Consider the following 115,091-nt stretch of genomic DNA (forward strand, 5'->3'; position numbering starts at 1 on the left):
GTCTCCGTTTTGAGCGACGAGCATTGGCTCAAACAGAGTCTTAACGGTTCGATTGAGGAAAGCATGAAGGCGATCACCAAGCTGCGCGAGGTCGAAGGCATCGTCGATATCCTCAATGAGAACGAATACGTCGAGAAAGCCAACCTGGCGACCGTCGATACCGGCAAGGGCGTCGCCGTCGTCGATCTGGAGGTCAAAAGCGGACTCTACAATCAGGTCTTAAAGGAAATCATCGGTCAGGACATCACCGACAAAGCCCAGCTGATGCAGCTGATGCAGGAATTTGCCGAAGCCAAGCGGGAATACGACGCCATCAGCAGCGCTCTGAAGATGGTCAAGCAGACCGGCTATGGCTTCGCTTCCGCCTCCCTGCATGACATCCAGCTCTCCACTCCGGAAATCGTCAAGCAAGGCGGCCGCTACGGCGTGCGCATCAAAGCCGTCGCCCCATCCATTCACATGATCAAGGTCGATGTTGAAAGCACGTTTGAGCCGATCATCGGATCGAAAGAACAGAGCGAGGAACTGGTCAGCTATCTGCTTCGCGATCAGGAAAGCGATCCGCAGGCCATCTGGGAATCGGATATCTTCGGGCGCAAGCTGGCCGACATCATTAAGGACGGCATGAACTCAAAGCTGTCGATGATTCCGGAAACCGCGCGGGTCCGCCTGCAGGGTATCCTGACCAAATTGATTAACCGTGGCAAAGGCAACGTCATCGCGATTGTTCTCTAACTGGCAGCTGTACTCAAAGAAGCCCGGAGGTTCCGGCGCTTCTTTTTGCCTGTTCGCTACCTTCTGAAAGTCTTCGCTGGATATGCTTTTCACCCTCAGGTCAACCAGTTTTTTTCACCTTCTCTACAAAGTGAACATCAGTTTACCCAAGCCTTCACACAATCTTCATATTTCAGTCAATATGAAGTCACATCCCCGGACTAGAATAAGACTCGTAAAAAGAAAGAGGTGTGATGATGATGAATGAAAATCATGAAAATCGAATCCCAGAAGAAAATCACTGTGAAAATGAAGCCGGCATGACCGCTGCCTCACAGGAACATACAAGCGCGAATGCCCAGGCAAAAGCTCAGGAACAAACCCGCTGCGAGCGAATCCATGTCCAGCCCGAACCCGATCCGGTGCTGAAAGAACTGGCAAAGCAGCGCAAGTCGATGAAGCGCACGATGGTCACCGGCTTTCTCTGCTGCGGACTGTTGGCCGGAGGCATCGGTTTCGGCGGCGGCCTGCTGGCCAACCCGATGAACGGCTCCTCCACAACGCTGTACCGTTCGACCTCCGGCAAGGTGGAAGTCCAGCCGGTTGCGGCCGGCAGCGAGATGAGCGTCGAGCAGGTCGCTGCGCTGAATCAGCCGAGCGTCGTGGAAATTAAGACGGAAAAAGTCACCAACAGCAGCTTCCTGCAGCAATACGTGCAGACCGGAGCCGGCAGCGGCGTGATCATCTCCGAAGACGGCTATCTGATCACCAACAACCACGTGATCGACGGTGCTTCCACCATTCAAGTCCGTACCAGCGACGGAACAACCTATGACGCGGTGCTGGTCGGCACCGACAGTAAGACCGACGTCGCGGTGCTGAAGATCAATGCCAGCGGCCTGACGCCGGTCACCTTCGGTGATTCAGACACCCTGAACGTCGGCGAAACCGCCGTCGCAATCGGCAATCCGTTAGGTGAGCTGGGCGGTACCGTAACCAACGGCATCATCAGCGCCAAGGATCGCTCGATCACGCTGGATAATCAGCAGATGACGCTGCTTCAGACCAACGCGGCAATTAATCCGGGCAACTCCGGCGGCGGGCTGTTCAACTCCCGCGGCGAACTGATCGGCATGGTCGTCGCCAAATCCAGCGGCAGCGACGTCGAGGGCCTGGGCTTTGCGATTCCGTCCAATCTTGTCAGCAGGATCGCACAGGAGCTGATCGCCAACGGTTATGTCACCGGCCGGCCAGCGCTGGGCGTTACCGTGTTGAGCATTGAAAACGCTCAGACTGCGATGCAGTACGGCGTCAACAGCTTAGGTGTTTACATCACGGATGTGGAAAGCGGCAGCGCAGCGGATAAAGCCGGCATGCAGGCGGGCGACCGGATCATTTCGATCAACAATCAGGTTGTGGAATCCTTCGCGGATCTCAGCGCGGCGTTAGACAATTACGCTGTCGGCGATACCGTGGAAATCATGGTCAGCCGCGGCGGATCCACGGTTACCCTGTCCCTGACGCTGCAGGAAAAGAAAAACACCACCCTTCCGCAGAATGAAAACGGCGAAACGCAGACCAATCCGCAAGTCCCGTTAAATTAATCCCTGAATTCTCCACAGCATAGTTTCTGACCTTCCGCAAACCGCGGAAGGTTTTTTTCTACCGTCCGCTGTTTTAAACTGATCCGTTTTTTTGTCTGCTTTTCCCCAAGGAATTCATAACAGCGGATGAACCCGCAACAAAAAGGTTGAACCTTAATCAGGGACGTTCTGGTTATGACGTTAGCAGACTGGCTTTAAGCCTTAGCCGATGTTCCGTTTTTTTCATTTCATCCTTAAAAGAATCGGATGCCTCTTGGCTTACTATCGAAACAGAGTAAAAAAGTTAAATTCACTTCCAAGATGTAAATGTTTTCAGGCAAAAAACGAATTTTTAGAAAAAAATTTAACTTTTTTTATATTTCAGCAAGGCTTTTTGAAAAAAAACGCAATATTAAAGGTAGAAAGCGAGGAACAAACTATGCCGGAACCATCACTCAACGAGTATTTTAACCTGACCAACGATCTGCTTTTCAAATTAATCATCTCCAGCCTGCCCCATTCCATGAATAAAAACGTCGGATCCACGATGGTTTTTACCGTCGATTCCGAAACTTTGAATTCTGAATATTCGATTGGCATCGGCGTCCAGGTCGGTGATTTCATGGTGCTGGGCGTTCAGACCGTTACGGCCTGGCGGACTGCGTCTATCCGGACGAAAGCGCTGGTCAGCGAATTGCTTGCCGCTCAATCCCCTGACATCAAGGAAATCGAAGAAGCACAGCCGATCGTGGCCGTTTCGTTTGTCCTGAATCCTGCCTCGTACCGGAAATGGAAAGCGCCGCAGACCTTGCGTTTATCTGATTTCGGTTTGTTTACGCCGTTTGAGGATAAGGTCACAATGGTCGTCATTCCGCTGCCGGCACAGGATGAAAGCTTCACCCCGCCGCTTTCTCAGGAAGATCAATGGCGCTGGTTCATCAAAGAAGCCCGCCCGCACAGTCAGTCCCCGATCGTCGAAGCGTTAATTAAAATGGATCCGGTCTTCGAAGTCATGCAGCGGAATCTGGACAGGCTCAGCGATCAAAAACCGATCTGCGAAGTGATGAAAAAGCGTTATCTGCGGATGCAGGAAATTATTCAGGAGGAAGAAAAAGCCGCGATGCGAGCCTAAGCTCCAACCGCGGCAGATGATCTGATTTTCAGCAAACTGTCTTTTTTGTTTTAACGGCAGTTTGCTTCTTTCTTTGTTTATGACAATCCTTGTCCCTGAATCAATGTAAAATACAAGATGATCAAAATTACGATCGGCGCGACATAGCGCACGATAAAACTCCAGTATTTTTCCAGTTTAAACGGCTTCTGCGCCGCGCCGCTGATTTCCTTTGCCGCTTTCCGCGAACCCCAGATCCAGCCGACAAACACGCAGAACAACAACGCGCCTAACGGAATCATCAGATTATCGGTGAACTTTTCCATGACCGCATTCATCGGCAGCCATTGCAGCCCATGCTTCCAATCCAGCCATGGCAGGTTCAGCGAGCGTTCCGCGCTCTGCGACAGCGAATAACCAACGCTTAACAAACTCATCGGCGCCGCCAGAAACAACGTCGACTTCAATCGGCTCCAATGCAGCTCTTCGTTCAGAAAAGCCGTGCAGCTTTCCAGAATACTGATCGCGCTGGTCAGCGCCGCCAGAAACAGAAGCAGAAAGAACGCCAGACCGAACAGCACGCCGCCCGGCATCATCGCAAACACCTCCGGCAGCGCCATAAACGCAAAACCGCCGCCCATGCCCAGCCCTTCAGCGCCCATCGTGACAAACACGACCGGCACAATCGCCAATGCCGCCAGCACCGCGACCAGCGTATCGAGAATGCAGATCATCACCGCGCTGCGCAGCAGATTTTCTTTTTTCGGCACATACGATCCATACGTCACCATAATGCCCATCCCGACCGACAGCGAGAAAAAAGCCTGACCCAAAGCCGCCACCAGCGTATCGCCGTTAAGGGCTTCCGGCCGGATTTCAAACAGATATTTTACGCCTTCCCAGGCCCCCGGCAGCGTGACTGCCCGGAACACGATCGCAATCAGAAGCAAAAACAAACACGGCATCAGAAACTTACTGAATTTTTCGATGCCGCTGGAAACTCCGCGCACGACGACGAAGATGCACAAGCCGAAAAACAACGCGCCCCAGATCAAAGGCTCGACCGGCGCACTGATAAACTGCACGAAGAAATCCTGAAACGGCGCGGCCGCAGCCGGGAAATGCGCGCCCGTTAAATACACGAAAACATACTTCGTCACCCAGCCCCCGACAATACAGTAATACGATAAAATCACAAATAACGTGATGACCCCCAGACCGCCGCAGAAGGTCCAGCGCCGGTTCAGGCTGTGAAACGCGCCGACGACGTTTTTCTGTGTGGCCCGGCCGATGGATAATTCCGCCAACATCACCGGTAAACCGATCAGCGCGACGATCAGCACATACAAAAGCAGAAACGCTCCGCCGCCATACGCCGCGATCTTGCCTGGAAACTTCCAGATATTGCCCAAGCCGACGGCGCTGCCCGCCGCGGCCAGAATAAAGCCCAGATTACTGGCCCATTGTCCTCGTTTTGAATTCATTTCCTGTTCCCCTTTTTTAAACCTTGTTTTTCATTATATCAAACCCCGGCTTAAATTTGAATGAAAACTTTTCTTTTCCTCCGCATTTCTTTCCTTGTTCTGTTTCATCTTTTCACCGTTTCAGCATTCATCCTTTTCAGCCTCTTTTCCTTCCCTGAATTTAACCGTTTGACCCGCAAAACCGACCGTCTGTCGGAAAGCGGATGTATCCTGCCGGGATTTCCGCTATACTAGGGTCAGATCAAGAAAACAGCCAAAGGAAGTGATGAACATGAAGGTTGAGATTCAAATCGACGAGAACTGCGGCGAACCCCGGCTCATCGTCCTCACCCGCCAGGTCACTGACGAAATCCAGACGCTGATTCAATCCTTATCCAATACGCCCGCCGCGTTTCTTGCGGGGTTTCAGGAGGATGAACTCGTCCTGCTTCAGCCCCGGGAAATCATCCGCATCTATGCCCAGGAAAAGAAAACGATTGCGGAAGCCGAGAAAGGCCGGTTTATCGTCCGGCTGAGTCTGCAGGAAGTCCAGACCCGGCTAAGTCCGGGGAATTTCGTCCGGATTTCCCATTCGGAAATCATCAATCTGAGCAAGGTGAACCATTTTGACTTAAGCTTTTCCGGTACGATCTGCGTAACGCTGACCAACGGCGCGCAGACTTACGTTTCCCGGCGCTACGTTTCCAAAATCAAACAAGCATGTGGAATATGAGGTGAAACCATGAAAAAGAAAATGATCCTGACCGGTCTGTTCGGAGCGCTTGCCGGTGTGGCCCTTTCCACGCTGATCACGCTGGCGATCTCGCTGATGCACAACAACGGGCACTATTACGCGGTGGTTCCGGAGCTGATCGTCTTCTGCGGCTCGGAGGTCAGCGCGATGCTCCTGCAAACGCTCTGTTCGATGCTTTACGGCGCGATCTGGGCGGCTGCCAGTCAGATCTGGTCCATCGAAAGCTGGAGCTTACTCAAGCAAACGCTTGTTCATTTGATCGTCTGTTCTTCCGGAACGCTGCCGATCGCCTACTTCATGTGGTGGATGCCGCACACGCTGATCGGTTTCGGTTGTTATTTCGGCCTGTTCTTCACAATTTACGCCATGATCTGGCTGATTGAATACAGCCTGATGAAGCGCCGGGTGAACCTGCTGAACCGGCAGCTGAAAGCGCACAATCAAGCCTGAATCCAAGCTGTAAAATTGGACTTAAACAAACGGAAACACTGCAAAAACAAGAAAAACCGGCCTGTGCAAAGTTGGAAACAAAACCTTGCACGGCCAGTTTTTATGTTGTGATCATGGGAGTCTCCGCCGGATTTTCTTTCTTGTTGTTTGTGAGTTTCTCACGCTTTTCTTAAGCAACGCTGGTTTTCAAAAAATCCGGGTTGACCGTCAGGACGTCGCCTTTTTGATAAGCGCAGCGACCTTCGATAAAGGTTTTCATCAGCTGAAAATCAGCGTCGACAACGATCAGATCCGCGTCCTTGCCCGCGGCAATCGAGCCTTTATGCGGCAGGCTGAACAAGACCGCCGGATTTTCCGAGGTCATTTTAACGATCTCCGTGATCGGTTTATGCGGCATTTCCGCCAGATTCCGAACGCCGTAAAGCATGTTTTTGGAGCTGCCCGCAATCGTTCCGTCTTCCAGCAGCACCAGCCCTGCTTCGCTGATCGTCCGTTTATGTCCGCGGATCGTATAAACGCCCGCCGGCAGTCCGCTCATCGGCCCGGAATCGGAAATCATGATAAAGCGCGACATCGGTTTGATCCGGAACATGATTTCCAGCATTGGCTGACTGATATGAAACAGATCGCAGATGACCTCGCTGAAGATTTGATCGGAAAGCAGCGCCGCACCATACGCGCCGGGTTCGCGCCGGTCCATTTGCCGCATCGCGTTGCCGGTATGGGTTGAACACGCCAGCCCCTGTTCGATCGCCCGATTATATTCCGCAAACGTCGCGACGGTATGCCCGCCGCTGAGCAAGACGTTCTGACTGCGGCAGAAACGGATCAGTTCGCCCTGCGGATCCAGCTCCGGCGCCATCGTCATATATTGGATCTGACCCTGGCTGGCTTCAATATATGCCCGCATTTTCTCAACGGAGGGCCCAAGCAGCTCTTCCGGCTGAAATGCACCGCGCCGGTTTGGATTGAGGAACGGTCCTTCCATGTGAATGCCGAGCATCCGCGCTTCCCCGTTTAAGCCCTGCTTTTGTTCGCCGATCGCCTGCGCGATCGCCGCCAGATTTTCCATTTCCGTCTCATTGTGATCACCCGCCGTCACCAGATAGCTCGTCACGCCGACCGCCGCCATCTGTTTGGACAGCGCATGAAAATCTTCCGGTTTCGTCGACAAGGCCGAATAGCCGTAATAACCATGCGTATGAATGTCGATCAGTCCCGGCAGCAGCTTGTACCCGCGCCAGTCCTCATCCCACGCTTCCTCCTTTAACTCATCCGCCGGCACAAGCTGAGCGATCTTTCCATCCTCCACGATGACCAGTCCGTCGATCACGCCCGCCGGGGTTACGATTTCATTGCAGCGTATTTTCATGAATTTCTTTCTCCTTTTCGTTTAGTCCAGCTTCTGACAGAACTGTGAAAAATGCTCGTTGGTCAAAATCGGATCCGCGGACGTATAGACCCGCCGCCCCTCGACCCATGTTTCCTGAACCTCGTAGCGGTCGTTGATTATGAAGAAATCCGCGTCTTTCCCCGGAGCGATCGAACCCTTCTGCGCTTCGATCCCCAACAGCCGGGCCGGATTCAGCGACGCCATCCGGCTGACCCGCTGCGGCGCCAGCCCCAGTTTTTCGATCAGGTTTTCCATCCCGTAGAGAACATATTTTGAGCTGCCGGAAATCGTGCCGTCATCCAGCAGAATCCGCCCGTCGGAATGTACGTGGACGCGCTTGCCATAAGCGAAATAGGTGCCCGGTTCCACCCCGGAGAGCGTGTCGGAGTCGGAAATCATGATGAACTTGTCAAAATTATGCTTTATTCGGAACATGATTTCCAGCATCCGCGGCGCGAGATGATAGAAATCACAGATGATTTCACAGACGACCTCCGGATCCAGCAGCGCCGCGCCCAAAGCGCCGATATCACGCCGGTCGATCTGGCGCATCGCATTGCCGGTATGGATCGATACCTGGATACCGTCCCGAACTGCCTGACACATCTGTTCGTCATCCGCCAGGGTATGACCGGCCCCCGCGACAATCCCGTGTTCCCGCAGCCAGTGAATCGTTTCCGCCGCGCCCGGCATTTCCGGTGCCAGCGTCATATACTTGATCTTCCCGCGGGCCGCCTGCCAATACGCCTCGCACTTTTCCACGCTTGGCAGAATGACTTCTTCCCGCGGCGTCGCGTTGTGCTTGTCCGGATTGAAAAACGGCCCTTCCATGTGAATGCCTAAAATCCGCGCCCCCATCACGCCTTCGTCCAATGCCTCCGCGATCGCGCTGAGCATCTCCATCTCATGCGCCTTCCAGCCCGAGGTTGTCGCCAGCGTCGCCGTGACTCCAATCGAAGGCAGAATTTTCGATAAGCCCTGGATTTCCGCCTTGTCGATCGTTTTGGCTGACCAGCTGCGATAACCGTGGCTGTGCAGGTCGATGATGCCCGCAAAGATCCGCTGATCCGCAAAATCCCGGGCCGCCGCGATCTGCGCCGGATTTGGATTTTCGATCAGACCCGCAAACTTCCCGTCTGCGACCTGCAGCACCCCTTCCACCATGCCCTGCTCCGTCAGGATCCGGCGGCTGTAAAATGAAACTGTTTCGTTGCCCAATGTCGTCAACTCCTTTCCCAGTTGAAGAAGCGGCCCTGTTGAAACAAGCCGCTTCGGGTTAACCCTATTATAACAGACCGATCAGCGTTCCGATCAAACCGAACGCAAAGATTGCCAGAATCACCGTATTGACCTTGACGCCCTTGCGGATCGCACCGAAGGCTCCCAGCGTCAATAAGAGCGGCAGAATCTTCGGCATGATCTGATCGAAGACCTCCTGCAGCACCAGCGTTGTTTCGCCGATCTGCGCTGTAAACCCAACGTTGAACGTCACCATCGTCGCGATCATCGCACCGACCGTCGTCAAGCCGATCACCGTCGCCAGCTTGGTCATGTGCTGAATCAGACCGTTTTCATACGAAGTCTGAATAAACTTCGAGCCCAGCTGATAGCCCCAGATCGTGCAGTAATACCGGATGATCAGATGCGGCACGTTGAACAGAAGCAAGAACAGGATTGGGCCGAGAATGCTGCCCTGCTGCGCCAGCGAAATCCCGACGCCCGCCGCAATGACGCGGAAAGTTCCCCAGAAAAACGAGTCCCCGATGCCCGAAAGCGGCCCCATCAGGGAAACCTTGACCGCATTGATCGTCGAAGGATCCATATCTTTTTTCTCGGCGTATTCTTTTTCCATCGACGCGGCCATGCCTAACGAGAACGTGCAGATGTTCGGTGTGATATTGAAGAACGCGGTATGCCGTTTCAGCGCTTCGACTTGTTCCTGCGGCGTTTTGCAATAGAGCTTGATCGCCGGGAACATCGCCCAGGCAAAGCCCAGCGCCTGCATCTTTTCATAGTTGAACGAGCCTTCCAAAGCGAAGGAGCGCCAAAACAGCTGGCTGATCAGTTTTTTCTCATCGGATTTCATCACGTTACTCATTGAAGAACGCCTCCTCTTCACTTTGGGCATCCGGCTGCGCCGCCATCCGCGGAGTGCGGGATGCGCTGATATCCTGAACGATCATGACGATCCCGATCGTCGCCGCAATGCCGGCAATCGCGATAATCGGCAGATTCAGATAGACTGATAAAATGAAGCCGAAGAACAGAAAGACGCACAGCCGGTTATCCCAAAGCATGTTCATCAACAACGCGAAGCCGACAGCCGGCAGCATCTGGCTGGCCGCGCCCAGGCCGGTGATGATGATCGCCGGGATTTTTTTGACCAGCGCCTGCATCGCTCCAGCTCCAAACTGCAGCGAAACAAACGCGATCAGGCCGTACAGCGCGGCATACAGCGCACAGTGACCGAAATGGAAGCGCGTGATCTTCCCAAAATCGCCCGCTTCGGCGAATTCCTCGACCTTGTGCATCGTCGTCGCACGGAAGAAATAAACGAGATATTTGACCATCTGCTGAAGAATTCCGATCGGAACCGCCAGCGCCAGCGCGATCTCTACGCCCTGATGCATGCTCATGGCGAAGGCCGTGCCCAGCACCGACCCCATGTTGGAATCCGACGGTGTTGCGCCGCCGATCGACACCACGCCTAAGAAGATCAGTTCCAGCGCCGCGCCCATGATTAACCCTTGTTGTAAATCGCCGAGGATCGCACCAACTAACGGAGCCAGAACAATCGGCCGGTTAACCATGACGTTGCCGCCGATATCCCCCGCCGCCTGACCGGCTGCCGCCACCAGGGCGATCAGAAGTGCTTGAACCAGTGTCATAAACAGTCCTCCCTATTTCCGGACGTTTTTCAACGCCTCTTTGACCTGAACCTTGTTGCTCGTCGGGATCATCTGAATTTCAAACGGCAGACCGGCCGCCAGAATTTCTTCGATCGCCGCGATGTCCGCGTCGTCGACATAGACTTCCTTGGTCATCATCATCCGGTCCCCTTTGTCGATCCGCCCGCTGTTGCCGATGTTGACCCGTTCGATGACCGACTTGTCTTCAATCTTTTGCAGCAAACGCGCCGCATCGACCGGATTTTTCATCACGACCAGAATGTTCATGCCCGCCGCACGGGGATCGTTGATCAGCTTGGCCGCCTCGTCGATCGTCTTGATCAGCAGCTTCAGATGCTCCGGCACCGCCAGCTTCATCGCCAGGCTCTGGATCGGATCCGTCACCAGCTCATCGTTGGCCACAATGATGCCCTTAATGTTCAGCTGTTTCGTCCACATAAACACCACCTGTCCATGCAGCAGCCGATCGTCAATCCGCAGCATTTTAATCATTGTCACGCCTCCTTTCTTTTTTATCCTCCGGATCGCTCCGGTGAATTTCCTTGTTGTTTCCGGAATGTTTCTGCCGCGTCAGAACAGTTCGTCTTCCGTTTGCGGACAAGCCAGGACGACATTGCCGTAGATCATCCCCTGCCGGGCTTCCGCCAGCGCCGCAGGGATCGCCTGGGCCAGCGGTTCAGGGCTCAGACACAGCTGCAGCACCAGATTCAGATTCATCCCCGCGACGATGTGCACGCGCGGATCCTGCGCCAGGGCAAGCAAGGCGTTGTTGACGCTGCCGCCCCACAGATCGGTCAGAATCAGAAATTCGTCAGCCGTCCCTGCCGTCAGCCGTTCTTCGATCTGACGCTTTAAGCAATCGGGATGACTGCCGGGCAATAAGGCCAGCGTACTCAGATGCGGATCATCGCCGATGATCATCCGCGCGGTATCCGCCATGCCCGATGCCAGCGCGCCGTGCGAAGCCAGAATGATTTCTCTCATCATTTTTCCTCCTGAAAATTAAACCCCTGAAGGGTCCTGTCGGTCGTTTTCGATATAGTCGTAAAGATAGGAAATCTCGTCGATCGGAACGGTGACGTTGTAATTCTTAAGCAGCGGTGCAAAGCTGGCGTTGACCTGTTCAATGAAATCGCGGTGAGTCTGGACAAACGGCGTCAGATCTGCCAGCGATTCAATCGCCGTGCGGGTCACTAACCGTTCGATCAGAAAGCTGACATGAATATAGATGCCGACTAGCGTCCGGCTTTGAAAGCGCCGGTTCATCTGCCGCTGCAGCGCGCTGACCGCTTCGTATACGCAGTCCAACAGACGCGCGGGATTGAGGATCGTCAAATTTTCCATCAAGCTCTGCAATGAGAAGTTCTTTAGCAGCTGCTGCTGAAACAATTCCAGCTCCGCCGCATCCAGTTCGCCTTCCAAGGCCTGATTGAGCGGCTCCATTGAGCGGAAGCTGACGATATCCTCCAGCGCCATCGTATTGACGTTTTCCGGATGAAAACCTAACGGCCCGATCAGAATCAGAACCTCGTAGCGGTCGAATAAGACCTGCCGTTCTTGCGGCGACTGCAGCGTCGCGTAATCAGCTTCAATAAACCGGATATTTAATGGACGGGGCAGCGACCGGGCGAACAGCTCCGCCAGCTTGCCGCTGATCTTCACCGAAATATCGCTGGTAAAGAGAATCGCCCGTTCTTTTTGCTTGCGCGCCAGAATCCGGTACCGGCATTGATAACTCTCGCACGCTGATTTCAAAATCATTTCCAGCGGTTCGCACCGGCTTAAGCGCATTCCGATATCCAGCGCGAGTCCGGTTGAGATGTTGTTGATCACGCCGACTTCCATCGGACAGTCAAGATGCTCAGCAATCCCTTCCAGCGATCCCATATCAACTAACAGGATCATCGAACGGAGATAGGAATGGAAGCGGATAAATTCGTTCAGTTTTTTCTCGATCTCGCCAACCTCCGTATCTAACGGCATATCCAGCGCGTCGAAAATTCGTTTTCCCAACAGCTGATTCGCCGCGTCCGCGATGCTGGACGCCGTCGAATAGCCGTGGCTGATGATGATGCCGCAGTTTTGCCGGCGTATCGGCTCCTGATTATAAAAGCGGATGTTGAGCGTCAGAAAGATCGTGTTTAACGGCTGGGAACGCAATTCAAGCGAACCGCATATTTTCTCAGTCAGCGACTCTGCTAACGCCGTTGCCTCCGGAAGCTGCTGACGCAAGGTGTTCAGACAGCCCTGAATCGCTTCCTGCCGCTGACTTTCCCAGACGGCCAGACTGGAATGGATTCGCGCCAGCGCGCACGTCATCCGGGCCAGCACAAAGCTGCAGTTCGGCGGCAGCGTCAGCCGCTGATCCAGATCCAGCGTTTCCAGTTCACGGCGGATCTGAGCTTCGATGACCGCCAGCCGGCTGTCCTCCTCCTTTGCCGTGAAGATAATCGTATCGTAATATTCCCGCATCCGCGTCAGCCCCTGCTCCAGAAATTGGGCAAAGACGCGGTGCTCGTTATAATAGTGCCGGTGACTTTCCAGCAGATGATCGAACAGCTTTAAAATCTGATCGCTGCCATCCTGACGGCGGAATTGTTCGATCGGCAATGGCGTTGACTCCGACGGCTTGCGGATTTGGCTTAACGGTAAGCGGCCCAGCAGCTCCGGCGGCAGATCCATCGCTTTTAACACGATGACCGGCTCCTGCGGATGTTGGGAATAGGCGGCCGCGCACATTGTTTTTAAACCATTATTCAGCTCCGCTAAATTCAGTCCCGGCAGATCGGCGCACAGCGCTCCAAACAGCCGCGCGGACATTTTAATCTCCCGGTTCAGCTTGCGTTGTTCCTTCAAAAGCAGCTGGATCACCAGTTCTTCCCGCTCCTGAACCGGACGGCGGGAAAAGGCGGGAACCTGGCAGTGAACCGGGATGCTGAGCAGCAGCTCCGGCTGCAGCGCCTGCGCAGACCGGCTGGCCAGCGATAGAATAAAGCGGGCGTTATTCGTCAAGACCGGCTGCGTTTGGCGAGCCCGGGTATAGGTGCCCGAGCGGATCAATTCAGCCAGCTTCAGCTGACATTCCGCACTCAGCTGATCGGCTTCCGTCAGGTACACGACACCCTCCCCGGCTTTTTCAATCAAGCCTGAGCGCACCGTGCCCTCCTGTTCCTCACCGAACAGCTCGGCAAGCTGGCGTTCAGGAGTCATTTCCGCACTGACGCTCCAGCGCACAAACCGGGCGGCGGCTGAATTCAGATGTTGATCCGTGAGAAATTCAAACGCCGACTGCGCAAGAAACCGCCGTCCGCTGCCGCGTTCGCCTTCCAGAAGCACCGCCAGACCGCTGGGGTATTGCATCGCCGACTTGAGCTGCGCGATGCAGCCGGCCAGAGAGCCGTCGGCCCCGACTACGTTTTCAAAGTTTCGCGCCGGAAACGGCTTCCGGGAAAGTGCCTGAACCAGATCGGCGACATTGAAATATTCCTCGTCGGTCAACGTCACCTGATATTTTGTTTCCAACTCCTGCCTCGCCAGATAGTAAACCGGACGGGAGCTGATTTTGACGCACGCGTTTTCCTTGCACAGCTCGTTGAGATACTGACTTACCAAGGTGCGCGACAGATTCAGCTGCGCGGCGATATTCCGGGTCGTCATCCGTTCCAGCTGCGTCAAACCGTAAATCCGGGTCTGGTTTTTCAGCCAGATGAGAATTTCTTCTTTTGTTTTATTCATCCCATTCACCTCGTTCAGATCGGCTGATGGCTTCATTATAGGATATTCACCCGATTTGTCTTTACATTCATCAAGTTTCAACACTGACTGCCTAAATTCAGATCGTTTTGGCACTGGCAGCTACGCTTTTCATCAGTGACGAATAGCTCAGATTGGTGACGACAACGCTCATCTCCATGAAAGCTCAGCCCTTTTTCATTTCCATTGTACGTGAATCTCCCCGCTCTGTCGCTGTGCGGCCTGAGTTTAACATTTGAAAAAAACTGGTTTCCATGACGGATTTACCAGTTTTCAATTCGATCTCAGTTTAAATAAGTTCATGATCTCCGCAAATTAAAAAACTGAAATCGGCCTTCCTCTTCAGCCTGATTTCAGTTTTTGAAGAAATCAACAGAGCTATCCATTATCCTTTTTCAGCGGCGCAGTCATACTGCTTCACTATTTCAGAATGAAACAAAATAAATCCCGAGAAACGCCTCTGCCAAAGCAAGATTACAGCGGCGTCTCATTGTAACTGATCTATGAACCGCGGATTAACCGTGGCTTCCTGATGATAATCATATACGCATACGCCGTTCACATAGGTCTGGATCAGACGATCCTCGTCATCCAGAATGATGAAATCGGCGTCCATTCCCGGAAGCAGCTTCCCTTTTGTCGTTAAACCGAATAATGCCGCCGGATTCTCAGATGTCATTTTCAGAATTTCAGGAATTGACTTGTGGAGCTTTCGATAACAATTACGAACACCCTGAAGCATATTGGTTACACTTCCCGCCAAAACGCCATCGTCAAGCACGAGCTTCCCTTCCTCCGTCACAGTATAATGCCGCCCCTTTTCATAGTAATTTCCTTGCGGGAGTCCGGACAGGGATTCTGAATCGGAAATCATGATAAATTTTCCCATTCCTCCTTTTTTAATTCTGAACATCATTTCCAGCACTACCTGCGATACATGCACAAAGTCGCAGATGACCTCGTTATACAAAGCCTCTGAAAGCAATGCGGCGCCGAAAGCTCCGCCATCCCGGCGGTCAATCGGAGACATCGCATTCCCCGTATGCGTTGAGGTAGATAAGCCTAAAACAATCCCTTTGTTATAGGCTTCAAAGGTAGCGGTCGTATGACCGCCTGATAACAGAATATGATGATTCTGACATTCGCGCATCAAGCTTCCTTCAGGATCCATTTCAGGCGAGATGGTCATATACTTCAGATGCCCGCCGGCTGCAGAAATATAAGAACGGAGTTTATCGACAGAAGGCTCGCATAATTGACTCAGTGCGAAACCACCTTTTTTTGCCGGATTCAGAAAAGGCCCTTCCATATGGATTCCAAAGATCTGCGCCTCATCCTTAATCTCCGTCCGCCTCTGTTCATCAATAACGCTTGCCAAAGCAGAAAGATTCTCATACTCCTTATCAAAATGTTCGCCGGCTGTCGGAAAAAATCCAGTAACCCCGATTGAGGTCATTGCCCTGGCTAAACCATGCAATTCTTCAGGATCCGCAGACTGAGCGGAATAACCCAAATAACCATGCGTATGAATGTCAATCAGTCCCGGCAAAATCTTATTTCGCTTGAAATGATCTTCGCCTGACTGTAAATCTGGATAAAGGCCAACAATTTTCCCATCCTTGATTTCCAGCGTTCCCTTTACCGCTCCCTGGGGCGTCCAGATTTCACAGTTTTCAAATTTCATAAGTCATTGTCCTTACAACAGACCGATAAAAGTACCTAACAATCCGATAACAAAGATCGCGATGATCAGGGTATTCACCTTAATTCCTTTCCGGATCGCATAGAAGACAGCCATCGTTAAAGATAGCGGCAGTAAATTCGGCATGATTTGATCGAAGATCTCCTGAACTACCAATTCCATTTCGCCAATTTGAACGGTCAAACCGACATTAAGGCTCACCATTGTGGCAATCATGGCGCCCACGGTCGTCAAACCGATGACGGTCGCCAGCTTGGTCATGTGATGAATCAGACCATTTTCATAGGATGTCTGAATAAATTTTGACCCCAGGACATAGCCCCAGATCGTGCAATAGTAGCGCAGCACTAAATGCGGCACATTAAACAATATTAAGAACAGAATCGGGCCCAAGACATTGCCCTGCTGAGCCAGCGAGATGCCCACGCCCGCCGCGATGACGCGGAAAGTTCCCCAGAAAAAGGAATCGCCGATTCCGGAGAGCGGCCCCATCAAGGAAACCTTGATCGCATTGATCGCAGCGGGATCCATCGTTTTTTTCTCAGCAGCCTCTTTTTCCATGGACGCCGCCATGCCGAGTAAAAACGTGCTGATATGCGGAGTGATATTGAAAAAAGCGGTATGTCTCTTTAAAGCTTCGACCTGTTCCTCCTGAGTCCCGCAAAATTCATGGATCGCCGGAAACATCGCCCAGGCAAACCCCAAAGCCTGCATTTTTTCAAAGTTAAACGAACATTCCAAAGCAAATGAGCGGTAAAACAACTGACGGGTTAGCTTCTTCTCCTGCGGAGTGATTTCAAATTTACTCATTAAAGAATTCCTCCTCTGCCTGATCCTGGCCCTGCGGCAAACTGATCTCCGGTTGTTTACGGTTATGGCTCATATCCTGAACCACCAGCAGAACGCCGATCGTTAAAGCGATACCGGCGATCGCGATGATCGGCAGATTGAGATAAGTCGCTAAAATAAAGCCTAAGAACAACAAAACACAGAGCCGATTATCCCAAAGCATGTTCATCAGCAGCGCAAATCCGACAGCCGGAAGCATCATGCTTGCCGCATCCAGCCCATCCAATATAACCTGAGGAATCTGATCGACAAGATTCCGCATCAATTCAACGCCGAATTGCAGGGAAGCAAAGGCGATGAAACCATAAATAATCGCAAAAATCAGAATGCTTCCAAAATGCAGCCGCGTAATCTTATTGAATTGCCCCTGTTCAGCATAAACCTCGACTTTCGACATCTGGGTAGCACGGATGAAATAAACTAAATACTGCACCATTTGCATTAATAACCCGATCGGTACCGCCAGCGCTAAAGCAATTTCCACGCCCTGATTCATACTGATCGCAAACGCTGTGCCCAATATGGAGCCCATCGTTGAATCCGAAGGCGTCGATCCGCCGATTGAAACAACGCCTAAGAAAATCAATTCCAAGGCAGCTCCCATAATTAACCCTTCATACAAATCACCGAGAATAAACCCCACGATCGGCGCCAAGACAATCGGCCGGTTTAACATCAGCCCGCAGCCGCTTTCAGTTATTAATAAGCCGCCAAAAGCAACGAATCCAATCAAAATAGCCTGGAATAGTGTCATTGTTTCTCCTCCTCACTTCCGGATGCTTCTTAAAGCATCTTTAACATTGACTTTGTTGTTTGTTGGAATCATCTGGATATCAAACGGCAGTTCATAGCTCAGAATTTCCTGAATCGCTTCAATATCGGTTTCATCAACATAGACTTCCCGGGTCATCATCTCTTTGTTTCCCTTGTCAATCCGGCCGCTGTTTCCGATATTAATTCGCTCGATCAAGGTTTTATCCGGCAGTAATCGAAGCAATCTCGCCGCGTCGGCCGGACTTTTCATCACCAGCAGAATGTTCATTTTAGCGGAACGTGGATCCTGAATCAGCCGGGAGGCTTCTTCAACGGATTTGATCAACAGTTTAATTTGTTCTGGCACTGCTAATTTCATGGCCAGACTCTGGATTGGATCCTGGACCAGCTCGTCGTTGGCCACGATAATCCCTTTGATGTTAAGCTGTTTCGTCCACATGAATACGACTTGTCCATGCAGCAGCCGATCGTCAATCCGCAGCATTTTGATCATCAATTTCCCTCCTTTCTCATTTGAAGTTCACTGGAAAATATCCAGTTCATTCCTTTTTAAAACCAGGATTCCTCTTGCGGAATCTCGTTTAATTTAGCGTTGCCGTAGACCATTGACTTCTGCGCTTCATTCAGAATGGATTCGATGGCCATGCCGCCGGTTTCCACATCGCTCAAGCACAGCTGCAAGACTAAATTCAGATTCATCCCGGCAATCAAATGAACATTGGCATCCGCGCAGAGAGGAAGCAAGGCGGTATTGACGCTGCCTCCCCAAAGGTCGGTTAGAATTACCGTTAATTCGCCAGGCCAGGATTTGATCATTCCTTCCACTTTTGTTTTGAGCAGTTCCGGCTGCATTCCCGAAACCAGGGACAGCGGAATCAGCTCTGTCTGATCTCCAACGATCATTCTGGCCGTATCGGCCATGCCTTCGGCTAACCGGCCATGTGAAGCTAAAATCAATCTTTTCATTCTGCCTCTCCTTCCAACTCTTTTTTATTAAAGGCTTCATCATTCGCGATATAATCATACAAATAAGATATTTCATCAATCGGAACGGTAACGTTATAGCTTTTCAATATCCGTTGGAAACTGATATGGACTTGATCAATAAAATCCTGATGTTCTTTTTGAAAACGCGTTAAATCCGCCTGGGACTCAATCGCGGTTCTTGTCACAAGCCGCTCAATGAGAAAACTGACATGGATGTAAATTCCCACAAGCGTCCGGCTTTGAAACCGGCAATGACGCTGCCGTTGAAGCTCGCTGACAGCTTCATAAACTGAATCCAGCAAATGTGCAGGATTGAGAATCGTGAGGTTTTCCATCAGACTTTGCAAAGAAAAATTCTTTAATAACTGCTGATGAAATTGATCCAGTTCCTCCTCGTTTAATTCATCCTGAAAGGCTTCCGATAAGGGCTGCAGGTTTCTGAATCCTACGATATCTTCTAAGGTTACTGAATTCACGCCATCCAGTTTCAAGCCTAACGGTTTAATTAAGAGGACGACATGATATTGCTGAAAGCAATCGTCATTTTCCAATGTCGTCTTCAGTCTCGAATATTCGACCTCAATAAATTTGATATTGACCGGGCGCGGCAAAGAACTGCGGAACAGTTCTGCCAATTTTCCGCTGACGCGGATTGAGATATCATTTGTGAATATAATAGCTTTAGGTTTTTCTGTTTGCCGCAGCAGTCGGTAATGGCATTGATGGCTTTGACAAGCAGCGATGAGAATCGCTTCCATTTCTTCATTTTGTTTAATCCGATTCCCGACATCCAGTGCTAATCCTGTTGATATATTGTTAATAATTCCAATATCCATCTTTGAATTTAAGTGCTGGGCCATCGCTTCCAGTGAGCCCATGTCGACAAGAACCAACATTCCTTGATAATAAGAATGCATCTGCAGGAATCGATCCAGTTGCTTTTCAATCGCGGCGACTTCAGTATCCAGCGGCATGTCAATGGCATCAAAAACCTGACTTTGCAATAACTGATTCGCGGCATCCGCAATACTGGACGCCGTGGAATAACCATGACTGATTATAATTCCGCATAACTGCCGGCCTTTTTCCTGCTGATTATAAAAACAGATATTCAAGGTAAGAAAGATAACGTTCAGCGGCTGTGTTTTGATTTCCAATGTAGTGCATAGCCGGGAAATCAATTCGTCGGCAAGTGAGAACGCCTGCGGCAGCTCCTGTTTCAAAGAATTCAGACAAGACTGGATCGAATCTCTCTGTTCGCTCTCCCAAACGGAAGCGCTGGTTTTCATTTGATGAAGAGAATCGATCATTCTTGCTAAAACAAAACTGCAGTTTAAGGGCAAGGTTAGCCTGGCATTGTCTTTCGCTTGATCAATCAACGTTTGAATTATATTTTCAATCGAACTGATCCGCGGATTCTCTTCTTTTTGTTCAAAAACAATCATGTCATAATACTTCCGCATGATCTCCAACCCGTCCTTCAGAAAAGAATTGAAATGATGATGATTAAAAAAGTAATCCCGATGTGCTTCCAGCAACAGATCAAACAGATCGAAAATCTGATGACTGTCATTCTCAGGAACCAGTTCGTTGATCGTTAAAAAGACAAGTTCCTCTTTCAAGCCTTTCCATTCCAAAGGAATTTTCGATAACAAAGGTTCCGGCAAATAAACTCGCTTCAAGCACAGGCTTTGTGTCTTCTCCTGTTCAAAAAAGCATTGGCACACATCGTCCGAATACAATTTTTCAACTCATGAATATTCAGCCCCAACGTATTACTTCCTAACAAGGTAAATAGAGATTGCGAAAGTCGTATTTCGCAGTTTAATCTTTTTTGTTCCTGATTCAGAAGTACCCTTACTAATTGTTCCCGTTCTTCAGCCGGACGCTTTGTTAACGGCGGAATGCTGCAATGAACTGGTATGCTTAATAATAAATCCTGTCCCAAACATTCTAACGAAGGCGTATCCACCCCAAGGATTACCCGCGTTTGACTGCTGATGGGATGTTCTGAATCTCCCATGCGGGTAAACTGTCCAGTGTTGATATAATCAGCGATCCTCTGCTGACATTCCAGGCTCATTTTATCGGCCTGTGAAAGATAAAGAAGACCGTTATGACATTTTTCGATAAAGCCTGTTTGTTTTTTAACAGAGCTGTGGATTCCGAAAAGATCTTCCAGCATTTTATCCGAGGTTTGTTCTGAATTAAATTGATATGCGATAAAACAAGCTTTATCCATGACGCGATGTTGATTTTTTAAGAATTCAAAAGCAAGCCGGGCTAAAAATGTTTTTCCGCTTCCTCTTTCACCCTGGAGGATCACGGGCAACCCATGCGGATAAAGCATCGCAGCTTTTAACTGCGAAATACAATAGCCTAACGAACCATCCTCACCCACCGCGTTAAAAAAATCCTGCGGCTCTTTCTGCTTCTGCTTTAACGCTTCAATTAAATCCGGCATATTGTAATATTCGTTATAGGTTAACGTCACGTTATACTTTTTCTCCAACTGTGTTTTATCGAAATAATAAACGGGTCTGGAGTTAATTTTGATACATCGCCCCAGTTTACACAATTCATTCAAATATTGGCTGGCTAAAGAACGGCTGATATTTAAAGTATTGGCAATATTGCCGGTGGACATCGCTTTTAAAAAGTCAACGCCATGACGGCAGGTTAGATCTTCTACGATTTTCTGAATTTCTTTCTGCGTTTTTTTCATGGACTCACCACAGCTCTCTAAGGTTGACTTCTGTCTTCATTATAAGCGTTGGAATAAAATTGTCTGAAACACCAGAGAACTTCAACACTGTTTAACAATTTTCATTTGTTTTCAACACTATTTGTCCTTTTTAACAATACGATTCTCCAAGTTATTCATTTCCGAAAATCTTACATTAACTACAAATGAATCAGAGTCACCTCTGCCATGATACCGCTCGAAAGCGATTTAATCTATCATTCAATAACTTTGGCAAATTTTACCTGTTTGTCAAAGTACCAAAAAAAAAACTGCCAAGCTTACGCTTAACAGTCTGCCTGACGCAGATAGGCGATTGCACTGACGCCCGGCCCGGTATGCGTGCCGATTACGCTGCCGACGCCGCATACCTGCGAACTGACGATTGCTTTTTCTTCTAAGAAGGCGATCAGGTCGCTGACCGCTTCACGGTTTCCTGTATAACCAAAGATCGGTTCCACCTGAGGATCCGGCATTCCCAGCTTTTCCATCTGCTGCCAAAACAGCTGCAGTGTTGCTTTCTTGCCGCGGGCTTTGCCTAAGACGCTCAGCTTGCCCTCCTCCAGGGTGATCATCGGATGGATGCCCAACAACGAACCCGCAAATCCGGCGGCCTTGGACAACCGGCCGCCTTTTACCAGAAATTCCAGCGTGTCCACAGCGGCCAGAACGACGATGCGCGATTTCAGCTGATCTAACTGCGCCGCGATCTGCCTGGCGGACTGTCCGGCATCGCGCAGCCGGATCGCTTCGCGCAGAAGCAGCTGGGTGCCGATCGTCGCCGATAAACTGTCGACAATATAAATCGGTTCGTATTCACAATAATCCTTCGCCAGCTGCGCCGATTGACAGGTTCCGCTTAACTGGCTGGACAACGTCAGAACGAGGATCTCCTCGCCTGCCGCTTTTGCTTTCTCATATTCCGTCAGAAAGTCGTTCGGCGAGGGCTGGGAGGTTGTCGGCAGCTGACCACTGCCCGTCAGCTTGGCATAAAATTCTTCGATGTTCAAATCAATGCCGTCGCGGTATTCTTCATGGCCGAACAGCACCTTCAGCGCAACAACGCCAATATTGAGCTGCCGGGCTGCCTCCGGGGTCACATCGGCCGTGGAATCAGTGATAATACGAACTGTCATATCGTGTCTCCTCCTTGAGATAGTTTGAATATCAATATAAAAATCTAACCCATTATAACAGCGTATTCTCCCCTTGGCAACCCTTTTTCGCAAAATAAAAACGGCATTTCAAACAATCACTTGAATGAAAGCCGTATCATTTAAAATTCAGTCTCAAACAGCTCGAGAATTTCCTCACGGCTCATCGCGGCGATCGAGCCGTCGGAACCTTCGATGACCGATTGCGACAGCTGCTGCTTCTGCTGCTGAAGCTTGCTGATCTTCTCCTCTACCGTGCCTTCGACGATCAGCTTGACAACCTGGACGTTGCGCGTCTGGCCGATCCGGTAAGCGCGGTCGGTCGCCTGATTCTCCGCCGACAGATTCCACCATGGATCGTAATGAATGACGATCTCCGCGCCGGTCAGGTTCAATCCTGTGCCGCCGGCTTTCAGCGAGATCAGAAAGACCGGCGTCTTGTCACGGTTGAAGCTTTCCATTAAATCAAAACGCTGCTGCTTCGGTGTTGCGCCGGTCAGCAGATAGGTTCCGATCCTGCGCTTCTCGCATTCATCCCGCAGCTTGTCCAGAATCGTCGTAAACTGGGAGAATACCAGAATCTTCTTGCCCGACTCCACCGCATTTTCAATCAGCTCCATGCAGGCAGTCAGCTTGCTCCGCTCGCCCCCGTAACCATCAAATACCAGCCCCGGGTCGCAGCAGATCTGCCGCAGCCGCGTCAGCATCGCCAAAATCATGATCTTGGAGCTGCCGGCGTTGGTTTGCTGATCCAGCGTCTGCGTCAGCTGTGTCTGGATCTGCTGCAGCGACGCCTGGTAGAGCTTCTTTTCCGCTTCGCTGAATTCGATCTGCAGCACGCTTTCCGTCTTTTCCGGCAGTTCCTTCAAGACGTCCTGTTTCACGCGCCGCAGAATAAACGGCGATACCAGCTTCTTTAATAACGTCAGCCGTTCTTCGTCGTCATACCGCACGATCGGCAGCTCGTAATTTTCCTTAAACTGTGCGTAACTGAACAAATAGCCCGGCATTAAGAAATCGAAGATCGACCACAGCTCGGCTAATGAATTCTCAATCGGCGTACCGGTTAAGGCAAAGCGGTGGCGGGCCTGGATCTGCTTGACGGCCTGGGCGCTCTTGGTCCGCTGATTCTTGATCGCCTGCGCCTCATCGAGCACCAGATACTGAAACGCCAGCGGCTGGTATAACGCCTCGTCGCGCTTGACGTAATCGTAAGACGTGATGAGGACGTCAAAATCGTTTGCGGAAGCCAGCGTATTCTGACGTTCTTTCAGCGTGCCGTGCACGCAGCCGCATTTCAGCTGCGGCGCGAAGCGACGGATTTCCGCCTGCCAGTTGAGGATCAGCGAAGCCGGAGTGACAACCAGACTGCAGCCGCCCTCCCCCTGCAGCCGCGCATCCTCCAGCACGGCGATCATCTGCAAAGTCTTGCCGATGCCCATATCGTCGGCCAGAATCCCGCCGAAGCCATAGTGAGCGATCGTTTTCAGCCAGCGGAAGCCTTCCTTTTGATAGGTGCGCAGAATCTTGCGCATCGAGGGCGGCACGTCGAATTTGCTTTCCTCAATATTCTTAAAGTCGCGGATCATCGTTTTGAACTCCTGATTCCGCTCGACCTTGATCTCCGGCGTACTCATCAGCCGTTCGTTCAGCGCCAGCGCCCGATAGTTTTCCAGCGTCACCGGCCCGGCGCCCAGCTGCTTCGGATCAACCTGCAGTGCGTCCAGCATCGCCAGCATTTCTTCGGTTTCGCCCTCGCCAATCGCGAAGTAGTCGCCATTTTTCAATCGCACATATTTTTTCTTCTGCTGATAGCCGCGGAAAATTTCTTCCAGTTCCTGCGGCGTCAGCTGCGGACTGTCAAGTTGCAGCTCCAGCAGGCCGGAGGTCAGCCTTACGCCGACGGAGAACGAAGCCCGCGAACGGATCTGAACATTTTTCAGCGATTCGCAGATATAGACCTCCGCCAGATCCATCAGCTTGCCTACCCCTTCCGCCAGGAAGCTGAATTCCTTGGTTTCGTTTTTCTCAATCCAGGCGATCTGGGTCAGCGTGTCAATCCGAGTCACATACTGCCGGATGATCGCGCGCACTTTCTGTTCCTTGCGCAGGTTGCGGTTATCGCGGTTGGTCAGCGTATCGAAGCCGATGTATTCGTTGGGGCCGTAACAGAAGCGGATCGTGATCATGATCGTATGCGGTGCCGGCTCGTCGATATACACCCGCGTGACCAGCGGATCCAGCCGGACCGGCAGCTCGTCCATACCCAGCACCGGAATCAGCTCGCTGACCGGCTGCAGGACGTTGTAATAGAAATTCTTGATCTGTTCGTGACTGACGAGTAGCTTGCCGCCCTGCTGCAGCCGTTTTAATAAGGGTCCGCACAGGATCCGGTACCGCGGAAGCAGCCGGATCAGCGTGCCGCCGACATAGACATAATCGGCCTCATTGCTGGACAGATAGCGATATTCGTGCGGCGTGACCGCAAGCTGGTAATCCTGTCCCTGCCCTTCGACCTGAAGCGTAAACTGCGGATTTTCCTCGATCATCACCATCGGCCGGCCATCCGCCATCATCACCGGATGATTCCAAAACAGCTCATAAAAATCATCGACGCTGCTGCCGCTCAGCTTGACATAGCGCGCGCTAGTATCAAAATTGGTCTGGGATGAATAGTTGCGGCGGATAAAGCGCAGAATTTTCTGCGAAACTTCATCGAACGACTCCGGAACATGCAGAAACTGCAGTTCCTTGCCATAGCTGACAATCGCCGCCTCGTTCATCCGCGTCATAAATTCGCCAAGATTTTTCAAAATGTATTTTTTCTTGCGGCCGATCCGGAAACTGACCAGCAGCTCGGAATTGGAAAACATGACCTCCGGCTGCAATTCGACCGGATCGTTCTGCAGCATCACCGGGTCGTCCAGCACCGCGGAATTGACATACGCCTCGATCAGCTGCTCGCTTTGCGAAAACATCTGCCGGCGGCGCATCTGCTGGATATAGTCAGCGGCGTTCTCCCGGTAATAAAAAGGAAAATGGTCGATCGTCCGTTCTTTCAAAAACATCAAAACCGCGCCGATGTGGGCGCAGGCTTTTTCATCGTGGACACAGTACGGGCATTCACAGGAAAAATGAAGCAGCTCGCCGGTCACAGAATGCAGCGACAGCTTGACATGCTGCAGATATGGATAAACGACCGCTTCGACCTCGATCAGCTGCAGCGTTTTATACTCGACGGCCGACAGCGACTGGATGATCGAGCGTTCCTGATGATAACGCCGCGCCAGATTCCACGTCCGCTCGTCAAAATAAGTACTCAGATTCGTTTCGTCCAGAATCATTGGCACCGGTTCCTCCTTTCCGATTGTTCCATCAGAAAAAGCCCCGCGACGGGCTTTTATTCTGATTTCAGCTCCCGGGCCATCAACAGCTTGATCGCCTGGGACGGCTTTTCGCCTTCGTACAGCACGCGGTAAACCTGTTCGGTGATCGGCATGCTGATGTGCTTCTTAATTGATTCTTCATAGATGACCTTGGCCGCTTTTACGCCCTCGACCGTCTTCTTATTGGTTTTCCAGAAAATCTCCGCGCTGTCCTGACGGCCGATCTGCATGCCGGCCTGGAAGTTGCGGGAATGCGGGGAGGTGCAGGTGACGATCAGATCGCCGACCCCGGTTAATCCCAGATAAGTTTCGGCCCGTCCGCCCTGCGCGATGCCGTAGCGGGACATTTCCGCCAGACCGCGGGTCATCAGCGCCGCCCGGGCGTTGTCGCCTTCGCCCAGTCCGGTAATGATGCCGCTGGCAATCGCCATGATGTTTTTGATCGCCACGCCGGTTTCCGAACCGATCACGTCGGTTCCGCGGTAAACGCGGAAATAATCGTTGGAGAACAGCTCCTGAATCTTTCTTGCTGATGCTTCGTTTTCACAGACCGCATTGACCGAGGTCAGCTTGCGGAGAATGACCTCTTCGGCGTGTGAAGGGCCGATCAGAGAAACGACGTCCGTCAGTGTTTCCGGCGTGAAGCATTCCTTGATCACTTCGCTGAGCCGCTGGTGGGTCGTCGGATGGAATCCCTTGGCGACGTTGATCACAATCACCGGATGATCCAGCGCCGCCGCAGCCCGGCGGCTGACTTCCTCCACCGCGCCGGTCGGCACCGCGAAAAGCAGGATATCGGCGGTTTTGACCGTATCGAACTCCAGCGTCGCTTCGATGTCCGGATTGACCAGTACCTCCGGAAAGTATTTCGTGTTGCGATGGAGCTTCAGGTCGGCAATTTCCTCAGGGCTCTTGCCCCAGATGACGACCTCATGATGATTGTCCGCCAGCACCTGCGCCAGCGCCGTGCCCCAGCTTCCGCTGCCCAATACGCAAATTCTCATATTGCGCCTCCTTTAGTCCTTACTGCGGGCGATGATCCGGATCGGCGATCCGTCAAAACCAAACGCTTCCCGCAGACGGTTCTCAATATAACGGCGGTAGGAAAAGTGCAGCAGCTGCGGATCGTTGACGAACAAAACAAACGTCGGCGGCGCGACCGCTACCTGCGAAGCATACAAAATCTTTAAGCGCTGACCGTTATGCGTCGGCGCCGGAGTTGTCAGCTGAGCGTCCATCACGACTTCGTTGAGCACGTTGGTCGCGATTCTTAATTGGGAATAGTGATAGACGTCTTCGATCATCGGCAGCAGCGTATTGACGCGCTGATGGGTTTTCGCCGAGACGAACAGCACCGGAGCGTAACTGAGATACACAAACTGCGCGCGGATCTGTTCCGTCACCCGGTTCATCGTCTTCTCATCTTTTTCCACGGCATCCCACTTGTTGTATACGATAATGATCGGCTTGCCAGCTTCATGCGCATACCCGGCAACATGCTTGTCCTGTTCGCGGATTCCGCTTTCCCCGTCGATCACAAACAGCACGACGTCACAGCGTTCAATCGCGCTCATCGCGCGCAGCACCGAGTATTTTTCAATATTTTCATAGACCTTGCCGCGCTTGCGGATCCCGGCCGTATCGACGACGACGTAATGCTTGCCGTCATGTTCAAACGGAGTATCGACCGCGTCGCGGGTCGTGCCTTCAATATCGGAAACAATTACGCGTTCTTCTTTTAACAGCGCGTTGACCAGACTGGACTTGCCGACATTCGGCCGGCCGATGACCGCGAAGCGGATGCCTTCCAGCTCCGGCTGCTGCTTTTCGGGAAATGCCCCGACCAAGGCGTCCATGACGTCGCCGATGCCGATGCCGTGCGATCCGCTGACCGCAATCGGTTCCGAAAGCCCCAGCGCATAGAACTCATAAATATTTCCCTGCAGCGTCGTGTCGTCAATTTTATTGACGGCCAGAACGACCGGCTTGCCGCTGCGCCGCAGCATCCGCGCGATGAACTCGTCGTCGCCGGTTACGCCATCGCGGCCGTTGACGACAAACAAAATGACGTCGGCTTCCTCGATCGCAATTTCGACCTGGGCTTTAATTTCTTCCTGAAACGGCTGGTTTTCCAGCTGAATTCCGCCAGTGTCAATGACGCGGAAATCCTGAGTCAGCCACGTTCCTTTTCCGTAAATCCGGTCCCGGGTCACGCCCGGGGTATCCTCGACGATGGAAACCCGTTCGCCCAGGATCCGATTAAAAATCGTTGACTTTCCGACATTCGGACGGCCAACGATGGCAACCACACCTTTAATCATGGTTTCCCTCCTTACTCTTTTCAGCAGCCAGCTGCTTGATCGCCGCAACGACCTCCTCGATCGTCATGTCCGAGGTATCGACGCAGACGGCGTCCTCCGCCTGCCGCAGCGGCGAATGGATCCGCTCCATATCCTGCCGGTCGCGCTGTGCGATTTCCGCGACGAGCTGATCATAGTCTGAACAGATTCCCTTCTGCTGATTCTCCAGAAACCGCCGTTTCGCACGGGCCTGGGGCGAAGCGGTCAGAAAGATCTTCACTTCCGCCTCCGGCAAAACAACCGTTCCGATATCCCGGCCATCCATGACGACGCCTTTGTCCGCCGCCATTTTCTGCTGCCGCTCGACCAGTTTCTGACGCACTGTTTTCAGTGAAGAAACCCGGGACGCCGCCATCGACACGGCGTTGGATCGGATTTCATCCTGCATCTCCACACCGTCCAGGAACACCTGTCCCTGCGGAGTCAGACAAATTTCAGTCCGGTCGATCATCGCGCCCAGCGCAACTTCATCATCCAGCGCCAGCTTTTCGTTCAGCGCTTTGTAGGCGATACAGCGGTACATCGCCCCGGTATCTAAATGGATATAGCCACATTCGTGAGCCAGCCGCCGGGCAATCGTACTTTTCCCCGCGGCGCTGGGCCCATCAATCGCAATGTTCAATTTCATTAAATAATTCCTTTCTGAAGCAGGATCCAGTACACGACGATCCCCAGTACCACTAACAGCGCCAGGATCAGCAGGACCAGAATGAAGTTTAACAGACGATTCGTATAGGATACGGAATCGTTCATATCGTTCAGCTCGTCTTCATAGTCGTCCATCTGCGCCCGCAGCTGTACCGTCTCGCTCATCAGCTTTTCACGCAGTTCTTTTTCTTCCTGCATGTGGGAGCGCAGTTTGCCGAAGAAGCGATGCGGCTGGGTCTCGTCCTCTTCCCAATCCTCGTCTTCCTCGTCCTGATCTTCCTCTTCTTCCTCATCGTCATCCTCATCCCGATGCCGGCCGAACAGTTTCCAACGCGGCTTTTTCGTTTCTTCTTCGTCCTCGTCGTCCCATTCGTCATCCTCTTCCTCATCGTCTTCGTCCTCGGCAAGGACCGGCTGGATGTCCGTGGTTTCTTCTTCAACCGGCGGTTTCATCCGGCGTGATTTCTTGATTTCCGGGGTTGGCGCCGGTTCCAGCGTCTTTAACATTTCGCCGCTGTTGCCGCTCTGATCAAGCAGCTGCTTGACCTCCATTGAGATCGTGTTGCGCAGCGTGTCGTCCTCCGGCAGCACAAACGACGGGATATCCATGTCATCCAACAGGTTATCCTTGCTCGTGCTGACCATTTTTTCCTCAAACGGCCGGATTGAGCTCTGTTCGCGCAGCTGCTTCAAAATGTTGACCTGCGTGTCCTCACTGGCTAACAAACCGCGCTGCTTGTTGTACTCCTTTACTTCGCTGATGTACTCGTCAAGATATTCATTATTAAAAGAAGAGGCTGCCGGACTCGCCTTCTCTTTCTGCGTTTCATCCGCAAAATAAGCTTCGCGGCGCAGATGGATCGGATCGTGGTTTTCTTCTTCTTTAACTTCCAGCTGTTCCGTTGCAGTCGTATCCAAACGGCTTAGCCGTTCGGCATAGGCGGAGATCCCCTTCGTGCTGATCTGCGATTCCGCATCGTTCTGCAATTCCTGCCTCAGTTTTTCATATTTAGCCTTACGCGACATATTCTGCATACACAGTGCCTCCTAATCTTTTTCATTATATCAAAAATTGACTCCAGTTGCGAAGAAAACTGACGGTTTGCCCGGATTCTTTTGTGAAAGCGGCCGGTCAGCTTTTATTCCTGCGGCCTCACTTGGAATCATGTCCACGATCATTTTCCAATTTTCTTCATCCTGCCGCCGATGAAAGCGAGGATCAATCAAGAATTAAAAAAGCTGGCGATTGATTCTGAGCGCTGATTTGCCAAAGCAGATCGCAACCCGAATATCAAAATCCCAGCCCAGAAGCTTCTTTTTTATTTCGTCCTATTTCGCGGCCGATTTTCTTCAGCGGTGCAGAATCGGCGAAATGTGCTTATATAACAGGAACACCATCAACGACGTCACAATTCCTTTAATTAAATTGAACGGCGTCGTGCAGAACAATACGAGCGTGAACGCGTTATCGACAAACGGAACAACCTTGGCGCCCATCAAAATAATCGCTTCCAGCGGCATATTGAAGAAGAACGAATACGCCGGAAGCATCACGAAATAATTTGTCAAACCGCCGACCAACATCAGGCTCACCGTGCCCAGAATCATGCCGATCAGCGCGCTTTTCAGATTTTTATGCCGCCGATAAAGCCAGGCGGCCGGCAGAATAAATGCGCAGCCCATTACAAAGTTGGCCAGCTCCCCGACATACGCCGTACCGGAACCAAAAAACAGACAGCTTAGAAAGACCTTCATCGCTTCGATCGCAACGCCGGCCAGCGGTCCCATCGCAAAACCGCCGATCAGGACTGCGACCTCACTGAAATCCAGTTTGTAAAACGGCGGAGCGATAAAGGGAATCGGAAAATCAAATTCCATCAGGATAAACGCGATCGCCGCTAAGATGCTGACTTTGGCCATGGTTTTAATGTTGAAAAATTTTCTGTTTGTCATCTTTTTTCCTCCACTTCTGACAACGCTGACTTTTCCTGTCCTGGCGACAAAAAAAGGTTTCAACAAAACCTTCGGGGTAGCTCTATGAAAAAGAAAAAAACATTCTTTCATCCAGACTTTACTGTCGCCACTGGAATTCCACCAGTTCGGCCGAGAATCGGCTCGCGGGGTTTACCGCCGGTCGGGAATTGCACCCTGCCCTGAAGTTTTATCGCCTTTATCATAACCTTCACAAATGAATTTGTAAAGACCTTGACAAGAAAAAGAAAAAAGATTTGATCTGAATTCGACCAAATCTTCAGTTTAGACTTATGCGCGTCCGGAATATTTGCCGTCAGCCGTGTTGATGACGACCATTTCATCCTGTTCGATAAACAGCGGAACACGGATTTCCAGACCGGTTTCCAGCTTCGCCATCTTGGAAGCGGAAGTCGCCGTATCACCCTTCACCGCCGGTTCGCATTCAACGATCCGCAGCTCGACTTTATCCGGCAGAATAATTCCCAGAATTTCGCCTTCATACATCGAAATTGTGACGTTATCGTTCGGTTTCATGAACTTCATTTCCCATTCCAGATGATCCTTCTGGATTTCAATCTGGTCATAGGTTTCGTTATCCATGAAGACCAAAGCGTCGTCGGTATCATACAGATACTGCATTTCGCGCTTGTCGATGTGCGCCTGTTCCACCTTGTCGCCGCCCGTGAAAGAGATTTCGTTGATAACTCCGGTACGCAGATTTTTAACCTTGACCTTGACGATCATCTGGCGCATCGCAGTTTTGTTGTGCTGAATATCCAGAACGACAAAAATATTACCTTCATTTTCAAATGTTGTTCCTGGTTTTAAGTCATTTACAATAATCATTCCTATTCACCATCCTACCTAGTATATTTTATAGGAATAGCCGATTTTGTCAATGATTTCCCGGCTGTGCATGACTATTTTCCCAATGAATCCGGTTGCCGAAGCGGCGGTTGCAGCCGAAACTGATCGTCGCGGCGATCGTCGCAAAGCCCAGATAGCACCATTGGTCAAAATTCAGCCGGCTGCCCAGGATCAGAAACTGCACGCCCAGGATCACGGCGCTGACAAAGAAGTCCAGCAGTTCCACCGTATTTTTGGAGCGGTACATCAAAACCCATGAAATAAAGAACAGCTCGGCGCCATAGATGATGGTCAGAAACGGCGTGCTTCCCGAGGGCAGAAACTGCAGCGTTTCCCCTAACAACATCAAAATCAGAAAGAAGACCGAAGCGACCACGCTGTCCATGAATTGTTTCATCGTTTCACCTCATCTCTATCTCATAGTTTGTCACTTTCCGGTTGGTTTCATCCAGCTTTAGCACAATTTTTTCATAGGCGGTCATCACTTCTGCCGTATCGCCGCGCCATTGTACCTCAGCCTGAATTTCCGCCCGCCAGCCGCCGCAGCGATATTCATGGTTCAGCTGACAGCGTACCCAGCGAAAAATGGGGATTAAGCGCAGATCCTGCCGCTGACTGGCTTCCAGCTGTTCGGCAACGGCGATCTCCGCGTTGAGTTGAAGATAGCCCAATGCCGTCCAGGCGCTCAAGATCAGAAACCAGGCCAGAAAGAACAAGCTGACAAATCCCCGTTTATCCGGCATCGCCCACCACTGCCTCCCATTCACCATCCATGCTGACAAGATGCATCCAGATCTGCGACTGCCGCTGATCAAACCAAACTGTTTCAACCTGATCGAAGAAAATCCAGGTTCCCGGCTGGACCAACAGCCAGTTTCCACTCTGAACAAGACGGCGATTTTGACCTTCGGCATAAAACGTCAGCTGATCGCGGCTCACCTCAATTTCTCCGCTGCTCAAAAGCAGCCGGCGCAGCTGCTGCAGCTGAATTTGATCCTGAGCGGAACGCATCAGCCAGTCCTGTCTGGCGAGAAGCCTGACGAGGGTCGGAATCATCGGCAGAAACAACGTGACAATCCACAATCCCAAAAGCAGATCGATCAGAATGTTTCCGCCGCTTGTTCTGCAGGGTCGCTCGTTTCGATTGGAAGCGGCGTGCATACCGGACATTCCCCCTTTGCTTCAAGCGCTTCCGCCAAGCGCTGGCTACTCTCCTGCTGCCTGCGCTTGGCGATCTCATTGAGATGATAACGGCTGTCCAGCAGACCTCCGGTTAACAGAATACAGGCAGTGCACAGCGCAATCGCGATCAACGCGTCGCTCAGCAAAAAACCGCGATTATTTTCCAACGATGCGCCCCCCTGCCAGCTCCATCACCAGACAGCGCCGGCTGAAGCAGAACGTACGGGCCTGATCAATCCGGCCTTTCCTATTGTAATGTATGCGGATGCGGCCGGTCTGGTCCGCATCAATTTGGGCGATTTGTTCCTGACCTTCGCCCATCGCCCGGGCCTGAAGCGGCAGCACCTGTGCGATAAACCGGCCGGGACTCAAGTCCGGCTGGATGACAAACGGAATCGTCAGCAGCTCGCAAGCCGCCACAATCATCAACGCCAATAACATTTCCGTCAGCGTCGTCCCGGCTTTAGCGGACATAAGCCTGACCCTCGCGGATTTCCAGTTGCTCGCCGCCGGAACATTCCGTCTGCTGCTTCGTCAGCAAGCCTGCCGACACCAGATCATTGATTCTTAACGGCAGCTGACCGGTATCCAGCTTGTATTGGAGAATTGCCGAGTCGATCACCTTCAGCTGCGCCGCGCAGCCCTTTTCATCGACAATTTTCATAACCCGCTGAATATTCGGTACCGACAGCAGAAACAAGATTGCCAGCACGCTGACGACGATGATCATTTCCAATAGTGTAAAGCCCCTTTTCATACGTTTCTTCTCCTCTCTTATTACATCTGACTCATGATTGAAAGCGGCAGCAGCAGGATCTGATAAACGATCAGAATCATCGCTGCAATCGTTCCGTAGGCAAACAGCTGCAGACCTCGCGCTGCCCATCGCAGCTGATCGAACAGTTGTCCCTGACGCACCTCGACATAACTTTCCAACAAGGGTTGAACCTGACCGCTGCGGGAAGCGGTGCGCATCAGCTGCATCAGCGAAGGATCGAGATACTCCGTGCCTAACGCCGTTTCCAGACTTTCTCCTGCCAGCAGCGCCTGTTCCACATGCCAGCTCATGAGTTTCAGAAACGGCTTTTTCGGCAGTTTCTGCAATAACGTCAAGGTTGTCTGCGTCGGACAGCCTTCCCTGAGACAACAGGAAAAATAACGCGAGAAATCCAATCCCAGCCAGCGTCTTAAAAACTTGCCACGGCGTTTTTGAATCAACAGCACATACGCACTTAACCGTGCCGTCGGTTTGCGCAGCCAGATTGCCAAAGCGCCGGATGCCGCCCCCAGCAGCGTCAGAATGAAAAACATTGTGCCCAAGCCGTGATGCAGCAGCACCATCCCCGCCGGGTTTCGCTCAAAGGACTGAATCAGGCTGATCAGCACCGGGAAACAGACATGGTTGAACAAGGCCAGACCTCCCAGACTGCCGGCAGCTAAAAGCATTGGGTAGCCTAACAGCTTGCGGATCTGGCTGCGGTTTTCGGTATATAACCGATGCAGTCTCAGTGCCAAGGTCAGCGCCTGCTGAGGCGGCATGACCTGCGCCATCGTCTCAAAATCAGCGGCGATACCTTTCGGCAGGGCCAAAGCCAATACGGCCGCAAAGTCCGCCCCTTCCAGCATTCGCCCACGCAGCGCGGCGATGATGGAATGGTTCTTCGGCGTTTCAATAAAGGTCATGCTTGTCTGCCAGCTCATCGCGCTGCCCAGAAGAATCGCAAGCTGCTGACATTCAGAGACCGACAGCCTCCCGTTGTTTCTGTGTGATGCGATTTTTGAACAGCAGATCGTCCAGCCGCTGCGGCAGCGGGATAAAATTATCCGGCGCCTGTCCCTGGCGCAGCTGCGCAAGCTGGTCAGGCAGAAGCACTTCATAGACACACATCCTTCCCTTTTGATTTTTTAAGGACACCAACCGCTGACAGCTGACTCCAGCCAGCATCTCCATCAGCTGAGTTTCACTGACTCCCAGTTCGATCATCCGTGTGATCGCCGATTGTGCTGATGAAGCATGAATACTGGTCAGAACCAGATGTCCGGTCAGTGCGCAGCGCAGCGCCATCGCCGCCGCCACCGGCTCGCGGATTTCGCCGATCATGATGACGTCCGGATCATGCCGCAGCAGTTGGCTGATCCCTTCGTCATAACCCAGATGCTGACGCTCGTTGATCTGGATCTGAATGAAACGGTCCGAATAAATTTCAATCGGATCCTCGAGCGTGAAGATCTTGGCCGGGCTTAATTCGTTAAGCATGGCGTACAACGTTGTCGTCTTGCCGCTGCCGGTAGGGCCGCTGACGAGGAATAAGCCGCTGCGTCGTTTCAGCACTTGCTTCAGCAGATCGGTCTGCTTTTTATCCGGACAACAATCGGTCAGCGTCCAGTCCAGCGTTCCGTTGAGAATTCGCAGCACTCCGCTGGTCAGCATCAGACTGTGCATGACCGCAAACCGCAGCGCCAGCACCCTACCATCCACGTCGATCTCAAACCGACCGGTTTGCGGCCGGCTGCCATCGCTCAGCTCCAGGTTGGCCCGGTATTGAAGATAACGGAACAATTTCAGGTCCTGCGCCTCAGTCTCAATGTCCTTAATCTGAAGTCCGCAGCGCATCTGCAGCGTCACTGTTTCATTGCGGATGGAAAAATGCAGATCGGTGGCGTGCTGTTTTAAAGCCATCCGCAGTAAAGCAAGTAATCGTTCTTCCATATTCTCTCGCCCCCTACACCTTCAATATTGCGCATTTTTGAAAAAAGCCCCCTCAATATTTAAAAAAAACTGAATTTCTATCATTTTTTACCAAAACTGGATAATAAAAAGAGCTGACGGCACAGTCCGGGTTAACCTTGCACCGTCAGCTTGTTTCAATTAGAGCCTTGAATTTTTGCCTAATCGAACAGATTTTTTCTTTTACCTGCAGTTTACTTTCGCCAATAAGCGCTGCCGTTGGCTGTTCTTTCCAGAAAACCGTATTCAATTAACACTCGGCGCAGATAGACGTGATCCGGCCAGATCCGTTTAAGCATTGTGTTGATTTGCTTTTCAGTATATTGAACTTCCGGTTTGAAATTCTCGGCAATTTGTGCCAATACCGCCAGCTTCCGTTTTGCTTTCGCCGGCATTTCCTTCAACGCACCCTGCGCGTCAAAATAAGTTTTCAGAATTGTCTCGCGTTCTTTTTCCGTTAATTCATATCGCTCGTCGCGCATTACTGCCGCCGCATGCGCATCGACCAGCTCCGTATCGTTTAACTGTTGGATAGAACGGCCGGTGTTTTCGTTAAGCAGATTCATCATCATGACGAACAACTGCGCCTGTTTCTGTTTTTCCCGCAGCTTAAACCGGTAATTGCGAATTGTTGATAACGTGACGCCCTTTTCCTTCGCAATCTCCTGATCGCTTTGTCCCGACGCAAACGCCTGCAGCATTTCCAGCTGCATCGCGCTGACGCCCAGCGGTTCCGGCCCCAACCGCAGCAACATCGTTAAGGACGACCCATGCGCGTTTTTAACGTGCAGCTTCATCTTCCGCTCGCCCAGCACCCAGCGCTCATCCTGGGCATAGATTTCCTGAAGATGATAACGCTGCCGGCAGAACAAACACTCGGCTTCCTCATCTACAATCCGATATCCCCGACGGATTTCTTCCGCGCTGGCGTCCCACAGCTCCTGTTTTTCCATTTCATCTCTCCCCATTCCATTTTATACAAACATTATAAAATAAAATCTACTTATTTCATAGATGTTTATTTGATTATCTACCATAATTTAATCTTATTCTAATTTCCAGCCAATTTATTATGGCCCAGTCCGATATATCTGTGGGTTCTATCCGCCAAGCTTCATCCAGCTTTGCTTTTTGTTCAAAAAAAAGCACCGGCCGCACAGCCTGATGCTTGTTCCACTTTATCCGCGGCGAGTCCGCAGAAAGGAATTATCGTTGAATTCTTTCTCCAGCGTCGTCGCCGGTCCATGACCGGGATACAGTCTTAACTGCGGATCCAGCGTTCGAATCATTTTCAACGTCTGGCGCATCTGCGAATCATTGCCTAAGGGCAGATCCGTCCGCCCCACACTGCCTTCAAAAACGACATCGCCGCAGAAACAGTCCTGACCGATCACAATCAGTACGCTGCCCGGCGTATGGCCCGGCGCTTCCAGAATTTGCAGCTGAATCGTGCCCAACTTCATCAGCCCTTCCGTTAACGGACGAGTCTGACTGCGGACATGAGCCGTCATTCCGGCCATTCCATTGAGGGTTTCATCTTCAAGCAAAACCTGATCCGCAGGATGTACATACACTGGACAATGAAACTGCCGGACCAGTTCGTCAACGGCGCCGATATGATCGAAATGTCCATGCGTCAGCACAATCGCCGCCGGCACGCGTCCCTGCAAATGATCCAGAATCCGCTGAGCTTTGCCCGTCGGATCCAGAATCAGCACTGTCCCCGAATCTTCAAGAATATAAGTGTTAGTCGCAAACGCGCCGGAGGGAATTGATTCAATTCTCATCTACTTTTCCTTCTTTCTCACATCTGATTGAAAACTTTCATTTTTTTAACCGATCGCTGAAAATTAAACGAAATAAAAAAAGCCAGGATCCGGCTTCTTTTATTTTTTCTCCTTGTGAGTCGTTTTCTTATTGCAGCGTGGGCAGTATTTCTTGATTTCCATCTTTTCAGGGTGTTTTCTCTTGTTTCTTGTCCCAATGTAATTTTCTTCGCCGCATTCAGAACATTTGAAAGTAATTGCGTCTCTCATGAATATTCCTCCTAATAATGCTAAACAAGTATAACATAGTTTTTTTTAAATTACTATATTTTTTGAAAAACCTGTTAATTCTTGTGATTTTCGTTTACTGTGCCGGATCGGACGATGCTTGCGGTTCAACAGGATCCTGCGCTGGCGGCAATGCCGGAGTATCCGTCGGGATTTCCGCGCCCGGATCCGTATCCGCTGGCAGATTGGCATTTTCCGCGACGTCATTCGGATTGTATATCGCTTTGGTCAGCTCGTTGGTGATCCGCAGACAGAGATTGCTTTGCGATCCGCCGCCGGTGATCCAGGCGTTCGGAATCATGCATGCCATCGCAAATTCCGGATTTTCCGCCGGCGCGTAAGCGACGACGCTGTTGTTGGTCGTATCATAGCGGGTCGTCGTCCCGTCTTCGCTGGTCACATTGATAAACGATTCCGCCGTGCCGGTTTTGGCGGACATGGTAACCGGCACATCCGTTAAGCCATAACAGATTCCCCCGTAAACGCAGGCGTTGAAGCCCTGCCGCACCCGCTCCAGCGCGGATGGATTTTCCAGTGTTGACAGCACGTTGACATAGTTCTCATAAACGACGTTCTGCGTGCCCGGATCAAACGCCCGGCGCACCAGGCGCGGCTGGATTTTCTTGCCCCCATTGGCAATCGTTGAAACATACTGCGCCAGTTCAATCGTCGTATAGTTATCCAGCTGACCGATCGCAAAGTCCAGCGTGTTGCCGGCGTTGGCCAGCTTGCCCGGCATATAGCCGACCGCTTCATTCGGCACGTCGATGCCCGTTAATACACCCAGACCAAACTGACTGTAATAGCTGCGCATCAGCAGATAGGTATTCGCGTCGATCTGCAGCGGATTGTTTTCAATATACGTGCCGCCGCCCAAACGAATCGCAACGTTGAACATGAACACGTTGGACGACTGCGCCAGTGCCTGCACGTCATCAACCCAGCCCAGCGTCTTCCAGGATTTCTTGATCGGCGTGTCCTTGATTTTAATATAGTTGTCCAAAATCTTCTCGCCCGGCTGAATTACGCCCTGATCCAGTCCCATATAGACCGTCGCCCCCTTGACGACCGAGCCAGGCGCATAAGCGTCGGTGTAGATGCTTGTCGGACTGGCGCTGATCGAGCCGTCAGCATTGCGGATCATGCATGACATCGCCAGGATATCGCCGGTATTCGGATCCTGCAGCACATACATGATCCGGTCCATAAACGGACGCCACGGATCATCTTTATATTCCGTCAGCACCTGGGTTAAAATCTCGTCCAGCTTCTGCTGCAGCCGCGCATCAATCGACAATTCCAGATCGTAGCCCTTGGATCCCTCATTGACCTCGCTCAGATAACCCGTGCCGTTTTCATCATAAGCCAGATCATAGACTGACCGCTTCCCGCTGAGCAGACCCTCATATTGCTTTTCCAGACCGGAACGTCCGACTTTCTCATTGCGGGAATAATCCAGCGCCAGATAGTAATCCAGATCCTCCGATGGCAGCCCCTGCTTGGAGGTCGTCACGGTGCCCAGTACTGATTTCAGCATCGTCCCGAACGGATACTCGCGGTCCCAGTCGAAGTCGACGTTAAAGCCCTGGTAATCTTCCATGTGTTCGATTAAAAATGCCGCTTCCTCCACAGTGACGTCGCTTTTGATAATCTTGGTCTGACCGCTGGAAGGCATATCCATCGCCTGCTTGACGACATATGCCTTGCGCAGATCGGTATCCAGCGTCTGTAAATCCTCCTCGGTAATCCGTGCCAGCTCCAGATAATAAATGTCGTTGTCATTCAGATCACCTTTATAATACGCCGCCATTTCTTCTTCGGTGATCCGTTCGGCGTCGATTTCCTTTTTATGCAGACTCAGATACAAATCTTTCAAATCCCGCGTGCCCAGCTGGGTTTCATCCACTTCATAATCCGTTGAAAAACGCCGCGCCAGCTCCCATTCTTTTTCATCTGAGATTCCCTGAGGCGGGAAATAGGTAATATTCAAACGTTGTTTATTACCGACCAGCACCTGGCCGTTGCGGTCCAGCATCTCACCGCGCGGGGTTGTCACCGTCTGATAACGGCGGGTATAGGTCGCCAGCTTCTGCGCGTAATCATCAGTCTTGAGCATCTGAATCGAATACAGCCGGACGACGATCGCCGCCATGCCCACGCATACCGCCAGCGCGACCAGCTGAAAACGCCGGGTGACAATCTTGCTTAAATCCAGCGCTTTGCGCAGGTGTTCGCTGCTGCCTTCCCAATGCAGTTTCTTATCATCTTTAGTTTTTCTTGGTCCAAGTAACGGTTTATTTGTCATGCACGATCTCCTCGTATGCCTTATTATACCTTATTTTTTTCTGATTGAAGCTAAAACTTGCAGCAACCGGATGAAAACCTGTTCACGCAAACCATGATAAGCTCAGCTTGCAAAGGATTCAGAAGTCGCAAACGGAAATTCAACTTACGCAGATCATCTTCTATGATTTAAAGTTTGCCGCTTCCCGCTTTTATCCCCCTTTTCAAGATACCCATCTCCGTTTTCAAGCTTGTTAATCCTTTATATTTCCTTTTTATCTGCCCTGCATGGCAAATACGCCGCATGCAGAAAATGGAGAAAGCCGCTTTGTCTTTGCGATTTTTTAAAGTTGATTTTCCGCCTTTTTTACCAGTGAAAAAGGGAAATGCTTTCATGTTGATTGTTTGTAAAACGAAGCTTTTGCACGTTTGACAAAATTCTGATATTTTGCTTTCAGCGTATAGATACCCGCCTGTTCCACGTGAGTTTGATCTCCTGCTTTGACCAGAATCCCGTCGTTGACCGACATTGCCAGTCCTCCATTCAGGTCTGCCTTTTTCCTTTTCTTTCTCCTGTCCGCCCGCTTTCATATTTATGCTATAATGGTTACTGAGGTGAATTTCATGAGAAAAAGAACGGAAACCCGTCCGATCCAGGTTGGAAACTTGCAGATCGGCGGTCAAAATCAAGTGATCATTCAGTCGATGACCAATACCAAGACAAAAAACGTCGCGGCGACCGTGGAACAAATCCGCCAGCTGACGGACGCCGGCTGCCAGATCGTCCGGATGGCGGTCTATGATCAGGAAGACGCGCGGGCGATCCGGGAAATCAAGGCTCAGGTCAGCGTCCCGCTGGTTGCCGATATCCATTTCGATTATAAATTGGCCCTGACCGCGATTGAATCCGGCGTCGATAAGATTCGCATCAATCCCGGCAATATCGGCGCCCGGGAAAACGTCATCGCTGTCGTCGAGGCCTGCAAGCAGCATCACGTTCCGATCCGGATCGGCATCAACAGCGGATCCCTGGAAAAAGCGGTGCTGGAGAAATATGGCCGGCCGTGCGCGGAAGCGATGATCGAAAGTGCCCGCAAGCATGTTGAAATTCTTGAGGAACTGGACTTCCATGACATCTGTTTATCGTTTAAATCCAGCGACGTCATGCTGACGATCGAGGCGTACCGCCTGGCTTCCGAGGTCTTCCCCTATCCGCTGCACTTGGGTGTGACCGAAGCCGGAACCTTTACATCCAGCGCGATTAAATCCAGCGCGGCGCTGGGCGCGCTTCTGATGGACGGGCTGGGCGACACCATCCGCGTTTCCGTCAGTGCGGATCCGGTTGAGGAATTGCGCATCTGCAAGCAGCTGCTGCGCTGTTTCAATCTGATCGACAACGTCCCGAATCTGGTCAGCTGCCCGACCTGCGGGCGGATTCAGTACAATATGATTCCGATTGCCGAAGAAGTCGAACGCTTCCTGGCGACGATTGACGCCAACATCACGGTTGCGGTCATGGGCTGCGCGGTCAACGGACCGCAGGAAGCCAGCCGGGCCGACATCGGCATCGCCGGCGGCAAAGAGGAAGGCTTATTGTTCAAGAAAGGCCAGCTGATCCGCAAAATTCCACAGGATCAGATCGTGGAAGTCTTAAAAGAAGAAATTTTGAAAATGATTTAACATTCCGGCTGCCGCAGCTTGTTTCCTGCGGCAGTTTTTCGATCGAAGAAGACAATGGCCAACGTTTAAGGAGGAATGGATTATGACGGATCTATTATGTTTCGGCAGCTGCGTGCTGGATCTTTATGCGGATGGGCAAAAGCCTGCGGTCGGCGGGGATGCGGCGAATCAGGCGATCTTGTTATCCAAACTCGGCTTCTCCACGGCCTGCAGCGCCCGGCTGGGGCAGGATCAGGAAGCGGATCTGATCCTCGCTCAGCTTCAGGCGCATAACGTCAAGATTGACTGGCTGCGCCGGCATGCCGGCGAGATCACAACACATTCCCGTATTCAGCTGGACGCGCAGGGTGAACGGCGCTTCACCGTTACCGGCGAAGCGCACCGCCATTTCACGCTGGCTGATTTTCCGATGGAGGCGCTGCCTTCTCTTCGCGCCTTGTCGTTAGGCTCGCTGTTTACGCTGCATGAGCTGGAAATTTCCGGCATGGAACTGATTTTTAGCCGCGCGCGGGATTTTGGCCTTCCGATTTACAGCGATACGACCCGCGACCGGCATCACAAAGGGTTGTCCGGCGTGGCGCATCTGCTTCCTTACATCGACGTTTTCATGCCCTCGCTTGAGGAAATCCGTCCGCTGTGCTCACGCTTCCAGCCGGATGAAATCGCGGAAGAATTACTCCGGTTCGGCATAAACACCGTGGTCCTGAAAATGGGGTCTAACGGCGCCAACGCCTATCGAGCAACGCAAGTCTGGCGCTGCTGCGGCTATCCCGCCAAGGTTGTCGACACAACCGGCGCGGGCGACAGCTTCTGCGCCGGCTTCATCGCCAGCTCGCTGACCGGCCTTCCCATTCCTCATGCTTTGGAAAACGGCTGTTGGTGCGGGGCGCAGGCCGTCCAGACAAAAGGAGCGAACACCGCTGGGCTCGATCCATTCCGCCTGCCCTGGCCGCTGCGTTAAACTGCCGATTCAGCCATAAAAAAGACAGAAATCCAAGCTGAAAAGATATCCTGTTTCAGCTTGGATTTCTGTCTTTTTAATTTAGGGTTTCCGTGCGAGATACAGATCGAGCGTATCATAGATCCGAATCTGGTCTCCGGTTTCCTGTAAACGTTGGGCCATTGTCTGTTCAAAAGCCCGGCGACGAGCTTCCGGCAGCGCCCGATGATCAGAATACGTATTCAGCAACCCCAGATACGCTTCGGTATTCAGCGTCCGCACGCGCTGGTACAAATGCGTTTGAACGGATGCGAAGCCCGCCTCGATAAGCCGGTCTTTCCATACCGCCAGATCCGTTTCATCAAATTCCTTCAAAGCCTGATCCGACGGACAAAATTGTTGATAAACCTCGCGGTTGATCCGGTTCGACGGATCTTCCAGCCGGTTTGGATAAGGATGATTCCAGAATAAGGCCAGGCAGCCCTGCGGCTTCAACAAGCGCAGCACTTTCTCTAATGCCTCTCTCTGCGGCAGCCAGTGAAAAGCCGTCGCGCAATAAATCCCATCCCAGCTGTTTTCGGCCAGCTCCAGTTCCATAAAATCTCCCAGAATCACCTGAAACCGTGATCTCTGCTTAAACTTATCGCGGACAAATCGAGCCAGATTCTCCCCCAGCTCCACCGCCGTCAGATCACAGCCGGTGTCCAGGATTGGCTGGGTAGCCTGTCCTGTGCCGATTCCGATTTCCAAGATCCGGCTTTGCCCTCCGGCATGAAAGCTTTCGATCACATCCTGCATCAGCGCATCGGGATACCCCGGACGAAAGCGATCATAATTCTGTTCGTCTTCATTGAATTTCAAACGCAGCTCCACGTTCTTCCCCTCCTTCAATCCTTCTTAATTTAAGTTTATCACAAAATCAATTTCAACGTCTTTCAAAGCGGAGATTTTTATCACTTCCCCTCGCGCCGCGCTGCGATCAAAGCTTTTTGTTAAGCGTCCTTTCCCGACGTTGCCCAGAACGCATCCCAGTCAGTCGTAAACATGCGGGAAGTCGATAACTGCGTATTTACAGGAATCAGATAAACAAAATCGCTGATTTCACGTCCGCAGACTGCCGGACGTTCGAAACGGAATGTATTCTTTGTCATATAATCGCGGTAGTCGTCTAAAACAAACGCCTCGCCATTATAGTTCGCTTCCGGATTCGCGGTCAGCGGACGCCCTTCGATCAAGGCCGGGCGCAGCGCTTCCACATCGATATAATTTCCCTGTTCGTCCATTAACATTAAATTGTAGGTCGGATCCAGGAAGATCCACTGATCCAGCTGTTCGCTGTACGCCTGCACGACGACATGACACTCCTGATCCCATTGACTTGCCGAAAGACACCAGACCGGCACCGCCTTCACCCCATAGCTGCGCAGGATCCCGCTTAACAGCACCGAAAGGTTGTTGCAATTCAAGCCGCCTCCCTCGTCGCCATAGACGCCGACGCTGTCAAACGCAATATCGCCGCGATATTGCGAATAAGAGCTGTGATCATATTCCTCGCAGACCCAGAACAATCCGGCTTTCATCAGCTCCACGTCAGTTTTTCCGCCCAAAACCTCATCCAGATGATGTTTGTCCAGCCACGATGCTGCCTGCGAATCTTTTCCCAGCTCAAATTGATAGGCCGGGACTTTGCCGTCAGGCGCATAGTCCTGATATTTTACCAACAGTTCCAGCCGCTCCCGGGTTGAAGCATTGAGGCTGAAATTCAACAGATCGTCGGCTTCGGGTTCATTCCATTTCAGCGTTACGTCCAGTGTCTGCCCATTGTTATTCAGACTTCCCTGATAGTCGTCCTCTCCCTGGGAGAGGGTCAGCGTAAACGGTTCATTTTCATAAATGAACAGGAGCTTTCCCGCCTCTTCCTCCAATCTTTGAAGCGGCGATTGCACGCCGATCTGGCCAAGCCACCCCCGACCGGTGTTGATCAGAACCAGCCGCCGGTCATGGTCGATGAAAAACCCGCTGCCTTCATAAAATCCAATCGGCAGGGATTCCAGGGATTCAGTCGCAGTTGTTTTTACCGCGCAGCCGCTCAGCAGGCAGAGTAAACCAAACATGATTTTGATTGTTTTTATCATTTCGATTTCCCCCATTCATTTTGATTTTAAACAATCTGTACTATTTATAATAATACAGTATCATTAAAAATTCAAAAAGACAAGAACGACTTGATCCGACTTTATCTGACAACCAGAATCCCCGCGGAAGTGACGCTCAATCAGGAAGGATTGGAAACAGTTGATCCCGGCTTCTAAAAAGGAAGATAACAAAAAAACGAACCATTCGCAAACAGCGAACAGTCCGTCATCTGAAGTGAAAGAATTCCAGATTTCTTTACTCAGCGCATCCTCGAATCATCCGCGCGAGTATGGTTCTTTTTTTCCAATTTTAACCGCTCAATCAGGAAAGATTACTTTGCAAGTGTTTTCCGCCATTCGTTTTCCATGGCCTGTGAAATATGATAGCTTTCATATTCCGGCATAAACCCTTCGTGCCAGATATGAAATTTCAAACCGTCAAACTGAGTGAAAATCTGCCGTGCTCTTTCCAAGCCGGAAGGGCAGTATTTGAAATTGACAACCGCGGTGGTCCAGCGCTTCCCGCTAAGGATGGTCGGTTCTTCGTCAACAAAACGACTATACAGTTGATTCTCTTTTATTTTCCATGTCATCAGATCATCCTGACCACAAAATAATGTCCAAACCCCGTCGCCGCCGGAAACGTTCGGAAAATATTTTTGCTTTATGAGTTCCAGAAAAAGTTCGCTGAACTTCGTAGAGGCGTCGATCGTGTAGGTAAGGGTATGATCGTCGACGTCATCTCCCATACAAACATGTTGACGGCTGATCGTTATATCCACTTTTTATTCCTCCCTGTTTGCTTTTATCCTGCGCTTTTATTCTACTATAATTTTCAAAGGACGGAAATAGTTTTTCCCCAGCCTGAATTTCAACGATAAAAGGCATAGCCCGCAAAAGGCCATGCCCTGCCATGGATTCAATTTTATCAGATTTCCCTCAAGCTATTTTTCCGCTTTCAGGCAATCCAGCTTCCGGGGATCGAAAGCGCCGCTTCGCAGCATTTCGATTTCCAGCCCATACGGCGCGTGATCGTCGACATACGGCGTCTCCAGAATTTTAACGACATCCCCCAGCCGCGGATCCGCAAATACCCGGTACAGCGAATCAAAACCGATTTCACCATGACCTAAATTGGCGTGGCGGTCCTTGCGTGCACCGCGGACGTTTTTGGAATCATTGAGATGGATGACCTTTAATAAGGACAGCCCGATCATGTCGTCCCATTGCTTTAACACTGTATCCAGCTCAGCCACCGGGTAGCCGGCATCATGGATATGACAGGTATCCAGACAGAACGCGATCCGCTCTTTCTTCATCACACCCTCGCGCATCGCCTTTAGCTGTTCAAAGTTCCAGCCCAGCTCACTGCCCTTGCCCGCCATTGTTTCCAGACAGATCAGCATATCGTGATCATCCTGAGCGAGCGCCTGATTCAAACCTTCGATGATCTGCGCCAGACCTTCTTCCGCCGTCGCCTTGACGCTGCTGCCGGGATGCAGAACAAGATACCGCGCGCCGATTGCCGCCGTCCGGGCCAGTTCCTGCTTCAGGAAGCGGACGCCCAATTCAAAGGTATCCGGATTCTGAACGTTGCCCAGATTGATGATATAGGGCGCGTGCACGATCACGTTTTCTAACGGAATCCCGTGTTCCTTTAACAAACTCTGTGCTTCTTCAATCCGCAGCTGTTCCACCGGCTTGCGCAGAGTGTTCTGCGGCGGCCCGGTATAAATCATCAAAGCATTGGCTTTGTAAGACAACGCTTCTTTGACCGCGCCCGCAAAATAGTCCGGCGCTTTCATCGAAACATGACAGCCGATCTTATTCATCGCTTCCCTCCTGTCGTTTCTGGCGCTGCAGCGCCTTGTAGCGTTCCTTGCGCTGTGCCTGGATTTCGCTCTGGATCATCGCCCGGCGTTCCTTGCGCTGGATCTGCTTGACTAAAGCGGCCTTTTTCTTCTTATATCCCGGTTTGACCTTTTCCTTCTTCCGGTTCAGCGACCGTGCGATTTCCTTTTCGCGCTGCTGCCCCGGCGACATTCTGCGGCGATCGGCCTGCCGCTGCGCCTGCCACGCGCCGTTTTTAAACGAGCGGACTTCAAAATGCACGCCGCGTTCTTTCAAGGATCGAATTGCACGTTCATCCTGTTCCTGATATAACGCGAAGCACGTTCCCTCACGGCCTGCCCGGCCGGTCCGGCCCGCACGGTGGATATAAAAATCCAGTTCGTTCGGGAATCCCAGCGAAACAACATGCGTAATCCCGTCGATGTCAATTCCGCGCGCGGCGATATCCGTTGCCACGATGTAGCGGTGATCCGCCTGTTCCAGCTGCTTCATCGCCTGCCGGCGCTGACGCGGCTGCAGACCGCCGTGGATTTCGATCACCGGCACATCCGCCTCGCGCAAGGCGTTGGCGGTCGCAGCTGCTTCTTCGCGGGTATTCGCGAAAATCAGGCAGACATACGGCATAAAGCCCGGTAAAATCTGCAGCAGCGTTTCGGCATAGCTGCGATGCTTGCATGGAACCAGAATGTGCTCAATCTTCGGATCCATTTTCGTTTCCTGCTCGATTTTGATCGTCTGCGGCGTCTGCATATACTTCTTTAAGAACGGCTTGAGACCTTGGGGAATCGTCGCGCTGAACGCCATCATCTGTAAATGATTCCCCATTCGGGAAGCGATTGCGTCGATATCCTCCAGAAAGCCGAATTCCAGCGTCATATCCGCTTCATCGACAATCAGGATCGAAGCGGTATCGACCCGCAATACTTCCTGATCCAAAAATAAATCCTTGATCCGGCCCGGCGTGCCGATGACCAAATGCGGCTGGGTCTTCACGGAATCCGCCATTTTTTCCCGGTCCAGCCCGCCGGTAATCAGCCGTACACGCAGCCTTGGATCCGCCTGCGTCATCGTTTTGGCCCGGTTGTAGATCTGCATGGCCAGCTCGCGGGTCGGCGCGGTAATGACGGCCTGAACCTGCGGCAGCTCAGGTTTGATTTTTTCCATCAGCGGAATCAGAAAAGCATGGGTCTTGCCGGTGCCGGTTTCAGAAATGCCGATGATGTCCCGGCCTTTTAACGCGACCGGGATGACGGCGGCCTGAATCGCTGTCGGTTCTTGAAAGCCTTCCAGCTTGATCAATTTCTGCGTGCTCTCACGCAACGCGAAGTCGTTGAATTGTGTCATAAAAATCCTCCTTTACGGGGTGAAAACTTGTTTATTATCGAATCGGTTCCGATCGTTAAACTTCTCACTTTGCCCATCAATTATACAGATTTTAAGCTTTTTATGCAATTCTCACACCGCTTTTCCTGCATCTTTTTCCATGATCTTGCCCAGTCTTCCCGTTTTCAAGTCAATTTGTTTATTTTTTCAGAACAATCCGCCTGAAGGAGAGCATCTTACGGTTTTTTCGACGGACTCGCTGGATTTTATTTCACTTGCGCACAAATCGGCGTTCACGGTATAATGATTTCAGGAAAAAGGAGTGTTTCATTTATGGAAATCATCCCCGTCATTCCCCGCGGTTATTGCAAAGGGGTTACGCAGGCCATCGCGCTGGCCCGCAAAACAGCGCGGGAAAATCCGGGCGTGCCGATTACGATGCTCGGTATGATCGTGCATAACCGCTATGTCGTCGACGCCCTGCAGCTCGATCATATCCGCTGCGTGGAACAGGCAGGCAAAACCCGGCTGGAGCTGCTGGATGAAGTAAACGAAGGCATCGTGATCTTTACGGCCCATGGGATCAGCGAGGAAGTCGCCAAGAAAGCGCGGCAAAAAGGATTGATCTGCGTCGACGCTTCCTGTTCCGACGTCAAGGAAACCCAGCGCTTAGTCCGTCAGGCGATTGCCGAGGGTGCGGATGTGCTGTATATCGGCAAGCGCAATCATCCGGAGGCGGAGGCCGTGCTGGCGATCAGCCCGCGCGTGCATCCGGTGTATGATCTGGATTCGTTAGCCGCCCTCTCCCTTGACAATCCCAAAATTCTGGTCACCAACCAGACGACGATGAGCGTTCTGGAAATCGGCCGGCTGATGGATCAGATCCGCGCACGTTATCCGCATGCCCGCTTTGAAAGAGAGATCTGCAACGCTACCCGGATTCGTCAGGAAGCGATCCAGAAGCTAAAAAACGTCGACCTGTTGATCGTCGTCGGCGATCCGCAGTCCAACAATTCCAACAAACTGAAGGACATTGCGATTCAAAGCGGAATCCCGGAGGTGCTGCTGATCGAAACCGTGCGGCAGCTGAAGCCGCAGGACTACCTGGGCCGCGAGCGCATCGCCGTGACCAGCGGCGCTTCAACTCCGACCTACCTGACGCAGCAGGTAATCGGCTATCTCAACGAAGCTGCGCAAGGCAACACCCCGGAATATCCGGCCATTGAACTGGATCATCTGTTATAAAGACAACGCCGTTTTCACGGCGTTGCTTTTTCGTTTACGCGGGCAGTCAACCTTTCCGCGAATCACTGGATCGTGCGCTCACCTGCCTTTTCCAGCAAAATCTGACCGTCATAAAACGGCGCGGCAAAATCATATTCAAACGGAATCAAAATCGAACCATCCATCCCCAACACGCCATAGCGGCCGCTTTGATCCTGCGCAACGATTCGTCCATGATCCAAAGGATACGCCGCCCAGCGATCACGATCCGGATCGATTGGCAGCGGCGCCAAATATTGGCATGGAATAATTTCTTCTCCCGCGGCATTGACATACCCCCATAAGCCATCCCGCGCCACCGGAATCAGATCACCATTGATCGCCAGACCTTGATCATAGATTGCTCCGGTGATCAGCTCGCCTTTCTGGTTCACGACGCCGACGCGATCCAGCCATTCATATTCGGGCAGGCCCTCCGGCGTTTCAGAGTAGCCGCTGACAGCGTGATACAAGCCCAGCTCGCCGCTCATCCGCGACCCGTCGAAGGGATGAAAGATGCCCGGCCCATCATGGCCATACTGCACCAAGTATGCAGTGCCGGTGGCCACATCGCCATAGATCGCTTTCGCACTGATCCCATGTTCACCCCAACAGAGATGATAGGGCGTGTCAAGCAACAGTGAAAAATCATAAGCCTGAGCGTCGCAATGCAAGTCAAGACTGTCTAAAACAGGCGCCCGGCGGCCTGTGATTGGGACGATCACCTCTTCATGAGGGCCGGCTACTCCCCACAGGCCAGCTTTTTCCAGGATGAAGTATCCCTCAACAAGCTCCAATTCAGCCTCCGACTGAGGAAATTGCTGGATCAAAGGATAAATCGCATCAAAACTGATCTCAGTAAGCAGATCACGGTCCGGGTAAACGGGTTCCATGGCTTCAATCTCGTAGTCATTCAAGACTACAAGATCATTCTCATAGTTAAATTCAGGCTGATAAATAACGCGCAGTGCTGCCTGTTCAATCTCTTGCCGACCTCTTAGAATTACTAAGGAACCTGTCTTCAGGCGATCATCGCCCTCCACGACATAGTAAATATTATCTTCTAAATAGCGAGAACCCGCCGTGGTAGAATACAGAGCCACTTCAATTTCACCTTCCACCGCCGGGGTGGACGCCGGTGTTGCTTCCACGCAGGGTATCGTCTTGGGTTTGAACGTGGAGGAACTTTGTGGTTTAGTCTTTGTGCTGCAGCCAATCATTAAAAATAATCCCAAGATCAACAGACTGAATCGCCGCATCGTTTTTCTCCTTCCTTTTCTTCTATTATAAAGAAACGATCAGGATTATAAATAATTCGATTCACAATTTCATGGAAATGTAAGAAATGGCGTTGTCATGAGATCGACGGGGCCTTATTCCCTACCGTCTGCCAGGATAAACGACAGCAGGATGTCAAAACGTTAATTTGTTGACGGATCACACAAGTTTCCACAAATGTTGCGGTTAGGAATTTCTCTGCCTCGTTCAGGAAAATTGAGCCTGAGTCCTCACGGATGGACGTGCGCACAACGATTCAATTCAGCTGGTTCGTGTTGAAAAATGAATTGGGCAAAGGCTTCAGCGCTGATTCAACGAGGACAAGAAAAGGACTGGAATTGTTCTCCGGTCCCTTTTACTGTTCTGCTTTTTTATGTTTTTTCAAGGCTTCGATTTCCTGCGGCGTACAGTTCCGCCACGCTCCCGGCTGCAGCGTTTCATCCAGCTTCAGCGGGCCCATCGTCAGCCGTTTTAAATATACGACCTCGTTATCGCAGGCGTGCATCATCCGTTTCACCTGATGAAATTTACCTTCCTGAATTGTCAGCAGAATGATGTGCTTTGCCGTCTGCCGAAGCGTCGCCGGAAGGCAGACTTCCTCATCGCTGATCCGGATTCCCGTTTGGATGGCCGCTTCATACTGCGGATCCCAGGGTCTTTCCAAATGCACCTCATAAGTCTTATCGACATGCTTTTTCGGCGAAAGCAGATCATGCGCCAAAGCGCCGTCGTTGGTGATCAGCAGCAAACCTTCGGTATCAATATCCAGCCGCCCGACCGGAAATAAGTCGGAGCGGTTCGTTTTCAGACAATCCAGCACGGTTTCATAACGGCTGTCCTCCGTAGCGCTGATGACCCCCTGCGGTTTGTTCAGCATGATGTAAACTTCGGTTTCATAAGTGACGATCCGGCCGTCGACCTGGATCTGATCCTGCCGTTCGTCAATTTTCTGATCATCCTTTTTTACCCGCTGGCCATTGACCACAACCCGGCCCTTACGGACCAGCTCCTTAACCTCTTTGCGGGTGCCGAAGCCGGCATGCGCCAGGAATTTATCCAGCCGCATCATCGCACAAACCGCCTTGTCATCCGACGGACCATCGCCGGCAGGCTCATGTGGAACAGATGCTGCGGCAGCCGGAAGAACGCCGTTGTGATGACGTATGTCAACATGCCCAAAATGCCATAGGCCGCTAACTGCAATACGCCGACGACCCGGGATGTGTTCACCACGGTCAACCCTACCCAGCGCAGCAGAACAAAACAGCCGTTCATCGCGATCAAGCCGATCGCAATCGCGCCCAAGCGCCGCCAGACACGCGCATACTGGACTTTGTATTTCTTCTTGATCAGATTCAGGTTCAGGAAAATGATGACCAGCGACGTCACGACGCTCGAGGTGATCGCGCCGCTGAAGCCGGTATATTTCACTAACGGAAAGAACGTGATCAGCTTGACGACAAAGCCGATGATCAGATACAGGATGCTCTGGCGGCGAAAGCGCAGCGACATCATTAACGAGCTGCAAATCGGCGACAAAGTGCCGGTTAACGCCAATAATGAGCTCCATGCCAGCATTTCGCTGCCCAGGCTGAGATTTCCTTTGCCATACATGATGTAATAGATCGGCGAAGCCAGCGCGAACAGGCAGAAGCACAGCGGCGCGCCGATATACAAAACGGTGTCCAGACAATCCAGAACATTCCGCCGCAGTTCTTTAAAGTTGCGGTTTTCCAGCGAAATTGTAACATACGGAACAATCCCGGTCGAAAAGCCTAAAGCCAGCACCTGCGGAATCGAGGTCAGCTTGTTGCACTGCACCTGAATGATGCCCAGCGCCAGCTTGGCGTCCTCATAACTGCTTCCGGCGGACGTCGCCGTATTGATAAAAAAGTTATTGTTGACAATATTCATACTGTTACCCAATAACGCCGTGATCAGATACGGTAAGCCAAACAGAAGCAGCTCCTGAAACAGCTCGCCGACTTCCTTCGGCCGGCTTGTCTGATGCCGCGCCAGCTCCTTGATCGGCTGGTAATGCTTGCGGTCGTAGATCAGGTAATACGCGATCGCCGCGATCGCCGCCAGCGAAGTGGACAACACCGCCATATATACGGCGAAAATATTGTTCATATCCAGAATATAAACAAAAAAAGCACCCAGCGCCAGGAGGGAAACAACCCGGGTCAGCTGTTCCAGCACCTGCGAGAACGCGTAAGATTTCAAATCTTTTAAACCCTGGTAAAACCCGCGGAATGAGCTGAGAAATGGCACGCAGACAACAGCCAGCGACAGGATCATGAAGACATTGCGCAGAATTGCGACATCCTCCGGGGTTTTCTTCGCCCCCAGCACCGAAGCCGCCAGCGGCCCGGATACCATGATGAACAAGACCGCCATGACAAATCCGCTTAAAAGCATCAGCGCCATCGACAGCTTGCGCACCAGAATGACGGTTTTATAATCCTCATTATTGGAATATTTTGCGACCATCGCCGCGACCGCAAATGGAATCCCGGCTGAACAGATACTTAACAGGATATCGTAATACGTATAGGCGACGCTGTAAAACGACATATTCGCTTCCCCGGCGATCGCTGTAAACGGGACGACATAAAGAAGTCCCAGTGCTTTGGAAATAAAGATCCCGGCCGAGCTGGTTAACGCCCCGGCGATCAACGATTGTTTTTTACCCTTGGTCATGATTACTCACTGTCGTCCTCATCCTCCGCCGGCAGATCGTCGTGCGTCTCTTCCGGCTCTGGCTGCGGGGTTTCGTTCTGATTTTCAAAATCCCCTGTCAGCTGCAGGTATTCACGAGTTTCCTTCAATTTGGCGTAATCCTTCCACAGCACCAGCACATTCAAATTCACAGTCGGCGAAGCACTCTCTCCGCTGGCCATCAAGCCCTTCACATAGCCCAGCTTGGGATAGACCTGATGGGGAATCAGCGAATATTCTTCATTTTCCAACAAGCCGACCGACGGCGCGATCACTGCGGTTTGGGAATAATCCACCGCCTCGTCGATCACCAGCATCTCCACGTCAACCATGGCGACCTGCGGATTATCGAGAATGACATAATACCGGTAAGTACCGTCAGGAAGCTGGTTCATGACGACTTCGAGATCATAAAAATCCGATTTTTCCTGAAATCGGTCCATCTCCATAATGGATTTATAGTAAGCAGTATACAGCTGCATTTTTTCCGTACTGATTTGATTCGGATCCTTTTTAGAACAACCGCCGATCACAAACAAGGCAGCGGCCATCAGGCAAAGTATCTGTCTGCGCATAAACAACACCTCCAGAGTATTATAACATAAGACGTTAAGCTTACAAAAGGATTAATTCCCGCTTTTGTCTCCATCCCGCCAAAATTCGTCCGGCCGCGCTTCAAAGTCCTGACTTAATACAACCCTCAAAGAGAAAAACTGAAGCAGATAGACGACCCTGGGGAACGACTTTCTCCCTGATGGTCTTTTCACTTCGCAAGATGGAAAGAAAAAGAAACTGCTTCTTTTCCCCAGCAGCCTGTGGAAGAATCAGTTTCTCCTTTGCTTTAGCGCTCGGCCTTTTTCTTGAAGGTCCGGCACAGCGTTTCATGATCGCAGCATGGCTGAATGCATTCGTCGCAGCCAACTTCAATCTTTTCAGCGGTGCATTCGCATTGCGTGTTGTATACGCAGGTCTTGACGTTGCACCCGATCCGGTTCTTATTCATCGTCATCGCCTCCCGCATTTATCCTTCCCGTTTCCGCCGATTTTATCCGGTAGACGATCATCCCGCTGAAGCTGTACAGCTGTTCGGGTATCACGGAGAAATGCGAGGTTGCCAGCTGGACCGACAGGACGTCGTTTTCACTCAGCTCCGCCAGAAATTCGTTCAGGCTGTCGGTCAGGTCATCCTCATGCTGCTCGTCAAAGACTTTCACCTGGATCATGTTTCTCACCCTGCTTCAGCATACCCGCAGGCCCTGGGCGAAATTTGTCTAAAGCAGGGCGTGCTGCTGCATAAAATCATGCAGCGCCTGTTTTTCCGACGGATCCAGCGGCACTAACGGCAGCCGCACTACGTCTGTGCACCAGCCCTGCAGCGCGAGCATCGCTTTGATATCTGAAGGCGAGGAAACTTTGAAGATCTGATTGCTGACCTGCTTCAGGCACTGATCCAGTTCGGTGTTCTCCACGCCGTATTGGTAATCTTCCCAGATCTTGACGATCATCCCCATGACGCAATGACCGGCGACCGAAACGATCCCGCTGATCCCCTCGCGCAAGCCTTCCAGAAAGTAGCCGTCTTCCCCGCTGAGAATCTGCACCTGATCATTGGCCATCAAGATTGCCCTGACCATCTCCATGTCGTGGCACGCCTGCTTCAAAGCCCGGATCTGGGGATAATCCTGAGCCAGACGGATCACGGTTTCCGCGCTTAACGCCACGCCGGAGCGCTTGGGTACATTGTAAAGCATGAGCGGTTTCTCACTGACGCGGGCGCACGCCGCGAAATGGGCGTATAACCCCTGCTGGGACGGCCGGACATAATACGGACACACAAGCATGATCCCGTCGACCGGTTCCGTATTGACCCAGCGGATGAGATCCAGCGTCTCTGCAGTGTTGTTGGTCCCGCATCCCATCCAGACGCAAACCCGCCGATCACTCTGCTTCAGCACGCAGCGCAGCACCTGTTGTTTTTCTTCCCGGGTTAAGGCGCTGGCCTCCGCCGTCGTTCCGCATACGACAAACCCGTCGCAGCCCTCCGCGATCAGCTTTTCGACGAGGTTGCTTAACGCGGTTAAATCAACCTCCCCGGATTCCGTCATCGGCGTGATCAGCGCCGTCATGCAATGGCCCAGCTTCATTGTGATCCCTTCCCTTCCAATAACAGCGGCTGAATCTGGCGGTCTTCCAGCGCGGCCTGCAGCGTGGCTTCGATCAAGCGCCAGTCGCTGACCAGACTGTTCGGTTTATGCACGTAGTCATCCTGTCCAAACGGCACGAAAAACAGATGCCGCAGCTGTTTCAGTCGCAGCAGGTTAACCCCCGAAAGACCGAGAAAATCATTGGACGCAATGCCCAGCACCAGCGGTTTCTGATTGCGCAGTAACGCTTTGGCCGCCAGGGTGACGGGCGTATCGTAAATTCCCAGCGCCAGCTTGTTCAGCTCGGTGGCCGTTATCGGCGCGATGACCATCGCGTCAAAATGGTCGATCGGACCGGTGCGCTCGGCTTCCTGCAGCGTCGTCATCACCGGCTTGCCCGTCAGACTCTCCAGCTGTTTTACCCGCGCGGCGGCCGTGCCGAAACGGGTATCCAGACGCGCGGTATTCTCGCTTAAAATCATCGTAACAGGCCAGCGTTCAACCATGTCCGTCAGCTGTTCGATGACTGCGGCATGATTGCAGAAGGATCCGCACATTCCCCATAGAAGCTTCATCGTTTCACCTCTTTCAAAATCACGTCGGCCAGGATTTCACCAGCGCTCTGCCACGCCACGATCCCCGGCAGCGGCGGCGCGGCGATGACGTGCGTATCCTTGCGCTTATACACGCGTTCGCTGACGCCGACCGCCCGCGAAGCGATATCAATGATCAACGGCTGTGTCTGCCAGCCGGCCACCATCGCCTCGCTGATCACCTCGATGGGCGCGGTGTTGATCACGACCGGCCACGGCTGCTGAAACTGCCATTCCTGCAAAGGGATAAAGGCGTACGGCAGCAGCGAGGATTCAGGATGCGCATGCGCGGAAACAATCCTGACTTTTAGCCCCAGCTGATGAAACAGTCCGGCAATCGCCCGGCCGCAGTGCCCGAAGCCGATCACATCGTAACGATATTCCGCCAGCGAGCGCGGCGTATTCTGGATCACCATCGCCAAAATTCCCTCCGCCGTTAACGCCGCGTTGGCCGCAACGACCTCCTCCCGTGCTAAAAGTGAGATCACCGTCTGCGGCAGCTTCTTAATGTACGGCGTGATCACTCCCGTAAAAATCAACGTTTCCTTGCGCAGCGACGCAAAGAAATCCTTCATGCAATACCCTCGTTTTTTGAGTTCGATAAATCCGTCGTCGCTGACGCCCTGAATCGGCAGGATGACCAGATCCATTCTGTTCGCCATCCGTTCGATCTGTTCCATGTCTTTTTCACACCGGCCTTCCTGGACCTGAATCCCGGCCGACCGTAAACGCTGAATGATAATTTCCATTCGCTGGTCATTCACAAACACGACCGCTTTCATGGATGCACCTCCTCTTGTATCCCATTCTATGACAAAAAAAAAGAAGGGTTCCTGTCCCTTCGGTCCTTGCCGAGGGAAACAAACCCTTCCTGATCTTTCAACGCTTTTTCAGCCCGATGATCGCTCGCCCTTTCCCATCTTGTTCTTAATGACAATCTTCTCTTTTTGGCGCGGGATTGCGATTATTGGAAGTCGCAGACAAAATAGTTCTTCTTGCCTTTGCGCAGAATCGTAAATTCCTGATTAAATGCCTCGCTGCGGCAGACCGGCGTCATCGGATCCGTCACCTTTTCACCGTTGACCTGAATGGAACCGCCCACGATCCACTCGCGGCCTTCGCGCTTGCTTTTCGCGATGCCGCTCGCCACCAGCACGTCCAGTAACGGCTGCTTGTCCTCAATCGTAAAGCGCGGCATGTCGGAAATCCCCTGCTTCAGTTCCTCGACCGTCAGATCCCTGAGATTGCCGCCAAACAGCGTCTGCGCGATTTTAATCGCAGTGTTGTACGCTTCTTCGCCATGGATGAACGTGATGACTTCCTTCGCCAGCGTCTTATGCGCTTCGCGTAAATGCGGTTCCGTCCGGTTCTTTTCTTCCAGTGCTTCGATTTCCTCCCGGCTTAAGAAAGTTAAAAACTTCAGGTAATCAATGACCTTGCTGTCCTCGGAGTTGATGAAGAACTGGTACATTTCATAAGCCGACGTCTTGTTGATATCCAGCCAGATCGCATGACCGTTGGTCTTGCCGAACTTCGTGCCGTCCGACTTGGTCAACAGCGGCATCGTAAAGCCATAAGCTTCCTGTCCCGTCTTCTTGCGGATCAGCTCAATCCCGGCCGTGATGTTGCCCCACTGGTCCTGACCGGCCACCTGCAGCGTGCAGCCCTTATTTTCATGCAGCCACCAGAAATCCATCGCCTGCATCAACATGTAAGAGAACTCGGTATAGGTGATGCCGGCGTCCAGACGGCGGCGTACGATATCCTTGTTCAGCATGTAATTGATATTGAAGTATTTCCCATAATCCCGCAGAAAGTCAATGAAGTTGATGTCCTTGTACCAGTCGTAATTGTTGACGACCTCAAAGCCGAAGACTTTCTCCGCCTGCTTTTTCAGGCATTCATAGTTGTGATTGACTTCTTCTTTTGTGACCATCGGCCGTTCCGCATCCGGCTTCGGATCGCCGATCAGCCCGGTGCCGCCGCCGACCAACAAGATTGGATTGTGTCCGGCGTCTTTTAAACGCTTGCTGATGAGAAACGATGAGAAATGCCCGATGTGCAGACTATCCCCGGTCGGATCTGTCCCAATATAAAACGTCATGCCTCCGGCGTTCAATTTCTCCCGCAACTCCGGCGAGCTGACATCTTTGATCAATCCCCGCCATTCCAGTTCTTCATAGATACCCATTTGATTTTTCCTCCTTCAAAATAAAAAGACGCCCCCATAAGGACGTCTTTGCGCGGTACCACCTTAATTCATATCCCTTGGTTTCTCAGGATATGCTCTTCTTCATAACGCCGAAGTCCGCGTCCTATCTTTGCCATAGGAGGCTCCGAGGTGTATTCCCCTTTTCCTGCTGCCTTTTCGCACCACCCAAAGGCTCTCTTCCAGCATTCCAAGGCTACTCTTTCTCTTCCCAGCCTGTTAGAGCTATTATAGCCGCAGACCGGTGAAGATGTCAATCACAAAGTCGACTGCCGCGGTGTAAACAGATAGCTCAATTCAATTTCTTTGTCGATATCGTCGGTATTTTCCTGCAGCATCTTCGTCATGACGCGCATCGAAACCGCGCCCAGATCATAGGACGGAATCGCAAAGCTGGAAATCTGCGGCCGCATCATCGAATTGTATTTCGTGTCGATGACGCAGACAATTTCCATTTCCTTCGGAATGTCGATGCCGTTTTCCTTGGCCGCGTTGACGACTGCGATCGCCTGCGAATCCCGGTTGGCGATAATCAGGTCATGCTTGTGATCCTGCAGATAATCCTTCATGAAGTCATACGACGTGCGGTACTGACCCGGAATCTCCAGATAGCCGTTGAATTCCAGACCTTTGGTTGCATACGCTTTCTTCGCGCCGTTGATCATCTGATCAATGGAATAGCCGTTTTTGCGGTCCTGAATAATTGCGATGTCACGCTTGCCGCCTTCCAAATACTTCATGACCAGCTCATAAACGGCGTTCTCAATGTCGACGTAGACCGAGCTGATCTTGGCGTCGGACACCTTGTTGCCGATAATCACGATCGGTACGTTGTATTTGGTCAGCGTATTCAGTTCTTCGCGCATCAGCTTGTCGTTATAAATGACGACGCCGTCGACCCGGGACTTAATGATATTTTCAATGATATCGTTGATCTCGTTGATGCCTTCGGTCGTCGTGTGAAGCATGATGTTGTATTTATAGATTTTCGCGACGTCCAACAGTCCGTTGATGATCTGGCCGGTATACGTGAAGCTGGCCTCCGGAATCACCAGCGCGATCGTCGTCGTCTTCTGCAGAGCCAGCCCCTGCGCAATCGCGTTCGGCTTGTAGCCCAGTTTTTCAATCGCTTCCTCGACCTTTTGCTTGGTTCCGCCCTTAACGACGTTGCTCCCGTTGATGACGCGGGATACCGTGGCCAGGGAAACGCCGGCTTCGTTAGCTACATCATAGATTGTTACTCTCTTCATGCTCTGCACTGTTCTCCTTTTCTTCTTCGTTTTCCGGTTTGGCTTCCGGTTCAGCTTCCGCGGCCGGCTGCGGTCTTAACCAGTTTTTCAGCGCGTCGACCGTCTTTTCCGCGACGTCGATCGTCACATCCTTGGCTTTTTCAATATTCTGCTGCACTTCCGGCTTGCTTGTAAAGTCCTTCACAGCACGCTGTCCTTTTTCAACCAGAGCGGCTGTGCCGTCTTTGATCTGATCGACTTTTTCCATCAGATCTTCATTGTTTTTCAGCTCGTCCAGTCCGCTCTTAACGCAGCAGGATACCTTTTCACTGACGTCGCTGACTGATTTTTTGATATCCTCAACGGCTTTGTTCAGCTTCGGATCCGTCTTGATGTCGTTAAACAGCCGCTGAGATTCCGCTACGGCCTTATCGGTCGTGGCTTTGACCTGGCTCATCGTTTTGCGGTAGGTGTCGCTGTCCTGAACCTGAGCCGTTAACAATTTCAGCTGATCGATACCCTGATTCAGAATTTCGATGGCTTTCTTCGCCGCTGCCTGGATCTTTTCCTTGACTTCCGACGACTGCTGACTGCCGGCGTCTTCCGCCTCACGGTTGATTTCTTCGATCTGTTTTTTCAGATCCTCTACCGTTTTTTCCACTTCTTCGTCCACTCGTTTGTTTTCGTCACTCATGTTCTGTTCCTCCTTCACTCTGAGTTTTAGGTTCGTCGCTTTCCGTCGGGACTACTGCCGCGGGTTCCGGCTGCGGCGCCGGTTTCTTCTTCGCTGAGCGCGCGGCGGCCGCCTCCCTGGCGCTGTCGAGATTCCCGGCCATAAAACCAGCCATATTTTTGACAGCTCCCACAGCACTTTCCTGAACCTGGTCAATCGTTGAAGATAGCCGGACCACTGTGTCCAAGGGCGCCTGAAGCTTGTCAATGCTTTTATCTACCCCCTCCATCGCGGAACCCGCCTTCTGAACCATGACCGTTAATTCCTTAATAAATGTGACGCAATGGCGCAATAAATAAATAAGAAAACAAAGTACAGCGACCCCCAGAATCGGGACCAGCTGTACTGAAACTTTATACATGGCCGCCAATAGTTCGTCCATCAAAATCACCTCAAGTGTATTATACTCAATTATGAAAAGATTTTCAATAAATTTGATAGCGCTTAACCTTGCGATTGTTCAGAAAATTGTATTGAAGCTGATAAAAGATGGAAATGACGGGCTTTTCTCACGTTTCGACAGATATCCGGAATGTGAAGATTCGGCGAAACTTTTGCACGGATTTGTTTTCTACCCTGTTTCGTTCCCTTTTTGAACTTCGTCAAAGCATGCTCAACAGCCAATATAATAAAGATCCCGACTCGCTGGAATCAGGATCTTGTATGCTGTTTCGGATTGATTTAAATCAGATGATATTCTTCCAGCAGTTCTTCGATCACCGTGCCCTGGATTTTTTTCAGACCTTTCTTTTCAAGCCAGTGAACCAGCCACGGCACCTTGATGTCTTCCAGCTTGCGGCCATCCAGCATCTTATAGGTCGAATCCATCAGAACGCGGACATCGTACACCGAGTTGAAGACCTCCGGCACGCCGCGATCAACATTTAAGAGCGTATAGACCGCTTCCATGCCGGTGCGGACAGAGTATTCCGTGGTGAACACCGTATCGCGGACGGTATCGGCAAACTGTCCGATGAATGCAAAGTTCACGCAGCCCTCCGGGACAACCTTCGGGCGATCGCCTGCTGTGCGCGGCATGAAGAAGGCGGTGATATACGGCATCATGCATGGGATGCAGCGGGCGGAATTAACCGCCATGTCATGAATCTGATCCTCTGGCACGCCCAGATGATACAGCCATTCCTCCGTGATTTCCGTACCGGTGCACTCGCGCATCGGCTTCTTCACGTAGTTGCCCGGAACATCGCCGAACAGGCCGTAAACCCAGACGACCAGCTGGTCCTTCGGCTGATCCTTGAAATGCGGCTGGCGGTTCAGCGTGTAGCTCATCAGCCAGTTGGAATCCTTGACGGTGATGATACCGCCGGTGACGACCTTGCCGCTGAACGGATCACGCTTGCAGATCTTCTGGATATACGGCGGGATGCGGTCGTCCAGCGTGGTGACGGTCGCAGATTCCCAATAGGTCTTATCGGTCTGCGTGCAGAATTTATCCGGATGTCCAAACGCCGGATCCTGCGCCGCGATGTTGCGCCACAGCTGCCAGCAGCCGCCGTTTTCAGTGTTGAACTGCGGTGCGTGGTCATTGTCGCCCAGACTGGAATTTTCCGTGCAGCTGCCGTTGGTCACGAAGACAAGATCGTTTTCCGTCAGCGGGATCGTGATTTCCCGGCCTTCCCTGACGCAGACGATTCGGCGGGCCACCTTCTTTTCCCCGGTGATCTCAAATTCCACATTGGTCACGCGCGTCTCATAGTCAAACTGCACATGATGCTCTTCCAGATATTTTACCATCGGCAGGATCAGGGATTCGTACTGATTGTACTTCGTAAATTTCAGCGCGGAGAAATCCGGCAGGCCGCCGACGTGATGGATGAAGCGCTGGATATACAGCTTCATTTCCAGGGCTGAATGCCAGTCCTCAAACGCGAACATCGTGCGCCAGTACAGCCAGAAATTACTGGAGAAGAATTCGTCGTCGAAGACGTCGGTAATCTTTTTGTCATAGAGATCCTCGTCCTTCGTGAAGAACAGCTTCATGATCTCCATCGCCGCTTTGTCGCTCAGACCGAATTTGCCGTCAGTATGCGCATCTTCGCCGCGGTTGATCGTCGCACGCATCAGCGAATAGTTCGGGTCGTCCTTGTTGAGCCAGTAGTATTCGTCCAGTACGGAAACGCCTTCGGTTTCTAAGGACGGAATGGAACGGAACAGATCCCACAGACATTCAAAGTGATTTTCCATTTCCCGGCCGCCGCGGATGATGAAGCCCTTCTGCGGATCCTTGATCCCATCGCAGGCGCCGCCGGGCAGCTTGCCTTCCTCCAGAATATGGATGTGCTCGCCCTTCATCTGGCCATCGCGGACCAGGAAACATGCCGCGGACAAGGCCGCCAGTCCCGAGCCGACCAGATATGCGGACTTGTTGTCAACCCCTTCCGGCTTGCGCGGATGTGCAAATGCTTCGTAGTTACCATTGCTGTAATACATTCTCTATCTTCCTCCTGTTTGTTTTTTTCTAACCGTCTTCAGCTTACTTCTTCCTGACCTCTGCCGCCATAGACACCGCCAAGAGCCTGTATAAAATTCCGACAGACAAAAAAATCTGTCCTGATTTTAGCCAAAAACGAACAAATGTCAAAAAACAGGAAAGTCAGAACGGGCTTGTAGAAAAACATCTCTGTTTCTTTCCCTATTTTCAAAATCGGCTATTCTCCTTCTCTTTTTACGTTTCCTTCACACCGAACAAAGTTAGCACAAAAAAAAGGTTCTATAAATTTTGGTGTTGGTGGAAACCAAAGCCTTTTTTTCTTGAGCATAAAAAAAGAGACATAGGTAAGAATTTCCGTTACAATAAAATCACCACAAATTACAGAAAGGAAATCTCACTATGTCCATTACTCATTCTATCGTATCTGTTCTCAATTTAAAAGACCCTCATCTTCATTTCTCTGAGGATTGTGTCTCTTCTCAGTCGATTCGTGGTGTTGACTCCCTTGTCTTTTCCGGCTCGCTTTCTTATGCCCCTCCCTCTTCCTGTCCTCTCTGCGGGTCCTCCAACCCCGGCTCGGCTATCATCAAACATGGTACGAAATCCTCCCTCATCACCCTGCCTTCCGTTTCCCGCCGCCCCGCTTATCTCCGCCTCAAAAAACAACGCTTCCTTTGTAAACATTGCGGCCATACTTTTACGGCTTCGACTTCCATCGTTCTCCCTCATTGTTTCATTTCCAATAACACTCGTCTCTCCATTGCCCTCGACGCCAAGATGAAGACTTCTGAAAAAGATATCGCTTTCCGTCACTCTGTTTCTCATGCCACGGTGAATTCCCTTCTTCAACAGCTCTATCAGGATTTTAAAGTCCAGCGGAATTTTCTTCCCCCTCATCTCTGTTTTGACGAGTTTCGCTCTGTCAAAGGGGTTGATGCTTCAATGTCTTTTCTCTTTCTTAACGCAGAATCCGGTCAGATCCTCAATATCCTTCCTGATCGCAGAATGCCCGCTCTCATCCGCTATTTCATGAGCTATTCCAGGAAAGCCCGCGAAGCCGTTAAAACCGTTTGTATGGATATGTATTCCCCTTACTTCTCTGTCGTTCACCACTGTTTCCCTCACGCCAAGATCATTCTTGACCGCTTCCACATCGTTCAGCTGCTCAGCCGCGCTCTCAATAAGACCCGCGTCAATTTCATGAATCAGAGTAAGCCTCATTACAATAAGCTCAAACGCTATTGGAAACTCCTTCTTAAATTTGAAGATGACCTGAATGATCAGGACTTCAAAAAATGGGTTTGCTTTCCATCTCTGATGCGCGAAATTGACATTGTCCACTTCTTAGTTGAACTGGATCCCGAGCTCAAGGCGACTTATGAGCTCTATCAGAGTCTCCTTACCGCGCTCAACCGGAAAGATCCTGACGCCTTCCTCCAAGCTTGTCTGAATCCTGATCCTTTGATCTCCAAGCCCATGAATACCGCCATTCAGTCCTTAGTGGAACGGAAAGAGGCAGTGATCAACGCCTTGACTTACTCATTTTCCAATGGCATGATTGAAGGTACGAATAATCTGATTAAGGTCATCAAGCGTCTGGCTTTCGGTTATCGTTCTTTCATTCAATTTAAGACCCGCATTTTACTTATTTCTAACACCTTAGTTCCCTGCCATTTTCTCAATTAAAAATGAGCCCCATTTCTGGAACTCATCTGCGTCTTTCTTGTTTCGGTTTTTCTCTCACCAACACTATTTTTGAAAGAGCCAAAAAAAATCAGGAACGCATTGCCGCAGCGATGCGTTCCTGATTTGTTCGTTCATCAAATTTTATTACAATTTCTGTTTAACCAGCCCGCTTAAGCCGTAGATGTCCTTGCTGGACATAAACAGATAAACCGCCGGTGCCAGTTTGGCCAGCTCCGCAGCGCCCTGTTCATCTTCGCTTAAGATTTTAGAGCCGGGAATCCGTTCCTGAAGATAGGTAATGTCGATATCAATGCCGTCTTCCTTATCATCAATACTCGTAAAATCACACAGGTAAACCTCATCCGCCTTTTTCAAGGCCGCTGCGAAATCATCGGCAAAATGAAAAACGCGGGAGACGCGGTGCGGCTTAAAGATCGCGATCAGCCGCTTGCCCGGAAAACGTTTGCGGGCAGCGTCAATCGTAATCGACACCTCGGTCGGATGATGGGCGTAGTCGTCGACAAAGACGTTCTCGCCATGCTTCTCAATCGTGAAGCGGCGTTTTGTCCCCTTAAACGATGCCAAGCCCGGCTCGATCTGTTCAGCGGTATACCCCTCTAACAATCCCAGCGCGATCACGCCCAGGCTGTTCCACAACAGATGCCGGCCGACAAACGGCAGATCGAAATGTCCCTGCAGCTGGCCTTGAAACAGCACGTCAAAATGCATGTCCTCGCTGGTTTCCACGATATTGACCGCCTGAAAATCGTTGCCGTCTTCAACGCCGTAATAATAATGCGTCACCGCCGGATCAATCCGCAGTGCTCTGACCTTCGGATCATCGCCGAACAGAACCAGACCTTTTTTTACCTGGCAGGCGAATTCCTCATAGGCTTTGGCGTAATCCGCTTCGGTTTTAAAATAATCGACGTGATCCAGATCAGCATTGGTAATGATCGCGTAATCCGGATGATACGCCAGAAAATGCCGCCGGTACTCACAGGCTTCAACCGCCAGATATTGGCTGTCCGGATGAATTTCCCCGGAACCATCGCCGATCAGATGTCCGGTCGGCGCGATTTCATCCATCATCGCCGCCAGCATCCCGGTCGTCGTCGTCTTGCCATGGCTGCCCGCCACGCACAGACTCGTATAGTCTTTCATCAAGGCGCCTAAATACTCATGATACCGATAACAGGTCACAGTCGGATTGGACCGCGCCGCCGCGACCTCCGGAAAATCTTCTTTGAAGGCGTTGCCGATAATCACCGTCATTCCATCCTGAATATTCGCCGGATCAAACGGCAGGATCGGAATACGCCGTGCGATCAACGGATCCTCTGTGAAGAAATGCTTCGTCAAATCCGAGCCGGAAACTTCCATGCCCAAATCGTTGAGAATGCAGGCCAGCGCCGCCATGCCCGTTCCCTTGATGCCGATAAAAAAGACCATAACAACACCCTTTCTACGAATTCAGATCGTCGTCAAACAAACTCAGGTTCTGCGAAACAACCGTCTTGTCAGAGCCTTCCTCCTCATTCTTACGATCAGCTTCTGCTTCCTGCGGTTTCTGAAGCAGCTCGTCCAGCGACACGTTGATCAGCGGTTCTTCTTTGACGGCGGCCGCGGGTTTATCCAGACGCTCCGCAATCTCTTCGACCTTATCTTCCTGCGGTTTATCCATGCCATAAATCGGTGAAATTACGGTTCCCAGCGAGCTTTTAACCGGGCTGACCTTCTTCGCCGCCGGCGTCTTGGCCGGCTGGCTCTTTTCCCCGAGCACGCCGAAAATCGGCGAGATCACCGGCGTAAATTCATAATCTTCCTTCGGTTCCACGCGGACCGGCTTCTTCTTCACCGGCTTGTCTTCCGCAATCGTCATTTTTCCCAGCTTGCTGGAAGGTTCCTTTTTGACCGCGGGTTCCTTTTCTTTTTCTTTCCTGGTATCCAGATATACTGCCTTGACTTCCTGCGGAAGCGGAACCGCCGGCTTGGCCTCAGGCTTGACCGCGGGTTTGGCTGGATTGCTGCGGCGAACCGGAACCGGTTCTTCCTCAACCTCGTCAACGACTTCTTCTTCAAAAATCAACGACATTAATTTTTTTATCATACGGGATCATCCTGCCTTTTCATTCTATTCATCCTTGCGGATATTGTTGCCTATTCGCCATCCGACGGCGTTTGAATATCGTCGTCGTTTTCATTCAGCGGCAGATCGTCGGCGCTGGTGCCGTCGTCGAAGGTTTCGCCGCTCTGATCAATATCGCCGCCGGTATGCGCCGGTTTGTTCGGCATCATTTCCTCCAGCCGGCCGTTTTCCGGAATTTCATCTTCAAACAGATTCAGGTTTTCTTTGACGTAATTAATTTTTGTCCGTGAGGAATAAGTTTTGAGTACGGCATCCTCGTCGACTTCAGCTGTACGGGCGATCTTGATCATTTCTTTCGCCAGCGCCGGCGCGCCTGTCTCATTGCTTAATCCGGTAAAGGTAAAATACGGGGTTTTGACCATGACCAGCAGCTGACCGTTCGCCGAAGGCAGCAGCCCTGCGATATATTTCTGCGTTCGCCCCTGGATATCGGTGAACTCGCCTTCGCTGACGCTTATCCACGCCTCGCTCTGGGGCAGGATCACACTTTCAGATTGATCATAGAGCTTGACGTTGACGATTTCGGCAACGTTGAGATTCATAATGAATTCCTGGTTATCAAGAACGAAGACGTTGGAGGAGGCCGTCGAGCTTCGGCGTCCCACACCCGGTTCGGCATAATAACTGTACAGATCTTTCACGTTATCCGCATGGACGTTGATCGTCAGCGTGCTGGCTTGCATGCAGGCCGCCTGCAGCCGGCTGTCCAATCCTCCCTGAGCGCTGCAGCCGCACAAACACAGGCAAAACAGAAGCAGCGTGATTTTGCGCATGAGAGTCCTCCCTTCGTTTTGTTTATTCTATCATGTTTCCCTGTTTTTTTAAATGGCTTTCTTCTGCCAAACTGCGCGGTAAATCGGCTGGCCCAGGTCCATGAATTTTTGTTCGTACTCCGTAATCGCGTCTTCCGGATGGGGCTGACGGCGGAAATCGACGCTGACCTCGCACAGCCGCCAGTTTTCTTTGGAAAATTCTGTCAGGGAAAACTCAAACAGTTTCGGGTTGTCGGTTTTCATGATCACCTGGCCGTTTTCATTCAGCAGGGTTTCATATTGCTTTAAAAACCGGGCGTGCGACAGCCGCCGCTTGGCATAACCGCTTTTCGGCCACGGATCGGAAAAGTTCAGATGGATGACGTCGACCTCGCCCGGGGCAAACCAGGCGCTGATCTGATCGGCATCCTGAGCGATGAACGCCATGTGTTCATGCGGCTGGGCCAACGCTTTTTTTACGGCCACCGCGGCGACGTTATGTTCTTTCTCAATCCCGATCCAGCCTTCTTCGGGGTTCATCGCAGCCATTCTGGTAAAATAATCGCCCTTGCCGCTGCCGATCTCAATTCGCAATCGGGAACAGTCCAGCAGTTTGTGCCACTGACCAGCCCGTTCTTCCGGTTTTTCGATAACAAAATCAGTATTTTCCTTTAAAAAGGGTTCTGCCCAGGATTTTTTTCGCATTCTCATTGTCGGATCCTCCTTTGGAATAAAACAGCGGATCAGATTTGACCCGCTGTCAGCTTATTGTTCTCGCTTCCGGAACACGCGTTTTTCGCCATCCCGGCGATCGCGCGCAGCCCGTTTCGCCCGCTGTTCTTCGTCCCAGCCTTCCGGCTTTTCCATCAAGTCGCGATGGGAAACGTTGACGCGGCCTTTCTCGTCAATCTCGGTGACGACGACCTTGATGACGTCGCCCAGTTTCAGCACGTCTTCCGGTTTTTCAATCCGCTTGTAATCAATCTTCGATACATGAAGCAGACCGTCGGTGCCCGGGAACAGCTCGACAAACGCGCCGAACTTCTCCAGCCGGACGACCTTGCCGTCGTAAATTTCCCCGACTTTGGCCTCGCGGATAATCTGGTTGATCGTATCTGCGGCCTTCATGATCGCATTCTTATCGCTGTGATAGATGACAACCGAGCCATCGTCTTCAATATCAATCTTGACATTGTCGCAGTCCGCGATGATCTGATTGATCATCTTGCCGCCGGTGCCGATGACTTCGCGGATCTTATCGACCGGAATCATCATGCGGTACATCTTCGGTGCGTACGGGCTGACCTCCGGACGCGGTTCGCTGATCGCCGCCATCATGTTCGCCATGATTTCAGCGCGGCCTTTTTTGGCCTGCGCCAGCGCTTCCTCCAAAATCGCGCGGTTGATGCCGTCGATCTTGATGTCCATCTGCAGCGCGGTAATCCCCTTCGGCGTACCCGCCACCTTGAAGTCCATATCGCCATAGTGATCTTCCATGCCCTGAATATCCGTCAATACGGTGTAATGCTCGTCACTGGTCTTGATCAGACCCATCGCCACGCCCGCGACCGGCGCCTTGATCGGAACGCCCGCGGACATCAGCGCCATCGTGCCGGCGCAGATCGAAGCCTGGGAGGAGGAACCGTTGGATTCCAGCACTTCCGCGACTAACCGGATCGTGTATGGGAATTCTTCCTCGCTTGGAATGACCGCCGACAGCGCTCTTTCACCTAGGGCGCCATGCCCGATTTCACGCCGTCCCGGAGAGCCCATCCGGCCCGTTTCCCCGACGGAATACGGCGGGAAGTTATAGTGATGCATGAACCGCTTGGTTTCAATTTCCGTCAGATCGTCGATGATCTGGTTGTCGCCCAGCGCGCCTAAGGTACAAGCCGAGAGCACCTGCGTTTCACCGCGGGTAAACATCGCCGAGCCATGCACGCGCGGAAGCAGATCGACTTGCGAATTCAACGGACGCAGTTCGTCGACAGCACGGCCGTCCGGACGGATCTTTTCTTCGGAAATTAAACGCCGGACTTCATTCGCCACGATTTCCGTGCAGTAAGCGCGGACCTGCTTGACTGTTTTATCCTTCAGTTTTTCGCTTGCGTATTCGCGAGCTTCAAACAGCGCCGCCATCTCGTCGGTAATCTCGTCGATCTTGCCATAGCGTTCCAGCTTTAGCTTGATCGAAACCGCTTCGATCAGACGTGCTTTCGCCAGTTCGTCGATCTCCGCCTTGATTTCTTCCGGCACGACGTCCAGCTTGATTTCCATCTTCGGCTTCGCACACTTTGCAATGATCTGTTCCTGGAATTCGCACAGCATCTTGATGTGATCGTGACCGAACATCAGCGCGTCGATCATCTCTTCTTCGCTGACTTCCTTCGCCCCGGCCTCGACCATATTGATCGCGTCCTTGGTTCCGGCAACCGTCAGATGAATGTCGGATCTTTCTGATTCCTCAACGGAAGGATTGATCACGAACTTGCCGTCAACGCGACCGACGATGACCCCGGCAATCGGACCGTTGAACGGAATATCGGAAATGCACAGCGCACAGGAAGCGCCGAACATCGCGGCCATTTCCGCCGAGCAGTCCTGGTCGACGGACAACACCGTGTTGACGACCTGCACTTCGTTGCGGAAGCCTTCCGCAAACAGCGGACGGATCGGACGGTCGATCATCCGGGCGGTCAGCGTCGCATGTTCGCTCGGCCGGCCCTCGCGGCGTAAAAAGCCGCCTGGAATCTTACCGACGGAATACAGCTTTTCTTCAAAGCTGACCGTCAGCGGGAAGAAGTCTGAATCTTTCGGAGTATGGTTGGCAGTAGCGGTTGACAACACTACTGTATCTTGGTAACGGACTACGACAGCTCCACCTGCCTGTTTTGCGATTTCTCCGGTTTCAATCGTCAGATTGCGGCCGCAGAAGTCGAATGTAAATACCTCTTTCGCCATTTGTTCACCTCATTAAATGTTAACCTTTACAATTTTATCACAGTTTCTGCGTAAATCATAGAATAGTTTAAGACAAAATACCGCCATTTTTTGAGGTTTTCCCAACCGGGGAAATATGGCTGACGCCAAAACAAAGAAAAAGCCCCCCTTGCGGGGAGCGATTCCTGCGTTATTTTTAAAGTTCAGTCTTCCACAGACCGTGCAGGTTGCAGTATTCGTAAACCGCCAGCGGCTTGCCTTCACCGATCTCAAAGACAGCCTTCGGTGCATCGGACGGGGTCAGATGCCGGATCTGTACGCCTTTGTCCGTTTCCAGCAGAATCCATTCGATATAATGCGCATCGGTCATCGGATGCTCAACGCTGCCGACAACGACTTCGATCTTGCCTTCGTTCACAGTGACCGCCGGCAGATGTTTCTCCAGCGCCGCTTCCGTGGTGTTGGCGATCAGCTCGTGCATTTCCTCGCCGCAGCAGATCATCGGTACATATGAATCGTGCAGAACATAGGTCATATTTCCGCAGTGGTTGCATCGTAAAATTTTCATTCAACAGTCCTCCTTTTGACTTGATGAGTTCATTGTACTAAGAAAGGCTCAGACGTGCAACGAATATGCCCGCGATCTTTCGGATCCGAACAAAAGCAGGTTTCATCGCCAGCTTGAATCTTCCCCGCTGTCAAGTAAAAAAAGGACCTTCCCCAAAGGGAAAGTCCGCGGTTTTCCTTATGCGCCAGCGATCTGGTAATTATCGTCCTGAATCTGAATCTGATCGTCGCCTAGAATGAAATAATGCGGGTAATGATAAAGCAGATTCTGATTGACGAAAGAAATGCCGCCGATCAGCTGATTGACCTGTTCGATCGAAGTCCGGCGCATCAGATCGGCAATGTAATTGAAGTCGGTCTTCTGCGTCTTGTATTCCTCATCCGCAAACGTATAAATCTTCTCTTCCGGGATAAAATGCGTCAGCCGGCTCAGCGGTTTGACGACGTTGCGGGCGTATGCCGGGGCGCTGACTGCGTAGCCGTTCATGCTTAACGGAGTGCCGATCTCAACGACCGCTTTCAAGATTCTGGCATTGCCGATGACTTTTTGAAAGTCCTCGTCGTTGACGTTGATGACAAACTTTCTCCCTTCCGCAAACTGACGGATATGATATTCATTCTGGAAAAACAGATACAGATGATGATTCAGGACGTCTGCCAGCTCCTGCTTGACAGGCTCATAGCCAATCCAACCGCCGAAATCGTTGACATCCACGATTTTAATGCCGTACATGACCTGTTTCATCGAACTTCCTCCTTTGCGACCTTCTGTCAGAAGATCTCTTTCTGTCTTCATTATAGTCCTTTTCAACCGCTTTTCCAGTCAGTTTGATAAACATTTCACATTATTTGTCAATTTTTTAACATGAGAAAGAGAACAGGAAACGCGCGCAATCTCTTTCCTGTCATTCAAAACTGGCAAGGCTCACCCCACAGCCTCGGCAGCCGGCATTGCCTATTTTTCTGACTCGGCTTCCGCGATCAGCGCCGCTTTTTGCGCCCGCGTCAGCTTCTTGATCGCCGCTTCCTGTTTCAGCGCGGCGGATTTATCAATAAACGCTTTCGCATAGGCCACCCGCACTGGCGGGTGGGAACGGGTATATTTGGCGCCCCGGCCCGCGCAATGCGCCGCGAAGCGTTTTTCGACGTCGTTGGTCCAGCCGGTGTAATAGCTGCCGTCCGCACATTCCAGAATATAGACCCAGGCGCTCATCATTCCACCGATTTCAGCGATTCCACCATCGGGATCGCGCGCAGCTTGGACTTCATGACCTGATTGACGATCACTGCGAACAGCATCGTGATGAGGACGGAAATCACATAGCTCTGCGGCAGGATGACGCGGCCGAACATGATGTTGTCCAGCTCGACCACGACCATGATCGTCAAATGCAGAATCTTGCCCAGCCCCAACCCGAGCAGAGAACCGATCAGGGTCAGGATGATATTTTCTTTATAAACATAGGTGTTGACTTCCTTGTTATAAAAGCCCAGCACTTTCAGCGTCGCAATTTCGCGCAGCCGTTCGCTGATGTTGACATTAGTCAGATTGTACAATACGACAAACGCCAGCATCCCCGCGGAGATGATCAGCACCAGCACGATATAATTCAGACTGCGGATCATGTTGTTGAAGTTATCCTTGATCCCGGTATAAAACGACAGCGAGCTGATCTTCTCATTCTTTAACAGTTCCTGACCGCTGCGCTGCTCCGCGTCGTCAATCTGGGGGTTGAATTTCAGGAAAACGGCGTTGCTTTGGGCACGCAGATCGTAGGTTTCTTTATAGGCGTTGGCGTTCATGTACACGTAATGGTTGAGATAGTTTTCCGCGATCCCGGTAATTTCGACATTCCGGCGCAGTTCCTTCTCATTTTCCAGCTCGATCGTGTCGCCGATATGCAGATTCATGTCGTTCGCCATTTTCTCCGTGATCACCACGCCGCTATCCTTCAGCCGCAGCTCTTCCTGCGGCTGTTTGCGGGGATGCAGCGACACGAAATCGCGGAACCGCTCCGGATCGGAGGTCACGACCAGCGTCACCTCCGTGCTGTCATTGCCCTGGTAGACGACAGCGTTGGACTGGTACACATCCAGCGAATCGTCGATCATGTCCAGGCTGGAAATCTGATCGAAGACCTGTTGCTTCTCAGTCTCATCCAGATCTTTTTGCAGCGATGCGATCCCCTGATATTGGAAGATTTCGCCGAATTGGGAATTGACAATCCGGCTGATCGAATCCTTGATGCCAAAGCCGGCGACCAACAGCGCCGTACATCCGGAAATGCCCAGCACCGTCATGAAGAAGCGTTTTTTGTACCGGAACAGATTGCGCGCGGTGACCTTGGAAGTGAAGGAGAAGCGCTTCCATACAAACGTCATCCGCTCGATCAGGATCTTCTTGCCCAGCTTTGGGGCTTTCGGCCGCATCAGCAGCGCCGGAGTTTCGATCAATTCCTTATAACAGGCCGCAAACGCCGCCAGCGTCGTCACCAGTACCGACGCCGTGGTAGAGCCGATCATCAGCGACAGCTGCGGCGTAAAGCTGACCGGGGGCAGCACGTACATCATAAGCCAGGCAGTATAGATGATCGCCGGGAAAGCAAACAACCCGACAGCCAGCCCGACCAGACTTCCGGTCAGACTCGCAAAGGCGGCGTAGAACACATACTTGAACGCGATCTGCCCGGTCGTATAGCCCAGCGCCTTCATCGTCCCGATCTGCGAGCGCTGTTCGTCGACCATCCGGGTCATCGTCGTCAGACAGACCAACGCCGCGACTAAAAAGAAGAACACCGGGAACACCTTGGCGATCGCGGCCATCCGGTCGGCGGCGCCCTTGTAATCCATATAGCTGTAATGCGACTGGCGGTCGAGGATATACCACTTGCCCTGTTCGATCTGTTCGATCTTATTCTTCGCCAGCACCAGCTCCTCGCGCGCATCCTCCAGCTTCGCTTCGCCTTCCGCTTTGTTAAGCGCCAGATCAATTTCACCCTGGGCGACTTCTTTCTGACCTTGCTTCAGCTTGGCTTCTCCTTCAGCAATCTGCTTATCGGCTTCCGCCTTAGCCTGCACCAGCGTCTGGCGCTGCTGCTCGATCTGGGCATTGGCCGAGACGATCTGTTCGTCGATCGTCTTGAGCACTGTTTCGGAGACTTCCAGTCCCTGATTGATCAGATCCAGCTGCGCCTGCGCCGTCGTAATTTCGGTTTCCAGCTGGGTTAACACGGCCAGTTCACCCTGCAGTTCCGTGATCCGGGCATTGACCAGAATCAGCTCACCGGGGATTTTTTCCAGCTCAGCCGCTTCCTCTTCACTCAGCGCCGGATATTTCTCCGGATCCGTCTGATTGAGCGCTTTTTTGGTTTCCAGCTCCACCTGACGGGTAGTTAAGTCGAGTTGTTTCTGCGTCTGCTCGTTTAGTTCCTGCTCAGCCGGAGCCAGCTCGGTCTGCTTGTCCGCCAGATTTTTCTGTTTTTCAGCGATCTGACTTTCCAGCGCCGCTTTCTGTTCCAGTGCCTGAGCGTTAGTGGTTTCATATTCTTTTTTCTTTTCATCATAGGTGGCGACCAGCGTATCAATTTGTTTCTGGATCATCTCGATCTGCGCTTCACCCTGTTTCAGCTGCGCTTCGGCCATCGCCTTGCTTGAAGTCAGCGTCGCCTGACCGACTAACAGCTCGTCCTTGCCCTCCTGCAGCTTTTTCTCCGCTTTTTCAATCTCGGAATTAAACGTCGCCAGCGCTTGGTCATATTCCGCCTGTCCATCCGTATATTCCTTCATCGCCTCATCGACAATCGACTGCCGGCGCAGCTCTGCTCGTTCGCTGCCCAGCGTCGTCAGCGTTTCGCTTAACGGCTCCAGATAGTCGAAATAGTCCTGATTGTAGCTGTTGTATGGTTTCGCTCCGCGGGCGGTCAGATAGACGTCGGTATAAACCTCCATCGTGAAATCGTTTTTCGGCACGTACACATAGGTATCGACGCTGCCGGAGCCGATCGTACTTGTGCCCTTTTCGTAGGAAAGGTAGTACGGCGTGTTGACTGTTCCGACAATCGTGAACGTATCGCGGCTGAAGCTGTCATCCAGCGGATTGGAAGTGCCGCTTTCGATCTTGATCGTATCGCCGATCTTCATGCCGGACACGACGATCTTGCCATCCTCAATAACGCATTCGCCGCTTTTTTCCGGCAGCCGCCCGCTTGTCACGACCAGCTGGTTGATATAATCCGGATCCTGCGGATCAAGATGCTCCAAATCCAGCGCGTGAACTTTCAGCACCAGCTCCTTTGAGCCGATCCGGGTGATCACATCCTGCGTATAACTGGCCTGAACGCCTTGAACGCCCGCAACCTGACGCAGCTGGCGCACGTCGTCTTCGGTAATGCCGAAATTGGAAACGACGCGGTAATCCATTAAATTGTAATCGTCAAAATAGCGGTCGGCCGTGTATTTCATATCCGGCGCGGAAGCCAGAACGCCGGCGAAAAATGCGACGCCGATCGCGACGATGCCGAAGATCGAGAAAAACCGGCCCCTGGTTTTCCGGATCTCCCGCAACGTGTCTTTCAATAGAGGACTGCGCATGCCTACCACTCGATCTCCTGAATCGGCTTCGGATGCTCGTTGACTTCAATCGAGCGGATCTTGCCGCTTTTAACGCGGATGACTTTGTCGCCCATCGGCGTCAGGGCCAGGTTGTGCGTGATGACGATGACGGTCATCTGTTGCTCGCGGCAGGTGTCCTGCAAAAGCTTCAGGATTGCCTTGCCGGTTTGATAATCCAGCGCGCCGGTCGGTTCGTCGCATAACAACAGCTTCGGATTTTTCGCCAGCGCCCGGGCAATCGCAACCCGCTGCTGCTCGCCGCCGGAAAGCTGGGAGGGAAAATTGTTGCGCCGCTCCCGCAGGCCGACCGCCTCGATCGTCTGATCGACGTCCAGCGGATTCTTGCAGATCTGCACGGCCAGCTCAACGTTCTCGCGGGCAGTCAGATTCTGCACCAGATTGTAAAACTGGAAGACAAAACCAATGTCGTAGCGCCGGTAGGTCGTCAGCTGGCGGGCATCCATCTTGGACACTTCCTCGCCGTCGACTAGAATCTCGCCGCTGGTGCAGGTATCCATACCGCCCAGAATATTCAAAATCGTGCTCTTGCCCGCGCCGGAAGCGCCGGCAATCACGACAAATTCACCTTTTTTAATCTGAAAGCTGACGCCGTCCAGCGCCGGAATCTCCACTTCCCCCATCTTATACACTTTCCGGACGTCCCGGAACTCAATAAACTCGCTCATTGTTGATCTCCTTTCACAGCCGGACTGAACATGCTCAAAAACAAACCGAAGTAAATCCGCAGCACCTCGCAAAGCTGGTTTTGATCCAGTTCGCCAGCTTGGGAAAAGACTTCGCGCACGCCTTGAAACAACGACGCGGAAAACATCCGGCACAGCGCGTGAAACTCAGCGTCCCGGTTGAATGGAAACAGCGCCCACTCTTTAGCCAGCACTTCCAATAAGGAAACAAGCCAGCTTGAAATCTGTTCGCTCAGATCGCTGTGCAGCATTAAAATCCGCATCTCCTGCGGCATCCGCACCGACAGCTCAGCCAGATCCAAAGCCAGCCGGTCAATTTTCGGCCGCAGCTCGCCGATGGATAAACCGACCGCCGTATTGGTCTGGTTCAGCGAAATCCGATCATCCGTCAAACTGCGCACCAACTGATCCAGCTGTGTCAGCGCCGGCGAGGTGATCGCCTGAATAAGCTGATCCTTGCTTTCAAAATAGCGGTATAAATTGCCGACCGTCATCTTGGCCTGCGCGGCGATCCGGCGCATCGAAGCATCCCGATAGCCATATTGCAGCAGCTCCTGTTTGGCGGCTTCCAGAATTTTATCCCGCTGGATTTCTTTCAATACCTGCGCCATAGTAAACCTCCGTTCATTATTCCAGTTACTAATAATATACGGTTGTTCACTGGCTTTGTCAATCGTTTAAAAATAGACAGATCTTTCCGGGTGTCCAAATTCAAAATTTTCTGAAATTTTGATCCTGACCCTTTTAGTTTATGCTCCTTGTTTTAGTCCAGATCGCCGATTCTGTCCCGACTTATTTTTTTAAATCGCCCCCGGTATTGCTCAGCACCGGCTTGTTTCAGCCAATGAATAAGACAGAGGACTCGCCTTATTCAAAATCCGGATTTCAGACTTTCTTCATCCTTAGAAACTTTTAAATGAAAAATCCCGCGGGATGCTTCATCCTGCGGGAGATCTTCTTTCCCTGATTCTTGAACGTTAAATCAAGCTTGCAAAATGATTCTTGCGAACAGGCGGCTCTGCGTTTCGCGCCCCTTCAGCATCGGACCATCCGGTTTATTCGCCCGCGAACTGACTGTTATAGAGCTGACTGTAAAAGCTGCCCTGCTTCAATAATTCGTGATGGCTGCCCTGTTCCAGAATCTGACCGTGATTCATCACAAGAATCCGATCGGCCTGTTCGATCGTCGATAAGCGGTGAGCGACGATGAAGCTTGTGCGGCCCTGCATCATCTGATCGAACGCCGACTGCACCAACAGCTCCGTCCGGGTATCAATCGAACTGGTCGCTTCATCTAAAATCAGGATTTGCGGATCGCAAAGCAGCACCCGCGCGATACACAGCAGCTGCTTCTGTCCCTGCGACAACGAAACGGTTTCATCCAGCAGCGTATCATAGCCCTGCGGCAGCTGATGGATAAAGTAATCAAGATGCGCCTGCCGGGCGGCCTTCTCCACATCCGCAAGCGAAGCGTCAGGCCGGCCGTAAGCGATGTTCTCACGGATTGTGCCGCGGAAGATCCAGGAGTCCTGCAGCACCATCCCAAAATGGGCGCGCAGCTCATGGCGGCTGAGCGTGCGGGTGTCCACGCCGTCCAGCCGGATCACCCCGCCGCCAATCTCGTAGAAGCGCATCAACAAGTTGATCAACGTCGTCTTGCCGCAGCCGGTCGGGCCGACGATCGCAATTTTCTGACCCGGCTTGACCGTGAGATTGAAATCCTCGATCAGCGGCTCGTTTGCCTGATAACGAAACGACACATGCTCCAGCCGCAGCTCGCCGCGGCCCTGTTTTCCTGACCCCTGATCTGCCTGATCGCTTTCCTGCGGCTGATCAAGCAGATGGAAAACCCGCTCGCAGCTGCTTAAGGAGGCCTGCAGCTCGGTAACGACGCCGCTGATTTCATTAAACGGCTTGGTATATTGCGAAGCGTAGCTTAAAAACGAAGTCAGCTGACCGACGCTCATGCCGCCGCCCAGCGCCGTCAGGGCGCCGATGATGCCGACAGCCGCATAGGCCAGATTGTTGACGAACCGCGTGCACGGATTGGTCAGGGAAGAAATGAACTGCACCTGCGTGCCAACCTGGTTAAGCCGCTGATTGATTTCATCAAAGGCCGCTTCTGAAACTGCCTGCTGATTGTAGGCTGCGACCAGACTCTGCCCATTGACCCGTTCCTCGGCAAAACCGGACAGCTCGCCCTTAATCCGCGCCTGCTGCTTAAACAAGCGCGAGCTGCGGGAAGCGATGAATGAAGCGACGCCAAAGGACAGCGGCGTGATGAGCACGACGGCCAGCGTGATTCCCGGATGGATCGAAAGCATGAAGCCCAGCGTGCCGACAATCGTGATCACGCCGGTAAACAGCTGTGTGAAGCCTTGCAGAAGACCGTCGGAGATCACGTCGATATCGTTGACCAGCGTGTTCATAAAATCTCCCTGCTGCGTTTTATCCAGCGTCGCCAGAGGCAGCGCGTGAAACTGCGCGAAGCATTGCATGCGCAGATCCCGGATCGTCCGGTAGCAGCAGACATTGGTGCAGCAGGTCATCAACAGCTGAAAGAGCGCGGCCAGAATCACAACGGCCGCCAGCGCGGTCAGTGTCTGAGTGACCCGGATAAAATCAACCTGCCCCGCCGCTACGATCGCATCGACCGCCTGACCGATGATCACCGGCGCGCTCAGCGTCATCGCAACCTGCAGCAGCGCGAAGACCAGCGCCATTGCCAAAAGCAAGCTATAAGGTTTTACATAGCGCAGTAAGCGCCGCAATAAAGCTGACTGACTCATCGTTGATCCTCCCTCGTCTGTGAACGGACGATTTCCTGATACACCGCACAGGTGTCCAGCAATTCTTCATGCGTCCCCTGGCCGACCAGCCGGCCCTGATCCATCACCAGAATGAAATCCGCGTGCCGGATCGAGGCGATCCGCTGAGATACGATCAGCACCGCGGGACTGCCCTCAATCTTTTTTAACGACTGCCGCAGCCGGGCGTCGGTTTGATAATCAAGCGCGCTGGTGCTGTCGTCCAGCACTAACAGAGATGGCCGGCCCACGAGCGCGCGGGCAATGCACAACCGCTGCCGCTGACCGCCGGAACAATTTTTGCCCCCCTGTACCAGCAGCGTATCCAGTCTCTGCGGCATAGCTTCGACAAAATCTCTGGCCTGCGCCAGCGTCAGCGCCTGCCATAACGCCGCGTCATCGGCGTCTTGATTGCCCCAGCGAAGATTCTCGCGGATCGTCCCGGAAAACAGCACCGCCTTCTGCGGCACAATCCGGATCTGACGGCGCAGGTCCGCTAATGAAAATTCCCTCAGCGGCACTCCACCCAGCCGGATCTCGCCCGCTGTCGGATCGATCAGCCGCGGCAGAAGCTGCACGATTGTGCTTTTGCCGCAGCCCGTTCCGCCGATCAGTCCGACGGTCTGGCGCGGCTGAATTGTAAAGCTGATCTGTTCGATCGCGCTTTCCCCTTCGCTGTAACCAAAGCTGACCTTATCCATCTCCAGCACAGCATCCTTATCCTTTGACAGTTCCGTGATTCCGCCAATGATCGCCGGCTCTGTTTTCAAGACCGCTTCAATCCGGCCGGCTGAGGCGGCGGCTTTCGTGAAGATTACAAACAAATTGGCCAGAACGACCAAGGCCAGAAACATCTGCGTCATGTAATTGACCAGCGCAACCAGGTTGCCCTGACTCAAAGCGCCGCCGTTGACTTGAAAGCTGCCGCAGTAAAGCAGCGCGACAATACCCAAATTGATGACAATCTGCGTCGCCGGGTTAAACAAACCGCTGATCCAGCCGACGCGCATCGACGCTTGATAGCTCGCCTGGGCAGCTTCGTCAAACCGATGCGTTTCCAACCGCTGCCGCGAGAATGCGCGGATGACGCGCTGACCTTCGAGGTTCTCCTGCGTAATCTGCGAAATCCGGTCCAGCTGCCGCTGCACAGCTCTGAAAAAATGCGAGGAACACGTCATCAATACGCTCAAAACCAAAGCGATCACTACGATCGCCGCCAGAAAGATCAGCGCCATCGTCCGATCGATCACCATCGCCATCGTCAACGACCCCAGCACCAGAAACGGCGCCCGGATCGCCAGCCGGATCAACATCGCGACGGCCTGCTGGACCTGATTGACGTCGTTGGTTAAACGCGTGATCAGCGACGAAGAAGAAAACTGACTGACCTGCTGGGCCGAGAATAAATTGATCTGATGATACACAGCCCGCCGCAGCTCCGTGCCCATCCCCTGCGAACACCGTGCCGCAAAATACTGACACGTCAGGGAACAGGCGATGCCGACCAGTGCGAAGCCGACGATCACCCCACCCTGGCGCAATATATAAGCCAGATCTTTCTGCGCGATGCCAACGTCGATGATCCGGGCCATCACCAACGGCACCAACAATTCAAAAATTGCTTCCGCCAGCTTGAACAACGGGCCGAACACAAGTTCTTTTTTAAAATATCGGAAATACGAAACAATCGTTTTCATACAAACTTCTTCCTTTCAGACTTCACTTATTATACCAGCGCCCTTGATATAGAAAAAATATTGGTTTACTATATAAACTATACTTAAATCATATAGGAGGATCACGATGGAACTGCGTCAGCTCGAATATTATGTCGCTGTTGTCCAGCATGGCAGCATCTTACAGGCCGCTTCCGCGCTGAACTTATCCCAGCCGCCGCTCAGCGTGGCGATGAAGCAGCTGGAACAGGAGCTCGGAACGCCGCTGTTTTTCCGCGGAGCACGGCGGATCCAACTCACCGCGGCCGGCGAGCGCTTTTATCAGCGGGCCCTGGACATTCTCAGCCTGACGGAAGACACGCGCCGGGAGATCACCGGCTATGCCCAGGGACAGGGGGGCGTCCTGCGCCTGGGCGCGGTCTCCTCCTCTGCCGCTTCCTTATTATATCCAAGACTTTTCCGTTTCGCTGCACGGCATCCGAAAATGCGATATCAGATCGACGAAGGCAATACGTTTGAACAGTTGAACAAACTGGCGGCAGGCCTGATTGAAGCCGCGATCGTGCGCACGCCCTTTTACGACGCTTCGGTTCACGTCCTGGAGCTGGACGCCGATCCGCTGGCCGTCGTCGTCCGGCGGGAAACGGATCAATTTCCAGACGATCAGATCACAATCCGGCAGTTAAAGGATCAGCCGCTGGTTTATTACCGCCGCTTCGCGGCCCTGTTAGCGGAGGAATGCGAAAAGGAAGGCTTCACGCCTTCCCCGCTTTGTCTTAATGACGATGCCCGGACTTCGATCCAATGGGCGCAGGCCGGACTGGGCACGGCTATCGTGCCCTATTCCTCCGCCGGCTTCATTGATCTGACGCAGATGTCCGTCAAGCCGATCGCCTGCGAACGGCTGGTCACCAAAACGTGTCTGATCTGGTCGAAAAAGCGGCCGCTTTCCGCCGCGACCGCGTTGTTTCTGGATTTTCTCCGTCAGGATTCCAAGGTTGACGTATAGATCGCCTGGATATCGCGCAGGATTTCCGGATGCCGGAATTCCCGGTAATACACCATGTTGATTTCACGCACCATCGTCATGTTTTCAATCGGCAGCGTCACCAGCTTTTTCTTCTGCACCTCACTGCGGCAGGCATTTTTCGAGATGATCGTAACGCCCATGTTGGAAGCGACGAGTTCTTTGATCACGACGACGCTGTCGATCTCCATGATCACGTTGAAATCATGGATGCTTAAATTTTGTGAGATCAGATGACTTTCAAACAGACTGCGGGTACCGGCGCTGGAGGAACGCAGAATGAAGTTTTCATTCCGCAGCTCGCTCAGCGATACACTTTGCTTTTTGGCCAGCGGATGATTGACCGAAACGGCTACGCACAGCGAATCGGTGTCCAGCAGGATGGAAGTGAAATGCGGGGCGGTGATATTGCCCTCGATGATCGCCAGATCCGCTTCGTACATTTTGAGTTTATTATAAATATTATTTATGTTATCCGTAATAATATTAATATGAACGTTAGGATGCTCGTTGCAGTATTTTGCGAATAAATGCGGCACGATGTTGTTCTGGGCGGTCGGCGTGATGGCCAGCGTCAGGCTTTTCACCTGGCTGCGGACGTCGCTTAACGCCTGGCGCAGATTCTCGGAAAGCGCGTAAGCCCGCCGTGCATACTTGATCAGCACCTCGCCTTCCGGGGTCGGAACCAGCTGACGGCGGTTTTTATAAAAAATCTTAATGCCGAATTCCTCCTCCAGCAGTTTGATGTGATGGGTGATCGCCGGCTGCGTTAAAGCCAGCTGTTTCGCCGTTTTGGTATAATTGCCGCATTCCACTAACGCCAGCAATGTTTTAATCTTGGGATCAATCATCAGGTCATCCTCCTATTATTAAATATATTTATAATATACAAAATATTCATAATTTGATTTTATCCTCTTTGATCCATATAATCAAGTAGGAAACGACAAGGGGGAATTCAAACGATGTTAAGTTCATTTAATTTACAGCCCAATTCCGAGCTGGGGCTGTGTCTGGCGATTATTTTGTTAAGCGGGTTTCTGTTAACCCGGATCACAAAGCTGCTGAAGCTGCCCAATGTGACAGCTTATATTTTGACCGGCGTGCTGTTAGGGCCGTTCTGCTTCAACGTGATCCCGACGGAAATCATCAACAGCCTCGGTTTTGTCACCGACGTGGCGCTGGGCTTTATCGCTTTCGGCGTCGGCCGCTACTTTCTGTTTCATGAGTTGAAGCGCAACGGCATCAATATTCTGATCCTGACGTGCTGCGAAGCGTTGATCGCCGCGGTGGTCATCATCTTCGTGATGGTTGTGATCTTCCGCCAGCCGCTGGCCTTCGCGCTCTTGTTGGGGGCGATCGGATCGGCGACCGCGCCGGCTTCCACAATCATGACGATCCGGCAGTATCAGGCCAAGGGCGATTTCGTCAATTTAATCCTGCAGGTCGTCGCGCTGGACGATGCGGTATCCATTCTTGCCTTCAGCGTCTGCGCGGCGATCGCGGAAGCGCTGGTTCAGCACTCGGCGATGAATCTTATGGTGTTTATCGAGCCGGTCTTAACCAACGGTTTAGCGGTGGTCATGGGCATCGGCTGCGGTCTGATCATGCATAAGATGATTACGGAAAAACGTTCCGACGATAACCGTCTGATCATCGCGGTGTCGATGATCTTAATTATGAGCGCGCTGTGCACCGCGTTGGATGTCTCGCCGCTGTTGTGCTGCATGGCGATGGGCGCGGCTTATCTGAATTTATCCAAGGATATTCAGCTGTTTGATCAGGTCAGCAGCTTCACCCCGCCGATCATGACGATCTTCTTCGTCGTCAGCGGCATGAATCTGAATATTCCGGCGCTGCGCTATGTCGGCTTGATTGGTCTGGGGTTCTTCTTCTTCCGCATTGTCGGCAAGCTGATCGGTTCGTGGATCGGTTGTACCCTGATCCAGGCGCCGGCCACAACGCGAAATAATTTCGGCCTGGCACTGGTGCCGTCAGCCGGCGTCGCGATTGGTTTAGCGGCCCTGGGCCAGCGGATCTTACCCGGCGAATATGGAACGTTGTTGTCAACGGTCATCCTGTCAACGGCGATCCTGTATGAAATCATTGGTCCGCTGTGTGCGAAGACCTCGCTAATCTTATCCGGATCCATTCCCAAAGAAAATCTGCATCCTGCCCATCACAAGCATTCTCATCAGGCCGCGGTCTGACTCTCTTAACCAGAAACGAGTGGAAACGTCTGGGGTTATCCCCTTCGCTTCCACCCGTTTTCTTTTGCCTTGTTTTCAGCGCCCTCTTCCGTGAAAAATACAACCCCTCGCAATCGGGTGGCACCAATCCAATCAGACAGAAAGCATAAAAAAAACAGCGTCGTGAAACGCTGTCTTCATCCTTACTTTCTCAGGCCCAAGCGCTGAATCAGATCACGGTAACGGTTGATATCCGTGTCGCGCAGATAAGCTAAGAACTTTCTTCTGCGGCCGACCATCATCATCAGACCCCGTGTGGAATGGTAATCCTTCTTGTGTTCCTTTAAATGTTCTGTCAGACGGTTGATCTGCGCTGTCAGAACGGCAACCTGAACCTCAACGGAACCGGTATCGCCTTCAAAACGAGCGTATTCTTTAATGATCGCGGTCTTTTCTGCTTTACTTAACATGTGTTTTCCTCCTATATCGTTAAGACCTGATGGACCGAGCGTGCCGACGGAGTCATCGTGCATCCCAGTTCAACAGCGTGTTAATCATAGCATAAACATCCCCTGCTTGACAAGTCTTATTTTCATCTGATCCTGCTTTATGAAGCGGTTTAGGAGCCAGAGGGCGCAGTCAGGACACAGGGAGCAATGCTTGTGTTTTGCCCCCGGATGAAGGTATAATAGGACAAGAGGTGATACGATGAGTAAAATTGCATGGATCGGAACCGGGGTCATGGGTAAGTCTATGGTTTCCCATTTATTGAATCAGGGCGATGAGGTCACCGTCTACAACCGGACGGCCGCCAAAGCGGAAGCATTAAAGGAAAAAGGCGCGCAGGTCGCTTATTCCGTGGCCGAGGCCGTCAAGGATGCGGACTTGATCTTCACGATCGTCGGTTTCCCGAAAGATGTCGAAGAAGTTTATGATGAAATCTTCAAAGCGGCCAAGCCGGGGGCCATCGCGGTCGATATGACGACATCCTCCCCTTCGCTGGCGGTGAAGCTTCATCAACAGGGAAAAGAGCATCAGATCCGCGTATTGGACGCGCCGGTTTCCGGCGGGGACAGCGGCGCGGCGGCGGGCACGTTGTCGATCATGGTCGGCGGCGAGGAAGCGGATTTTAACGCCTGTCTGCCGTATTTCAACAAGATGGGCAAATCGGTGCTGCGGATGGGACAGGCAGGCTGCGGCCAGCATACCAAAATGGCGAATCAGATCGCAATCGCCGGCACGGTCAGCGCAGTGGCGGAAGCGATCGTTTATGCCAAGGCGAACGGTTTGGATCCGGAAAAACTGCTCGGCGCCATCAGCAAGGGCGCGGCCGGCAGCTGGCAGATGAGCAACAACGGCGTCAAGATGCTGCAGCAGGATTATAATCCGGGTTTCTTCATCAAGCATTTCATCAAGGATATGCGGCTGGCTAAGGAAGCGGCAAAAGCGCAGAACGTGGAGCTGCCGGTGCTGGAAATCGTGCTTTCCATGTACGAACAGATGCAGGATGAGGGCGAGGGCGATCTGGGTACTCAGGCCATCATCAAGCATTACGAAAAATAGCTTCTTTTCGACCTTCGGATGTTTCCGGAGGTTTTTTAGTGGATCATCTTGACCTCAATGGAAAAGAAGTTTCTTAATCCAGAAACTCCTCCAGTACCGTATTTAGAAGCGCCATACCGGCTTCGGTCGGCATCAGGCGGTTCTCCGTCATTCTGAGCCAGCCCTGCCTGATTCCTTTCTGCACCGCATCCGGGTAGACCTCGCTCAGCGGCAACCCGAACTTCTGTTCAAAGTCAGCCAGCGATAACCCCCATGCGGTGCGCAGATTCATCATCACCATTTCGAACATCTGATCCCGCCGCGACAGTTCGATCGTTTCCCCGATCCAGTTTCCTTTAAAATATTCCTGAAAATTGCACGTGTTGTCATAACGAAAAGAACTCAGCTTCCCGCTGGCGCCCAGCCCAACGCCGTAAAAATCATCATAGTTCCAATAATGCAGATTATGCCGCGACGCATAGCCCGGCTTCGCGAAATTGGATATTTCATAATGTTGATAGCCGGCCTCGGTTAAAAACCGGACCGCTTCAAAATACATGCTGGCTTCGGTGTCCTCGTCCAATGGCCGCTGGCCGGTTCGGCCGAATTCGCTGTGTTCCTCAATCGTCAGCGCATACAGCGAGCAATGCGGAATGTTCAGCGACAGGACGTCCTGGAGTGTTTTTTTCCATTGTGTCCTCGTCTGACGAGGAAGGCTGTAAATCAAATCGCAGGAAATATTCGTCAAGCCGGCCTGCTGAAGCAGCCGCACTGCCTGACGCGCCTGAGCGAACGTATGCCGCCGGCCGATCTGTTTCAGAATTTCATCGTCGCAGGATTGCAGGCCGAGCGATATCCGGTTGATCCCGCCCTTTACCAAAATTTCGATCAGTTCTGTGCTGATCGCTTCCGGATTGGCTTCGATCGTGACCTCCGTCGCCCCTTGAAGATAAGGCTGAAGCAAGTCCAGCAGCCGCCGCAGCTGATCGAGCGATAAAGCGGTCGGCGTCCCCCCGCCGATGTAGACTGTTTCCATGCCTTTGCAGGGCACCCGTTCTTCCAGTTCTCTGGCCAGCTGCGTCAAATACTGATCAGCCAGTCCGGTCTGGTAGCGCACGCGGGTGAAATCGCAGTACGCGCAGATTCCCTGACAAAAGGGAATGTGAACATACAGCGCGCGATTCTCAAAGGTAGCGGCGGCGCACATCGGCAAACTTCTCCCGGATGACTTCCTCGGCGTCCCATCCTTGATCGATGCAGATCGACATCGCATACATCAAAACATCGGCGACCTCGCTTTTCACCGCGTCCCAGTCCGGTGTTTCTTCGGTTTGAATAAAGCATTCCAGCAGCTCCCCGGCTTCGGCAAAGACCGACTTGGCTAAAATCGCCGGTGTGTCGGTTTGATCCCAGCCGCAGTCGATCCGCAGCTGTTGGATTTCATCTGATATTGCCATAACTTATCCCTGACCTTTCTTCGCTCGTTCCTATTTTTAAACTCGTCAATCAAAAAAACAGGCGCGGCACTGAAACCTGTGAAAGGATGATCCAATCGCTGAGGTTCGCCTGCCACCGGCCTGTTTTTATTTATCGTCGTCCATCGACAGGACAGCCATGAACGCTTCCTGCGGAATTTCTACAGATCCGACCGCCTTCATCCGCTTTTTGCCTTCCTTCTGTTTTTCCAGCAGCTTCTTCTTTCGTGAAATATCGCCGCCGTAACACTTGGCCAGAACGTTTTTGCGGAGCGACTTGATATTGGTCCGCGCGATAATCTTCCCGTTCACCGCCGCCTGCACCGGAATTTCAAACTGCTGCTTCGGGATCAGTTCCTTCAGCTTCACAGTAATGGAATTGCCGCGGGCATAAGCGAAATCGCGGTGCACGATGATCGACAAGGCGTCGATCAATTCGCCGTTGAGCAGAATGTCCATCTTGACCAGATCGCTCTTTCTGTATTCGCTGATTTCATAGTCCAGCGACGCATAGCCCTTCGTACAGCTTTTCAGCTTATCAAAGAAATCAAATACGATTTCGCCTAATGGAATTTCATATTCCAGCGTATTGCGGTTTGCGTCAATGTAATGCATGTCCTTATAGATTCCGCGCTTGTTCTGACACAGCTCCATAACTGCACCGATGTATTCGTTGGGCACCATGATGTTCGCGGTGACATACGGTTCTTCCAGCCGTTCAATCCGCTGGACTTCCGGCAGATGCGCCGGGTTGTCGATCTTGACCATCGAGCCGTCGGTCAGGTAGCAATGATAGATAACGCTGGGCGCCGTCGCGATCAGCGACAGGTTATACTCCCGTTCCAGCCGTTCCTGAACGACGTCCATGTGCAGCAGGCCGAGAAAGCCGCAGCGGAAGCCGAAGCCCAGAGCTTGGGACGTTTCCGCCTCAAACTGCAGCGAAGCATCGTTCAGCTTGAGCTTTTCAAGCGCGTCGCGCAGATCGTTGTATTTCGCGGAATCCGTCGGATACAGACCGCAGTAAACCATCGGATTCATCTTCCGGTAGCCCGGCAGCGCTTCGTTCGCCGGATTGTCTGCCTTCGTGACGGTCGCGCCGACGCTGACATCCTGCACGGATTTGATGCTCGCCGCAAACCAGCCAACTTCGCCGCACTCCAAAGCGTCTAGCTTGACTTCCTTCGGATTGCGCACGCCGCATTCCAGCACTTCATATTCAGCCTGATTATTCATGAAACGGATTTTATCGCCGACCTGAATCCGGCCGTCCTTGACACGGACAAAGACGATAACGCCGCGATAGGAGTCATAGACTGAATCAAACACCAGCGCTTTTAACGGCGCTTGCGGATCGCCGGCAGGCGCCGGAATCTTCTTCACGACTTCCTCCAGCACATCCTGGACATTGAGTCCGGTCTTCGCTGAAATCAACGGCGCTTCCGTACAATCCAGCCCGATGACGCTTTCAATTTCTTCCTTGACGACTTCCGGCTGCGCGCTCGGCAAATCAATTTTATTGATGACCGGCACGATCTCCAAATCGTTGTCCAGCGCTAAATAGACATTCGCCAGCGTCTGCGCCTCAATTCCCTGCGCCGCGTCCACGACCAGCACCGCGCCTTCGCATGCCGCCAGTGAACGTGAAACCTCATACGTAAAATCGACGTGCCCCGGGGTGTCGATCAGATGGAATATGTATTCCTCGCCATCTTTCGCTTTATATTTCAGCTGAACCGCGTTCAGTTTGATCGTAATGCCGCGTTCCCGTTCCAGATCCAGAGAATCCAGGATCTGATCAACCATTTCCCGATGCTGAACCGTTTCCGTCATTTCCAGAATCCGGTCCGCCAATGTGGATTTGCCATGGTCGATGTGGGCAATGATCGAAAAGTTCCTGATCTTCGACTGATCCATTGTCCTTCCTCCTTAAACTTCTGTCCTATTATATCAAAAGCCGACCTCAAAGAAAAGCAGAACCGCGCCTCCGTCGCCGGGAAACAAGCCTGAATAGACGATTTTCGGTCTGTTTTCTTCATCGTCTGCAAGCTTATTGTCTGCTTGGCTCCGTCAGGGACACTCCCATTAAAAAACACAAGAATCCGAAAGCTGTAAAAAACAATTCGGTATTCCCGATCGATTCAGGCAGAAATCGCCGCCATTCCGTTGCCATTTATCAGAAAGTCCGGATGCATAACCATCCAATCTGAATAATCTTGGCCGCAACCAACAAGACAAAACCCCAGGCCAGTTTTCCAACTGACATGGGGTTGTCGGCAATCCTTCGATGAGAACGTTTTCTTTGGAACAGGATGCGAATCACGATCTGCCTATTTTTCAGATACGGATCATCCGCAGGTTCCCTTCCAACTCATTTTTTTGTCGGCGCCAAACAGACTTGAGCCAACTAAGCTTCGCTTTATTGCGAATCAGTCAACGCTTCAAACTGGCAGCCGATCAGCTGCTTGCCTTTGCCATTGTAGAAATCCCTGGCGCTGACCCGTTTTTTGCCTTCCATCTGCAGCTCGGTTACGATAAGCATCCCCTCGCCCGCGGCGACCTGCATCCCGGTTTCATCAAAACCGAGAATGGTGCCGCTCGGCTTTCCGGACTTTTCGTCGCGATAGCGCACGCCCCAGAACTTCATTTTCTGTCCCGCGATCACGCCATAGCCTACCGGCCAGGAGATCAGCCCGCGGATCTGATTATAGATCTGCCAGCCTGATTTAGAAAAATCAATCCGCTCCTGTTCTTTCGTGATATTCCAGGCGAAGCTGACCTGCGATTCATCCTGGGGAACCGGCGTAATCCGGCCTTCGATATAGTCCAGCAGACATTCCTTCAGCAAGGCCGCGCCTGCCGCCATCAGCTTGTCATGCAGGATTTCCGTCGTATCTTCCGCTTCAATCGCTACCTTTTTGACCGCCAGCATATCCCCGGCGTCCATTTTCTTTACCATCTGCATGATCGTCACGCCGCTTTCCGTTTCGCCCTGAATGATTGCGGTATGCATCGGTGAGCCGCCGCGGTATTTCGGCAGCAGCGAAGCATGAACGTTGATGCAGCCGTATTTCGGAGCGTTCAGCACGGCCTCCGGGACCATCTGACCATACGCGCAGGTGACGATCAGCTCCGGGTTTAACGCCAGCACTTCCGCATACTCCGTGCGGATCTTCTCCGGCTGCAGCACCGGCAGCGCCAGCTGCTGCGCCAGGGCATGCACCGGCGTCGGCTGCAGCTTCTGCTGCCGCCCGACCTTCTTGTCCGGCTGCGATACGACCCCGACCAGTTCAACAAACGGCAGCTCGGCCAGCGCCTGTAAAATCCCGCAGGCAAAGTCCGGCGTTCCCATAAATAAGACTCTTGTTTTCAAGAGGCATCCCTCCTTTTCGTTTACGTCAACGATTATACCATAAACAAAAGGAAGATGCGCGGTTCATTGGCCGAAAGCCGAGGCGATCATGCGCACGGAACCATCGACGACGCGGATGACCATCTCGGAAATATTCGCCCCCAGCTGACCGGCAGCGTTCTCCTGAATCTGATACATCGAGGCCCGGTGGACGGGCGGCTCAATCACTTCTTCCTGTTCAATCTGACGGTTGAATTCGTCGATCCGCTGCTGGATCGTGGATTCCGGCTGCTGCTGATTGAGCGTACTGCCGATGCTGACGACGATTAAAATCAAAAAGGCGTCCAGAATAAACCGTTTCATTCGATCCCTCCGTTCGTTAACGCTTCGACTAAGATTCGTAAGGAGTGGCGGACTTCCTCCGTGCTGTTCTGGTCCGTTCCCAATTCCAGCAGCACCATGTTCTCCGCCATATCCTGGTTGTAAACCGACTGCCGTTCAAAAACTGATCTCATTATACCCGGCATCACCTGGTTGATTTTGTCGGTTAATTGCCGGGAATGTTCCATGACGTGAGCGGCATTGGAAGATTTCATGCCGACGACAAACATCATCTTCGCATAAGTGACCCCGTCGCTCTCCAGAATGGAAGCAGAACGCGGCGCGGAGTCGCGGTGCAGGTCGATGACCAGATCAAAGCCGCCGTGTTCGGCAAACGTATCGTTGATATGACGGCGGGAAATCGTATATAATTGGTTGTATTTCAGCCCTTCCTCCTCTGCTTCACGCAGGAAATTCCCGGTCTGAAAATAAACATAATACCCCTCTTCTTCTAACATTTTCGCCAGCTCCATGCCGATTTCATATGTCGTCGTGCCGTCGCTGTACGTTTCCGACTGATGGGTGTTATAGATGTAAACGGATTTTTTCTCCGGTTTTTCTTCCTTTTCAAATTTCGGTACAAACGGCTCGTTGATCACAACCTCATCAATCCGTTCCACCGCCTGTTTGAAGTCCGGCAGCAGCGCCAGCTGTTCCTTGATCGAGATGCGGTCCAGATCGATTACCGGATGCAGGATCGACTCCAGCACCGAGGTTTTATTCTGCGAAAGTAAATCGCGGAAGCCGGTAAAGAATGACGTCATGACGAGAAAGGCCAGGATCAGCAGACATTTGAGTGTGATTTTCAGCTTTGTTTTCAAGGAAAAAGCCCCCTCTCTTTCCGCAGTTTATGCGGGGCAAGGGGGGCTCATGACTACATCTGGGAGTAGCGGGGATGAAGCACCTGATTGATCGCCGTTGATATCACTTCCGTCAAATGCTTGACTTCCTCGTCCATTTCTTTGGGCGTCACGACCATCTGGTAGGATTCCTGATAATGGATATGTTCCATCACCTTTTCATAATCGTCGCATTGAATCGTCGAAAGAACCTGATCGATCAGCGCTTCAATACTGACGACCGTTGCGACGCCGATCGCGACGACGGGCGCCTGCACCAGTTCCTCGTTGAGCACTTTGCGGTGATTGCCGACCCCGCCGCCAGGCTGAATCCCAGTATCGCTGATCTGAATCACCCGGTTGATCCGTTCGATGGAACGGGTTGCCAGCGCGTCGATCGCGATCACAAAGTCGGGCTTAAACTGCCGGGCTACCGCCTGGACAAATTCCGCGGTTTCCAGACCGGTCTGTCCCATCACGCCGGGAACGATGACCGCGACCTCGCTGGTTCCCTGCGCCAGTTCTGCTTCATTCAGCCGGTGCAGATGGGCGGTGACGATCACCTCGCGGGCCGCCATCGGGCCTAAGGAATCCGCTGTGATCTCCTGGTTGCCCAACCCGACGATTAACGCCCGGGTTCCCTGCGTGGGAAGTCCGCTGATGATTTGTTTAAGACAATCCGACGTCACGGCAATCGCCTCTTCCCGTTGGGATGCATCGTTCAGATCGTCCAGCTCGATCGTGACATACTCACCCGGCTGCTTGTCAATTTCCTCGCACGGATGATGGATTGAAATATGATGGGTTGTAATGCCCCGGTACGCTTTCTTCGTATGGGTAAAATTCTCATTGTCCTGTAAATCCAGCACTTCTTCATAGGCCAGATCGGTTCTGTGTTTGCGCATACGCTCACCTCGGACTTAGTATGCGCGGATCTTCTGCCGGTTATGCGCGGGTTTTAATCGGAATCAACCTTTATTTTTGTCATTCCCGCTTCGTTTCTTGTCACCTTTTTCCATTAGTGTTTGCATTTTCACCTTCCTTTTGTTATAATTCTTAAGGTATAAATGCGGAGGAGGTGTCAGAATGCCAAACATCAAGTCTCAGAAGAAACGTTCGATTACTAATTTAAAGAGAAATGCAGCGAAAACTGCGGAAAAATCCGCGCTGAAGACAGCGATCAAGGAAGTCCTGGTTGCGGTTGAAGCGAAGGATAAGGAAAAGGCAGTTGCAGCGTACAACACTGCAAATTCTTTATTAGATAAAGCCGTTACCAGCCATCTGAAGCACAAGAACTACACAGCACGTCAGAAGGCTCGCTTAGCGAAAGCGGTCAACTCTCTGTAAGATGCGAAAAAGATCCGGGTTCCGGATCTTTTTTTATGGTTTGCTGCACTCGGTACAAGTCGGAGACCTCCGCTCCGTCCCTGTCCGGCTTCTAAGCGCAAGGAAAATCCGCGGACTGATCCTGATCGATCACCAGCTCTCCTTCTCCCTGCGGCGCTTCAACGTCCTGAAGATATCCGTTGAGAATATCGCCGGTGATTTCAAACGCGGCATTGGCGTCGCGGCGCTGAGCCCGCTGACGCAGACGGCGGCGCAGACATTCCGGACTGGCTTTTAAATAGAGCAGCCGGGCCTGACCGCCGGCCGCGGCAATCCGCTGGCGGTAAGCATCGCGTTTCTTCCGGCTCCAGAAACTAAAATCAATGACCACCGGCCGATGTTCTTGAATCGCTTTCACCAGCTGATCTTGCAGCTGGGCCTCAACCGCGGCTGAATACGCAGCATAGGCTGAGGGTGGATAATCCACGCCATACCGGCCATATTGCCGCCATACCTCCTCGTCAATTGACAAGCGCAGATACCCCGCGGCTTCCAGCTGCTTCGCCAGCGTCGTCTTCCCGGCTCCGGCCACGCCGCACATCATCACGACGAGCGGTTTCTGCGGATCCGCTTCCTGATGAAGCCATGCAAGAATCGCTTCCCCTTTCATTGGTTTCCCTTCTTCCTTTTCTGAATTCTTTTCAGCACTTTCCGGTCGTGGATGAATCCTTATTTTCTTCCGCGAGCCGCTGTTTAAAGTGATCAAGGGCCAGCGAATATTGGCGCAGCGATCGGGTCAGCCGGATCATCGGCACGCCCAGCGCGATCAGAAGAAGAAAGCGTTCCAGCGTAAAATGACTGAAAACCACCAGCGCGATCAGCACCAGGCTTCCGCCCGTGATCCAAGGCTGTCCTTTGCGCAGCGACTGCATCCAGATCCGGTAGCTTTCCAAAAACAGCGCGTAGCCAATGCCGGTCAGTACAATCCAGATTCCATCCGGCGACGCCGCGCGGGGATTGAAGAAACTGGCCGTCAGGGGAATCGCCATCCCGATCAGGATTTGATAGAGCCATCGTTCGATCATCGTTTTCCCTCCATTCCAATCGCTTTGCGGAAATGCGGCGCATAGCTGCGGCTGACCTCCAGCTGCACGCCTCCGCTTAACACCAGCGTCAGCCGGCCGTTAAAGCTTGGGGCAATTTGTTCGACCTTCGCGAGGTTAACAAGATACGACTTGCTGATACGGATAAACTGACGCGGATACAGCTCCTCCTGCAGCTGATACAGCTTGCGGTTGAGCTGCAGACACAGGCTGGCGGTATAAGCGAACGTTTCCCGCTGCAGCCCTTCGATATACAGCACGTCCGCCAGCGCGACGACATAGGTCCGCCCCTCATGCTGCCCGGTCAGTGTCTGCCGCTTTTCCTGCAGAAAATGGTGATTGAGGAATGCGGTCAGTTCCGCCAGATCCTCCATCTGAAACAGAATTCCAATCGAGTCATAATCAACCCCTTTTTCGACCAGTGTCAGATCCAGCGCGTCAAAGGGCTTCAGCTTTTCCCGCAGCTGGGCCTCATGCTCGGGCAAACAGATCAGTTTGATCATGGCTGCTTCACCAGCTCTATCGTTTCCTCATAGAACTTTTTCCCCTTCGCGTCGCTGACCCAGATTGTGATTGCTCCGCGGACCACTTCCTCATCATCAAAGTTTACGCCCCATCCTGAGTTACTTTGGCTTAACGTCAGACTGCCGCGGATCGTTCCGTTGCTGGAGCTTTCAATAACCGGCTGATCCTGCGCGTCAAACATGGTCATCTGATATCCCAGATTCCGAAACCGCAGCAGATTGATCCGCAGCGTGTTTTTGGCCTGCACATCCGGGGAAGAGAAGTAACCATAGCCTGCGGTCAGATTGCGGATTTGAAAATATTGGCCCTCGCCCGCAAAGACCGGAAGCCTAAGCGGCTCGCAGCTCAACGTCTGGGTTTCAAGGACCGTTTCGTTCTTGAGAACAGACCAGGTCACCGTCCAGGGAACCGGCCGGCGGGCGCTGAGATTCGTTCCCGGCAATTCGCTGATGATCCAATAACTGCCCGGTTCGGTTCGTTGATCATCCAGCGCTTCCTCCGTTTCATAAACGACTTCGCCGCTTTCCGTCTCCGTGATCCGCAGCTTTATTCGCGTATCCGCATAAGCGTCGCTGACCGGATAAGCCAGGTTCAGTTTCAGTTTTTCCCCCTCGATCACGATCAGGTTGCTAAGATGTTCGTCCTCTGTCCGGTATACCCAGACCAGGGGCCGGGCATTTTTACTTTCAGATCGCACCAGCCCTGCCTGCACCCCTGCTAACAAAAGCGCTGAGATCATGACCAGCATGCCTGCCTGAATCGGTTTTAACTGCCGAATCCCCCGCTGCTTCTGCACAAAATAGAATTGTTCGCGGAAATCCAGCGCCCGGGAATAAACCTTATAGGCACAAATCAGCTGTAACAACGACTGCAGCGGCAGCCACTGTGCGTTATTGCGGCCTAAAAACGCGACCCCAAACAACAACGCCTGCCACCCCATCAAGCTCTCAAGCCGCCGGCGCACTCCGGCTTCCGTGGAATGGACCATAAACCCGGCCGCCGCACATTCATAGCTGATCAAAAAGACAAGCGGCAGCAGCTGTTTCATCACTTCATCGTCCCAAACCAGTTTCATCAACATTCCCGCCAGCAGCAGTAAGGCCGCTCCGGCGAACAAGCCCTGGCGCAAACTGCGCGCCAATAAAACGAGACCCGCGGCGGCGGCCGCAAACATCAGCCATTGCAGCGGAGAGGCTGGCGAATCCCATTGAAAAAGTAAAAGTGCCAGACCCGCGCCAGCCATCACGATGGACTGCGGACTTCCGTCCAGCGGCGTTTCCTTGCCGCACATCCCCAGCCGCCGACGCCGGGAAAAGGTTAAAAACAAAAACAAGCTCAAGCCGAAGATGACCAACGAGATCATCAGCATCATTCCAACGCCTGCCATGATATCCCCTCCTTTAATTCATTTTTATTGTACCCGAAAGGGAAATTGTCCGCTACAAATCCAGCGTAAGCGGCCGATATTGATACCTAAGTGGCAGAACAGCTCCCTGACGGCTAAAGGCTGGATCTCAAGATAACCCGATCCCATCCTTTCACAATCATTTCAGATCGCTGAAATAATGACAAGTAATCTTACGCCGCAGAAACTTTTTCGAATTCTGTTTGCGTTTTATTCAGCAGCACTTCGGCCACCAGGCGTGAGCCTTCCTTCTCCCACTGGGCCTGACCCTGATACTTTTCAGCAATCTGCGTGATGATCTTCGTTCCATTGCCCTGAATCAGCTTCTTTTTCGGCCGCGGCTGACCGCAGGAATTCACACAGCGGATAAATAACATCTGTTTTTGTTGGGTGATCGTTAAACAAACCTCCGGCTTCGCCGCACTCTCAGCGGCTTCCAGCGCATTTTTTAACAGGTTGGACAACAGCGTGTTCATGTCGAAATCATCGATACCTGAAAGTAAGGAAGCTTCAATCGTAATCTGAAAAGAGACAGCTTGTCTGGCAAATTGTCGTTCAAATGAGGCCAGCATCGTGTTGACTGACGGATTATCGCAGTAAATCAGGTTGCGGATAGCGCCGATCTGATCCTGCGCAGAGCGGAGTTGCTCCACATCAACCTGCCCGATCTGGTTCTTTACCGTCTGCCAAACCTCATCCATCACGTCCTGCTTTTCATACAACGTCAGGATCTGCGCCTGAATGCGCTCGTTATTTTCCCGTTTTTGTTCGGCATTTTTACGCGCTGCCTTCATTCGCAGCAGGCTGCGGATCAGGAAAAATGCCGATCCCTGCAGACACAGCCAGGATCCAATGAAAAAAGCGGTCAGATTCATCGTAATTTGATAAGCGTAGATCAATTTATAGGAAAGCAGATAAATCCACAGCCCATGTACGACGATCAGCGGAATCAAGCGCGCCTGTTTCTGCCAGTCAATCGCGGGAAATACCTTGCGTTTCAATAAAATAACGAGACTGAAGAACAAGGCATTCCAAAAGTCCATCACCAGAAAACCTGCCGTGCTAAAGAACGAAGCATCCTGAAACGCCGCCTGATCAAAACCGCTGGCCGCAACCATGACCAGAATGGCCAGCATCTCGGAAAACAGGATGCATACTGTGTGAAAGATCATAGCGAACACCGTATTCATCCACGAGTCCTTCACCACGAATTTCACGACCAGAAGCATGAACATGATCGTCGTCAGCGTCCGCAGACTGTTGACCGCAAAGAACTCGTCAAAGACCAAAAACAGAATAAAATTAAAAATAAAGTTGATGACAATTGCCAGATACAGCTTGGGAAACAGCGTTTTTAACGGCTCCCGGTGATTGAGAAAAGCGCAGTGAAAAGCAGCCCAGATCAGAAACAGGATCAAATGATTGAAATAGAAAAAAGGTTCGTTGTTTAACATGACTTCGCCGGCTTTCCCCGTTCCACAACGATCTCTGCCGTCGCGATATCCTGATCCAGACTGAAGCGGCGCACGCCAAGGCAGCGGTGCAGAATTGCGTCCATGATCGCCGTTCCCTGACCGCTGATTTTTTTCTTTGGCTGCAGCCCGTTTTTTGCCACGCGGTTGCGGCAGCGGATCAGCAGCAGTCCGGCTTTTTCCGCCGCCTGAAAATCAATAAACGGAGAATCGCTGAATTCCGCGGCTTCCACCGCATTCTTTAACAGATTGGACAACAGCGTATTCAAATCGTACTCGTCCAAAATCCCGCTGAGACTGGATTCAATCTCAAAGGTGACGGCGATCTGCTTCTGATCGCACAGCTGACGATAGTAATTAAATAATGCGTTGGCATACGGATTTTCACAATACAGTTCTTCACGCAGCTTTCGCAGTCGTCCCCGGAGTACCTGCAGATGATCGATCTGCGCATCCGGGTCGTGCATTTCATGGAAAACCGTTTCGAGCCCCGCCTGCTTCTCCGCCAGTTTTTCCAGCTGCGTTGCCAGTTCCGCATTCATTTGCGTGCGGGTGTCCAGCTCTTGTTTTTTTCGCTTCTGCCGGATAATCCGGACAGCGCTGAAAAAGACGACAACGTCAGTCACAATCAGAAACCCCAGCGCCTGCGTCAACAATCCCAGACTGGCTTCCTTGATGTAAATCAGTTTATAGGACAAGATATACAGCCACAAAAACTGACAGGTGAAAAGCAGCGTACCGATCGTATAGTATTCTCCTTCGATCGAGCGCCTGCGTTTTTTTCCCAAGCTCAGTGCGGCTTTGAAAAACAACAGGCTCATTCCGTCCAGCAGCAGATAGGAAAACACATTCATATAGAAGGCGCTCTCATACGCGCTGCGGCTGAACTGCACGCCGATCAGCGTGATCAGCATCGTCACCATTTCCGCGGTGATCGAAAGCAGCTGCTGAGCAAACAGCGCAAATAACGTTGCTTTTAACCCCGGGCGCTTCACAAGGTAAATCACAACCCCGATCACCGACGCGGACACCGTCATGCGGACAACCGCATTGTCCTGCACCGATCCGGGAAGCGCGTAGATATGCAGCAGGAGGAACACCGCCAGTGTGATGCTCAGATCCAACGTTAGATAATCGCGCCAGTAGCTCTTGCGGACCGGCAGGATTTCATTGTAACAATAAGCCCAGGTCATCATCAGCGGAATATGATTCAAAGAATAGTAAATGGAATTCGTCATTCTGCCGTCACCCCGATAATGTCCAACAAGCTGTTTTCCTGTTTCAGCGTTTCGATTTCCTTTTGTTTCTGCGCGAACTCCGCCGCCGGCAGCTCCACACGCAGCGCCGGCTCAAAGCACAAGGTTACCGGCGTTCCCGGACAGATTTCCGCCAGTTTCTGCAATCCATGCAGCAGTGCTGAGAAATCGAATTGTTCCGGAACCGCACCACGGACGGTCAGCGGGCAGGCCGGCTCATGAAGCTGATTGTACTGGATTAAGATATCGAGCATGACGTTGCCGGTCTTGTAGGCGGGCAGCTGGTGCTCAAATTGTGTCTTCAGCTTTTCCGCATACGCGTTCAGCTCCTCCGTCTTACCCTGTTCCTTCAGGATTTCCAGGGTAATCAGATGATTCGACAGGTCATGATAAAAATAACGGATATTCTGCTGCTGCATCACGGCGAATTGATAGAACTGATAGTTCCGCTGGTTCAGTTCGGTGAGCCGGCGCAGCTCCAGTTCTTCTTCGTTATACCGCATCACGCTGCGGATAATTCCGAAGATGCAGAAATCGCCGACCAGCGTGATCGCAATGGCCAGCGAGAGAATGATAAAAATCTGAACGATCGCCATCTCTTTCCGCACGCCGAAAACCGCGACGACCAAAACGAGCTGGCTTATAAAGAAGCCCGCCAGATAAAGCATTGTTTTCTTATTGCTCATGACTATCCCCTTCAGCGTCAACGGCCCCCAATGCCGTCCGCTGTCCCTTCCAAGCTGAATGATCGTCAGTATCAGGAACTGACTTTGTTTTTTCATTGTAGCGCAGTTTGAAATCAAAGTCCAGACCCCTGTCCTTTCAGAGCGGGTTCGCCGGCGGGAGGACTGGCCAAGGAACAACGTCTGACTTCGATCATCCTCGCTTTCGAAATCCCGTCGCAGTACAAGAAAAGAAGGACTTTACGGTCCTTCCCTCTGCTTATTTAGGTTTAGCGGTTTAAAATCACCGCATTCATATCCTCGATCTGTCGCAGGATCTCGCTGCGTTTGTCCGGATCCTCAATCTGACGGGCAATCCGTTCCAGCTTGGCTTTCCGGTAGTGATAATATTCGATGAAGACCGGTTCCCGGCGCGCTAACAGAAACGGGCCGTACTGCAGCTGGGCTTCGGTATAAACTACCGGCTGAGATGCCTTACGGAAACCGACGATCTGATAGTAATGCCGGTCGTGCACCAGCTTCTCCGTGACAATTTCAAACCCGTGATCCATGATCCAGCGACGCAGTGAAGCCACCTCGCGGTTGACCTGCACAAGAATCCGCTGAAACTGTCCCAGCCGTTCAAAATCGTTTTCCAGAATTTCCCTGGCTGTCATCCAGCCCATCCCGGCAATCACGGCGACCTGTGCATCCTGCGGCACTTTCTCCAGGCCCGGCGTCAGAATCAACGAAATCTGCGCCTGCAGCCCGGCTTCCGCCACCGTCGCGCGGGCATGCTCCAACGGTCCGGTTCCGATATCGCAGGCATACGCTCTTTCAATCTTTCCGGAGGCAATCAGTTCCACCGGCAGAAAGGCGTGATCCGTTCCGATATCGGCGACGATCGTCCCTTCCGGAACGCAGTCGGCAATCGCTTTAAGTCGGACGCTCAGCATAACCCTTAGTTCTTATCGACGAAATCCCGCAGCCGCTTGGAGCGGGTCGGATGTTTCAGCTTGCGCAGCGCCTTGGCTTCAATCTGACGGATACGTTCACGCGTAACGTTGAATTCCTTACCGACTTCTTCCAAAGTGCGTGTCCGGCCGTCATACAGCCCGAAGCGCAGCCGCAGCACCTTTTCCTCCCGTTCCGTCAGCCCCTGCAGGACATTGTTGATCTCATCCTTCAGCAGCTGATTGTTGGCGTACTGATCCGGCGACATCGCGTCTTTATCCTCGATGAAATCACCCAGGTGGGAATCGTCTTCCTCGCCGATCGGCGTTTCCAGCGAAACCGGCTCCAGCGCGATTTTCTGGATCTCGCGAACCTTGTCCGGCGTAATGTTTTCCATCTTTTCCGCGATTTCCTCAGCCGTCGGTTCCCGGCCCAGATCCTGCACAAGCTGCCGCTGAACACGAGTCAATTTGTTAATCGTTTCTACCATATGTACCGGGATTCGGATTGTCCGGGCCTGGTCGGCAATCGCACGGGTGATCGCCTGGCGGATCCACCATGTCGCATACGTTGAAAATTTAAAACCTTTGGTGTAGTCGAACTTCTCAACCGCCTTGACCAATCCCATGTTGCCTTCCTGGATCAGATCCAGAAACAACATGCCGCGGCCGACGTATTTCTTCGCGATCGAAACGACCAGACGCAGGTTGGATGAAATCAGAATCCGCTTGGCTTCCTCATCCCCGGCCTGAATCCGGCGAGCGATTTCCGGTTCATCTTCCGGATTCAGCAGCGGTACCCGTCCGATTTCTTTCAGATACATCTTCACCGGATCGTTGATCCGCACATAAGGAGAGCTGCTGTAAGTTTCGCTGAGATCGATCGGGACTTCCACATCCTCGACTTCCTCGTCAAAATCTTCCCCGGCGTCTTCCGCCAGGAATTCCAGATCGTCGCCGATATCCTGGGTCATCGCTCCTGCTTCCGGAATTTCGATATTTTCCAGTTCTTCGATATCGTCGTCCTCGCTGATGTCGATGCCTTCCGCGGCGAACCATTCGTACAGGTCGTCCATGTCGTTATCCGTCAGATCGAGATGTTCCAGGGCATCCATGACATCCTTCTGATAAACGACCTTATCCGCAAGATAGGTCTTTTTGAATTCTTCCTTTAATTGGTCCAACGTTTTGTAAACTGGCATTTTTGTCTCCTTAGTCTTGGTGTTTTTCTTCATCAAGGTACCCCCTTAATTCTCTTTGCAGCTGCATCCGTTCATTGAGAAGGGCAGCCTGGCTTTCCGGATTGCTGATGCGCAGGATCTGTTGTTTCAGATCATTTATTCTTTCTTCCAGCATACACCGCTGCAGGCGGCGGATCGCTCCGTCCATGACCTCCGGCGTAAATTGTGGACACTCCCATTCTGAAAGATCCAGAACCTTTTGTCTCAGCGTTTCCTCGTCGATCGTACTGATGAAATCCGCAATCTGCAGCTGCGGATGAGACCGGCTGTAATCCAGAATCATCATCGCAAGCTGCTGATTTTCTTCATTCAGCAGAAAACCGAGTTTTTCTTTGAACATTTCTACCGCTTCGCGGCGGGTAAGCATTAGCGCAAGAATCAGGTGTTCTGCATTAGTCTTACCATCTCGCGACGGATTTAAACGAATCGGAACTGTTTTTACCCGGCCGGCACCGGAATTGTCCGGTTTCGGAGCGGGGGCTGCGCCCAGATCGAGATGAAATCCGGTCAGCTGCTCCAGCTGATGGGCAAAATTCTGACGGTCGAATTCATCACTCAACTGTTTGATTTCGTCTTCCACCTTAAGCGTGAATTCTTTTTTTTCGGAATAGTTTTCCAGATCATAACGCGTCGATAGATACTGAAAGACAAATTCCATCCACGTCAGCTCTTTGCGGACCATTGCTCGAAGTTCTTCCGCACCGTGCTGGCGCAAAATTTCATCCGGATCCAGTCCGGTCGGATTGCTGACGATGCCGACCTCAAAGCCGGCCTCGCGGGCCAGCTTCGCCGCCTTGTAGGTCGCGTTCTGCCCGGCCTTATCGCCATCATAACAAAATGTCAGATGCAGCGAGCATTGCCGCAGTAAGCGCAGCTGTTCCTTGGTGCACGCCGTGCCCAGCGTCGCCACGACGTTGTCCATTCCCGCCCGGGAAAAGGCCAGCACATCCGTGACACCCTCGCATAAAAGCACCCGCCCTTCCTGACGGGAGGGCTGTTTGGCGCGGTGATAATTGAAGACCGTATGACCTTTGACATAGACGTCGGTCTCGGTCGTGTTGATATATTTGCTCTGCGCTTCGGGATCCATACTGCGGGCCGTAAAGCCGATCGGATTGCCGAGCGAGTCGTGGATCGGAAACGTAATCCGGCTGGCGAACACATCGTGCAGACCGCTCTCGTTCAGCCGAACGACATTCGCCGCCACCATGTCCTGCTCGTTGTAGCCTTTAGCCTGCAGAAACCGCAGCAGCTCGTCGCCCGGACCGTTCCAGCCGATCTCAAACTTTTCGATCGTCGCCTCGTCGATCCCGCGGTTGGCCAAATACTCGCGCACCGGCGTTCCCGCCTGCGCTCCCAGCTGATAATGCGTGTAGCGGATCGTTTCCGCCAACACCTTATATAATGCGTCTTTCCTCGGATCGACCGGCGCTTTTAAGGCAGAAGGATCAAACGAAAGCTTGTAGCCGCTGATTTCCGCAACTTTCGCTACGGCCTCCGGGAAACTGACTTTTTCATAATTCTGAACGAAGGTAAACACGTTGCCGCCGGCTCCGCAGACGAAGCATTTATAAATCTGCTTATCCTGGGAGATCGAAAGCGACGGGTCGTGATCGTCGTGGAAGGGACAGACACAGGCCATGGAACGGCCTTTTTTGACTAACGGCACATAGTGGCCGATGACTTCCGCGATATCCGCGCTGTTTCTGACCGCGGTGATTTCTTCATCGCTCAGACGCATTCGTCATCCCCCCTGTTCGTACCGAACGGATTCTGATCAGAACTTCAGCGACGCTTCAATATGCGCCTGCAATTCGCTGATCGGCAGCCGCACCTGCTCCATGCTGTCGCGTTCGCGCACGGTGACGCAGCCGTCCTTCTCGGTATCGAAGTCGATCGTGACGCAGAACGGCGTGCCGATAGCGTCCTGACGGCGGTAACGCTTGCCGATACTGCCGGCTTCGTCATATTCGCATACAAAGCTGTCAGCCAGCTGAGCATAGATTTCCTTCGCCGAAGCGGAAAGCTGCTTCGACAGCGGCAGGATGCAGGCCTTGACCGGAGCCAGCGCCGGATGCAGGTGCAGCACGACGCGGGTGTCCTTTTCATTGAGAACTTCCTCGTCGTAAGCGTCGCATAAGAACGCCAGCATCAGCCGTTCCACACCGACGGCCGGTTCTACGCAGTACGGCAGATATTTTTCATTGGTCTGCGGATCAAGGTATTCCAGCGATTCGCCGGAATGCTCCTGATGCGTTTTCAAGTCGTAATCCGTGCGGTCGGCAATGCCCCACAGCTCGCCCCAGCCGAACGGGAACAGATATTCAATATCGCTGGTGCCCTTCGAATAGAACGCCAGCTCCTCCGGCGTATGCTCGCGGAAGCGCAGACTTTCAGCAGTCAGGCCCAGGTTCGTCAGCCAGTTCATGCAGAAGTTTTTCCAGTATTCGTACCACTGCAAATCCTCGCCCGGCTTGCAGAAGAATTCCATTTCCATCTGCTCGAATTCCCGGGTACGGAAAATGAAGTTGCCCGGCGTGATCTCGTTGCGGAAGCTCTTGCCGATCTGGCCGATGCCAAAGGGCAGCTTGCGGCGCATGGAGCGCTGGACGTTCTTGAAGTTGACGAACATGCCCTGGGCCGTTTCCGGCCGCAGGTAAATCGTGCTCTTTGCGTCTTCCAGAATTCCCTGGAACGTTTTAAACATCAGGTTGAACTGACGGATATCGGTAAAGTCATGACTGCCGCAGTTCGGGCAGGCGATGTGGTTTTCCTTGATGAAATCCATCATTTTTTCGTTGCTCCAGCCCTCCGGCACAACCTTGCCTTCCGTCGCCTCCTCGATCAGATGATCGGCGCGGTGGCGGGTCTTGCAGTGACGGCAGTCCATCAGCGGATCCGAGAAGCCCTTCAAGTGGCCGCTGGCCTCCCAAACCTTCGGATTCATTAAGATTGCGGCCTGGATGCCGACGTTATTCGGATGGGACTGAATGAACTTCTTCCACCAGGCCCGTTTGATATTGTCTTTAAGCTCAACGCCGAGCGGACCAAAATCCCAGGTGTTGCTCAAGCCGCCGTAAATTTCGGAGCCCTGGAACACAAAACCGGAGTTTTTTGCGTGCGCGACGATCGTGTCAAATTGTTTCACTGCCATGATCAATTCCCCATTTCTTTATTTTTATAGACAAAGTTTATTATAGTACAAATCAGCGCTTTTCGTCAATTGGCTAAACGGTCCAGAAAGCGCCAACTTTCCAGCTTTACACCGCTGTGTAGCATTAAAAATTCGACCAGCAATTCCGCGTCTTTTTTTGTCCACGGGCCATACGGCCGCAGCTGGGCAAAATGAACGAGCTGCGCCTTGTTGATCAGACGGAAACGTTTCAGCGCTCCGACCTCCATCGGCCGGGCATGCACCATCGCCGCACACTCCGCGCACAGAAAACCGCCGTCTTCAACAGAAATCGTCTGCACCTGAGTGTTGGAGCACAGCACGCACTCGTCGACGACCGGCTCGATCCCTTCGGTTTTTAAGGCCAGCGCGGTAAACTGCGCTAAAATCAGATAGCTGTCGGTCTCGCTGTCCAGCCGGTCCAGACTGACGCTCAGCAGCTCATAAACTTCGCCAGCCGCTTCCAGATCGCTTTCTCCCTGTTCCAGGAGCTTGTCGGCAATCTCGCACATCACCTGGGCAATTGTCATTTTTTCCAAATCTTCGCGGATATGCCGGTGCGCCGCCAGAACGCGCGCGCTCTTTAGTGAAAACAGCGTGGCTTGTTCCTTGTAGTCAAACATCAGCTCCGACAGCACAAACGGCATGCACGAAACGGCATTCTTGCTCGCCATCTTGCGGATGCCCCGGCATACGAAGCCCAGCTTGCCATAGTCCTTTGACAGCACCGTAATCAGCGCGTCGTTTTCACGATAGTCCTGCTGCTTGAGGATCACCGCCTCAATCCGGGCTTTACTCATCCTCCAGCTCCGTCTGGATATACCCCAGCTGCTGCAGCTTGGCCTTCTTGTTGCGCCAGTCTTTTTCCACCCGGACAAACAATTCAAGGAAAATCGGTTCGCCCAACAGCCCCTGCAGTTCTTCCCGCGCCAGCGTGCCGATCTGCTTGATCATCCGACCCTGCTTGCCGATGATGATACCCTTTTGGGAATCCCGTTCGACCAGAATCATCGCGTTGATGATCAGATGCTCGCGGTTCTTGCGGATTCTTTCAATCACGACCGCGACGGAATGCGGCACTTCTTCTTCCGTCAGCAGCAGCACCTTTTCCCGGATAATTTCCGCCATGATGAACTGTTCCGGATAGTCGCAGATCTGGTCAGCCGGATAATACTGGACGCCGTCTGTCAAATCATTCTTGGTGACTTCGATCAGCTGATCCAGATTGTTCTGCGTCTTCGCGCTGATCGGAATGATCTCTTTGAAATCCATCCGCCGCTGCCACGCTAACAACAGATCGATCAGCTGTTCTTTTTCCAGCAGATCAATTTTATTGAGAATCAGATACACCGGCAGATGCATCTGCCGCAGCGTATTCAAAACGAATTCATCGCCGCTGCCAAACGGCACTGAGCCGTCGACAAGGTAGTAGATCAAATCGACGCCCGACGCCGCGGAGTAGGCTTCCTTATTCATCTGGGTGCCCAGCTCATGCTTCGGCTTATGAATTCCCGGCGTATCGACGAAAATGATCTGCGAATCGGCATCGGTGCGGATCGCCCGGATGGAATTGCGGGTTGTCTGCGGCTTGGGGGAAATGATCGCGACCTTCTGCTGGACCAGAGCGTTCAGCAGTGTGCTTTTGCCGGCATTGGGCCGGCCGATCAAAGCGACAAAGCCGCTCTTCACGCCAGATCCTCCATGCCGAAGCTCATCGGAAGCAGCTCGGCTATCGTTGTTTCCATCGTTTCTTTCCCGTTGGACAGGATGATCGGCGTATCGCTTTCCAGCAATTCGCTGAGCACCTGGCGGCAGATGCCGCACGGCGTTCCGATGCGGGCGCCGTCGCTGACGATCGCAATCGCCGCGATGTCCGCCTTGCGGTAACCGTAGGAATACGCGCCGAACACCGCGCTGCGCTCGGCACAGTTCGTCGCCCCGTAGGATGCGTTTTCAATGTTCACGCCGCGAAAGGTGCGGCCGTCCTTGCATAACACGCAGGCGCCGACATGATAGTTGGAATACGGTGCATACGCGGATTTCATCGCCTCAAAGGCTTCGCTGACTAAGTTTTCGTACATCGTTGTTTCTCCTGTTCTATCTTATTAGATGGCGGATGACGATCATCCCCCCGACGATCAGCGCCGCCAGGGATGCGCACAGCACAGCGCCCGCCGCCAGATCTTTTATCGTTTTAATGCGGGCATCCTGCTTGGGCTGAACAAAGTCGCACAGCCGCTCGATCGCGGTGTTCAAAATCTCCGCTGTGATGACCAGGGCCGCCAGCGTAATCACAAGCGCCCATTCCCAAAAGACGAAGCCCAGTCCCATCCCGGCCAGTCCGGCCAGCACCGCAAAGCCCAGCTGAATCGCCACGCTGCGGTCCTGCGCCGCCAGAATCAGTCCGTTCAGCGCCGGCTTGAATTTTTTGATCAGCGCGCGCATTTACGCCCTCGGCACCAGCGGATCCAGAATTTCATGCTGCAGATCGAACATGACCTTTTCCTCATCCGGCTGCATGTGGTCGTAGCCGAAGCAGTGCAGCAGCCCGTGCGTAAACAGGAAACAAATTTCCCGCCGCAGCGAATGGCCATATTCCTCGGCCTGACTGATCGCGGCTTCCACGTTGATAAAAATATCGCCCAGTTCGACTTCCGCTTCCTCGATCAGCTCAAATTCATCCTGATCATCACATGCCGCAAACGAAATCACGTCCGTCGGCCGGTCGACCTGCCGGTAATCGCGGTTGATCTCATGGATTTTGCGGGACTTCACGAAAATCACTGAAATGGTATAGTCGCCCTGCTTGTTTAAGACCTCCAGCGCATGCTCGGCGATCCGCTGGAAATCCGGATAGTTTTCTTTCCATTGCTTTTCCCTTGTCTTGTTGACAAACGTACAGGTTATCATCATCTTCACCTCTTGATTTTGCATTGCTATTATAGCATATTCTGCCTCTTTTCGACCGAAAACAAACGGCTTTTCCCGTTTTCTTTCACAAGTTGGGAAGCGCTGAAATCGCAAGTTTGTCAGATTTTGTCTGGAAATGTTAAATTTGTGTTAAAACTTCGTAATGATTCTGTTAAAATAAACGTGAATCAAGAGAAGAAAAGAGAAGAAACAGGAGAGAGAGAAAAACAAATGAATATCGTAGCGACGGAAATGATCACGCTGGGAGATATCTCGTGGGACATGATCCTCGGCGGATTTGCGCTGTTTTTGTTTGGCATCAAGTTTATGGGCGACGGCTTGAAAAATGTCGCAGGTCATAAGCTCCGGGAATACATCGACAAATATACGTCCAATCCAATAATGGCGGTGCTGGTCGGCATTGTCGTGACCATCGTCGTGCAGTCTTCCTCAGCCGCGACCGCGATCACCATCGGTCTGGTCCGCGCGGGATTAATGAAGCTGGAACAGGCGGCCGGGGTCGTCGTGGGCGCCAACATCGGAACGACGATGACGGCGTTTCTGATCGGCTTGAAGGTCGAGCAGTTCGCAATGTACTTCGTGTTCATCGGCGGCATGATCATCTCGTTTGGCAAGAAAAAGAAAACCCGCTACATCGGCGACATCATCCTCGGCTTCGGTCTGATGTTCTATGGTCTGAAGATCATGGGCGACTCGCTGAAAATGCTGAAGGATCTGCCAGCCTTCATCGAATTTGCCAAGGTGATGTCGGAAAAACCGCTGCTGGGCTTACTGGCCGGCACGGTGCTGACCGGACTGATCCAGGGCTCGGCCGCGACGATCGGCGTCGTCCAGAAATTATATGAATCCGGGGCGATGACCCTGAACGCGGCGATGCCGTTTGTCTTCGGAGCCTGCATCGGTACGACCGTCACCGGCGTGTTTGCGGCGATCGGCGGCAGTCTGGCGGCGAAACGAACCGCCGGTCTGCATACGCTGTTCAACGTGATCGCGGCGACGATCGGCATGATCTTCCTGCCGTTTTACATTCAGTTCATCACCTGGATCTCCGATCTGCTGCTGATCCCGCCAATGATGCAGATCGCCGTCGTGCATATCTTATTTAAGATCGTCGGCGTCATCGTTTATCTGCCGCTGCTGAACGTCATGTGCAATTTCATCAAGAAGCTGATTCCGGGCAACGAACCGGAGCGGATTGAAATCAACCTCGACGACATGGACGCCGGGATCGCGCATCAGATGCCGACCGCTGCGCTGGCCATTGCCAAACAGGCCGTTCTGAAAATGAGCACAGTCGTCGATGCCGCGGTCGACAAAGCCCGCGACTTCATGAATACGCGCGGCGGTTCCGATGAGAAGGAACTCGTCAATCAGACCGAGGATCTGATCAATTCCATCGACACCAAGATCACCAATTACCTGATGAGCGTTTCCAAGGAAGACCTGAACGACCGGGATATGCAGGATTTCAACCTGCACCTGCAGGTCATCAAAAATCTGGAGCGCATCGGCGACCTGTCGGTCAACCTCGTCGAATTCTTCGACATGGTGCATGAAGATAAAAACGACTTCAGCGACGGTGCGAAAAAAGACGTGCTGGAAATGTTTGAGCTGTTCAAGCACATGCTGAACACGTCGATCGGAATTTACCGCGATGAAGACTACGCGCAGTATTCCGCGTTGATGGAAGATGAGAATTACATGGATTTACTGGAATACAAAGCCCGGCAGAAACATTTCGACCGGATGGCCCGCAACGAATGCGCGACGGCTGTCGGCGGCAGCGTCTACTGCGATATTCTGGGAAACCTGGAACGTATGGCCGACCATTGCTGCAACATCGCCCGCTGTTCGATCGAAGCCTCCTCCAGCAAGGAAGCACCGGTGCTCGAGCATCACTGATCCCGTCGATAAAACAAACAAAAGAAGCTGCCTTGACCGGATCGTTCCGGAAAATCAGCTTCTTTTTTTCATACCTTTCCAGTTTCTTTTTATAACGGCCAGACCCGCTCAGATCCTGCGCTTCCTACAATGCACCGGTTATGAATGCCGGCCAGAACGTGCCATCAGCCATCCAACTGCGGCGCAGAGTCCAAAGCCCGCCGCAATCCAGCCATACAGATGAAACAAATCGGTATACAGGAAATTCGTGTAGTAATTCCAGGCTACCCCCTGCAGCCGGTTGATCAGGATGATCAGAACCGGAATTTCAAGCACCGCGATCAGACCGGTCATACCGCAGCTGCGCCCCAGAATATTCAGGGCGGAAGCCGCAGGCGTCTGTTTTTTCTGCCGGCGCACTTCGTGCAGCGTCAACGCCAGCGCGGCCAGGGTGCTCCCGACGGCAATCCCGAAAATCTGTCCTGACCGCTGATTCGCCAACGTATCGGAAACCGTGCTGTCCACGGCGATCGGCTGCTTGATGAATGTCATGTCCGGAAATTCCTGACGCAGCTGATAAATCAAGGCGATCCAATCCGACGGCTGTTCCGCAAAGAACCACAGCGTTGCGGTAGTCCCGGTCTGTTCCACGCTGTTGTAAAACGGTTCGACCCGAACGTCCGCGCTTTGAATCATCGTCATGTGCGGCGCCGATAAATCCTTTCGGTCAGCCGTATAATACACCGGCCGCGCCTGGTTGAAGCTGATCTGCGGCGTTCCGGAAACCGGAAACAAATCATGCAGCGGATTTTTCATCCCGCCGTAATAAAAGCTCAGCCCGGATTCAGCGTCCGGCTTGACCTCCATTACCGCCAGCTTGCGGGCATTCAGCCGGTCTTCCTCGCTGGCTTCACTTTCCTGACCGACCGCGATCAATTCCGCGATCCGCTCGCGCTGACGCGCCTGCTGCCCCGCGGTAAACTGAACTTCGTAACAAGCCGACGCATACCCCGCTGACGCCCATTTTAAACGCGGCATTTCCGCCATCATCTGCTTTTGCGCACTGGACTGGAACCCCTCAATCGTCGCGATCAGCGCCAACGTCAGTCCCAGCAGAAAGAGTTTTTTCATGTCTTCACCTCTTGAGTTTACCCTCAGTATAGCGAACCCGACCCGCGGATGTCAATGTTCTGCGAAGAAATTCCCACGAAGACCCGGAAGCCCGTTCCCCGTAAGACATGATCTCAAAATCCCACTTGACGCGGGGTTATCCTTTGCTGAAAGCAAAAAAATCCCGCGCTTTGGCGGCCGGGATTCCTTGCGGGCCTTCATCCGAAATCAATGTGCTGCCCTTTTACCTGATAGATCAGGTGCTCGCAGATATTTTTAGTATGATCGCCGGCCCGTTCAAAGTTGCGCAGCATCGCGACTAACGGCACGACATGTTCCAGCTGCATTCCCTGCATAACGGCGGTTTCAATCTGTCCGGACAGCTCGGCAAACTGATCGTTAATCTGTTCGTCCTGCTGCGGAATCCGATACGCCTGCGCGACATCCTCCTTCTGATAGGCGTCCATCGCCGCGTCCAGCATCGCCAGAAACAACCGCCCGATCGCTTCCGCCTGTTCGCCGACAAACGGAGGTTCCGCCGGGCCTTTTTTGATGACGTAGTCCGCGATGTTCTTAGCGTAGTCGCCGATCCGTTCCAAATCCGAAGCGATTTTAATCCCGGCGATCACTTTGCGCAGATCCGTGGCCACCGGGGAAAGCAGCGCCAGCACCGTCTGCGCCTGATCGTTGATTTCCTCCTCCAGATGATTGACGAAGTCATCCATGTAGATTAACTGCAGCGCTTTCTCCTTATCGCCGCTTCGAAGAATGTCCAGCGCCAGCTCGTGCATCGTTTTCACCTTGCGGTACATCTGCAGGATCAAAGCCTGGAATGCGGCGAGCGATTCATCCATTTTCATAACTTATTCCTCCTGATTCCTAGCCGAACCGGCCGGTGATATAATCCTCAGTCCGCTGATCTGCCGGTTTGGAAAAGAGCTTGCGGGTCGTGTCGGCCTCTACGATTTCACCGAGCAGAAAGAACGCCGTATCATCGGAAACCCGGGAAGCCTGCTGCATCGAGTGCGTTACGATGACGATCGTATAGGTTGTCTTCAGCTGCTCGATCAGCTCTTCGATCTTCGCTGTCGCAATCGGATCCAGCGCAGAGGTCGGCTCATCCATCAGAATGACCTCCGGTTCCATCGCGATCGCCCGGGCGATGCACAACCGCTGCTGCTGACCGCCCGAGAGCGCCAGCGCCGAGTCGTGCAGACGGTCCTTGACCTCCTCCCACAGCGCCGCCGATTTCAGCGAGTGTTCCACAACGCCGTCCAGCACTTTCTTATCGCGGATTCCCTGACAACGGGGACCGTAAGCGATGTTGTCATAGATCGACATCGGAAACGGGTTTGGCTTCTGAAACACCATTCCGACCTCCGTGCGCAGCTGGACGACGTTGGTTTTTGAATCATAAATATTCTCGCCTAACAGGCGGATTTCACCGCTGATCCGGCAATTTTCAATCAGATCGTTCATCCGGTTCAGACACCGCAGAAACGTCGATTTGCCACACCCCGAAGGACCGATCAGCGCGGTGACCCGGTTCTTGCCGATCGTCAGATTCAGCTGTTTCAGCGCCTGTTTTTCACCATAATATAAATTCAAATCTTTTACTTCAAAACAAGTTTCCATAACGATTCCTTTCTAGCGGAAGCTTTTCTGCAGCCGCCGCGAAAGCAGCTTGACCGTCAGATTCAAGATCAGCACAAAGATCAGAATGATGATTGAAATCGCGCAGGCCAGTTCAAAGTTAGGCTGCTCGCCCGACATCACCGACCAGATGTGAACGGCCAGCGAAGTACCTTGCTTCAATAAGCCCGGCTGATCGTTAATAAAGGTACCCATCGTATAGATCAGCGCCGCCGATTCGCCGACCACCCGGCCGATGCTTAACAGAATCCCGCTGAGAATACCCGGCATCGCGCAGGGCAGTGTGATCTTGAATATCGTTTGGGTCTGGCTTGCGCCTAACGACAACGACGCGTCGCGCAGACCCTGAGGCACAACCCGCAGCGCTTCTTCAGTTGAGCGGATGATCGTCGGCAAGAGGATGATCGCCATCGTCAGCGCGCCCAGCAGAATATTCGTCGTCTTTGCCCCCATGGCCGCGGTAATCGGAAACAGCACGCTGACGCCCATTAAACCATAAACGATCGAAGGAACGCCGGTCAGCGTTTCAATCCCGGTGCGGATCGCGGCGTTCACTTTGTTTTTTTTAGCCATTTCGCTTAAATAGACAGCGCTGGCAATGCCGATCGGCAGCGCGATCAGCAGCGATACCAGAATTAAGTACGCGGTGCTCACCAGCGATCCGCGGATGCCCCCGCCCGGCGTCTTGATAAACATCGACGTCAGCTTCGCCGCTGACTGATCCAATGTTTCCGCCACTTCAGCAGCCCTTGCGGAAGCGAGCATCCCGGTGAAGTCCGCTGTTCCGGAAGCGTCGGTAAAATCAATTTTTTCCACCTGCAGTCCGGCGCTCATCGCGACCGGTTTCCCCTGGTTCGCCCCGGAGCTGGTATCCACAGCTGATGCCAGCGGCGAATTCTCCGCCACGGCTTCGATCAGGACAAGCTGCTTCTTTTCATGGGAAAGATGGTCGACAAAGCCCACACCCCACTTTTCGCTCCACGCCACCTCAGCACCGAGATTTTCCGGACGCGGATAGCTCCCGGGCTGATTGCGTGTTTCATCCAGGGCCACGATCTTGCTGAGGGACCAGTAATCGCTGCGCAGCAGATCCGCGTTGATCAAGGACAGACCATGACTGAAAATATACACGAACAGACTGGTCAGCACCACAACGGCCAGCGCTGCGCTCAGCACCGTCAGCAGCTGCAGAAAACGATCGCTGATCACACGCGGCATTCGATTGGTTTTCACTGTCCATTCCCCACTTTCTTCTTTACCCAGTTCAGACTGAGATTCGACAAAAGGATCACGACCATCAGCAACAGACCGACGGAGAACCGGATATCGTAATCCAGTCCGGTTGTTTCCTTCAATCCCGCCAGCATCGTCGAGGTCAGCGTGCGGGTGATGTCGAACAGATTGAACGTCGGGCCGAACAGCTTGTTGCCGGCCACCATCGCAACCGCTGTCGCTTCGCCAAACGCCCGGCCCAGTCCCAGAATCGCTCCGGCGAAAATCCCTGACTTGGCGCTGGCCAGGACAACTTTGAAATGGGTCTGCGTCGCACTCGCCCCCAAAGCCAGTGAACCCAGCTCCAGATCCGGATCGACCGCTTCGATGGCCGTCACCGCCAGCGAGGTGATCGTCGGGAAGATCATGATCGCCAATAACAGAATCACCGCAAGCAGCGAACTGCCCCCGGCCGTACTGACCCCCGCCAGCGACGCCAGCCCTTTCACCAGCGACGTAATCACCCCTGCCGCAAAGACGCCGTAGACGACGCTGGGAATCGACGCGAGCAATTCCACCACCGTTTTCATCAGCGGTTTAACCGGCTTGGGCGCGATCTTGACGATGAACAGCGCCGTCAGCACCGCGATGGGAAAGGCCAGCAGCAGCGCTCCAAAAGCGGAGATCAGCGTATTGATCACGATAAATCCAACGCCGTAGACGCCCTGATCCTGCCGCCACAGCGTTCCTAACAGGAAATCTTTCAGCGATACAGAGCCATAGGCATAGCCGGGTAAAAACGGCTGGATTCCTTTCATCAGAATAAACAGCGTGATCAGCACGATACAACTGCCGGAAATCAGCGCCGCCAGAAAGAAAACGGCTCTGACCGTCCGGTCCGTTCTCTGCTTGCGCCGGGCCTGGCCGGGGCGGATTCTCGCTTTCAGATTGCTTTCCATAACCTCATCCTTCCTTCGAAACGAAACCGCTCCGCCGGCAAATCCGCCGGGGAAGCGGTCGCATCCCGTTTACAAATTACTGAATCTGATCCCAGGACGTTACCGTGCCGGTAAAGATATCGTGAACCTGAGCCTGCGTCAGATTGGCAACGGCCGTATTCGCTTCATTGACAATCGTTACCACCGCATCAATGCAATACTGACCTGAAGCCATCGCCGATGATGTGTCTTCCTCGCCGCTTTTGAAAGCCCGCGAAGCAAAGCCGATATCCGCGCGGTTAGCACCGTCTTTTTCTGAACCGAGGACGCGCTTGTAGCCGTCGCCCGAACCGGTCTGGTTCATCGTGAACTGGAAGTTGCCCGCCAACGGCTGGAATGCTTCCAGCGCGGCTTTCAGCGTTTTCTCCACGGATGTCGAACCGCAGGTCGCGATCGTAATCGCCGAGTTGTCTTCGTTGACGATCGGATGATTCGCCGCCAGTTCAGCCCAGGCTTTCCCCTGGCTCTTATCGACAACGCCGCCGGCCTTTTCCACCACCAGCATGCCTTCTGTGGAATTCTGCAGGAAGTCTAAGAACGCTGCGATCAGCTGTTCTTTCTCCGCACTTTCATAGTCACCGGCCGCCCGGGTTGTGAAGGCAAACGGACGCTGCATCCCGTAGGTTCCGTCCAGAACTGTCGCTTCGCTCGGCGCCACGCCTTCAAAGTTCAGCGGCTTCACGCCGTTGGCCGCAAAATCGGTGGACAGCGACACATAACCGATGCCGTTTACATCCGCTCCGACCTTGGTCGCCATATCGCCGTTGCTGGAAACTTCAATCGCGGAGGACGTCAGCTGTTCCGCAAAATCTCCAGCTTTTTCAAACGCTTCCCGCGTACCGGAAGTCGCGTCGCGGGTATAGACGTTGATGGCTGCGGACGCTGACGGCGTAGCTGTTCCTCCCTCTGTTGGATCTGTCTTGGGTGCTGTGCTGCAGCCAGCGACAAGCAGCGCTGTCAGTACGAATACAAATAATTTCTTCATTTCATTCATCCCTTTCTTGAACAGTTCCCAGTTTACCGCGCTACGATTAACAGAAAATGAAGCTTGCGTTAAGAAACGGTTAAAAAATAAATTACCCAAAGCATTGTCCTTTCTCTGTTCCCCCACATGGAAAAACATCT

The 115,091-nt window shown here is 52.4% G+C and carries 114 protein-coding genes, 1 riboswitch and 1 other annotated feature (1 of these 116 only partly in view); of the genes, 14 read left to right on the plus strand and 100 right to left on the minus strand.

The features are described 5' to 3' along the window. The 3 genes from spoIVA to BQ7364_RS03260 form a co-directional block, all read left to right on the plus strand. Positions 1-735, plus strand: partial view of a stage IV sporulation protein A gene (gene spoIVA, locus BQ7364_RS03250; RefSeq protein WP_072683387.1) — the 3' end only. The gene continues 744 nt to the left of window position 1, outside the view; 735 of the gene's 1,479 nt are visible here — the last part of the coding sequence; its start codon lies beyond the left edge, outside the window; it ends in the stop codon at positions 733-735. Positions 736-971: 236 nt separating this feature from the next. Next, entirely contained in the window at positions 972-2,318 is a 1,347-nt protein-coding gene (locus BQ7364_RS03255; RefSeq protein WP_229100710.1) for a S1C family serine protease, read from the plus strand. Between the two features lie 418 nt (positions 2,319-2,736). Next, on the plus strand, positions 2,737-3,429 hold the full coding sequence (locus BQ7364_RS03260; protein WP_072683389.1) for a hypothetical protein: 693 nt from the start codon (positions 2,737-2,739) through the stop codon (positions 3,427-3,429). A 77-nt stretch (positions 3,430-3,506) separates the two neighbouring features. Here the strand turns inward: BQ7364_RS03260 and BQ7364_RS03265 are convergent, their stop codons facing one another. Continuing rightward, on the minus strand, positions 3,507-4,892 hold the full coding sequence (locus BQ7364_RS03265; RefSeq protein WP_072683390.1) for a sodium-dependent transporter: 1,386 nt from the start codon (positions 4,890-4,892) through the stop codon (positions 3,507-3,509). Between the two features lie 271 nt (positions 4,893-5,163). Between BQ7364_RS03265 and BQ7364_RS03270 the strand changes: the two genes are divergently transcribed. Together BQ7364_RS03270 and BQ7364_RS03275 are read left to right on the plus strand one after the other, a co-directional pair. Then, entirely contained in the window at positions 5,164-5,604 is a 441-nt protein-coding gene (locus BQ7364_RS03270) for a LytTR family DNA-binding domain-containing protein (RefSeq protein WP_072683391.1), read from the plus strand. 9 nt (positions 5,605-5,613) lie between these two features. Continuing rightward, positions 5,614-6,075: a DUF3021 domain-containing protein gene (locus tag BQ7364_RS03275; protein WP_072683392.1), complete on the plus strand. Its 462-nt coding sequence runs from the start codon at positions 5,614-5,616 to the stop codon at positions 6,073-6,075. A 169-nt stretch (positions 6,076-6,244) separates the two neighbouring features. Here BQ7364_RS03275 and nagA (BQ7364_RS03280) read toward each other — a convergent pair whose 3' ends face one another. The 36 genes from nagA (BQ7364_RS03280) to BQ7364_RS17915 form a co-directional block, all read right to left on the minus strand. After that, positions 6,245-7,447, minus strand: a complete 1,203-nt coding sequence (gene nagA / locus BQ7364_RS03280; RefSeq protein WP_072683393.1) for an N-acetylglucosamine-6-phosphate deacetylase — start codon at positions 7,445-7,447, stop codon at positions 6,245-6,247. Between the two features lie 21 nt (positions 7,448-7,468). Continuing rightward, positions 7,469-8,686, minus strand: coding sequence for an N-acetylglucosamine-6-phosphate deacetylase (gene nagA / locus BQ7364_RS03285; RefSeq protein ID WP_072683394.1), 1,218 nt, complete (start codon positions 8,684-8,686; stop codon positions 7,469-7,471). Between the two features lie 67 nt (positions 8,687-8,753). Then, a complete protein-coding gene (locus BQ7364_RS03290) occupies positions 8,754-9,566 on the minus strand; it encodes a PTS system mannose/fructose/sorbose family transporter subunit IID (protein WP_072683395.1) in 813 nt (270 codons plus the stop codon). Next, positions 9,559-10,356, minus strand: coding sequence for a PTS mannose/fructose/sorbose/N-acetylgalactosamine transporter subunit IIC (locus BQ7364_RS03295; RefSeq protein WP_072683396.1), 798 nt, complete (start codon positions 10,354-10,356; stop codon positions 9,559-9,561). The genes BQ7364_RS03290 and BQ7364_RS03295 overlap by 8 nt, the downstream gene beginning before the upstream one ends. Before the next feature lie 12 nt (positions 10,357-10,368). Continuing rightward, complete coding sequence (locus BQ7364_RS03300; protein ID WP_072683397.1) at positions 10,369-10,869, minus strand: PTS sugar transporter subunit IIB; 501 nt, start codon at positions 10,867-10,869, stop codon at positions 10,369-10,371. Between the two features lie 78 nt (positions 10,870-10,947). Continuing rightward, positions 10,948-11,361: a PTS sugar transporter subunit IIA gene (locus BQ7364_RS03305; RefSeq protein ID WP_072683398.1), complete on the minus strand. Its 414-nt coding sequence runs from the start codon at positions 11,359-11,361 to the stop codon at positions 10,948-10,950. 18 nt (positions 11,362-11,379) lie between these two features. Beyond that, entirely contained in the window at positions 11,380-14,112 is a 2,733-nt protein-coding gene (locus BQ7364_RS03310; protein WP_072683399.1) for a sigma 54-interacting transcriptional regulator, read from the minus strand. Between the two features lie 505 nt (positions 14,113-14,617). Next, complete coding sequence (gene nagA, locus BQ7364_RS03315; RefSeq protein ID WP_072683400.1) at positions 14,618-15,814, minus strand: N-acetylglucosamine-6-phosphate deacetylase; 1,197 nt, start codon at positions 15,812-15,814, stop codon at positions 14,618-14,620. 12 nt (positions 15,815-15,826) lie between these two features. Continuing rightward, on the minus strand, positions 15,827-16,642 hold the full coding sequence (locus tag BQ7364_RS03320; RefSeq protein ID WP_072683401.1) for a PTS system mannose/fructose/sorbose family transporter subunit IID: 816 nt from the start codon (positions 16,640-16,642) through the stop codon (positions 15,827-15,829). After that, positions 16,635-17,435, minus strand: a complete 801-nt coding sequence (locus BQ7364_RS03325; protein ID WP_072683402.1) for a PTS mannose/fructose/sorbose/N-acetylgalactosamine transporter subunit IIC — start codon at positions 17,433-17,435, stop codon at positions 16,635-16,637. Before BQ7364_RS03325 ends, BQ7364_RS03320 begins: the two co-directional genes overlap by 8 nt. 12 nt (positions 17,436-17,447) lie before the next feature. Further along, on the minus strand, positions 17,448-17,948 hold the full coding sequence (locus tag BQ7364_RS03330) for a PTS sugar transporter subunit IIB (protein WP_072683403.1): 501 nt from the start codon (positions 17,946-17,948) through the stop codon (positions 17,448-17,450). Positions 17,949-18,004: 56 nt separating this feature from the next. Then, on the minus strand, positions 18,005-18,421 hold the full coding sequence (locus BQ7364_RS03335; protein WP_072683404.1) for a PTS sugar transporter subunit IIA: 417 nt from the start codon (positions 18,419-18,421) through the stop codon (positions 18,005-18,007). Next, on the minus strand, positions 18,418-19,905 hold the full coding sequence (locus BQ7364_RS17900; protein WP_369802536.1) for a PRD domain-containing protein: 1,488 nt from the start codon (positions 19,903-19,905) through the stop codon (positions 18,418-18,420). The genes BQ7364_RS03335 and BQ7364_RS17900 overlap by 4 nt, the downstream gene beginning before the upstream one ends. 215 nt (positions 19,906-20,120) lie before the next feature. Continuing rightward, a complete protein-coding gene (locus BQ7364_RS17650; protein WP_139248544.1) occupies positions 20,121-21,167 on the minus strand; it encodes a sigma 54-interacting transcriptional regulator in 1,047 nt (348 codons plus the stop codon). A 305-nt stretch (positions 21,168-21,472) separates the two neighbouring features. Further along, the gene (locus tag BQ7364_RS03345) at positions 21,473-22,321 is read right to left on the minus strand and encodes a DegV family protein (RefSeq protein WP_072683405.1); all 849 of its coding nucleotides are present in this window, start codon (positions 22,319-22,321) and stop codon (positions 21,473-21,475) included. 140 nt (positions 22,322-22,461) lie between these two features. After that, complete coding sequence (locus tag BQ7364_RS03350) at positions 22,462-25,683, minus strand: DEAD/DEAH box helicase (protein ID WP_072683406.1); 3,222 nt, start codon at positions 25,681-25,683, stop codon at positions 22,462-22,464. A gap of 56 nt (positions 25,684-25,739) precedes the next feature. Further along, a complete protein-coding gene (locus BQ7364_RS03355; RefSeq protein ID WP_072683407.1) occupies positions 25,740-26,729 on the minus strand; it encodes an NAD(P)H-dependent glycerol-3-phosphate dehydrogenase in 990 nt (329 codons plus the stop codon). Between the two features lie 12 nt (positions 26,730-26,741). After that, a complete protein-coding gene (gene der / locus BQ7364_RS03360) occupies positions 26,742-28,046 on the minus strand; it encodes a ribosome biogenesis GTPase Der (RefSeq protein WP_072683408.1) in 1,305 nt (434 codons plus the stop codon). Next, positions 28,039-28,713 (minus strand): (d)CMP kinase, encoded by a 675-nt coding sequence (cmk, locus tag BQ7364_RS03365; RefSeq protein ID WP_072683409.1) that lies wholly within the window; start codon positions 28,711-28,713, stop codon positions 28,039-28,041. The genes der and cmk overlap by 8 nt, the downstream gene beginning before the upstream one ends. Continuing rightward, positions 28,713-29,768 (minus strand): hypothetical protein, encoded by a 1,056-nt coding sequence (locus tag BQ7364_RS17905; protein ID WP_072683410.1) that lies wholly within the window; start codon positions 29,766-29,768, stop codon positions 28,713-28,715. The genes cmk and BQ7364_RS17905 overlap by 1 nt, the downstream gene beginning before the upstream one ends. Before the next feature lie 315 nt (positions 29,769-30,083). Next, entirely contained in the window at positions 30,084-30,686 is a 603-nt protein-coding gene (locus tag BQ7364_RS03375; protein ID WP_072683411.1) for an ECF transporter S component, read from the minus strand. Positions 30,687-30,781: 95 nt separating this feature from the next. Next, positions 30,782-30,898, minus strand: a riboswitch (FMN riboswitch). Between the two features lie 97 nt (positions 30,899-30,995). Next, entirely contained in the window at positions 30,996-31,553 is a 558-nt protein-coding gene (efp, locus tag BQ7364_RS03380) for an elongation factor P (RefSeq protein ID WP_072683412.1), read from the minus strand. A gap of 49 nt (positions 31,554-31,602) precedes the next feature. Further along, positions 31,603-31,971 (minus strand): hypothetical protein, encoded by a 369-nt coding sequence (locus tag BQ7364_RS03385; protein WP_072683413.1) that lies wholly within the window; start codon positions 31,969-31,971, stop codon positions 31,603-31,605. A gap of 4 nt (positions 31,972-31,975) precedes the next feature. Continuing rightward, entirely contained in the window at positions 31,976-32,317 is a 342-nt protein-coding gene (locus BQ7364_RS03390; RefSeq protein ID WP_072683414.1) for a hypothetical protein, read from the minus strand. Further along, positions 32,307-32,735 (minus strand): hypothetical protein, encoded by a 429-nt coding sequence (locus BQ7364_RS03395; RefSeq protein WP_159432747.1) that lies wholly within the window; start codon positions 32,733-32,735, stop codon positions 32,307-32,309. The genes BQ7364_RS03390 and BQ7364_RS03395 overlap by 11 nt, the downstream gene beginning before the upstream one ends. Then, the gene (locus BQ7364_RS03400) at positions 32,675-32,923 is read right to left on the minus strand and encodes a hypothetical protein (RefSeq protein WP_072683416.1); all 249 of its coding nucleotides are present in this window, start codon (positions 32,921-32,923) and stop codon (positions 32,675-32,677) included. Before BQ7364_RS03400 ends, BQ7364_RS03395 begins: the two co-directional genes overlap by 61 nt. Then, positions 32,913-33,230: a hypothetical protein gene (locus BQ7364_RS03405; RefSeq protein WP_072683417.1), complete on the minus strand. Its 318-nt coding sequence runs from the start codon at positions 33,228-33,230 to the stop codon at positions 32,913-32,915. Before BQ7364_RS03405 ends, BQ7364_RS03400 begins: the two co-directional genes overlap by 11 nt. Further along, positions 33,220-33,513, minus strand: a complete 294-nt coding sequence (locus tag BQ7364_RS03410; protein WP_006060297.1) for a competence type IV pilus major pilin ComGC — start codon at positions 33,511-33,513, stop codon at positions 33,220-33,222. Before BQ7364_RS03410 ends, BQ7364_RS03405 begins: the two co-directional genes overlap by 11 nt. 20 nt (positions 33,514-33,533) lie before the next feature. Next, entirely contained in the window at positions 33,534-34,457 is a 924-nt protein-coding gene (locus tag BQ7364_RS18580; protein ID WP_369802538.1) for a type II secretion system F family protein, read from the minus strand. 34 nt (positions 34,458-34,491) lie between these two features. Next, a complete protein-coding gene (locus tag BQ7364_RS18310; protein WP_072683419.1) occupies positions 34,492-35,466 on the minus strand; it encodes an ATPase, T2SS/T4P/T4SS family in 975 nt (324 codons plus the stop codon). Positions 35,467-35,678: 212 nt separating this feature from the next. Continuing rightward, complete coding sequence (locus tag BQ7364_RS03425) at positions 35,679-36,437, minus strand: DUF2087 domain-containing protein (protein WP_072683420.1); 759 nt, start codon at positions 36,435-36,437, stop codon at positions 35,679-35,681. A 225-nt stretch (positions 36,438-36,662) separates the two neighbouring features. After that, positions 36,663-37,271, minus strand: a complete 609-nt coding sequence (locus BQ7364_RS03430) for an MBL fold metallo-hydrolase (RefSeq protein WP_072683421.1) — start codon at positions 37,269-37,271, stop codon at positions 36,663-36,665. 99 nt (positions 37,272-37,370) lie between these two features. After that, positions 37,371-37,520, minus strand: coding sequence for a 50S ribosomal protein L33 (rpmG, locus tag BQ7364_RS03435; RefSeq protein WP_020223239.1), 150 nt, complete (start codon positions 37,518-37,520; stop codon positions 37,371-37,373). Between the two features lie 94 nt (positions 37,521-37,614). Further along, on the minus strand, positions 37,615-39,843 hold the full coding sequence (locus BQ7364_RS03440) for a peptidoglycan D,D-transpeptidase FtsI family protein (RefSeq protein WP_072683422.1): 2,229 nt from the start codon (positions 39,841-39,843) through the stop codon (positions 37,615-37,617). 167 nt (positions 39,844-40,010) lie between these two features. Then, on the minus strand, positions 40,011-40,217 hold the full coding sequence (locus tag BQ7364_RS17910) for a hypothetical protein (protein ID WP_159432748.1): 207 nt from the start codon (positions 40,215-40,217) through the stop codon (positions 40,011-40,013). After that, complete coding sequence (locus BQ7364_RS17915) at positions 40,214-40,351, minus strand: hypothetical protein (RefSeq protein ID WP_159432749.1); 138 nt, start codon at positions 40,349-40,351, stop codon at positions 40,214-40,216. The genes BQ7364_RS17910 and BQ7364_RS17915 overlap by 4 nt, the downstream gene beginning before the upstream one ends. Positions 40,352-40,445: 94 nt before the next feature. On the opposite strand from BQ7364_RS17915, the gene ispG reads away from it, so the two are divergent. Beyond that, positions 40,446-41,501 (plus strand): flavodoxin-dependent (E)-4-hydroxy-3-methylbut-2-enyl-diphosphate synthase, encoded by a 1,056-nt coding sequence (gene ispG, locus BQ7364_RS03445; RefSeq protein ID WP_072683423.1) that lies wholly within the window; start codon positions 40,446-40,448, stop codon positions 41,499-41,501. An 82-nt stretch (positions 41,502-41,583) separates the two neighbouring features. Beyond that, positions 41,584-42,462: a carbohydrate kinase family protein gene (locus BQ7364_RS03450; RefSeq protein ID WP_072683424.1), complete on the plus strand. Its 879-nt coding sequence runs from the start codon at positions 41,584-41,586 to the stop codon at positions 42,460-42,462. 81 nt (positions 42,463-42,543) lie between these two features. Here BQ7364_RS03450 and BQ7364_RS03455 read toward each other — a convergent pair whose 3' ends face one another. The 5 genes from BQ7364_RS03455 to BQ7364_RS03475 all read right to left on the minus strand — a co-directional run bounded on the left by BQ7364_RS03455 (position 42,544) and on the right by BQ7364_RS03475 (position 47,771). Then, the gene (locus tag BQ7364_RS03455; RefSeq protein WP_072683425.1) at positions 42,544-43,314 is read right to left on the minus strand and encodes a class I SAM-dependent methyltransferase; all 771 of its coding nucleotides are present in this window, start codon (positions 43,312-43,314) and stop codon (positions 42,544-42,546) included. Between the two features lie 119 nt (positions 43,315-43,433). Beyond that, on the minus strand, positions 43,434-44,576 hold the full coding sequence (locus BQ7364_RS03460) for a transglutaminase domain-containing protein (protein ID WP_072683426.1): 1,143 nt from the start codon (positions 44,574-44,576) through the stop codon (positions 43,434-43,436). A 332-nt stretch (positions 44,577-44,908) separates the two neighbouring features. After that, a complete protein-coding gene (locus BQ7364_RS03465) occupies positions 44,909-45,358 on the minus strand; it encodes a hypothetical protein (protein ID WP_072683427.1) in 450 nt (149 codons plus the stop codon). A 162-nt stretch (positions 45,359-45,520) separates the two neighbouring features. Next, positions 45,521-46,408, minus strand: a complete 888-nt coding sequence (locus BQ7364_RS03470) for a deoxyribonuclease IV (protein ID WP_072683428.1) — start codon at positions 46,406-46,408, stop codon at positions 45,521-45,523. Continuing rightward, positions 46,401-47,771, minus strand: coding sequence for a DEAD/DEAH box helicase (locus tag BQ7364_RS03475; RefSeq protein WP_072683429.1), 1,371 nt, complete (start codon positions 47,769-47,771; stop codon positions 46,401-46,403). The genes BQ7364_RS03470 and BQ7364_RS03475 overlap by 8 nt, the downstream gene beginning before the upstream one ends. 312 nt (positions 47,772-48,083) lie before the next feature. Between BQ7364_RS03475 and ispH the strand changes: the two genes are divergently transcribed. Next, positions 48,084-48,995, plus strand: coding sequence for a 4-hydroxy-3-methylbut-2-enyl diphosphate reductase (gene ispH, locus BQ7364_RS03480; RefSeq protein WP_072683430.1), 912 nt, complete (start codon positions 48,084-48,086; stop codon positions 48,993-48,995). Between the two features lie 62 nt (positions 48,996-49,057). Here ispH and BQ7364_RS03485 read toward each other — a convergent pair whose 3' ends face one another. From BQ7364_RS03485 to BQ7364_RS03550, 14 genes are all read right to left on the minus strand, one after another. Further along, positions 49,058-50,272 (minus strand): WG repeat-containing protein, encoded by a 1,215-nt coding sequence (locus tag BQ7364_RS03485; RefSeq protein ID WP_072683431.1) that lies wholly within the window; start codon positions 50,270-50,272, stop codon positions 49,058-49,060. A 374-nt stretch (positions 50,273-50,646) separates the two neighbouring features. Further along, positions 50,647-51,357, minus strand: coding sequence for a pseudouridine synthase (locus BQ7364_RS03490; protein ID WP_072683640.1), 711 nt, complete (start codon positions 51,355-51,357; stop codon positions 50,647-50,649). Then, positions 51,357-52,994, minus strand: coding sequence for an oligosaccharide flippase family protein (locus BQ7364_RS03495; protein WP_072683432.1), 1,638 nt, complete (start codon positions 52,992-52,994; stop codon positions 51,357-51,359). Before BQ7364_RS03495 ends, BQ7364_RS03490 begins: the two co-directional genes overlap by 1 nt. A gap of 2 nt (positions 52,995-52,996) precedes the next feature. Next, on the minus strand, positions 52,997-53,587 hold the full coding sequence (locus tag BQ7364_RS03500) for a hypothetical protein (RefSeq protein ID WP_072683433.1): 591 nt from the start codon (positions 53,585-53,587) through the stop codon (positions 52,997-52,999). A gap of 266 nt (positions 53,588-53,853) precedes the next feature. Continuing rightward, complete coding sequence (locus BQ7364_RS03505) at positions 53,854-54,015, minus strand: DUF1540 domain-containing protein (RefSeq protein WP_072683434.1); 162 nt, start codon at positions 54,013-54,015, stop codon at positions 53,854-53,856. Continuing rightward, positions 54,008-54,235, minus strand: coding sequence for a sporulation protein Cse60 (locus tag BQ7364_RS03510; protein ID WP_072683435.1), 228 nt, complete (start codon positions 54,233-54,235; stop codon positions 54,008-54,010). Before BQ7364_RS03510 ends, BQ7364_RS03505 begins: the two co-directional genes overlap by 8 nt. 48 nt (positions 54,236-54,283) lie before the next feature. Beyond that, on the minus strand, positions 54,284-55,156 hold the full coding sequence (gene dapA / locus BQ7364_RS03515; protein WP_072683436.1) for a 4-hydroxy-tetrahydrodipicolinate synthase: 873 nt from the start codon (positions 55,154-55,156) through the stop codon (positions 54,284-54,286). Further along, positions 55,153-55,731, minus strand: coding sequence for a dipicolinate synthase subunit B (locus tag BQ7364_RS03520; RefSeq protein ID WP_072683437.1), 579 nt, complete (start codon positions 55,729-55,731; stop codon positions 55,153-55,155). Before BQ7364_RS03520 ends, dapA begins: the two co-directional genes overlap by 4 nt. Continuing rightward, on the minus strand, positions 55,728-56,531 hold the full coding sequence (locus BQ7364_RS03525; protein WP_072683438.1) for a dipicolinate synthase subunit DpsA: 804 nt from the start codon (positions 56,529-56,531) through the stop codon (positions 55,728-55,730). The genes BQ7364_RS03520 and BQ7364_RS03525 overlap by 4 nt, the downstream gene beginning before the upstream one ends. A 182-nt stretch (positions 56,532-56,713) precedes the next feature. Further along, positions 56,714-57,940 carry a tyrosine--tRNA ligase gene (gene tyrS / locus BQ7364_RS03530; RefSeq protein WP_072683439.1) on the minus strand — a complete coding sequence of 409 codons (1,227 nt, stop codon included), beginning with the start codon at positions 57,938-57,940 and terminating at the stop codon, positions 56,714-56,716. 35 nt (positions 57,941-57,975) lie between these two features. Next, positions 57,976-58,180 (minus strand) — a binding site (T-box leader). Between the two features lie 35 nt (positions 58,181-58,215). After that, positions 58,216-59,208: a LacI family DNA-binding transcriptional regulator gene (locus tag BQ7364_RS03535; RefSeq protein ID WP_006060268.1), complete on the minus strand. Its 993-nt coding sequence runs from the start codon at positions 59,206-59,208 to the stop codon at positions 58,216-58,218. Further along, positions 59,186-59,881: a hypothetical protein gene (locus BQ7364_RS03540; RefSeq protein WP_072683440.1), complete on the minus strand. Its 696-nt coding sequence runs from the start codon at positions 59,879-59,881 to the stop codon at positions 59,186-59,188. The genes BQ7364_RS03535 and BQ7364_RS03540 overlap by 23 nt, the downstream gene beginning before the upstream one ends. Then, on the minus strand, positions 59,874-60,302 hold the full coding sequence (locus tag BQ7364_RS03545; protein WP_072683441.1) for a hypothetical protein: 429 nt from the start codon (positions 60,300-60,302) through the stop codon (positions 59,874-59,876). The genes BQ7364_RS03540 and BQ7364_RS03545 overlap by 8 nt, the downstream gene beginning before the upstream one ends. Positions 60,303-60,601: 299 nt before the next feature. Further along, positions 60,602-62,371 carry an oleate hydratase gene (locus BQ7364_RS03550; protein WP_072683442.1) on the minus strand — a complete coding sequence of 590 codons (1,770 nt, stop codon included), beginning with the start codon at positions 62,369-62,371 and terminating at the stop codon, positions 60,602-60,604. Between the two features lie 400 nt (positions 62,372-62,771). Here BQ7364_RS03550 and BQ7364_RS03555 point away from each other — a divergent pair, with 400 nt between their 5' ends. Next, positions 62,772-64,058, plus strand: a complete 1,287-nt coding sequence (locus BQ7364_RS03555; RefSeq protein ID WP_072683443.1) for an ISL3 family transposase — start codon at positions 62,772-62,774, stop codon at positions 64,056-64,058. Between the two features lie 144 nt (positions 64,059-64,202). On the opposite strand, the gene murC is transcribed toward BQ7364_RS03555, so the two are convergent. The 13 genes from murC to BQ7364_RS03620 form a co-directional block, all read right to left on the minus strand. Next, entirely contained in the window at positions 64,203-65,510 is a 1,308-nt protein-coding gene (gene murC, locus BQ7364_RS03560; RefSeq protein WP_072683444.1) for a UDP-N-acetylmuramate--L-alanine ligase, read from the minus strand. Between the two features lie 13 nt (positions 65,511-65,523). Beyond that, positions 65,524-66,168: a hypothetical protein gene (locus tag BQ7364_RS03565; protein ID WP_072683445.1), complete on the minus strand. Its 645-nt coding sequence runs from the start codon at positions 66,166-66,168 to the stop codon at positions 65,524-65,526. A gap of 50 nt (positions 66,169-66,218) precedes the next feature. Beyond that, positions 66,219-66,980 (minus strand): hypothetical protein, encoded by a 762-nt coding sequence (locus tag BQ7364_RS03570; RefSeq protein ID WP_072683446.1) that lies wholly within the window; start codon positions 66,978-66,980, stop codon positions 66,219-66,221. Between the two features lie 48 nt (positions 66,981-67,028). Then, positions 67,029-67,670, minus strand: a complete 642-nt coding sequence (gene trmB, locus BQ7364_RS03575; protein ID WP_072683447.1) for a tRNA (guanosine(46)-N7)-methyltransferase TrmB — start codon at positions 67,668-67,670, stop codon at positions 67,029-67,031. A 54-nt stretch (positions 67,671-67,724) separates the two neighbouring features. Further along, complete coding sequence (pnp, locus tag BQ7364_RS03580) at positions 67,725-69,920, minus strand: polyribonucleotide nucleotidyltransferase (RefSeq protein WP_072683448.1); 2,196 nt, start codon at positions 69,918-69,920, stop codon at positions 67,725-67,727. 175 nt (positions 69,921-70,095) lie between these two features. Next, entirely contained in the window at positions 70,096-70,467 is a 372-nt protein-coding gene (locus BQ7364_RS03585) for a desulfoferrodoxin family protein (protein ID WP_072683449.1), read from the minus strand. A 177-nt stretch (positions 70,468-70,644) separates the two neighbouring features. Further along, on the minus strand, positions 70,645-71,211 hold the full coding sequence (locus BQ7364_RS03590; protein WP_072683450.1) for a hypothetical protein: 567 nt from the start codon (positions 71,209-71,211) through the stop codon (positions 70,645-70,647). 210 nt (positions 71,212-71,421) lie between these two features. Then, positions 71,422-71,679, minus strand: coding sequence for a GIY-YIG nuclease family protein (locus BQ7364_RS03595; RefSeq protein WP_229100783.1), 258 nt, complete (start codon positions 71,677-71,679; stop codon positions 71,422-71,424). Continuing rightward, positions 71,679-75,056 carry an FtsX-like permease family protein gene (locus tag BQ7364_RS03600; RefSeq protein ID WP_072683452.1) on the minus strand — a complete coding sequence of 1,126 codons (3,378 nt, stop codon included), beginning with the start codon at positions 75,054-75,056 and terminating at the stop codon, positions 71,679-71,681. Before BQ7364_RS03600 ends, BQ7364_RS03595 begins: the two co-directional genes overlap by 1 nt. 2 nt (positions 75,057-75,058) lie before the next feature. Further along, entirely contained in the window at positions 75,059-75,763 is a 705-nt protein-coding gene (locus tag BQ7364_RS03605; RefSeq protein WP_072683453.1) for an ABC transporter ATP-binding protein, read from the minus strand. Next, on the minus strand, positions 75,760-76,392 hold the full coding sequence (locus tag BQ7364_RS03610; protein WP_072683454.1) for a TetR/AcrR family transcriptional regulator: 633 nt from the start codon (positions 76,390-76,392) through the stop codon (positions 75,760-75,762). Before BQ7364_RS03610 ends, BQ7364_RS03605 begins: the two co-directional genes overlap by 4 nt. A 444-nt stretch (positions 76,393-76,836) precedes the next feature. Then, entirely contained in the window at positions 76,837-78,570 is a 1,734-nt protein-coding gene (locus BQ7364_RS03615) for an ABC transporter ATP-binding protein (protein ID WP_072683455.1), read from the minus strand. Continuing rightward, positions 78,567-80,285 carry an ABC transporter ATP-binding protein gene (locus tag BQ7364_RS03620; RefSeq protein ID WP_072683456.1) on the minus strand — a complete coding sequence of 573 codons (1,719 nt, stop codon included), beginning with the start codon at positions 80,283-80,285 and terminating at the stop codon, positions 78,567-78,569. The genes BQ7364_RS03615 and BQ7364_RS03620 overlap by 4 nt, the downstream gene beginning before the upstream one ends. A gap of 106 nt (positions 80,286-80,391) precedes the next feature. On the opposite strand from BQ7364_RS03620, the gene BQ7364_RS03625 reads away from it, so the two are divergent. Next, complete coding sequence (locus tag BQ7364_RS03625) at positions 80,392-81,273, plus strand: LysR family transcriptional regulator (RefSeq protein ID WP_072683457.1); 882 nt, start codon at positions 80,392-80,394, stop codon at positions 81,271-81,273. Here the strand turns inward: BQ7364_RS03625 and BQ7364_RS03630 are convergent. Then, positions 81,249-82,142: a LysR family transcriptional regulator gene (locus BQ7364_RS03630; protein WP_072683458.1), complete on the minus strand. Its 894-nt coding sequence runs from the start codon at positions 82,140-82,142 to the stop codon at positions 81,249-81,251. The genes BQ7364_RS03625 and BQ7364_RS03630 overlap by 25 nt on opposite strands. A gap of 114 nt (positions 82,143-82,256) precedes the next feature. Here BQ7364_RS03630 and BQ7364_RS03635 point away from each other — a divergent pair, with 114 nt between their 5' ends. Continuing rightward, positions 82,257-83,501 carry a cation:proton antiporter gene (locus BQ7364_RS03635; RefSeq protein WP_072683459.1) on the plus strand — a complete coding sequence of 415 codons (1,245 nt, stop codon included), beginning with the start codon at positions 82,257-82,259 and terminating at the stop codon, positions 83,499-83,501. Positions 83,502-83,683: 182 nt separating this feature from the next. On the opposite strand, the gene rpsO is transcribed toward BQ7364_RS03635, so the two are convergent. Then, complete coding sequence (gene rpsO, locus BQ7364_RS03640) at positions 83,684-83,950, minus strand: 30S ribosomal protein S15 (protein WP_072683460.1); 267 nt, start codon at positions 83,948-83,950, stop codon at positions 83,684-83,686. A 238-nt stretch (positions 83,951-84,188) separates the two neighbouring features. Here rpsO and BQ7364_RS03645 point away from each other — a divergent pair, with 238 nt between their 5' ends. Continuing rightward, positions 84,189-85,043, plus strand: coding sequence for an NAD(P)-dependent oxidoreductase (locus BQ7364_RS03645; RefSeq protein ID WP_072683461.1), 855 nt, complete (start codon positions 84,189-84,191; stop codon positions 85,041-85,043). Between the two features lie 73 nt (positions 85,044-85,116). Here the strand turns inward: BQ7364_RS03645 and hemW are convergent, their stop codons facing one another. From hemW to gpr, 7 genes are all read right to left on the minus strand, one after another. Beyond that, positions 85,117-86,229, minus strand: a complete 1,113-nt coding sequence (hemW, locus tag BQ7364_RS03650) for a radical SAM family heme chaperone HemW (RefSeq protein WP_072683462.1) — start codon at positions 86,227-86,229, stop codon at positions 85,117-85,119. Beyond that, positions 86,207-86,479: a MazG nucleotide pyrophosphohydrolase domain-containing protein gene (locus BQ7364_RS03655; protein ID WP_006060237.1), complete on the minus strand. Its 273-nt coding sequence runs from the start codon at positions 86,477-86,479 to the stop codon at positions 86,207-86,209. The genes hemW and BQ7364_RS03655 overlap by 23 nt, the downstream gene beginning before the upstream one ends. 126 nt (positions 86,480-86,605) lie before the next feature. Further along, positions 86,606-88,411 carry a translation elongation factor 4 gene (gene lepA / locus BQ7364_RS03660; protein ID WP_072683463.1) on the minus strand — a complete coding sequence of 602 codons (1,806 nt, stop codon included), beginning with the start codon at positions 88,409-88,411 and terminating at the stop codon, positions 86,606-86,608. 502 nt (positions 88,412-88,913) lie between these two features. Beyond that, positions 88,914-89,867 (minus strand): methionyl-tRNA formyltransferase, encoded by a 954-nt coding sequence (gene fmt, locus BQ7364_RS03665; protein WP_234973145.1) that lies wholly within the window; start codon positions 89,865-89,867, stop codon positions 88,914-88,916. A 63-nt stretch (positions 89,868-89,930) separates the two neighbouring features. Further along, entirely contained in the window at positions 89,931-90,209 is a 279-nt protein-coding gene (locus tag BQ7364_RS03670; protein WP_006060233.1) for a hypothetical protein, read from the minus strand. Next, positions 90,206-91,048, minus strand: coding sequence for a stage II sporulation protein P (locus tag BQ7364_RS03675; protein WP_072683465.1), 843 nt, complete (start codon positions 91,046-91,048; stop codon positions 90,206-90,208). The genes BQ7364_RS03670 and BQ7364_RS03675 overlap by 4 nt, the downstream gene beginning before the upstream one ends. A gap of 53 nt (positions 91,049-91,101) precedes the next feature. After that, on the minus strand, positions 91,102-91,971 hold the full coding sequence (gene gpr / locus BQ7364_RS03680; protein ID WP_072683466.1) for a GPR endopeptidase: 870 nt from the start codon (positions 91,969-91,971) through the stop codon (positions 91,102-91,104). Between the two features lie 181 nt (positions 91,972-92,152). On the opposite strand from gpr, the gene rpsT reads away from it, so the two are divergent. Continuing rightward, complete coding sequence (gene rpsT / locus BQ7364_RS03685) at positions 92,153-92,413, plus strand: 30S ribosomal protein S20 (RefSeq protein ID WP_006060229.1); 261 nt, start codon at positions 92,153-92,155, stop codon at positions 92,411-92,413. A gap of 91 nt (positions 92,414-92,504) precedes the next feature. Here the strand turns inward: rpsT and BQ7364_RS03690 are convergent, their stop codons facing one another. From BQ7364_RS03690 to ybeY, 16 genes are all read right to left on the minus strand, one after another. After that, the gene (locus tag BQ7364_RS03690; protein ID WP_072683467.1) at positions 92,505-93,062 is read right to left on the minus strand and encodes a P-loop nucleotide/nucleoside kinase family protein; all 558 of its coding nucleotides are present in this window, start codon (positions 93,060-93,062) and stop codon (positions 92,505-92,507) included. Between the two features lie 31 nt (positions 93,063-93,093). Next, positions 93,094-93,477, minus strand: a complete 384-nt coding sequence (locus tag BQ7364_RS03695; RefSeq protein WP_072683468.1) for a hypothetical protein — start codon at positions 93,475-93,477, stop codon at positions 93,094-93,096. Beyond that, on the minus strand, positions 93,474-93,998 hold the full coding sequence (locus tag BQ7364_RS03700; protein WP_072683469.1) for a LytTR family DNA-binding domain-containing protein: 525 nt from the start codon (positions 93,996-93,998) through the stop codon (positions 93,474-93,476). Before BQ7364_RS03700 ends, BQ7364_RS03695 begins: the two co-directional genes overlap by 4 nt. Continuing rightward, positions 93,995-95,407, minus strand: coding sequence for a hypothetical protein (locus BQ7364_RS03705; RefSeq protein WP_072683470.1), 1,413 nt, complete (start codon positions 95,405-95,407; stop codon positions 93,995-93,997). The genes BQ7364_RS03700 and BQ7364_RS03705 overlap by 4 nt, the downstream gene beginning before the upstream one ends. Positions 95,408-95,598: 191 nt before the next feature. Continuing rightward, entirely contained in the window at positions 95,599-96,879 is a 1,281-nt protein-coding gene (locus BQ7364_RS03710) for a GHKL domain-containing protein (RefSeq protein WP_072683471.1), read from the minus strand. Continuing rightward, positions 96,873-98,135 (minus strand): ATP-binding protein, encoded by a 1,263-nt coding sequence (locus BQ7364_RS03715; RefSeq protein WP_072683472.1) that lies wholly within the window; start codon positions 98,133-98,135, stop codon positions 96,873-96,875. The genes BQ7364_RS03710 and BQ7364_RS03715 overlap by 7 nt, the downstream gene beginning before the upstream one ends. Beyond that, positions 98,132-98,935 (minus strand): hypothetical protein, encoded by an 804-nt coding sequence (locus tag BQ7364_RS03720; protein WP_139248547.1) that lies wholly within the window; start codon positions 98,933-98,935, stop codon positions 98,132-98,134. Before BQ7364_RS03720 ends, BQ7364_RS03715 begins: the two co-directional genes overlap by 4 nt. A 170-nt stretch (positions 98,936-99,105) precedes the next feature. Continuing rightward, complete coding sequence (locus BQ7364_RS03725; RefSeq protein ID WP_072683474.1) at positions 99,106-99,771, minus strand: tRNA (adenine(22)-N(1))-methyltransferase; 666 nt, start codon at positions 99,769-99,771, stop codon at positions 99,106-99,108. A 5-nt stretch (positions 99,772-99,776) separates the two neighbouring features. Further along, on the minus strand, positions 99,777-101,003 hold the full coding sequence (rpoD, locus tag BQ7364_RS03730) for an RNA polymerase sigma factor RpoD (RefSeq protein ID WP_006060220.1): 1,227 nt from the start codon (positions 101,001-101,003) through the stop codon (positions 99,777-99,779). Beyond that, entirely contained in the window at positions 100,981-102,750 is a 1,770-nt protein-coding gene (gene dnaG, locus BQ7364_RS03735) for a DNA primase (RefSeq protein WP_072683475.1), read from the minus strand. The genes rpoD and dnaG overlap by 23 nt, the downstream gene beginning before the upstream one ends. 36 nt (positions 102,751-102,786) lie before the next feature. Then, positions 102,787-104,163: a glycine--tRNA ligase gene (locus BQ7364_RS03740; RefSeq protein ID WP_072683476.1), complete on the minus strand. Its 1,377-nt coding sequence runs from the start codon at positions 104,161-104,163 to the stop codon at positions 102,787-102,789. A gap of 65 nt (positions 104,164-104,228) precedes the next feature. Then, complete coding sequence (gene recO / locus BQ7364_RS03745) at positions 104,229-104,981, minus strand: DNA repair protein RecO (RefSeq protein ID WP_072683477.1); 753 nt, start codon at positions 104,979-104,981, stop codon at positions 104,229-104,231. After that, positions 104,974-105,870 (minus strand): GTPase Era, encoded by an 897-nt coding sequence (era, locus tag BQ7364_RS03750; protein ID WP_072683478.1) that lies wholly within the window; start codon positions 105,868-105,870, stop codon positions 104,974-104,976. Before era ends, recO begins: the two co-directional genes overlap by 8 nt. Continuing rightward, entirely contained in the window at positions 105,867-106,262 is a 396-nt protein-coding gene (gene cdd / locus BQ7364_RS03755; protein ID WP_006060215.1) for a cytidine deaminase, read from the minus strand. Before cdd ends, era begins: the two co-directional genes overlap by 4 nt. Positions 106,263-106,278: 16 nt before the next feature. Then, positions 106,279-106,626: a diacylglycerol kinase gene (locus BQ7364_RS03760; protein ID WP_072683479.1), complete on the minus strand. Its 348-nt coding sequence runs from the start codon at positions 106,624-106,626 to the stop codon at positions 106,279-106,281. Further along, complete coding sequence (gene ybeY, locus BQ7364_RS03765; protein WP_369802540.1) at positions 106,627-107,088, minus strand: rRNA maturation RNase YbeY; 462 nt, start codon at positions 107,086-107,088, stop codon at positions 106,627-106,629. It lies immediately after the preceding gene. Positions 107,089-107,322: 234 nt separating this feature from the next. Between ybeY and BQ7364_RS03770 the strand changes: the two genes are divergently transcribed. Continuing rightward, complete coding sequence (locus BQ7364_RS03770) at positions 107,323-109,014, plus strand: Na/Pi cotransporter family protein (protein ID WP_072683481.1); 1,692 nt, start codon at positions 107,323-107,325, stop codon at positions 109,012-109,014. A 138-nt stretch (positions 109,015-109,152) separates the two neighbouring features. On the opposite strand, the gene BQ7364_RS03775 is transcribed toward BQ7364_RS03770, so the two are convergent. From BQ7364_RS03775 to BQ7364_RS03800, 6 genes are all read right to left on the minus strand, one after another. After that, positions 109,153-110,124 (minus strand): hypothetical protein, encoded by a 972-nt coding sequence (locus tag BQ7364_RS03775; protein WP_072683482.1) that lies wholly within the window; start codon positions 110,122-110,124, stop codon positions 109,153-109,155. Between the two features lie 197 nt (positions 110,125-110,321). Beyond that, positions 110,322-110,963, minus strand: coding sequence for a phosphate signaling complex protein PhoU (gene phoU / locus BQ7364_RS03780; protein ID WP_072683483.1), 642 nt, complete (start codon positions 110,961-110,963; stop codon positions 110,322-110,324). Positions 110,964-110,982: 19 nt separating this feature from the next. Continuing rightward, positions 110,983-111,738, minus strand: coding sequence for a phosphate ABC transporter ATP-binding protein PstB (gene pstB / locus BQ7364_RS03785; RefSeq protein ID WP_072683484.1), 756 nt, complete (start codon positions 111,736-111,738; stop codon positions 110,983-110,985). A gap of 12 nt (positions 111,739-111,750) precedes the next feature. After that, positions 111,751-112,989 (minus strand): phosphate ABC transporter permease PstA, encoded by a 1,239-nt coding sequence (pstA, locus tag BQ7364_RS03790; RefSeq protein WP_234973147.1) that lies wholly within the window; start codon positions 112,987-112,989, stop codon positions 111,751-111,753. Then, positions 112,986-113,927 carry a phosphate ABC transporter permease subunit PstC gene (gene pstC, locus BQ7364_RS03795; RefSeq protein ID WP_072683486.1) on the minus strand — a complete coding sequence of 314 codons (942 nt, stop codon included), beginning with the start codon at positions 113,925-113,927 and terminating at the stop codon, positions 112,986-112,988. Before pstC ends, pstA begins: the two co-directional genes overlap by 4 nt. 76 nt (positions 113,928-114,003) lie before the next feature. Next, on the minus strand, positions 114,004-114,951 hold the full coding sequence (locus tag BQ7364_RS03800; RefSeq protein WP_072683487.1) for a substrate-binding domain-containing protein: 948 nt from the start codon (positions 114,949-114,951) through the stop codon (positions 114,004-114,006). Positions 114,952-115,091: the final 140 nt, after the last annotated feature.

Source organism: Holdemania sp. Marseille-P2844, assembly GCF_900120005.1.
In the GTDB taxonomy this organism is placed as follows: domain Bacteria; phylum Bacillota_I; class Bacilli_A; order Erysipelotrichales; family Erysipelotrichaceae; genus Holdemania.

Bases quoted from the DNA above. Each gene is read 5' to 3' on its own strand.
- BQ7364_RS03300 (WP_072683397.1), bottom strand. From the start codon at position 10,869: ATGATTAAAATGCTGCGGATTGACGATCGGCTGCTGCATGGACAGGTG.
- BQ7364_RS03630 (WP_072683458.1), bottom strand. From the start codon at position 82,142: ATGATTGATCCCAAGATTAAAACATTGCTGGCGTTAGTGGAATGCGGC.
- BQ7364_RS03590 (WP_072683450.1), bottom strand. From the start codon at position 71,211: ATGAAACAGGTCATGTACGGCATTAAAATCGTGGATGTCAACGATTTC.
- BQ7364_RS03725 (WP_072683474.1), bottom strand. From the start codon at position 99,771: ATGCTGAGCGTCCGACTTAAAGCGATTGCCGACTGCGTTCCGGAAGGG.
- BQ7364_RS03270 (WP_072683391.1), top strand. From the start codon at position 5,164: ATGAAGGTTGAGATTCAAATCGACGAGAACTGCGGCGAACCCCGGCTC.
- BQ7364_RS17900 (WP_369802536.1), bottom strand. From the start codon at position 19,905: ATGCGGAAGTATTATGACATGATTGTTTTTGAACAAAAAGAAGAGAAT.
- BQ7364_RS03540 (WP_072683440.1), bottom strand. From the start codon at position 59,881: ATGAGTGACGAAAACAAACGAGTGGACGAAGAAGTGGAAAAAACGGTA.
- BQ7364_RS03335 (WP_072683404.1), bottom strand. From the start codon at position 18,421: ATGAAAAGATTGATTTTAGCTTCACATGGCCGGTTAGCCGAAGGCATG.
- BQ7364_RS03510 (WP_072683435.1), bottom strand. From the start codon at position 54,235: ATGATCCAGGTGAAAGTCTTTGACGAGCAGCATGAGGATGACCTGACC.
- BQ7364_RS03430 (WP_072683421.1), bottom strand. From the start codon at position 37,271: ATGAGAATTGAATCAATTCCCTCCGGCGCGTTTGCGACTAACACTTAT.
- pstC (WP_072683486.1), bottom strand. From the start codon at position 113,927: ATGGAAAGCAATCTGAAAGCGAGAATCCGCCCCGGCCAGGCCCGGCGC.
- lepA (WP_072683463.1), bottom strand. From the start codon at position 88,411: ATGGATCAGTCGAAGATCAGGAACTTTTCGATCATTGCCCACATCGAC.
- BQ7364_RS18580 (WP_369802538.1), bottom strand. From the start codon at position 34,457: ATGAGCTGGCAGACAAGCATGACCTTTATTGAAACGCCGAAGAACCAT.
- BQ7364_RS03695 (WP_072683468.1), bottom strand. From the start codon at position 93,477: ATGATCGAACGATGGCTCTATCAAATCCTGATCGGGATGGCGATTCCC.
- BQ7364_RS03425 (WP_072683420.1), bottom strand. From the start codon at position 36,437: ATGGAAAAACAGGAGCTGTGGGACGCCAGCGCGGAAGAAATCCGTCGG.
- BQ7364_RS03495 (WP_072683432.1), bottom strand. From the start codon at position 52,994: ATGACCAAGGGTAAAAAACAATCGTTGATCGCCGGGGCGTTAACCAGC.
- cdd (WP_006060215.1), bottom strand. From the start codon at position 106,262: ATGTACGAAAACTTAGTCAGCGAAGCCTTTGAGGCGATGAAATCCGCG.
- BQ7364_RS03605 (WP_072683453.1), bottom strand. From the start codon at position 75,763: ATGAGCGAGTTTATTGAGTTCCGGGACGTCCGGAAAGTGTATAAGATG.
- rpsT (WP_006060229.1), top strand. From the start codon at position 92,153: ATGCCAAACATCAAGTCTCAGAAGAAACGTTCGATTACTAATTTAAAG.
- BQ7364_RS03715 (WP_072683472.1), bottom strand. From the start codon at position 98,135: ATGACGAATTCCATTTACTATTCTTTGAATCATATTCCGCTGATGATG.
- BQ7364_RS17650 (WP_139248544.1), bottom strand. From the start codon at position 21,167: ATGAAAAAAACGCAGAAAGAAATTCAGAAAATCGTAGAAGATCTAACC.
- rpsO (WP_072683460.1), bottom strand. From the start codon at position 83,950: ATGTTAAGTAAAGCAGAAAAGACCGCGATCATTAAAGAATACGCTCGT.
- BQ7364_RS03490 (WP_072683640.1), bottom strand. From the start codon at position 51,357: ATGCGGCTGGATAAATTCCTGGCGCATGCCGGCTTCGGCACCCGCAAA.
- BQ7364_RS17910 (WP_159432748.1), bottom strand. From the start codon at position 40,217: ATGAAAGCATTTCCCTTTTTCACTGGTAAAAAAGGCGGAAAATCAACT.
- BQ7364_RS03570 (WP_072683446.1), bottom strand. From the start codon at position 66,980: ATGCGCAAAATCACGCTGCTTCTGTTTTGCCTGTGTTTGTGCGGCTGC.
- BQ7364_RS03800 (WP_072683487.1), bottom strand. From the start codon at position 114,951: ATGAAGAAATTATTTGTATTCGTACTGACAGCGCTGCTTGTCGCTGGC.
- hemW (WP_072683462.1), bottom strand. From the start codon at position 86,229: ATGTGCGCCGCCGCTACCTTTGAGAATCGCGCGCTGTATGTTCACATT.
- BQ7364_RS03770 (WP_072683481.1), top strand. From the start codon at position 107,323: ATGAATATCGTAGCGACGGAAATGATCACGCTGGGAGATATCTCGTGG.
- BQ7364_RS03690 (WP_072683467.1), bottom strand. From the start codon at position 93,062: ATGAAAGGGGAAGCGATTCTTGCATGGCTTCATCAGGAAGCGGATCCG.
- BQ7364_RS03720 (WP_139248547.1), bottom strand. From the start codon at position 98,935: ATGAAAAAACAAAGTCAGTTCCTGATACTGACGATCATTCAGCTTGGA.
- BQ7364_RS03610 (WP_072683454.1), bottom strand. From the start codon at position 76,392: ATGGCGCAGGTATTGAAAGAAATCCAGCGGGATAAAATTCTGGAAGCC.
- BQ7364_RS03355 (WP_072683407.1), bottom strand. From the start codon at position 26,729: ATGAGAATTTGCGTATTGGGCAGCGGAAGCTGGGGCACGGCGCTGGCG.
- nagA (WP_072683393.1), bottom strand. From the start codon at position 7,447: ATGAAAATACGCTGCAATGAAATCGTAACCCCGGCGGGCGTGATCGAC.
- cmk (WP_072683409.1), bottom strand. From the start codon at position 28,713: ATGAAATTGAACATTGCGATTGATGGGCCCAGCGCCGCGGGGAAAAGT.
- BQ7364_RS03760 (WP_072683479.1), bottom strand. From the start codon at position 106,626: ATGCGCGCGCTGATCAAAAAATTCAAGCCGGCGCTGAACGGACTGATT.
- BQ7364_RS03740 (WP_072683476.1), bottom strand. From the start codon at position 104,163: ATGGCAGTGAAACAATTTGACACGATCGTCGCGCACGCAAAAAACTCC.
- BQ7364_RS03645 (WP_072683461.1), top strand. From the start codon at position 84,189: ATGAGTAAAATTGCATGGATCGGAACCGGGGTCATGGGTAAGTCTATG.
- pnp (WP_072683448.1), bottom strand. From the start codon at position 69,920: ATGGCGAAAGAGGTATTTACATTCGACTTCTGCGGCCGCAATCTGACG.
- murC (WP_072683444.1), bottom strand. From the start codon at position 65,510: ATGGTCTTTTTTATCGGCATCAAGGGAACGGGCATGGCGGCGCTGGCC.
- tyrS (WP_072683439.1), bottom strand. From the start codon at position 57,940: ATGGGTATCTATGAAGAACTGGAATGGCGGGGATTGATCAAAGATGTC.
- BQ7364_RS03290 (WP_072683395.1), bottom strand. From the start codon at position 9,566: ATGAGTAACGTGATGAAATCCGATGAGAAAAAACTGATCAGCCAGCTG.
- BQ7364_RS03260 (WP_072683389.1), top strand. From the start codon at position 2,737: ATGCCGGAACCATCACTCAACGAGTATTTTAACCTGACCAACGATCTG.
- BQ7364_RS03460 (WP_072683426.1), bottom strand. From the start codon at position 44,576: ATGATAAAAACAATCAAAATCATGTTTGGTTTACTCTGCCTGCTGAGC.
- der (WP_072683408.1), bottom strand. From the start codon at position 28,046: ATGATTAAAGGTGTGGTTGCCATCGTTGGCCGTCCGAATGTCGGAAAG.
- BQ7364_RS03485 (WP_072683431.1), bottom strand. From the start codon at position 50,272: ATGCGGCGATTCAGTCTGTTGATCTTGGGATTATTTTTAATGATTGGC.
- BQ7364_RS03700 (WP_072683469.1), bottom strand. From the start codon at position 93,998: ATGATCAAACTGATCTGTTTGCCCGAGCATGAGGCCCAGCTGCGGGAA.
- BQ7364_RS03375 (WP_072683411.1), bottom strand. From the start codon at position 30,686: ATGACAAACAGAAAATTTTTCAACATTAAAACCATGGCCAAAGTCAGC.
- BQ7364_RS03710 (WP_072683471.1), bottom strand. From the start codon at position 96,879: ATGTTAAACAACGAACCTTTTTTCTATTTCAATCATTTGATCCTGTTT.
- BQ7364_RS03550 (WP_072683442.1), bottom strand. From the start codon at position 62,371: ATGTATTACAGCAATGGTAACTACGAAGCATTTGCACATCCGCGCAAG.
- BQ7364_RS03295 (WP_072683396.1), bottom strand. From the start codon at position 10,356: ATGACACTGGTTCAAGCACTTCTGATCGCCCTGGTGGCGGCAGCCGGT.
- BQ7364_RS03275 (WP_072683392.1), top strand. From the start codon at position 5,614: ATGAAAAAGAAAATGATCCTGACCGGTCTGTTCGGAGCGCTTGCCGGT.
- ispG (WP_072683423.1), top strand. From the start codon at position 40,446: ATGAGAAAAAGAACGGAAACCCGTCCGATCCAGGTTGGAAACTTGCAG.
- ispH (WP_072683430.1), top strand. From the start codon at position 48,084: ATGGAAATCATCCCCGTCATTCCCCGCGGTTATTGCAAAGGGGTTACG.
- BQ7364_RS03330 (WP_072683403.1), bottom strand. From the start codon at position 17,948: ATGATCAAAATGCTGCGGATTGACGATCGGCTGCTGCATGGACAAGTC.
- BQ7364_RS03325 (WP_072683402.1), bottom strand. From the start codon at position 17,435: ATGACACTATTCCAGGCTATTTTGATTGGATTCGTTGCTTTTGGCGGC.
- BQ7364_RS03775 (WP_072683482.1), bottom strand. From the start codon at position 110,124: ATGAAAAAACTCTTTCTGCTGGGACTGACGTTGGCGCTGATCGCGACG.
- BQ7364_RS03625 (WP_072683457.1), top strand. From the start codon at position 80,392: ATGGAACTGCGTCAGCTCGAATATTATGTCGCTGTTGTCCAGCATGGC.
- trmB (WP_072683447.1), bottom strand. From the start codon at position 67,670: ATGAGAATGCGAAAAAAATCCTGGGCAGAACCCTTTTTAAAGGAAAAT.
- BQ7364_RS03535 (WP_006060268.1), bottom strand. From the start codon at position 59,208: ATGAAGAGAGTAACAATCTATGATGTAGCTAACGAAGCCGGCGTTTCC.
- BQ7364_RS03505 (WP_072683434.1), bottom strand. From the start codon at position 54,015: ATGAATAAGAACCGGATCGGGTGCAACGTCAAGACCTGCGTATACAAC.
- BQ7364_RS03525 (WP_072683438.1), bottom strand. From the start codon at position 56,531: ATGAAAGCGGTCGTGTTTGTGAATGACCAGCGAATGGAAATTATCATT.
- BQ7364_RS03265 (WP_072683390.1), bottom strand. From the start codon at position 4,892: ATGAATTCAAAACGAGGACAATGGGCCAGTAATCTGGGCTTTATTCTG.
- BQ7364_RS03475 (WP_072683429.1), bottom strand. From the start codon at position 47,771: ATGACACAATTCAACGACTTCGCGTTGCGTGAGAGCACGCAGAAATTG.
- recO (WP_072683477.1), bottom strand. From the start codon at position 104,981: ATGAGTAAAGCCCGGATTGAGGCGGTGATCCTCAAGCAGCAGGACTAT.
- BQ7364_RS03470 (WP_072683428.1), bottom strand. From the start codon at position 46,408: ATGAATAAGATCGGCTGTCATGTTTCGATGAAAGCGCCGGACTATTTT.
- BQ7364_RS03635 (WP_072683459.1), top strand. From the start codon at position 82,257: ATGTTAAGTTCATTTAATTTACAGCCCAATTCCGAGCTGGGGCTGTGT.
- BQ7364_RS03705 (WP_072683470.1), bottom strand. From the start codon at position 95,407: ATGGCAGGCGTTGGAATGATGCTGATGATCTCGTTGGTCATCTTCGGC.
- BQ7364_RS03350 (WP_072683406.1), bottom strand. From the start codon at position 25,683: ATGATTCTGGACGAAACGAATCTGAGTACTTATTTTGACGAGCGGACG.
- BQ7364_RS03405 (WP_072683417.1), bottom strand. From the start codon at position 33,230: ATGTCCGCTAAAGCCGGGACGACGCTGACGGAAATGTTATTGGCGTTG.
- dnaG (WP_072683475.1), bottom strand. From the start codon at position 102,750: ATGCGTCTGAGCGATGAAGAAATCACCGCGGTCAGAAACAGCGCGGAT.
- phoU (WP_072683483.1), bottom strand. From the start codon at position 110,963: ATGAAAATGGATGAATCGCTCGCCGCATTCCAGGCTTTGATCCTGCAG.
- BQ7364_RS17905 (WP_072683410.1), bottom strand. From the start codon at position 29,768: ATGCAGAATATGTCGCGTAAGGCTAAATATGAAAAACTGAGGCAGGAA.
- nagA (WP_072683400.1), bottom strand. From the start codon at position 15,814: ATGAAATTTGAAAACTGTGAAATCTGGACGCCCCAGGGAGCGGTAAAG.
- BQ7364_RS03255 (WP_229100710.1), top strand. From the start codon at position 972: ATGATGAATGAAAATCATGAAAATCGAATCCCAGAAGAAAATCACTGT.
- BQ7364_RS03615 (WP_072683455.1), bottom strand. From the start codon at position 78,570: ATGAGTCAGTCAGCTTTATTGCGGCGCTTACTGCGCTATGTAAAACCT.
- BQ7364_RS03305 (WP_072683398.1), bottom strand. From the start codon at position 11,361: ATGAGAGAAATCATTCTGGCTTCGCACGGCGCGCTGGCATCGGGCATG.
- BQ7364_RS03410 (WP_006060297.1), bottom strand. From the start codon at position 33,513: ATGAAAAGGGGCTTTACACTATTGGAAATGATCATCGTCGTCAGCGTG.
- BQ7364_RS03595 (WP_229100783.1), bottom strand. From the start codon at position 71,679: ATGAGCGCCTGGGTCTATATTCTGGAATGTGCGGACGGCAGCTATTAC.
- rpoD (WP_006060220.1), bottom strand. From the start codon at position 101,003: ATGAAGAAAAACACCAAGACTAAGGAGACAAAAATGCCAGTTTACAAA.
- gpr (WP_072683466.1), bottom strand. From the start codon at position 91,971: ATGCGCAAACACAGAACCGATCTGGCCTATGAAGAAGTGCTGGATTTA.
- BQ7364_RS03655 (WP_006060237.1), bottom strand. From the start codon at position 86,479: ATGGCAATATCAGATGAAATCCAACAGCTGCGGATCGACTGCGGCTGG.
- BQ7364_RS03390 (WP_072683414.1), bottom strand. From the start codon at position 32,317: ATGCCGGATAAACGGGGATTTGTCAGCTTGTTCTTTCTGGCCTGGTTT.
- BQ7364_RS03565 (WP_072683445.1), bottom strand. From the start codon at position 66,168: ATGATAAAAAAATTAATGTCGTTGATTTTTGAAGAAGAAGTCGTTGAC.
- BQ7364_RS03600 (WP_072683452.1), bottom strand. From the start codon at position 75,056: ATGCGCAGTCCTCTATTGAAAGACACGTTGCGGGAGATCCGGAAAACC.
- BQ7364_RS18310 (WP_072683419.1), bottom strand. From the start codon at position 35,466: ATGGAAGAACGATTACTTGCTTTACTGCGGATGGCTTTAAAACAGCAC.
- BQ7364_RS03395 (WP_159432747.1), bottom strand. From the start codon at position 32,735: ATGCACGCCGCTTCCAATCGAAACGAGCGACCCTGCAGAACAAGCGGC.
- BQ7364_RS03500 (WP_072683433.1), bottom strand. From the start codon at position 53,587: ATGCGCAGACAGATACTTTGCCTGATGGCCGCTGCCTTGTTTGTGATC.
- BQ7364_RS03585 (WP_072683449.1), bottom strand. From the start codon at position 70,467: ATGAAAATTTTACGATGCAACCACTGCGGAAATATGACCTATGTTCTG.
- BQ7364_RS03440 (WP_072683422.1), bottom strand. From the start codon at position 39,843: ATGACAAATAAACCGTTACTTGGACCAAGAAAAACTAAAGATGATAAG.
- pstB (WP_072683484.1), bottom strand. From the start codon at position 111,738: ATGGAAACTTGTTTTGAAGTAAAAGATTTGAATTTATATTATGGTGAA.
- BQ7364_RS03555 (WP_072683443.1), top strand. From the start codon at position 62,772: ATGTCCATTACTCATTCTATCGTATCTGTTCTCAATTTAAAAGACCCT.
- BQ7364_RS17915 (WP_159432749.1), bottom strand. From the start codon at position 40,351: ATGTCGGTCAACGACGGGATTCTGGTCAAAGCAGGAGATCAAACTCAC.
- BQ7364_RS03520 (WP_072683437.1), bottom strand. From the start codon at position 55,731: ATGAAGCTTCTATGGGGAATGTGCGGATCCTTCTGCAATCATGCCGCA.
- BQ7364_RS03385 (WP_072683413.1), bottom strand. From the start codon at position 31,971: ATGAAACAATTCATGGACAGCGTGGTCGCTTCGGTCTTCTTTCTGATT.
- efp (WP_072683412.1), bottom strand. From the start codon at position 31,553: ATGATTATTGTAAATGACTTAAAACCAGGAACAACATTTGAAAATGAA.
- BQ7364_RS03310 (WP_072683399.1), bottom strand. From the start codon at position 14,112: ATGAATAAAACAAAAGAAGAAATTCTCATCTGGCTGAAAAACCAGACC.
- BQ7364_RS03545 (WP_072683441.1), bottom strand. From the start codon at position 60,302: ATGGACGAACTATTGGCGGCCATGTATAAAGTTTCAGTACAGCTGGTC.
- BQ7364_RS03670 (WP_006060233.1), bottom strand. From the start codon at position 90,209: ATGAAACGGTTTATTCTGGACGCCTTTTTGATTTTAATCGTCGTCAGC.
- rpmG (WP_020223239.1), bottom strand. From the start codon at position 37,520: ATGAGAGACGCAATTACTTTCAAATGTTCTGAATGCGGCGAAGAAAAT.
- BQ7364_RS03620 (WP_072683456.1), bottom strand. From the start codon at position 80,285: ATGAAAACGATTGTTTCGTATTTCCGATATTTTAAAAAAGAACTTGTG.
- BQ7364_RS03450 (WP_072683424.1), top strand. From the start codon at position 41,584: ATGACGGATCTATTATGTTTCGGCAGCTGCGTGCTGGATCTTTATGCG.
- BQ7364_RS03345 (WP_072683405.1), bottom strand. From the start codon at position 22,321: ATGACAGTTCGTATTATCACTGATTCCACGGCCGATGTGACCCCGGAG.
- BQ7364_RS03320 (WP_072683401.1), bottom strand. From the start codon at position 16,642: ATGAGTAAATTTGAAATCACTCCGCAGGAGAAGAAGCTAACCCGTCAG.
- dapA (WP_072683436.1), bottom strand. From the start codon at position 55,156: ATGAAGCTGGGCCATTGCATGACGGCGCTGATCACGCCGATGACGGAA.